The sequence below is a fragment of the Methylocystis sp. Se48 genome (assembly GCF_056269425.1).
On the sequence record NZ_CM149850.1, the window covers coordinates 555,893 to 668,969 of the forward strand.

Annotated in this window: 99 protein-coding genes, 2 tRNA genes and 3 pseudogenes (1 of these 104 only partly in view); 47 read left to right on the forward strand and 57 right to left on the reverse strand. The window is 65.4% G+C overall.

From position 1 onward, the window contains the following. From nusG to ACV959_RS02740, 8 genes and pseudogenes are all read left to right on the forward strand, one after another. Positions 1–278, forward strand: the 3' portion of a protein-coding gene (nusG, locus tag ACV959_RS02705; protein ID WP_475738388.1) for a transcription termination/antitermination protein NusG. The gene continues 253 nt to the left of window position 1, outside the view; only the last 278 of its 531 coding nucleotides appear in the window; the start codon falls outside the window, past its left edge; it ends in the stop codon at positions 276–278. A gap of 174 nt (positions 279–452) precedes the next feature. After that, positions 453–899 carry a 50S ribosomal protein L11 gene (gene rplK, locus ACV959_RS02710; RefSeq protein WP_475738389.1) on the forward strand — a complete coding sequence of 149 codons (447 nt, stop codon included), beginning with the start codon at positions 453–455 and terminating at the stop codon, positions 897–899. Positions 900–903: 4 nt separating this feature from the next. Further along, positions 904–1,608, forward strand: coding sequence for a 50S ribosomal protein L1 (gene rplA, locus ACV959_RS02715; RefSeq protein ID WP_475738390.1), 705 nt, complete (start codon positions 904–906; stop codon positions 1,606–1,608). 542 nt (positions 1,609–2,150) lie between these two features. Then, entirely contained in the window at positions 2,151–3,035 is an 885-nt protein-coding gene (gene sucD, locus ACV959_RS02720) for a succinate--CoA ligase subunit alpha (RefSeq protein WP_475738391.1), read from the forward strand. A 142-nt stretch (positions 3,036–3,177) separates the two neighbouring features. Continuing rightward, a complete protein-coding gene (locus ACV959_RS02725) occupies positions 3,178–6,177 on the forward strand; it encodes a 2-oxoglutarate dehydrogenase E1 component (protein ID WP_475738392.1) in 3,000 nt (999 codons plus the stop codon). Between the two features lie 46 nt (positions 6,178–6,223). Beyond that, a complete protein-coding gene (gene odhB / locus ACV959_RS02730) occupies positions 6,224–7,468 on the forward strand; it encodes a 2-oxoglutarate dehydrogenase complex dihydrolipoyllysine-residue succinyltransferase (protein WP_475738393.1) in 1,245 nt (414 codons plus the stop codon). Positions 7,469–7,606: 138 nt separating this feature from the next. After that, entirely contained in the window at positions 7,607–7,879 is a 273-nt protein-coding gene (locus tag ACV959_RS02735) for a BQ00720 family protein (protein ID WP_475738394.1), read from the forward strand. Between the two features lie 80 nt (positions 7,880–7,959). Further along, positions 7,960–8,259: pseudogene (locus ACV959_RS02740) on the forward strand (Rieske (2Fe-2S) protein); the annotation flags it as partial. A gap of 127 nt (positions 8,260–8,386) precedes the next feature. Here ACV959_RS02740 and ACV959_RS02745 read toward each other — a convergent pair. Both ACV959_RS02745 and ACV959_RS02750 read right to left on the reverse strand, forming a co-directional pair. Beyond that, positions 8,387–9,505, reverse strand: coding sequence for a helix-turn-helix transcriptional regulator (locus ACV959_RS02745; RefSeq protein ID WP_475738395.1), 1,119 nt, complete (start codon positions 9,503–9,505; stop codon positions 8,387–8,389). A gap of 103 nt (positions 9,506–9,608) precedes the next feature. Continuing rightward, positions 9,609–11,933, reverse strand: coding sequence for a transglycosylase domain-containing protein (locus tag ACV959_RS02750; RefSeq protein WP_475738396.1), 2,325 nt, complete (start codon positions 11,931–11,933; stop codon positions 9,609–9,611). Between the two features lie 227 nt (positions 11,934–12,160). Here ACV959_RS02750 and dnaN point away from each other — a divergent pair, with 227 nt between their 5' ends. The 3 genes from dnaN to ACV959_RS02765 all read left to right on the forward strand — a co-directional run bounded on the left by dnaN (position 12,161) and on the right by ACV959_RS02765 (position 15,634). Then, positions 12,161–13,279, forward strand: a complete 1,119-nt coding sequence (gene dnaN / locus ACV959_RS02755) for a DNA polymerase III subunit beta (protein ID WP_475738397.1) — start codon at positions 12,161–12,163, stop codon at positions 13,277–13,279. A 358-nt stretch (positions 13,280–13,637) separates the two neighbouring features. Then, entirely contained in the window at positions 13,638–13,790 is a 153-nt protein-coding gene (locus ACV959_RS02760) for a hypothetical protein (protein WP_475738398.1), read from the forward strand. A 272-nt stretch (positions 13,791–14,062) separates the two neighbouring features. Then, positions 14,063–15,634, forward strand: a complete 1,572-nt coding sequence (locus tag ACV959_RS02765) for a Na/Pi cotransporter family protein (protein ID WP_475738399.1) — start codon at positions 14,063–14,065, stop codon at positions 15,632–15,634. 354 nt (positions 15,635–15,988) lie between these two features. On the opposite strand, the gene ACV959_RS02770 is transcribed toward ACV959_RS02765, so the two are convergent. Beyond that, a complete protein-coding gene (locus ACV959_RS02770; protein WP_475738400.1) occupies positions 15,989–16,567 on the reverse strand; it encodes an HdeD family acid-resistance protein in 579 nt (192 codons plus the stop codon). 901 nt (positions 16,568–17,468) lie between these two features. Here ACV959_RS02770 and ACV959_RS02775 point away from each other — a divergent pair. After that, positions 17,469–18,605 carry a choice-of-anchor Q domain-containing protein gene (locus tag ACV959_RS02775; RefSeq protein ID WP_475738401.1) on the forward strand — a complete coding sequence of 379 codons (1,137 nt, stop codon included), beginning with the start codon at positions 17,469–17,471 and terminating at the stop codon, positions 18,603–18,605. Positions 18,606–18,861: 256 nt separating this feature from the next. On the opposite strand, the gene ACV959_RS02780 is transcribed toward ACV959_RS02775, so the two are convergent. Further along, positions 18,862–18,938: transfer RNA gene (locus tag ACV959_RS02780), tRNA-Arg, on the reverse strand. Positions 18,939–18,999: 61 nt separating this feature from the next. On the opposite strand from ACV959_RS02780, the gene pap reads away from it, so the two are divergent. Next, a complete protein-coding gene (pap, locus tag ACV959_RS02785; protein WP_475738403.1) occupies positions 19,000–20,481 on the forward strand; it encodes a polyphosphate:AMP phosphotransferase in 1,482 nt (493 codons plus the stop codon). 105 nt (positions 20,482–20,586) lie between these two features. Further along, complete coding sequence (locus ACV959_RS02790) at positions 20,587–20,883, forward strand: hypothetical protein (protein ID WP_475738404.1); 297 nt, start codon at positions 20,587–20,589, stop codon at positions 20,881–20,883. On the opposite strand, the gene galE is transcribed toward ACV959_RS02790, so the two are convergent. Further along, positions 20,838–21,824, reverse strand: a complete 987-nt coding sequence (galE, locus tag ACV959_RS02795; protein ID WP_475738405.1) for a UDP-glucose 4-epimerase GalE — start codon at positions 21,822–21,824, stop codon at positions 20,838–20,840. The genes ACV959_RS02790 and galE overlap by 46 nt on opposite strands. A gap of 133 nt (positions 21,825–21,957) precedes the next feature. Between galE and galU the strand changes: the two genes are divergently transcribed. Then, positions 21,958–22,842: a UTP--glucose-1-phosphate uridylyltransferase GalU gene (gene galU, locus ACV959_RS02800; RefSeq protein ID WP_475738406.1), complete on the forward strand. Its 885-nt coding sequence runs from the start codon at positions 21,958–21,960 to the stop codon at positions 22,840–22,842. 37 nt (positions 22,843–22,879) lie between these two features. Here galU and ACV959_RS02805 read toward each other — a convergent pair whose 3' ends face one another. Together ACV959_RS02805 and irrA are read right to left on the reverse strand one after the other, a co-directional pair. Next, complete coding sequence (locus tag ACV959_RS02805) at positions 22,880–23,239, reverse strand: hypothetical protein (RefSeq protein ID WP_475738407.1); 360 nt, start codon at positions 23,237–23,239, stop codon at positions 22,880–22,882. Next, positions 23,236–23,709, reverse strand: coding sequence for an iron response transcriptional regulator IrrA (gene irrA / locus ACV959_RS02810; protein ID WP_475738408.1), 474 nt, complete (start codon positions 23,707–23,709; stop codon positions 23,236–23,238). The genes ACV959_RS02805 and irrA overlap by 4 nt, the downstream gene beginning before the upstream one ends. A gap of 123 nt (positions 23,710–23,832) precedes the next feature. Between irrA and ACV959_RS02815 the strand changes: the two genes are divergently transcribed. Beyond that, a complete protein-coding gene (locus ACV959_RS02815) occupies positions 23,833–25,044 on the forward strand; it encodes a lytic murein transglycosylase (RefSeq protein WP_475738409.1) in 1,212 nt (403 codons plus the stop codon). On the opposite strand, the gene ACV959_RS02820 is transcribed toward ACV959_RS02815, so the two are convergent. After that, positions 25,041–25,562: an N-acetyltransferase family protein gene (locus ACV959_RS02820; protein ID WP_475738410.1), complete on the reverse strand. Its 522-nt coding sequence runs from the start codon at positions 25,560–25,562 to the stop codon at positions 25,041–25,043. The two genes, ACV959_RS02815 and ACV959_RS02820, sit on opposite strands and share 4 nt — an antisense overlap. A gap of 401 nt (positions 25,563–25,963) precedes the next feature. Between ACV959_RS02820 and ACV959_RS02825 the strand changes: the two genes are divergently transcribed. Together ACV959_RS02825 and ACV959_RS02830 are read left to right on the forward strand one after the other, a co-directional pair. Next, positions 25,964–27,532 carry a 2-isopropylmalate synthase gene (locus ACV959_RS02825; RefSeq protein WP_475738411.1) on the forward strand — a complete coding sequence of 523 codons (1,569 nt, stop codon included), beginning with the start codon at positions 25,964–25,966 and terminating at the stop codon, positions 27,530–27,532. Positions 27,533–27,593: 61 nt separating this feature from the next. Continuing rightward, entirely contained in the window at positions 27,594–28,751 is a 1,158-nt protein-coding gene (locus ACV959_RS02830; protein ID WP_475738412.1) for a hypothetical protein, read from the forward strand. A 7-nt stretch (positions 28,752–28,758) separates the two neighbouring features. Here the strand turns inward: ACV959_RS02830 and ACV959_RS02835 are convergent, their stop codons facing one another. The 5 genes from ACV959_RS02835 to ACV959_RS02855 all read right to left on the reverse strand — a co-directional run bounded on the left by ACV959_RS02835 (position 28,759) and on the right by ACV959_RS02855 (position 35,086). Then, on the reverse strand, positions 28,759–30,075 hold the full coding sequence (locus tag ACV959_RS02835; RefSeq protein WP_475738413.1) for a carbohydrate porin: 1,317 nt from the start codon (positions 30,073–30,075) through the stop codon (positions 28,759–28,761). A gap of 195 nt (positions 30,076–30,270) precedes the next feature. After that, on the reverse strand, positions 30,271–30,585 hold the full coding sequence (locus ACV959_RS02840; RefSeq protein WP_475738414.1) for a hypothetical protein: 315 nt from the start codon (positions 30,583–30,585) through the stop codon (positions 30,271–30,273). A gap of 180 nt (positions 30,586–30,765) precedes the next feature. Next, the gene (gene ppsA / locus ACV959_RS02845) at positions 30,766–33,216 is read right to left on the reverse strand and encodes a phosphoenolpyruvate synthase (RefSeq protein ID WP_475738415.1); all 2,451 of its coding nucleotides are present in this window, start codon (positions 33,214–33,216) and stop codon (positions 30,766–30,768) included. Between the two features lie 132 nt (positions 33,217–33,348). Next, entirely contained in the window at positions 33,349–34,035 is a 687-nt protein-coding gene (locus tag ACV959_RS02850; protein WP_475738416.1) for a phosphoribosyltransferase, read from the reverse strand. Positions 34,036–34,051: 16 nt separating this feature from the next. After that, positions 34,052–35,086, reverse strand: a complete 1,035-nt coding sequence (locus tag ACV959_RS02855) for a hypothetical protein (RefSeq protein WP_475738417.1) — start codon at positions 35,084–35,086, stop codon at positions 34,052–34,054. A 172-nt stretch (positions 35,087–35,258) separates the two neighbouring features. On the opposite strand from ACV959_RS02855, the gene ACV959_RS02860 reads away from it, so the two are divergent. Continuing rightward, on the forward strand, positions 35,259–36,296 hold the full coding sequence (locus ACV959_RS02860) for an alpha/beta fold hydrolase (RefSeq protein WP_475738418.1): 1,038 nt from the start codon (positions 35,259–35,261) through the stop codon (positions 36,294–36,296). A 3-nt stretch (positions 36,297–36,299) separates the two neighbouring features. Here ACV959_RS02860 and ACV959_RS02865 read toward each other — a convergent pair whose 3' ends face one another. Genes ACV959_RS02865 through ACV959_RS02875 form a run of 3 tightly spaced genes read right to left on the reverse strand, consistent with a single transcriptional unit; the run spans position 36,300 to position 38,761 of the window. Then, positions 36,300–37,730 carry an RtcB family protein gene (locus tag ACV959_RS02865; RefSeq protein WP_475738419.1) on the reverse strand — a complete coding sequence of 477 codons (1,431 nt, stop codon included), beginning with the start codon at positions 37,728–37,730 and terminating at the stop codon, positions 36,300–36,302. A gap of 24 nt (positions 37,731–37,754) precedes the next feature. Beyond that, entirely contained in the window at positions 37,755–38,195 is a 441-nt protein-coding gene (locus ACV959_RS02870; protein ID WP_475738421.1) for an archease, read from the reverse strand. After that, a complete protein-coding gene (locus ACV959_RS02875) occupies positions 38,195–38,761 on the reverse strand; it encodes a cold shock domain-containing protein (protein ID WP_475738422.1) in 567 nt (188 codons plus the stop codon). The genes ACV959_RS02870 and ACV959_RS02875 overlap by 1 nt, the downstream gene beginning before the upstream one ends. 129 nt (positions 38,762–38,890) lie before the next feature. On the opposite strand from ACV959_RS02875, the gene ACV959_RS02880 reads away from it, so the two are divergent. The 4 genes from ACV959_RS02880 (at position 38,891) to ACV959_RS02895 (ending at position 43,100) form a co-directional block, all read left to right on the forward strand. Then, a complete protein-coding gene (locus tag ACV959_RS02880; RefSeq protein WP_475738423.1) occupies positions 38,891–39,535 on the forward strand; it encodes a dienelactone hydrolase family protein in 645 nt (214 codons plus the stop codon). Continuing rightward, positions 39,532–40,533 (forward strand): ribose-phosphate diphosphokinase, encoded by a 1,002-nt coding sequence (locus ACV959_RS02885; protein WP_475738424.1) that lies wholly within the window; start codon positions 39,532–39,534, stop codon positions 40,531–40,533. Before ACV959_RS02880 ends, ACV959_RS02885 begins: the two co-directional genes overlap by 4 nt. Positions 40,534–40,597: 64 nt before the next feature. Continuing rightward, positions 40,598–42,403, forward strand: a complete 1,806-nt coding sequence (locus tag ACV959_RS02890) for a PHA/PHB synthase family protein (RefSeq protein WP_475738426.1) — start codon at positions 40,598–40,600, stop codon at positions 42,401–42,403. A 190-nt stretch (positions 42,404–42,593) separates the two neighbouring features. Next, a complete protein-coding gene (locus tag ACV959_RS02895; RefSeq protein WP_475738427.1) occupies positions 42,594–43,100 on the forward strand; it encodes a bactofilin family protein in 507 nt (168 codons plus the stop codon). Positions 43,101–43,158: 58 nt separating this feature from the next. On the opposite strand, the gene ACV959_RS02900 is transcribed toward ACV959_RS02895, so the two are convergent. After that, entirely contained in the window at positions 43,159–45,597 is a 2,439-nt protein-coding gene (locus ACV959_RS02900) for a glycogen/starch/alpha-glucan phosphorylase (protein ID WP_475739576.1), read from the reverse strand. Positions 45,598–45,838: 241 nt separating this feature from the next. Beyond that, positions 45,839–46,837 carry an OmpA family protein gene (locus tag ACV959_RS02905; RefSeq protein ID WP_475738428.1) on the reverse strand — a complete coding sequence of 333 codons (999 nt, stop codon included), beginning with the start codon at positions 46,835–46,837 and terminating at the stop codon, positions 45,839–45,841. 105 nt (positions 46,838–46,942) lie between these two features. Between ACV959_RS02905 and ACV959_RS02910 the strand changes: the two genes are divergently transcribed. Then, positions 46,943–48,460, forward strand: coding sequence for a rhomboid family intramembrane serine protease (locus ACV959_RS02910; RefSeq protein ID WP_475738429.1), 1,518 nt, complete (start codon positions 46,943–46,945; stop codon positions 48,458–48,460). Positions 48,461–48,472: 12 nt separating this feature from the next. Here ACV959_RS02910 and ACV959_RS02915 read toward each other — a convergent pair. The 11 genes from ACV959_RS02915 to ACV959_RS02965 all read right to left on the reverse strand — a co-directional run bounded on the left by ACV959_RS02915 (position 48,473) and on the right by ACV959_RS02965 (position 63,150). Then, positions 48,473–49,422, reverse strand: a protein-coding gene (locus ACV959_RS02915; RefSeq protein WP_475737613.1) for an IS630 family transposase whose coding sequence is annotated in 2 segments (ribosomal slippage) — positions 48,473–49,078 and positions 49,081–49,422 — 948 coding nt in all. Because the reading frame shifts where the segments join, the coding sequence is not laid out codon by codon here. 185 nt (positions 49,423–49,607) lie between these two features. After that, on the reverse strand, positions 49,608–52,316 hold the full coding sequence (locus ACV959_RS02920) for a nitrate reductase (protein WP_475738430.1): 2,709 nt from the start codon (positions 52,314–52,316) through the stop codon (positions 49,608–49,610). Between the two features lie 8 nt (positions 52,317–52,324). Then, positions 52,325–53,920 carry a sulfite reductase subunit alpha gene (locus ACV959_RS02925; protein WP_475738431.1) on the reverse strand — a complete coding sequence of 532 codons (1,596 nt, stop codon included), beginning with the start codon at positions 53,918–53,920 and terminating at the stop codon, positions 52,325–52,327. Beyond that, positions 53,917–55,680, reverse strand: a complete 1,764-nt coding sequence (locus tag ACV959_RS02930) for a NirA family protein (protein ID WP_475738432.1) — start codon at positions 55,678–55,680, stop codon at positions 53,917–53,919. Before ACV959_RS02930 ends, ACV959_RS02925 begins: the two co-directional genes overlap by 4 nt. A gap of 1 nt (position 55,681) precedes the next feature. Further along, on the reverse strand, positions 55,682–56,938 hold the full coding sequence (locus tag ACV959_RS02935) for an NAD(P)/FAD-dependent oxidoreductase (protein WP_475738433.1): 1,257 nt from the start codon (positions 56,936–56,938) through the stop codon (positions 55,682–55,684). Next, entirely contained in the window at positions 56,907–57,701 is a 795-nt protein-coding gene (locus ACV959_RS02940; RefSeq protein WP_475738434.1) for an ABC transporter ATP-binding protein, read from the reverse strand. Before ACV959_RS02940 ends, ACV959_RS02935 begins: the two co-directional genes overlap by 32 nt. Before the next feature lie 11 nt (positions 57,702–57,712). Then, a complete protein-coding gene (ntrB, locus tag ACV959_RS02945) occupies positions 57,713–58,603 on the reverse strand; it encodes a nitrate ABC transporter permease (protein WP_475738435.1) in 891 nt (296 codons plus the stop codon). A gap of 14 nt (positions 58,604–58,617) precedes the next feature. Next, positions 58,618–59,925 carry a CmpA/NrtA family ABC transporter substrate-binding protein gene (locus tag ACV959_RS02950; protein WP_475738436.1) on the reverse strand — a complete coding sequence of 436 codons (1,308 nt, stop codon included), beginning with the start codon at positions 59,923–59,925 and terminating at the stop codon, positions 58,618–58,620. 299 nt (positions 59,926–60,224) lie between these two features. Next, positions 60,225–61,376, reverse strand: coding sequence for a CmpA/NrtA family ABC transporter substrate-binding protein (locus ACV959_RS02955; protein ID WP_475738437.1), 1,152 nt, complete (start codon positions 61,374–61,376; stop codon positions 60,225–60,227). Further along, positions 61,373–61,966, reverse strand: a complete 594-nt coding sequence (locus ACV959_RS02960) for an ANTAR domain-containing response regulator (protein ID WP_475738438.1) — start codon at positions 61,964–61,966, stop codon at positions 61,373–61,375. The genes ACV959_RS02955 and ACV959_RS02960 overlap by 4 nt, the downstream gene beginning before the upstream one ends. Before the next feature lie 308 nt (positions 61,967–62,274). After that, positions 62,275–63,150 (reverse strand): SMI1/KNR4 family protein, encoded by an 876-nt coding sequence (locus tag ACV959_RS02965; protein WP_475738439.1) that lies wholly within the window; start codon positions 63,148–63,150, stop codon positions 62,275–62,277. Positions 63,151–63,997: 847 nt separating this feature from the next. Here ACV959_RS02965 and ACV959_RS02970 point away from each other — a divergent pair. After that, a pseudogene (locus tag ACV959_RS02970) lies at positions 63,998–65,110 on the forward strand (IS5 family transposase). Between the two features lie 390 nt (positions 65,111–65,500). Here ACV959_RS02970 and ACV959_RS02975 read toward each other — a convergent pair. Next, positions 65,501–65,641 (reverse strand): hypothetical protein, encoded by a 141-nt coding sequence (locus ACV959_RS02975; RefSeq protein ID WP_475738440.1) that lies wholly within the window; start codon positions 65,639–65,641, stop codon positions 65,501–65,503. A 243-nt stretch (positions 65,642–65,884) separates the two neighbouring features. Between ACV959_RS02975 and ACV959_RS02980 the strand changes: the two genes are divergently transcribed. The 4 genes from ACV959_RS02980 to ACV959_RS02995 all read left to right on the forward strand — a co-directional run bounded on the left by ACV959_RS02980 (position 65,885) and on the right by ACV959_RS02995 (position 70,827). Next, positions 65,885–68,206, forward strand: coding sequence for a DEAD/DEAH box helicase (locus ACV959_RS02980; protein ID WP_475738441.1), 2,322 nt, complete (start codon positions 65,885–65,887; stop codon positions 68,204–68,206). A 4-nt stretch (positions 68,207–68,210) separates the two neighbouring features. Further along, positions 68,211–69,344, forward strand: coding sequence for an SWIM zinc finger family protein (locus tag ACV959_RS02985; protein ID WP_475738442.1), 1,134 nt, complete (start codon positions 68,211–68,213; stop codon positions 69,342–69,344). A 189-nt stretch (positions 69,345–69,533) separates the two neighbouring features. Then, positions 69,534–70,025 carry a DUF6508 domain-containing protein gene (locus ACV959_RS02990; protein ID WP_475738443.1) on the forward strand — a complete coding sequence of 164 codons (492 nt, stop codon included), beginning with the start codon at positions 69,534–69,536 and terminating at the stop codon, positions 70,023–70,025. 526 nt (positions 70,026–70,551) lie between these two features. Beyond that, positions 70,552–70,827, forward strand: coding sequence for a hypothetical protein (locus tag ACV959_RS02995; protein WP_475738444.1), 276 nt, complete (start codon positions 70,552–70,554; stop codon positions 70,825–70,827). Here ACV959_RS02995 and ACV959_RS03000 read toward each other — a convergent pair. Beyond that, a complete protein-coding gene (locus ACV959_RS03000; protein WP_475738445.1) occupies positions 70,792–71,748 on the reverse strand; it encodes an IS481 family transposase in 957 nt (318 codons plus the stop codon). The genes ACV959_RS02995 and ACV959_RS03000 overlap by 36 nt on opposite strands. Before the next feature lie 164 nt (positions 71,749–71,912). On the opposite strand from ACV959_RS03000, the gene ACV959_RS03005 reads away from it, so the two are divergent. Then, positions 71,913–72,161: a hypothetical protein gene (locus ACV959_RS03005; RefSeq protein ID WP_475738446.1), complete on the forward strand. Its 249-nt coding sequence runs from the start codon at positions 71,913–71,915 to the stop codon at positions 72,159–72,161. A 116-nt stretch (positions 72,162–72,277) separates the two neighbouring features. Beyond that, positions 72,278–72,625 carry a hypothetical protein gene (locus ACV959_RS03010; protein WP_475738447.1) on the forward strand — a complete coding sequence of 116 codons (348 nt, stop codon included), beginning with the start codon at positions 72,278–72,280 and terminating at the stop codon, positions 72,623–72,625. A 307-nt stretch (positions 72,626–72,932) separates the two neighbouring features. On the opposite strand, the pseudogene ACV959_RS03015 reads toward ACV959_RS03010, so the two are convergent. Next, positions 72,933–73,154: pseudogene (locus tag ACV959_RS03015) on the reverse strand (transposase domain-containing protein); the annotation flags it as partial. A gap of 96 nt (positions 73,155–73,250) precedes the next feature. Between ACV959_RS03015 and ACV959_RS03020 the strand changes: the two are divergent. Then, positions 73,251–74,522, forward strand: coding sequence for an IS256 family transposase (locus ACV959_RS03020; protein ID WP_475738448.1), 1,272 nt, complete (start codon positions 73,251–73,253; stop codon positions 74,520–74,522). Here the strand turns inward: ACV959_RS03020 and ACV959_RS03025 are convergent. From ACV959_RS03025 to rpe, 6 genes are all read right to left on the reverse strand, one after another. Then, positions 74,441–74,926 (reverse strand): DUF4384 domain-containing protein, encoded by a 486-nt coding sequence (locus tag ACV959_RS03025; protein WP_475738449.1) that lies wholly within the window; start codon positions 74,924–74,926, stop codon positions 74,441–74,443. The genes ACV959_RS03020 and ACV959_RS03025 overlap by 82 nt on opposite strands. Positions 74,927–74,982: 56 nt before the next feature. Continuing rightward, positions 74,983–75,576, reverse strand: coding sequence for a DUF4384 domain-containing protein (locus ACV959_RS03030; protein WP_475738450.1), 594 nt, complete (start codon positions 75,574–75,576; stop codon positions 74,983–74,985). Positions 75,577–75,722: 146 nt separating this feature from the next. After that, complete coding sequence (locus ACV959_RS03035; RefSeq protein ID WP_475738451.1) at positions 75,723–77,174, reverse strand: trypsin-like serine protease; 1,452 nt, start codon at positions 77,172–77,174, stop codon at positions 75,723–75,725. Positions 77,175–77,489: 315 nt separating this feature from the next. Then, positions 77,490–78,761, reverse strand: a complete 1,272-nt coding sequence (locus ACV959_RS03040) for an IS256 family transposase (RefSeq protein WP_475738452.1) — start codon at positions 78,759–78,761, stop codon at positions 77,490–77,492. Positions 78,762–78,862: 101 nt separating this feature from the next. Then, entirely contained in the window at positions 78,863–80,335 is a 1,473-nt protein-coding gene (locus ACV959_RS03045) for a pyruvate kinase (RefSeq protein WP_475738453.1), read from the reverse strand. 118 nt (positions 80,336–80,453) lie between these two features. Then, positions 80,454–81,134 (reverse strand): ribulose-phosphate 3-epimerase, encoded by a 681-nt coding sequence (gene rpe, locus ACV959_RS03050; RefSeq protein ID WP_475738454.1) that lies wholly within the window; start codon positions 81,132–81,134, stop codon positions 80,454–80,456. A gap of 185 nt (positions 81,135–81,319) precedes the next feature. Here rpe and ACV959_RS03055 point away from each other — a divergent pair, with 185 nt between their 5' ends. Continuing rightward, on the forward strand, positions 81,320–82,852 hold the full coding sequence (locus ACV959_RS03055) for a metallopeptidase domain-containing protein (RefSeq protein ID WP_475738455.1): 1,533 nt from the start codon (positions 81,320–81,322) through the stop codon (positions 82,850–82,852). Between the two features lie 80 nt (positions 82,853–82,932). Here ACV959_RS03055 and fba read toward each other — a convergent pair whose 3' ends face one another. From fba to ACV959_RS03070, 3 genes are read right to left on the reverse strand one after another with little or no spacing between them, the layout of a single operon-like run. Next, positions 82,933–84,015: a class II fructose-bisphosphate aldolase gene (fba, locus tag ACV959_RS03060; RefSeq protein ID WP_475738456.1), complete on the reverse strand. Its 1,083-nt coding sequence runs from the start codon at positions 84,013–84,015 to the stop codon at positions 82,933–82,935. A 17-nt stretch (positions 84,016–84,032) separates the two neighbouring features. Further along, entirely contained in the window at positions 84,033–86,018 is a 1,986-nt protein-coding gene (gene tkt / locus ACV959_RS03065) for a transketolase (RefSeq protein ID WP_475738457.1), read from the reverse strand. Positions 86,019–86,029: 11 nt separating this feature from the next. Then, entirely contained in the window at positions 86,030–86,905 is an 876-nt protein-coding gene (locus ACV959_RS03070; RefSeq protein WP_475738458.1) for a phosphoribulokinase, read from the reverse strand. A 431-nt stretch (positions 86,906–87,336) separates the two neighbouring features. Between ACV959_RS03070 and ACV959_RS03075 the strand changes: the two genes are divergently transcribed. After that, positions 87,337–87,413 (forward strand) — tRNA-Met (locus ACV959_RS03075). A 756-nt stretch (positions 87,414–88,169) separates the two neighbouring features. Here ACV959_RS03075 and ACV959_RS03080 read toward each other — a convergent pair. Together ACV959_RS03080 and ACV959_RS03085 are read right to left on the reverse strand one after the other, a co-directional pair. Further along, positions 88,170–88,943: a methane monooxygenase/ammonia monooxygenase subunit C gene (locus ACV959_RS03080; RefSeq protein ID WP_475738459.1), complete on the reverse strand. Its 774-nt coding sequence runs from the start codon at positions 88,941–88,943 to the stop codon at positions 88,170–88,172. A 258-nt stretch (positions 88,944–89,201) separates the two neighbouring features. After that, positions 89,202–89,513 carry a hypothetical protein gene (locus ACV959_RS03085; protein WP_475739577.1) on the reverse strand — a complete coding sequence of 104 codons (312 nt, stop codon included), beginning with the start codon at positions 89,511–89,513 and terminating at the stop codon, positions 89,202–89,204. 321 nt (positions 89,514–89,834) lie between these two features. Here ACV959_RS03085 and ACV959_RS03090 point away from each other — a divergent pair, with 321 nt between their 5' ends. Next, complete coding sequence (locus ACV959_RS03090; RefSeq protein ID WP_475738460.1) at positions 89,835–90,881, forward strand: C1 family peptidase; 1,047 nt, start codon at positions 89,835–89,837, stop codon at positions 90,879–90,881. 164 nt (positions 90,882–91,045) lie between these two features. On the opposite strand, the gene ACV959_RS03095 is transcribed toward ACV959_RS03090, so the two are convergent. From ACV959_RS03095 to ACV959_RS03105, 3 genes are all read right to left on the reverse strand, one after another. Further along, the gene (locus ACV959_RS03095) at positions 91,046–91,399 is read right to left on the reverse strand and encodes a hypothetical protein (RefSeq protein WP_475738461.1); all 354 of its coding nucleotides are present in this window, start codon (positions 91,397–91,399) and stop codon (positions 91,046–91,048) included. 192 nt (positions 91,400–91,591) lie between these two features. Then, positions 91,592–92,383, reverse strand: coding sequence for a bestrophin-like domain (locus ACV959_RS03100; RefSeq protein WP_475738462.1), 792 nt, complete (start codon positions 92,381–92,383; stop codon positions 91,592–91,594). A 173-nt stretch (positions 92,384–92,556) separates the two neighbouring features. Beyond that, the gene (locus ACV959_RS03105; RefSeq protein WP_475738463.1) at positions 92,557–92,763 is read right to left on the reverse strand and encodes a DUF2905 domain-containing protein; all 207 of its coding nucleotides are present in this window, start codon (positions 92,761–92,763) and stop codon (positions 92,557–92,559) included. Between the two features lie 559 nt (positions 92,764–93,322). Between ACV959_RS03105 and ACV959_RS03110 the strand changes: the two genes are divergently transcribed. Beyond that, on the forward strand, positions 93,323–94,009 hold the full coding sequence (locus ACV959_RS03110; RefSeq protein ID WP_475738464.1) for an alpha/beta hydrolase: 687 nt from the start codon (positions 93,323–93,325) through the stop codon (positions 94,007–94,009). A 38-nt stretch (positions 94,010–94,047) separates the two neighbouring features. On the opposite strand, the gene ACV959_RS03115 is transcribed toward ACV959_RS03110, so the two are convergent. Both ACV959_RS03115 and ACV959_RS03120 read right to left on the reverse strand, forming a co-directional pair. Further along, on the reverse strand, positions 94,048–94,602 hold the full coding sequence (locus ACV959_RS03115; RefSeq protein WP_475738465.1) for a hypothetical protein: 555 nt from the start codon (positions 94,600–94,602) through the stop codon (positions 94,048–94,050). A 114-nt stretch (positions 94,603–94,716) separates the two neighbouring features. Next, a complete protein-coding gene (locus ACV959_RS03120) occupies positions 94,717–95,463 on the reverse strand; it encodes a class I SAM-dependent methyltransferase (RefSeq protein WP_475738466.1) in 747 nt (248 codons plus the stop codon). Positions 95,464–95,564: 101 nt separating this feature from the next. Between ACV959_RS03120 and gloB the strand changes: the two genes are divergently transcribed. From gloB to ACV959_RS03135, 3 genes are all read left to right on the forward strand, one after another. Continuing rightward, positions 95,565–96,341 (forward strand): hydroxyacylglutathione hydrolase, encoded by a 777-nt coding sequence (gloB, locus tag ACV959_RS03125; RefSeq protein WP_475738467.1) that lies wholly within the window; start codon positions 95,565–95,567, stop codon positions 96,339–96,341. Further along, positions 96,338–96,775, forward strand: a complete 438-nt coding sequence (locus ACV959_RS03130; protein ID WP_475738468.1) for a cupin domain-containing protein — start codon at positions 96,338–96,340, stop codon at positions 96,773–96,775. Before gloB ends, ACV959_RS03130 begins: the two co-directional genes overlap by 4 nt. A 105-nt stretch (positions 96,776–96,880) precedes the next feature. After that, positions 96,881–97,687, forward strand: coding sequence for a DUF5765 domain-containing protein (locus tag ACV959_RS03135; RefSeq protein ID WP_475738469.1), 807 nt, complete (start codon positions 96,881–96,883; stop codon positions 97,685–97,687). A gap of 1 nt (position 97,688) precedes the next feature. On the opposite strand, the gene ACV959_RS03140 is transcribed toward ACV959_RS03135, so the two are convergent. From ACV959_RS03140 to ACV959_RS03150, 3 genes are read right to left on the reverse strand one after another with little or no spacing between them, the layout of a single operon-like run. Then, positions 97,689–98,687: a 5-oxoprolinase subunit C family protein gene (locus ACV959_RS03140; RefSeq protein WP_475738470.1), complete on the reverse strand. Its 999-nt coding sequence runs from the start codon at positions 98,685–98,687 to the stop codon at positions 97,689–97,691. Then, positions 98,684–99,412 carry a 5-oxoprolinase subunit B family protein gene (locus ACV959_RS03145; protein WP_475738471.1) on the reverse strand — a complete coding sequence of 243 codons (729 nt, stop codon included), beginning with the start codon at positions 99,410–99,412 and terminating at the stop codon, positions 98,684–98,686. Before ACV959_RS03145 ends, ACV959_RS03140 begins: the two co-directional genes overlap by 4 nt. Further along, positions 99,413–100,186 (reverse strand): LamB/YcsF family protein, encoded by a 774-nt coding sequence (locus ACV959_RS03150; RefSeq protein WP_475738472.1) that lies wholly within the window; start codon positions 100,184–100,186, stop codon positions 99,413–99,415. Positions 100,187–100,304: 118 nt separating this feature from the next. Between ACV959_RS03150 and ACV959_RS03155 the strand changes: the two genes are divergently transcribed. Next, complete coding sequence (locus ACV959_RS03155; RefSeq protein WP_475738473.1) at positions 100,305–100,658, forward strand: hypothetical protein; 354 nt, start codon at positions 100,305–100,307, stop codon at positions 100,656–100,658. Positions 100,659–100,715: 57 nt separating this feature from the next. On the opposite strand, the gene leuB is transcribed toward ACV959_RS03155, so the two are convergent. Then, entirely contained in the window at positions 100,716–101,825 is a 1,110-nt protein-coding gene (gene leuB, locus ACV959_RS03160) for a 3-isopropylmalate dehydrogenase (protein WP_475738474.1), read from the reverse strand. Positions 101,826–102,070: 245 nt separating this feature from the next. On the opposite strand from leuB, the gene ACV959_RS03165 reads away from it, so the two are divergent. From ACV959_RS03165 to ACV959_RS03180, 4 genes are all read left to right on the forward strand, one after another. After that, positions 102,071–102,538, forward strand: a complete 468-nt coding sequence (locus ACV959_RS03165) for a hypothetical protein (RefSeq protein ID WP_475738475.1) — start codon at positions 102,071–102,073, stop codon at positions 102,536–102,538. Between the two features lie 172 nt (positions 102,539–102,710). Beyond that, positions 102,711–103,379 (forward strand): preprotein translocase subunit SecG, encoded by a 669-nt coding sequence (secG, locus tag ACV959_RS03170; RefSeq protein WP_475738476.1) that lies wholly within the window; start codon positions 102,711–102,713, stop codon positions 103,377–103,379. Between the two features lie 106 nt (positions 103,380–103,485). Continuing rightward, positions 103,486–105,114 (forward strand): CTP synthase, encoded by a 1,629-nt coding sequence (locus ACV959_RS03175; protein WP_475738477.1) that lies wholly within the window; start codon positions 103,486–103,488, stop codon positions 105,112–105,114. Positions 105,115–105,155: 41 nt separating this feature from the next. Further along, positions 105,156–105,368: a DUF433 domain-containing protein gene (locus tag ACV959_RS03180; protein WP_475738478.1), complete on the forward strand. Its 213-nt coding sequence runs from the start codon at positions 105,156–105,158 to the stop codon at positions 105,366–105,368. Here the strand turns inward: ACV959_RS03180 and ACV959_RS03185 are convergent. Then, the gene (locus ACV959_RS03185) at positions 105,353–106,021 is read right to left on the reverse strand and encodes a hypothetical protein (RefSeq protein WP_475738479.1); all 669 of its coding nucleotides are present in this window, start codon (positions 106,019–106,021) and stop codon (positions 105,353–105,355) included. The two genes, ACV959_RS03180 and ACV959_RS03185, sit on opposite strands and share 16 nt — an antisense overlap. Before the next feature lie 220 nt (positions 106,022–106,241). Next, positions 106,242–108,875: an ATP-binding protein gene (locus ACV959_RS03190; protein ID WP_475738480.1), complete on the reverse strand. Its 2,634-nt coding sequence runs from the start codon at positions 108,873–108,875 to the stop codon at positions 106,242–106,244. A 321-nt stretch (positions 108,876–109,196) separates the two neighbouring features. Here ACV959_RS03190 and ACV959_RS03195 point away from each other — a divergent pair, with 321 nt between their 5' ends. Both ACV959_RS03195 and ACV959_RS03200 read left to right on the forward strand, forming a co-directional pair. Further along, positions 109,197–109,556 carry a phasin gene (locus tag ACV959_RS03195; RefSeq protein WP_475738481.1) on the forward strand — a complete coding sequence of 120 codons (360 nt, stop codon included), beginning with the start codon at positions 109,197–109,199 and terminating at the stop codon, positions 109,554–109,556. 29 nt (positions 109,557–109,585) lie between these two features. After that, entirely contained in the window at positions 109,586–110,128 is a 543-nt protein-coding gene (locus tag ACV959_RS03200) for a phasin family protein (RefSeq protein WP_475738482.1), read from the forward strand. A gap of 63 nt (positions 110,129–110,191) precedes the next feature. On the opposite strand, the gene ACV959_RS03205 is transcribed toward ACV959_RS03200, so the two are convergent. Next, positions 110,192–111,034 (reverse strand): shikimate dehydrogenase, encoded by an 843-nt coding sequence (locus ACV959_RS03205; protein WP_475738483.1) that lies wholly within the window; start codon positions 111,032–111,034, stop codon positions 110,192–110,194. A 102-nt stretch (positions 111,035–111,136) separates the two neighbouring features. Here ACV959_RS03205 and ACV959_RS03210 point away from each other — a divergent pair, with 102 nt between their 5' ends. Beyond that, the gene (locus ACV959_RS03210; protein WP_475738484.1) at positions 111,137–111,538 is read left to right on the forward strand and encodes a hypothetical protein; all 402 of its coding nucleotides are present in this window, start codon (positions 111,137–111,139) and stop codon (positions 111,536–111,538) included. On the opposite strand, the gene bioB is transcribed toward ACV959_RS03210, so the two are convergent. After that, positions 111,516–112,475 carry a biotin synthase BioB gene (gene bioB / locus ACV959_RS03215; RefSeq protein ID WP_475738485.1) on the reverse strand — a complete coding sequence of 320 codons (960 nt, stop codon included), beginning with the start codon at positions 112,473–112,475 and terminating at the stop codon, positions 111,516–111,518. The two genes, ACV959_RS03210 and bioB, sit on opposite strands and share 23 nt — an antisense overlap. Next, positions 112,472–112,963: a PTS sugar transporter subunit IIA gene (locus ACV959_RS03220; RefSeq protein WP_475738486.1), complete on the reverse strand. Its 492-nt coding sequence runs from the start codon at positions 112,961–112,963 to the stop codon at positions 112,472–112,474. The genes bioB and ACV959_RS03220 overlap by 4 nt, the downstream gene beginning before the upstream one ends. Between the last annotated feature and the right edge of the window lie 114 nt (positions 112,964–113,077).

Below are 113,077 nucleotides of genomic sequence, written 5' to 3' on the forward strand. Positions count from 1 at the left end.
TCACGGGCTTCCTTGGCGCGGACAACAAGCCCATGCCGATCTCCGAAGAGGAGGCCATGCGCATCAAGGGCCAGGTCGCGGAAGGCGTGGAGCGGCCCAAGCCCACGATCAGCTTCGAGGTGGGCGAGACGGTGCGCGTCGCGGACGGCCCCTTCGCCTCCTTCAACGGCCTCGTCGAGGAAGTCGACGAAGCCCGCTCGCGCCTCAAGGTCGCGGTGTCCATTTTCGGCCGCCCGACGCCGGTGGAGCTGGAGTTCGGGCAGGTGGAGAAGGTTTGATGATTTTCGCCTCCCCTTCGAGGGGAAGCGGGAAGACCCGGTCCCGTCAGGGAAAGGGACAAAACGTGGCGGGTCCGCCCCGGCGCCATCGGGGAGCGCGGATCGGACCACGAACTGCAACCGGCGCCGGCTGGCCCCTGCGGCCTGCCGCGCGTCATTCGTTGGAGAAAGCAAATGGCGAAGAAAATTGCCGGCTACATAAAGCTGCAAGTGCCGGCCGGCGCGGCGAATCCCTCGCCGCCCATCGGGCCCGCGCTGGGTCAGCGCGGCCTGAACATCATGGAGTTCTGCAAGGCGTTCAACGCTAAGACGGCGCAGATGGAGAAGGGGATGCCCATCCCCGTCATCATCACCGCCTATCAGGACCGCTCCTTCACCTTCGAGATGAAGCAGCCGCCGGTCTCCTTCTTCCTGAAGAAGGCCGTGGGCCTGAAGATCGGCAAGAAGCCGGCGTCGGGCTCCAAGACTCCCGGGCGCAATGTCGTCGGCAAGGTGACCAAGGCGCAGATTCGCGAGATCGCGGAAAAGAAGATGCCCGATCTCAACTGCTCCTCGGTCGAATCCGCAATGTCGATGATCGAAGGCTCGGCCCGCGCGATGGGCCTCCAGGTGGTGGAGTAAGACCATGGCGCATGTCGGAAAACGCATCAAGAAGGCCCGCGAGAGCGTCGAGCGCACCAAGCTCTACCCCATCGACGACGCGGTGAAGCTCGTTCGCAGCAACGCCAAGGCCAAGTTCGACGAATCGGTCGAGATCGCCATGAATCTCGGCGTCGACCCCAAGCACGCCGACCAGATGGTGCGCGGCGTGGTCAATCTGCCGAACGGCACCGGCCGCGTCCTGCGCGTCGGCGTCTTCGCGCGCGGCGCCAAGGCTGACGAAGCCAAGGCCGCGGGCGCGGACGTCGTCGGCGCCGAGGACCTGGTCAACATCGTCCAGGGCGGCACGATCGAATTCGATCGCTGCATCGCCACCCCGGACATGATGCCGCTCGTCGGCCGTCTCGGCAAGGTGCTCGGCCCGCGCGGCATGATGCCGAACCCGAAGGTCGGCACGGTGACCATGGACGTCGCCGGCGCGGTGAAGGCCTCCAAGGGCGGCGCCGTCGAGTTCCGCGTCGAGAAGGCGGGCATCGTGCAGGGCACGGTCGGCAAGGCCTCCTTCGACGACGGCAAGCTCGTCGAGAACATCAAGGCCTTCGTCGACGCTGTCGCCAAGGCCAAGCCAACGGGCGCCAAGGGCACATACATTCAGCGCGTCGCCATCAGCTCGACCCAGGGGCCGGGCGTGAAGGTGGACGTGGCGACCCTCGGCGCGACCACGGCGTGAGGGTTGTAAGCGGTCTCAGATTTGAAGCCGGCGGGGCGACCCGCCGGCTTTTTCTATGCAAAATCAACTTTGATGATGTTGTTCGCGGAATGTTTGTTGCCATTGAGCGAGTATGCGATTCGCGACGACGGCTTGGGGGCTCGTATGGGGAAAGATGAGCGAAACGCCCAGATTAAAAAAGAGCACGATGAAGGAGCCAGTTACGCGCGCTTGGCCCGGAAGTTTTAGATAAATGCAGAACGAGTCCGGCAGATAGTTTCGCGTCTGGAACGACAACAAAAAAGCAGCCCACTGGAACAATCTCAACGACGGCGATAAGGGCTTCTGAAGCTAGCCTTTAGCGACGCGGTTCTGCTCTTGCCGCCAATTTAATCGCGGCCCCTTGCCGCATGTGCGTCTTCCTTGCGCTTTCCGCCTTGTAAGGGGGCGTCGTTCCCAATAGTTTGGCGGCGCGAAATTCGCGGCGCGAGGCCGGTCCGCCTTGTCGGGGGAGCCGGTTCCTTGCGCTTTCCGCGCCGCCCTTTCTCTTTAGGAATCGCCGTATGTCCGTCCTGATCGACAAGAACACCAAGGTCATCACCCAGGGTTTCACCGGCAAGACCGCCACCTTCCACTCGGAGCAGGCGATCGCCTATGGAACCAAGATGGTCGGCGGCGTGTCTCCGGGCAAAGGCGGCTCCACCCATCTCGGCCTGCCCGTGTTCGACACGGTGGCGGAGGCCCGCGCCAGAACCGGGGCCGACGCCTCGGTCGTCTATGTTCCGCCGCCGGGCGCGGCCGACGCCATCTGCGAGGCGATCGACGCCGAAATCCCGCTGATCGTCTGCATCACCGAGGGCGTGCCGGTGCAGGACATGATCCGCGTCAAGCGTTCCCTCGCGGGCTCGAAGTCGCGCCTCATCGGCCCGAACTGCCCGGGCGTGGTCACAGCGGGCGAGAGCAAGATCGGCATCATGCCAGGCAATATATTTTCCAAGGGTTCGGTCGGCGTGGTCTCGCGCTCCGGCACGCTGACCTATGAGGCGGTCTTCCAGACGACCCGAGAGGGCCTCGGCCAGACCTCGGCCGTCGGCATTGGCGGCGATCCCGTCAAGGGCACCGACTTCATCGAGGTGCTGGAGCTGTTCCTGGCCGACGAGGCCACGAAGTCGATCATCATGATCGGCGAGATCGGCGGCTCGGCCGAAGAGGAAGCGGCCCAATTCTTGAAAGACGAGGCGAAGCGCGGCCGCAAGAAGCCCATGGTGGGCTTCATCGCGGGCCGCACGGCGCCTCCCGGCCGCCGCATGGGCCACGCCGGCGCCATCATTTCGGGCGGCAAGGGCGACGCGGAGAGCAAGATCGCGGCGATGGAGTCGGCCGGCATCCGCGTGTCGCCGTCTCCGGCCCGCCTGGGCAAGACCCTGGTCGAGGTGCTCAAAGGTTAGGCGCTGCTGCGCCCTTCCTTGCCGCCTCGGAGAACTTAGATGAAGGTCGTCGCCGCTTTTGGCGGCGCCCCAAACAAGCCTTCGGCGGCGCGCGGGCGGACTCGCTGACGCGCCGTCGTCGGCCTCGAGAGAAGCGAGACTTATGGCGCGTCTTGAAACTGATGGCGTGGCCGGACCGGCGGCTCCCGGCGGCCCGTGCACTGCGCAAAATCACGGCTTCGCAACCACTTCATTTCTCCAGGGCGCCAACGCCGCCTATATCGAGAGCCTTCTCGACGCCTACGAGGCCGACCCCTCCTCGGTCAGCCCGGAATGGGCGAGGTTCTTTTCAGAGATGGGCGTCGTCCCCGGCGCCGCGCAGGCTTCCGGCCCCGCCGCTTCCGGCCCCTCCTGGGCGCGCCGCGACTGGCCGCCCGCGGCCAATGGCGAATGGGTGAGCGCGCTCACTGGCGATTATCCCGCCCCCAAGCCCGCCCCTGCGGCAAAGGGCGCGCCCGTCCCGCCGCCCACGGCCGCGACGGCCGAGGAAATTCAACGGGCGACGCGCGATTCGGTGCGCGCGCTGATGATGATCCGCGCCTATCGCATGCGCGGACATCTCCACGCCAATCTCGATCCGCTCGGTCTCGAACAGCGCCTCGACCATGGCGAACTGCATCCGGAGACCTACGGCTTCAAGGACGAGGATTACGACCGCAAGATTTTTATCGACGGGGTTCTGGGCCTTCAGTCAGCCAGCCTCTTCGAAATGATCACGATCCTGAGGCGCACCTATTGCGGCTCGATCGGCTTCGAATTCATGCATATCTCCAATCCCGAGGAGAAAGCCTGGCTGCAGGCGCGCATCGAGGGCCCGAAGAAAGAGATCGTCTTCACAGATCAGGGCAAGCGCGCGATCTACAATAAGCTCGTCGAGGCGGAAGGCTTCGAGAAATTCCTCGACGTCAAATATACGGGCACCAAGCGCTTCGGCCTCGACGGCGCGGAGTCGATGGTTCCGGCGCTGGAGCAGATCATCAAACGCGGCGGCGCGCTCGGCGTTAAGGAGATCGTCATCGGCATGGCCCATCGCGGGCGCCTCAATGTGCTCTGCCAGGTGATGGGGAAGCCCCACCGCGCGCTCTTCCATGAGTTCAAGGGCGGGTCCTTCCTGCCCGACGAAGTGGAAGGCTCGGGCGACGTCAAATACCACCTCGGCGCCTCGTCCGATCGAGAATTCGACGGCAACAAGGTCCATCTGTCGCTCACCGCCAATCCGTCGCATCTCGAAATCGTCGATCCCGTGGTTCTTGGAAAGGTGCGCGCCAAGCAGGATCAGCATGGCGGCGACCGCCGCGCGGTGCTGCCGCTGCTCATTCACGGCGACGCGGCCTTCGCAGGGCAGGGCGTCGTGGCCGAGTGCTTCGGCCTCTCGGGGCTCAAGGGCCATCGCACCGGCGGCTCCGTGCATTTCATCATCAACAATCAGATCGGTTTCACCACCTATCCGCGCTTCTCCCGCTCCTCGCCCTATCCCTCGGACGTGGCGAAGATGGTCGAGGCGCCGATCTTCCATGTGAATGGCGACGACCCGGAAGCGGTGGTTTTCGCGGCGCGCGTCGCAACGGAGTTCCGCCAGCAGTTCCAGAAGCCCGTCGTGATCGACATGTGGTGCTACCGCCGCTTCGGCCATAATGAGGGCGACGAGCCGAGTTTCACCCAGCCGCTGATGTACAAGAAAATCCGCGCGCATCGGACGACGCTCGATCTCTATGGCGAGAAACTCGCGGCGGAGGGGCAGCTTTCGAGGGCCGACGCCGACAAGATGAAGGAGGAATGGCGCGCGAAACTTGAAGCGGAATTCGAGGCGAGCCAATCCTACAAGCCGAACAAGGCCGACTGGCTAGATGGGCGCTGGGCGGGGATGAAGCCCGGCTACCAGGCGACCGAGGACGAGCGCAAGGGCAAGACCGGCGCGCCGCTCGAATCGTTGCGGGAGATCGGCGCGAAGCTCACCACGACGCCGCCGGACTTCCGACTGCACCGAACCATCCAGCGGTTTCTGGACAATCGCCGGAGCGCGATCGAGGAGGGTCAGGCGATCGACTGGGCGACGGCGGAGGCGCTCGCCTTCGGCACGCTGCTTTCCGAGGGCTACAACGTCCGTCTGTCGGGACAGGATTGCGAGCGCGGAACTTTCTCGCAGCGTCACAGCGTGCTGATCGATCAGGAGACCGAAGCCCGCTACATTCCCTTCGACCACATCGCGTCCGCCCAGGGGAGGTTCGAGGTCATCAATTCGATGCTCTCGGAAGAAGCCGTGCTCGGCTTCGAATATGGCTATTCGCTCGCCGAGCCCGATGCGCTCGTGCTCTGGGAGGCGCAGTTCGGCGATTTCGCCAATGGCGCCCAGGTCGTCTTCGACCAGTTCCTGTCGGCCGGCGAACGCAAATGGCTGCGCATGTCGGGCCTCGTCTGCCTGCTGCCGCACGGCTACGAGGGCCAGGGGCCGGAGCACTCCTCCGCGCGGCTCGAGCGGTACCTGCAGCTCTGCGCCGAAGACAATATGCAGGTCGCGAACTGCTCGACGCCGGCGAACTACTTCCACATCTTGCGCCGCCAGCTTCACCGCAACATGCGCAAGCCGCTCATTCTGATGACGCCGAAATCGCTTCTGCGTCACAAGCGCTGCGTCTCGCGGCTGGGCGAAATGGGCATGGCGTCGAGCTTCCAGCGCATCCTGCTCGACGACGGCGAAACGCACGAGACGGCGACGCTGAAGCCGGACGAGCAAATCCGCCGCGTCGTTCTGTGCACCGGCAAGGTCTACTACGATCTGCTGGAAGACCGCGAGAAGCGTGGGATCGACGACGTCTACCTGCTGCGCGTCGAGCAACTTTATCCCTTCCCGCTGAAGAGCCTCGTCACGGCCCTTTCGCGGTTCAGAAACGCAGAGGTCGTCTGGTGCCAGGAGGAGCCGAAGAACATGGGCTCCTGGTTCTTCGTGGACCCCTATCTCGAATGGGTGCTTGGGCAGGTTGGCGGCAAGGCGAAGCGCGCGCGTTATGTGGGCCGCCCCGCTTCGGCCTCCACGGCGGCGGGAACGATGTCGAAACATCTCGCGCAGCTCAAGGCCTTCCTCGACGACGCCTTCGCCCCCTGACCTTCGCGCTTCCCTTTTTTGCGCCATTTGACGAAACGAGATCGCAATGACTGAAATTCGCGTTCCGACGCTCGGCGAATCCGTCACCGAAGCGACGATCGGCCGCTGGTTCAAGAAGGCCGGCGACGTGGTGCGCGCCGACGAGGCCCTGGCTGAACTTGAGACCGACAAGGTGACGCTCGAAGTGAATGCGCCCGCGGCGGGCGTGCTCGCCGAGATCGTCGCCCAGGAGGGCGAGACGGTGACGCCCGGCGCGTTGCTCGGGCAGATCACGCCCGGCGCCGCCGCCGCGGCTTCTACGCCCGCGCCGGCGGGGAAAGCCGCGGCTCCAGCCGCGCCGGCCGCCATCGCGCCGGCGCCTCGGCCCGCTCCCGCGCCTGCGCCCGCTACGGCCATGCCGCCGTCGCCCGCCGCCGCCAAGATCGCCGCGGAGAAGGGCGTCGACGTCTCGCAGATCGCGGGCTCCGGCAAACGCGGTCAGGCGCTGAAATCCGACGTCATCGATTTCGCCGCGCGCGCTCCCGCGCCGGCGGCGCCCGTCGTCGAACCGCCGCCGCCCGCGCCCCGCGCCCCCGTTCCGCAGGAAGACGCCGCCCGCGAGGAGCGCGTGAAGATGACGCGCCTGCGCCAGACGATCGCGCGCCGCCTCAAGGAAGCGCAGAACGTCGCGGCCATGCTCACGACCTTCAACGAGGTCGACATGTCGGCGCTGATCGCGCAGCGCAACAAATACAAGGATCTCTTCGAGAAAAAGCACGGTGTGAAGCTCGGCTTCATGAGCTATTTCGTGAAGGCCTGCTGTCAGGCGCTCGAGGAAATCCCCGCCGTCAACGCCGAGATCGACGGGACCGACATCGTCTACAAGCGCTTCTGCCACATCGGCGTGGCGGTCGGCACCGACAAGGGCCTCGTCGTGCCGGTGGTGCGCGACGCCGACCGCATGTCGCTCGCCGAGATCGAGAAGGCGATCGCCGCGCTGGGCAGGAAGGCGCGCGACGGCGCGCTCGACATCTCCGACCTTCAGGGCGGCACCTTCACCATTTCGAATGGCGGCGTATATGGTTCGCTCATGTCCACGCCGATCCTCAACGCCCCGCAATCCGGCATTCTCGGCATGCACAAGATCCAGGAGCGTCCGGTGGCGGTGGACGGCAGGATCGAAATCCGTCCAATGATGTATCTGGCGCTTTCCTACGATCACCGCATCGTCGACGGCAAGGAGGCCGTGACCTTCCTCGTGCGCGTCAAGGAGACGCTCGAGGATCCCGGCCGTCTGGCGCTGGCGCTTTAGCCCCGTTGCGCCCGCCCCCGGCGAGGGGCGTGGGCGGGCGCCCCTTTAAATCGATTGAAAGCGCCACACATCTGTCATCGAGACGCGCTGCGCGGCAGGCGTCGCAAGGCGGTCTTACAGGACGCCGAGGAGGAGTGAATGGACGCTGACAAGACATCCGTCGAACGCAAGGCGCCCCCGCTGACGCCGGAGCAGTTCGCAAATCTGGGAGATGGGAGCATCGCCTATGTGAAGGCGATGCGGTCGGAGGACGTGAATCGTCTTTATCCGCAGGCCCCGCGCATTCAGCCGGGACTGACAGTATTCGCGCTCATCGGCGCGGACGGGGCTCCCATTCTGCTCGCCGACTCTCAGGAAGGCGCCATCGGCAACGCCAGAGAAAACGACCTGGAGATGGTGAGTCTGCATTGAAGCGTGCGGGCCGCCCCGGCGCCAGTTGCTGAAAGGCCGGGAAATCGCTTCCATCGGCGGGGCGTCGCGCGCGCCCCGCGATGGAGAACGGCATATCGGAAACCGAAATCTTCGCCCTCTGTCACGTCAATGACGTCGCCAAGCGCGGCGCGGCCGGCTTCGTGCTCGCGCGGCGCGGCGAAACCGCCGTCTCTCCCGTTCCGGTCTTCGTCGTGCGGCAGGGCAAGGCCCCTCACGCTTATGTGATCCGCTGCCCGGATCAGGGATCGCGGATCGACTTTCAGCCGGGACAATTTCTGGACCAGGACCGCCGCGCCATCGTGTGCGGAAAACATGGCGGGCTGTTCGAGATCGCGACCGGCCGGTGCGACGACGGCCCCTGCGTCGGCGCCTCGCTCGAAAAGATCGCCGTCGTCGTCGATGGCGACGACTTCTGCGTCGCGGGCGTGGGGCGCGCCGAGGAAGACGGTCTCGACCGGCCCGAAAATGACGAAACGCCGCAGATCGTCATCCAGCTCGATTGGCGGCCCTGGGCGCCTGGGCGCCCGGCAGGGAAATGCCGCCGAGCAGCGCGATCACCTCGGATTGGCGGCGGCAGCCCGTCTTTTCCAGAACGCCGCGGACCTGGGTGCGAACCGTATTGCGCGAGGTGCCGCCGGCGTCTGCGATCTCCTCGAGCGTGTCGCCGGCCGCGAGTCGGCGGGCGACGCGCGCCTCCGAAGGGGTGAGGTCGAAAAGCGACCGGATCAGCTCGACGGGCGGCGCCTGAGGCGCCGTCACCGAGGTGAGGATCATCACCGCGGTCGAACGGGAAAAAATATCCTGCGCGGCGCCGCGCACCGGCACGACATGGGCGACCATGGCGGCGGCGCCTTCCCTGTCCCGAACCGCGAAGGAGCGCACGCAGGGCTCCGCGCTGCGCTGGAACGTCGAAATCGCCTGGTCGAGCTGCGCATTGGCGTCGGCGTCGGTGAGCGCGATGCGGTCGCGCGCCCGCCACAGGATATGGCCGCCCAGCGTTTCGATCAGCCGGTTCGCCGCGAGCACGCGGCCGGTTTCGCTGAGCACCAGCGCGGGCAGGCCGATGAGCGCCAGCGTGTCGCTCGCCGCCCGGGCGCGTTCGAGCTGAAGGCGGGCCGACATGAAGGAGCTTCGCGCCAGATGCGGACGCAGCTCGTCCAGAAGCTCGATGACGCCGGGCTCCACCGGCCCGCGGTCGAGCGGCCGCGGCAGCGTGAAGATGAACCAGTCGCCGGTGGGGAGCGGCGCCGCGGTGTCGGCGATCCAGCCGAGCCCGCGCGGACGGTAAAATTCCTGCCGGGTGGGGTCGGTCTCCAGCTCCTCTTCCGTGAAGAGGTCGCGTTCTGTCAGAAATCCCTGATGGTGCGCGCGGACCACCCGCCTGGTGCGCTTGTCCCGGTGCAGCCAGTCCTGTTCGATGTAGGAGGCGACGTCGTCATGCAGCGCCCTGGAGCAGGTCCACCGCAGCACCCCGCCGTCGCCATTGGCCGTGAGGAACGCGCCGCCGCGCGCCTCGGCGATCTTCGCGAGCTCCTCCAGCACGCCCGGCCAGAACTCCGGCGCGAAGGCGCATTCGTAAATTCGGTCGATGAGCGTTTGATCCATCGGGCAGCTCTCCCCCGCAGCCGCGCGCGGAACGCTGTCATGCTGTGCCGGCGCGTGACGATTTTCAAGAGGTTCTTGAGGAAAGAGACGGGCGAAAGCTGCGTCAATTCACGCCGAAAAGCTCTTCGAAAATGTTCTTTTCCCGCGCCGGCGGGCGCTGGCCGCGGCGCGGCGCGGGCGGCGGAACGGCGCCGGCGCCAGGGATGTCCTCCGGCGGCAGCAGGTCGTCGATTTCCTTCGGCCGCCGGCCGCGCGGCGGAGCCGGCGGCGAGATCGTCGCGGTGGCGTCGTCGGGCTGGTCGGGCTGGGCCGCGCGCTCGGGCTGGCGCGGCGCAGCGGGACGGGCCGCCCGCTGTTCGCGCGCGGGGGCGCCTGGCCGGGCGTCGCCCGTGAAGATGCCGATGAGATCGTCGAGCGGCTTGGCCACGACTTCCTCTATCGCCGCGCCGTTTTCCGGGCGCCAGGCGCCCGACGGCAGGCCGGCGACGGGAACGCCCTTGTGGGCGATCGTCATGTAGCGGCTCCAGATTTCGACCGGAAGATTGCCGCCGGAGGCCTTTTTCGTGGGCGAGCTGTCGTCATTGCCGAGCCAGACGCCCGTCACGAGCCGACTCGTGTAGCCGATGAACCAGGCGTCGCGGAAGTCCTGGCTCGTGCCGGTTTTTCCGGCCGCCTGCCAGCCGGGCAGCTCGGCCTTGCGCGCCGTGCCGGTCGCCAGCGTCTCCTGCATCATCGCGTTCATCATCGCCACATATTGCGGCTCGATCACGCGGCCGAAGGTCGAGCCCTTGCGCTGGTAGAGCGTCTTGCCGGAGACGGTCTTGACGCGCGTGATGATGTGCGGCTGCACGCCAATTCCGCCGTTGGCGAAGGGCGCGTAGGCCGTCACCAGCTCGAGCGGCGTGACCTCCGACGTGCCGAGCGCGATCGAGGCGTTGGGCTGGAGATCTGACTGGATCCCCAGCCGGTGCGCGGTCTTCACCACCGTCTTCGGGCCAACCTCAAGGCCGACGCGCACCGCAACCGTGTTCAGCGACAGGGCGAGCGCCCTGGTGAGTGTGACGGGCCCGAAATATTCGCGGCTGTAATTCTCCGGGGTCCAGCCCTTGATGTTGAGCGGGCCGTCCTCGCGCACCGAGTCCGGCGTCAGTCCGCGCTCCAGTGCGGCGAGATAGACGAAAGGCTTGAAGGCCGAGCCCGGCTGGCGCTTCGCGGAGACGGCGCGGTTGAACTGGCTTTCGGAATAGTCGCGTCCGCCGACGAGCGCGCGGATTGCGCCATTGGGGTCGAGCGAAAGGATCGCGCCCTGGCCGACGCCGAATTTCGCGCCCTTGCCGTCCAGCGCCTCCTTCAGCGCGCCCTCGGCGACGGCCTGCAGGCGCGGGTCGATGGTCGTCGTGACGACGATGTCCTGATCGATGGCGCCGATCGTGTCGTCGAGCATGTCCATGACGTAATCGGCGGCGTAATTGATCGACCCCGCGCCCTGCTCCTTCGCCGCCCGCGCCGGATGGGCGAGCGCGCCCTTGGCCATCGCCTCGCTGATATGGCCTTCCTGCGCCATGGCGGTGACGACCTGCGCCGCGCGCTCCGCCGCGCCTTCCGGATTGCGGTCCGGCGCGAGCTTGCTCGGGGCCTTCATGAGCCCCGCGAGCACGGCGGATTCGGAGAGCGTCGCGGTTCGCGCGCTGTGGCCGAAATAGCGCTGGCTGGCGGCCTCGACGCCATAGGCGCCGGAGCCGAAATACACACGGTTGAGATAGAGCTCGAGGATCTGGTCCTTCGAAAATTTATGCTCGAGCCACATCGCCAGGATCGCCTCCTGAATCTTGCGCGAAATCGTGCGCTCCTGCGTCAGGAAGAGATTCTTGGCGAGCTGCTGGGTGAGCGTCGATCCGCCCTGCATGCCGCCCCGACCCGAGACGTTGCGAACGAGGGCGCGGGCGATGCCGAGGGGATCGACGCCCCAGTGCGAATAGAAGCGCCGGTCTTCGATGGCGATGAAGGCCTTGGGCAGATAGGGCGGCAGGTCGGCGATGCGGATCGCCGCGCCGCCCGTGTCGCCCCGGTTGGCGAGGAGCTCGCCGTCGGCGCCCAAGATAGCGATATTCGGCGGGCGCTTGGGCACTGCGAGCTGGTCGATGGGCGGGAGTTGCGAACCGTAATAGACTGCGAGCGCGCCGCCGCCGATCGCGCCCCAGACGGAGAGCGTGAGGGCCCAGTAGAAGAGAGCGCCGATCATCGACCCCGAGCGCCGTTTCGGCTTCCGCTGGACAGCCGCAGGGGCGTCGTCGTCATCGTATTCCTCGGGTTCTTCCTGCGCGCGCCCGCGGCGGGCGCGGGGCGTTGGCCGCTTGTCGGCGCGCAATGCGCCGTCATTCGCTTCGCTGTCGAATCTGGGTTCCCGGCGTTTGTCGTAACGCGCCATACTCTCCGCCTCGAGGCGCTCCGCCGCCGCCTCCTTGCGCCCTGGATTCAATTTAAGAAAGGCGCTTTAAGGGCCGGTTAAGAATTTCGGGCCGGCGAAGCGGCGCGCCGTCGCGCCAAATTCTCCACAAGGCCGGGCCCGCCGCCCCTTGCGATTCTGCGCCCGGCTTGCCAAAGTCTCGGCCCCCGGCGCCAGGCGCCCAATAAGACGCGGACGGTATTGCGGCGATGAAGGTCACGATCGAGAGAGCGGCTCTGTTGCGGGCGCTCGGCCATGTTCACCGTGTCGTCGAACGCCGCACCACCATCCCCATCCTCGCCAATGTCCTCATCGACGCCCGCGACGGCGCGCTGACGCTCAAGGCCACAGACCTCGACCTCGAGATCACCGAGAAGACCGCCGCCGACGTGGGGCAGGCAGGCGCGACCACGCTTCCGGCTCATACGCTCTATGACATCGTCCGCAAACTACCCGAGGGCGCGCAGGTGTCGCTCGACGAGACCGGCGAAACCGGCCAGCTGACCTTGCGCTCGGGCCGCTCGCGCTTCAACCTCTCCACCCTGCCCGAAAGCGATTTTCCCGACGTCACCTCGGGCGATTTCAGCCATCGCTTTTCGCTGCCGCCGGCTGATCTCAAGCGCCTCATCGAGAAGACGCAATTCGCCATCTCGAACGAGGAGACGCGCTATTATCTCAACGGCATCTACGTCCACGCGATGGAGGTCGACGGCCGCCTGATGCTGCGCGCCGTGGCGACCGACGGCCACCGTCTCGCCCGGCTCGAACTGCCGGCGCCGGAGGGCTGCGCGGGGATGCCAGGCGTCATCCTGCCGCGCAAGGCGGTTCAGGAGGTGCAGAAACTTATCGACGACGCGCAGGGCGACGTGCTCGTCGAGCTGTCGACGAACAAGATGCGATTCGCCTTCGGCGACGCCTTGCTCACGACGAAGCTCATCGACGGCACGTTCCCGGATTACGCGCGCGTCATCCCGGCCGGCAACGACAAGCGCCTCACCGTCGAGCGCGACGCCTTCGCCAAGGCGGTCGACCGCGTTTCGACCATCTCCTCCGAGCGCGGCCGCGCGGTGAAGCTCGCCCTCACGTCGGGCAAGCTGGTTCTCTCGGTGACGAACCCCGATCAGGGCTCGGCCGTCGAGGAGATCGAGGCGGATTATGACGGCGAGCCGCTCGACGTCGGCTTCAACGCCCGCTACCTGCTCGACATCACGCAGCAGCTCGACAGCGACACGGCGCTCTTCAAGCTCGCCGACCCTGGCGCGCCCACGCTGATCCAGGACCGCGACGGCGCGAGCGCGCTCTATGTGCTGATGCCGATGCGGGTGTAGCGGGACGGCAGGGAGCGGCTCAGCGCGGAGACGTCCGCATCGGATCGGCGGAACGCCGGCGCCTGGCGCGCCTTGCTGAGGGCGAGCGCTTTCCAAGACGCGGACGCGCGCCGCGCCGTCGTCCGCGCCAGCCGTCGAGATTATTGAGACTTTGCCGCGTTTGGGGGGTCCGAAGTTCTTTTCAAGGGGCAAGACGCCGCCATCCGGGTTTTCGAGAGCGAACATCGAGGCTCGATCGAACGATGGCTTCGCGTCAAGTCGGAAAGCTGCTCCCCAATTGGGCGCTACAAGACATTCGGCGCGCGTCGGCCGAACGTTCAATGGCGACGGTATGACGCCGGGAAAGAGAAGCCCGGCAGTGACCGGCTTGACGACGCCGGACCCCGGCTCCGAGCAAATGGCGGTCGAGGCGGCGATGCGCGCCCTGCCGCTGAAGCAGGGAGCCGACCCATCGCTTCACTCTCTTTATTTCTTCTCCCTTCCGGCGCGCTTGCGGGAGGGAACGGCGTAAGGCTCGCGCCAGTCGATGAGCACGGCATACCGAGGACCGATCGGAAGAAATTCGAATCGACCTACGCAGCGGGGAAGCGCAACCCGACGGATTACAAGCCGTTCGGGTTATAGCTCCCTTGCCGCCTGCCCACGTCAGTCGGCGGGCAAACGCCCTGGAGCAAGGACGCCTCTCTTCGCTCCGTCGCTATCGCCGCAGTCAACCTTTGGATACCATTTGTCAACGACGCCGAGTAAGGTGAACAATATTCTTGCAGATCGAGGATCGGGGCGATGGATGCTGCAATTTTCATGACGATCCTCGGCGGCCTCGGCCTGTTCTTGCTCGGAATCCACCACCTCACCGAGGGTTTGAAGGGCCTTGCCGGAGACTCGCTCAGACGGGCGCTTCAAACACTCGTCCGCGGCCGTTTCAGCGCGGTCGCCTTTGGCGCGATTTTCACGGCGCTCATTCAATCGTCCAGCGCCACGGTTCTCACCGTCATCGGCTTTGTCAGCGCCGGGCTGGTCAGCTTCTCGCAAGCGATCGGCGTGCTCATTGGCGCCACATTCGGCACGACGACGACGCCCTGGATGGTGGCCTTCTTTGGCTTCCGGGTGCAAATCTCGGCCTTTGCGATGCCCCTCATCGGCGTCGGCGCCTTTCTGTGGGTCGTGGCGAGGGGCAAATGGCGCGCGGCCGGGGCCATTCTCGCGGGGTTCGGCCTGATCTTTGTCGGGCTGGATTATTTGCAGACTGGCATGGGCGCCGTGTCCTGGAACATCGACTCCTTCGTCGGCGAAGGATGGGGCGCCAAATGGCTTCTTGCCGGTCTCGGGGTCGTCATGACGGTTGTCATGCAAAGCTCCAGCGCGGCCGCCGCCGCCACCCTGGTCGCCTTGCATGCGGGGAGCCTCAATTTTCACCAGGCCTGCGCCATGGTTGTCGGACAAAGCATCGGCACCGCCGCAACCAGCGCGGCGCTCGGGACGATGGGCGGCGGACTGGCGGTGCGGCGCGCCGCCCTGGCGCATATTATCTTCAGCGTCGCCGTCGGCGTCCTCGGGATGCTGCTCCTCTCCCCGCTCGCGACCGCAGCCGCCTGGGTGGTTTCAGGCTTGGACGACTACGACGGCGTGCTCGCGGTCGCCGCATTCAGCAGTCTGTTCAAATTGATGGGCGTCGTCGTCTTCTTCCCCTGGCTCGACGCTTATGCGCGGTTCATCGTCAATCTGTCCGGAAAAGGAACGGAATCGGCCGTCAGCAGACTGGAGCCGGCGCTCGCGGAAGCCGGCGGGCCGGTGGCCCTCGAAGCGGTCTGGCGAGCGCTGTCCGAAATTGGGCGGGACGCCGTGGACGCCGTGCGCGGGCGCCTCGCGGGCGAACCGACGGCCTATCGACCGCCCGACGACTCGATGCGGACAATCGAGCATTTTCTCGAGACATTGTCGCTGGAAACGCTCGATCTCGCCGAGGTGGAGCCGCGTCTCGTGCGTCTTTGCCACGCGGTGGACCATCTCAAACGGCTCCACGAAGACCTGGGCGAACCCGCTGCGTCGACCGCTCTCGGGGCGCCGACCGCGGCCATCGGCGCAGGCGCGCAAGCGCTGTCTGTATGGCTCGGCACGCAGAAAGAGGCTCCGGCGAAGGTCGGTAAACCGATTCTGGACGCGGTCGGCGCCGCCGCCGCACATCTTACGGAGGAGCGGAAGACGCTCCGTGCGCAAATCCTGGAGTCGCTTGCGCGTCAACAGACGACGGCCTCGACCGCGAACGAAGCGCTGCTCGCACTGCAATGGTCCGACAAGGCGCTCCACCACGCGTGGCGAATAATCGACTCATTGGACGCGGCCGCCGGCGAATAACGCGGCCCGCATTTGTTGTGCAAGGCTGCGGCCTCCATCGACCCGCCGCCAGCTGCGGAGACGAAGGGAAGCCCCATGAAGCGCAGGCGCTTATCGGCGTGGGGCCCCGGCATCGAACGGCAAAGCAAATCGTCGAACATAGGCGCTCCAGCAGGAGCGCGTCATCGCGCCTTTTCGCGGCCACCCCCGTTATACCAACGGCTCTGCCGCCTGACTCACTAGGGGATTCCCCTTGCGGGGATTTTCTGACTCATTTGGCGTGAAGGAGATTCGCGCCATGCCCGCAGCGGTGAAACTTCGGGGGATTTCTCGGCTGAGGAGCTTCGGGCTTTGGCCCGGCGCTCTCCTTTAGCCTCACATGAGAGGACCCTCCGAGATCGCGCGCAGGCCAAGACCCAGGGCCACGATCGACAAGCCCTTGAACAGCAGATCCACCCCTATGAAGGTCCCTACCACCCAAGTCCCCGTAAACGGCCAGCCGATGAGGAGAAGCGCGCCGAGAAGAAGACTCACCGCACCCTGCGAAAGATAAATCCACAACTCGTCGAGGCGCGAGGAAATTGCAAAGCCGATCGTCGCGAAGCCGCTGACAAGAAAGTAAAAAGCAAGCACCAATGTGATTGCCTGCGCACCGACCAGCGGTCGCGTGAGCAACATCACGCCGACAATGCCGACGAGGGCCGCCCATAGGACGTGCACGAAAAATCCGGACCACAACCCGGCGACGGAAAAATCGAAAAACAAGACCGCAACCGCTGAGGTGACGAGAAGCACGCCCAAAAACCCCACCGCAATCTGGGTCGCGGCTCTGGCGCGCATGATCGCGAGAATGCCAAGAGCGGCGATTGCGGCGCCTAGCGCAAGAGCCCAACCCCAATGAACGGCAAGAACGTCAGGCGCTTCGGCAACAAAGATCTCGAAGGGCTTCGTCATGTGTGACCTCCTGAAAGCTGGTCCCTTCTCCCTATCAGGAGGCGAGCGTGCTGCCCATCCCCCTAGCCGACGTCTTGCGACGGAATCGGGCCGACGACTTCGTATTCCGCTGTATCTCGATAAATCTGCATCATCGAGGCGGTCGATGTCATCGACCGGCGGTTCCATCCAAGTCAGAACCCCCCTCGCTACAACCGCTCTGTCGTCCGCGATCCGCGCGAAGACGGGATGATGTATCGGCTCGGGCGGATTAAACCCTTAAGTTTCTGGCACAGGGACCGCTTCGTCAACTCCAGTCGCGGCTTCCTGAACGCCACGCTCTCGAATACGCCCGCGATAGCGCCGCCCGGCGCGGGCTGCATCAAATGTGAATCAAAGCTCAGGTTCAATGCTGATTGACATTCCAGGCCTCTCTGGGTCGTTTTCTTGCAATTGACGGATGAGCGGCAAATTTTTGCCGCCACGGCTTCCTAACGGTAGCGTCGATCACCTGTTCTCGCGGGCGTCGCTCTTAAGGGCGACCTGCGCATTCCCCCTGTATCTGCGTAACGGGCGCCTGCATGCGTCTACCTGCGGTCTGAACCTTCAGGCCGCGCACATTGACTTTGCCTCGACGCAAACCTGCAACAGCGTAGTCGAGCGCTGGCTGGATGATTCTATTCGCCTGCTTGCGTTCGAAATATTCGGAAGCGTGTCAAAAAAGGCAATTCGAACATTGTTTTAGTCAAAATATAGATCGTATTTCCACAATACGGCTATATATGGCGCATTTTGTCGCCATTGTTTCCAGTATAATTTTTTCAAAGGATGAGCGCGGATATGAATCCGCGAGTGAGATATCTGTATAGATATCCACAAACAAATCCAAAATACGCTGCGTTCAGTCTAGGAACAGGAAAAAATGATGCTCAATGCAACTGCTCGGTTAGGCTCCGCTCTATCTGCGATGCTTCTTCTCCAATTGGGCGTGTCGGGCGCTCAGGCTGGCACCTATTGGGTCACCAAATCGGGACGAGATTTCGCCGGCTGTGGGCCTTCAAGCTCGCCCTGCGCGACGCCGGCCTACGCCGTCAACCGCGCGGCGCCCGGCGACACGTGGATCGTCGGCAATGGAACCTATGCCGGGAGCTGCAGCGACCCGAACAGCAGCATGGCCATCTCTATTTCCAAGGCTGGGACTCAGAGTGCGAAAATCACGCTTCTCGCGCAAAACAAATGGGGCGCGATCCTGGACGGCGGCGGAAGATGTCACTCCGTGATCAACCTCAAAAGGGGTTCCGCTTGGTGGGTTATCCAGGGTTTCGATATCCGGAACGGTTACATGGGCGGCGTCTGGTCAAATAGCGGCGGCGGGAAATACATCCTCCTCAGGGGGAATCGAATCCACCACATCGGCAACCACTACAACGGGTCGACGATTGGAGAGGCAGGGATTTACACCGATAGCTCCGCCATTCTCAATGTCTATGGCAATGTGATCCATGACGTCGGTCGCACCAGCGGCGGATCCAACTCATTGGACCACGGCATCTATTCCCATGGGCAGCTGTCGATTCTCAACAATCTGTTCTATCGTTCGCTGTCGGGGTGGCACATTCAGACCGCCTCCGACTTCAGGGGGCTGATCGCGAACAACACCTTCGTTGGACCGAATATGTTCGGGGGAGGCGGCAAGCAGGGATCGATCATACTCTGGCAAAACGCAGGATCGGTCCGGATCGTCAACAACATCTTCTACGGCCAGACTGGCGCGGCGATAAAAACTGAGAGCTTCTCGGCGTCCGATTGCCAGATCGATCGGAATATGAGCAGCACGAGCTCGATTTTTGATTCCGGCTCTCGCTGCACCCTCAGCAGCAATTTTACGAACAGGAACCCACTTTTTGTTAATCCGTCTCTGTCCGCGCCGGATGTTCGCCTTCAGAGCGGAAGTCCCGCCATCAACGCTGGTGTGAGCGTTTCGCAGGCAGTGACGGACCTCTACAACGTCGCAAGGCCGCGCGGCGGCGTGTTCGACATCGGAGCAACGGAACGCTAACCCTGCGTCCACGAAACCGGCAGCAGTTCAGGGAGCCCGACGCCAACCGGCGTGGCAAAGCTTGAGTCTACGCGCCCCAGCGAGCCGTTCCCTGCCGCCACATCACGAATAGCGGGTCGACGTGCGGTCAAATCGGCCGTAATTTCTCGCCATCGGCATTCTGAAGGGAAGAACCCCGAGATGTCGCCTTAAGGAACGCCCTGGCGAAAAATGACGCGAAACGAATGAGTCGCGTCCCATTATCTCCTTGAAAAACTGGCGGTCCCGACAGGATTCGAACCTGTGACCTTCGGTTTAGGAAACCGCTGCTCTATCCTGCTGAGCTACGGGACCGCTTGCGTCCACATCTACCACAGCGGGCCCATTTGAAAAGTTGTCTCGAAAGGGCGCCCCCATGTTCGAATCCGCGCGGTTGCCGCATGAGATGTCCAAGGAAGCCTTCCGGGACTATGAGATCAAGCTGCGGGAGCGGCTGCTCGACGCCCAGTTCGAACTCGCCGAGCGCAAGAGCGCCGCGGTCATGGTGCTGATCAACGGCTCGGACGGAGCCGGGAAGGGGGAGGTCGTCAATCGCCTTTACGACTGGCTTGACGACCATCTCGTGGAAACTCACGCATACGGCAAGCCGACGGACGAGGACCGCGCCCGTCCCGAATCCTGGCGCTTCTGGCGGGACATGACCGCAAAAGGACGCATCGGCATCGTTCTCGGCTCCTGGCATCACCGCCTGCTGCGCGGCCGGGCGCTCGGCTTTCTCGATCGCAACGCCTTCGACAACGCGCTCGAGGACATGAGCCGGGCGGAGGAAATGCTGCGGCTCGAGGGCGTGCGGCTTCTCAAGATTTGGCTCCATATAGACGACCGGGAGGCGCGGCGCCGACTGGCGAAATGGCGCGAGTCCAACGGCGCGCTCCGGCGCCCGGCCGTCATCGAGTGGGCGGAGATCGACAGCCCCAAGGCCCGCGCGCGGCTGAACAACGCGGCGCTGGAGATGATCGAAAAGACCTCGACCGGGGACGCCCCCTGGGCCGTCGTGCCCGCGCAGGATCCGCAGTATCGCGACGCGGCGGTTGGCGATCTGCTGCTGCAGACGCTGCTGCGGGCGACCGAAGGCGCGCCGGCGGCGGCGAGAACGCGGATGGTGGCCACGCCGGAGGCGCCTCTGCCCCGCCCGAACCTCGCCGCAGCGCTCGATCTGACGATGGCGCACGATCCCGATTCCTATGGCGAGACGCTCCGGGACCTGCAAAGACGCCTGACCGAAGCGACGACGGCGAAGCGCTTTCGGGACCGCGGCCTCGTACTGGTTTTCGAGGGCAATGACGCCGCCGGCAAGGGAGGCGCCATCCGCCGCGTGCGCGAGGCGCTCGATCCGCGGCGTTTTCAGGTCCATGGCGTCGCCGCGCCGACGGACGAAGAGCTGGCGCGCCCCTATCTCTGGCGGTTCTGGCGCAATGTCCCGCGCCGGGGAGACGTCGCGATTTTTGACCGCAGCTGGTACGGCCGCGTGCTCGTCGAGCGCGTCGAAGGGTTCGCCGCCGAGGCCGACTGGATGCGCGCCTATCAGGAAATTAACGACTTCGAACGGGAGTTGGTCGACAGCGGCTATCTCGTCGTCAAATTCTGGCTGGCCATCTCGAAGGAGGAGCAGCTGCGCCGCTTTCAGGATCGCGAGGCGAAGCCCTTCAAGCGCTACAAGCTCACCCCCGAAGATTGGCGCAACCGGGAGAAATGGGATCTCTACGCCGAGGCCATGACCGACATGGTTGACCGTACGAGCGCGCGGCGCGCGCCCTGGACGCTCGTGGAGGCGGAGGACAAGAAATTCGCGCGTCTGAAGGTTCTGCGCACGATCGTCGAGCGGCTCGAGGCCTGACGGCCGGGCGCAAGCCTCGCGTCAGCGGGATCCCCTAGATTCGCCTGGCGTCATGTTCCAAAGGGCCCTCTCGATCCGGGAGGCGAGACGCGATGCGAGGCCGAAATGTTCGTCAAAGACGCCATGGCGCTCCTGCACGGCGCTGATTCCGACTTTATCGCCGAGGCGGGCCCGGCCGTGCTCCGGCTGAAGTTGCTGGAGATGACTCATCTCGCCCAAAGCCGTCGGCTGCCGGAGGAAATGCGCGAGGCGGCGCGGCTCGCGGCGCGGGAGTTGCGCCAGCTCATCGTCGAGCGCCCCTGCGTGTCGCTGATCGATCATGCGGCGCGCGAGGAAGCCGCAACGGCGCTCGCGGATCACCGCGTCATCTGCGCGAGCCGCTTCTCCCAGTCCAGCGCCTGACGCACGATCTCGTCGAGATCGTCGTGCTCGGGTTTCCAGCCGAGAATATTGCGGACGCGGTCGTTCGACGCCACGATCTCCATCGGATCGCCTGCTCGGCGCGGCGCATAATCCACCGGGAAATCGACGCCCGAGACGCGCTTGACCGCGTCGATGACGTCGAGAACCGAGAATCCTTTAGCGTAGCCGCAATTGGCGACGATGCTCGCGCCGCCGCCCCTTAGATGCCGCAGCGCGGAAAGATGCGCCCGGGCGAGGTCGGTGACCTGAATGAAGTCGCGGATGCAGGTTCCGTCCTTCGTCGGATAATCCGTGCCGAAAACCTGCATCCTGGGCCGTTGGCCGAGCGCGGTCTGGGCCGCGACCTTGATGAGATGGGTGGCGTTGGGCGTCGACTGCCCCGACCGGCCTTTCGGATCGGCGCCCGCGACGTTGAAATAGCGCAGCGCGACATAGGCGAAATCATGCGCCCGCGCCGTGTCCTCCAGCATCCATTCGACCATGAGCTTCGAGCGGCCGTAGGGGGAGACCGGGTTCAGGGGCTCGTCCTCGCTCACCGGCTGGCGGGCAGGATCGCCATAGACGGCGGCCGTCGAGGAAAAGATGAAATGCCGCACGTCGCAGCCGACCGCCGTCGCGATGAGCGTGCGCGCTTTCGCCGTATTGTTCAGATAGTAACCGAGCGGGTCGGCGACCGAGTCCGGCACGACGATCTTCGCGGCGAAATGGATGATCGCGTCGACGTCGTATCGGCCGATGGTCTCGGTGACGAGATCCTCGTCGCCGTCGTCGCCGACGACGAGCGGCACGCCGTCGGGCACCGCCCAGCGGAAGCCGGTGGAGAGGTCGTCCAGCACGACGGGTTTTTCGCCGGCGTCGAGAAGTTCGAGAACCGCATGGCTGCCGATGTAGCCGGCGCCGCCCGTCACCAAAACAGCCATGATCTCACGATCTCCCGAGGTTCCTCACGCGAAATTAACGCAGGAAGCCTAAGCATAAGTCAATCGCGAGCGGGGCTGCGCCCTCCCGCGAACTCGGCGTCACCCAAACCAATCTCACGCGAAGCGGACTCTCATGACCAAGCGCATTCGAAAGGCAGTCTTTCCCGTCGCCGGGCTCGGCACGCGTTTCCTTCCCGCAACCAAGGCTGTGCCGAAGGAGATGCTGACGGTCGTCGATCGCCCGGTGGTGCAGCATGTGGTCGACGAGGCGCGGGAAGCCGGCATCGAGCACTTCGTCTTCGTGACGGGCCGCGGCAAGGGCATGATCGAGGATCATTTCGATATGGCCTACGAGTTGGAGGACACGCTCAGGCGCCGCAACAAGACGAAGGAATATGAAGCTCTGATGGCGGACCTGCCCAGGGCCGGCGCGACGAGCTTCACCCGCCAGCAGGCGCCGCTGGGCCTCGGCCACGCCGTCTGGTGCGCGCGCGACATCATCGGCGACGAGCCGTTCGCGGTGCTTCTCCCCGACATGATCACCCTGCCGGCGGCCGGCAAGACTTCCCGCTGCCTGGCGCAGGCGGTCGAAGCCTATGAAAAGCACGGCGGCAACATCATCGCGGTGGAGGAGGTGAAGCCCGAGGAGACTCATCAATACGGCGTCGTCGCGACGGGCAAGAACTACGGCTCGACCTTCGAGATCACCGGCATGGTGGAAAAGCCCCCGCAGGGCGCGGCGCCGAGCAATTTCATCATTTCGGGCCGCTACATTCTCGAGCCCGAGATCTTCGCCCTGCTCGAAAAGGGCGAGAGGGGGGCGGGCGGCGAAATCCAGCTCACCGACGCCATGATCCATCTCGCCAGGGAGCGCCCGTTCCACGGCGTGCGCTTCGACGGCCGCACCTATGACACCGGGTCCAAGCTCGGCTTCCTCGCCGCGAACGTCGCTTTCGGCCTTGCAAGGCCGGACGTGGCGGAAGGCTTGCGCGCGGAGCTAAAGAAGCTTCTGGACTGAGGCCGCTAGACGGGCGGGGCCTCGGCCCCGCCTGCCGTCAGCCGCGCGCGGCTTTCCTCCACGCGAGCGCCCATCGCAGCGCGACGATTTGCGCGACGAGCGCGGCGAAGCGCAGGTTCCAGTCCACGAAAACCGCGCAAGGTTCGTTGGCGTCGCCGCAGCCGAAGGCGGCGTCGAGCGGCCCTTCCGCCAAACCCGCCGCGAACCCAAGCGGAAAGGAGAGGGCGGCCATCGCCCGCCGCACGAAGCGTCCGGTCTGGCGCAGGCGGTCGCCGACGTCAAAGTCGTCATATTGATTGACGTAGATGGCGAGAAGGACGAGGGCGGCGGCGACGGTCGCGACCGCATAGACGAGCCAGAGCCTTCGCGCTCCGGCGCCGGGCGTCGCGCCGCTCACCCCTTTTTGGGACGGATGCGGATGATCACGTCGCAGCCCACGATCTCCATGCCCTCGGGCGGCGCCGGGAGACGGGCGAATTCGACCGAGCCGTCCGCGACGTCGAACATGCGGCCCGTCGCCTCGTCCATGAAGTGATGGTGGGGCGAGGTGCGCGTGTGGAAATAGGTGCGCGGACCCTGCACGGCGATTTCCCGCAGCAGACCCGCCTGGGCGAACTGGTTGAGCGTGTTGTAGACCGTCGAGAGCGACATGGTCAGCCCCGCCTCGCGCGCCTCTGCGTGCAACGCCTCCGCGCTCACATGGCGGTCGCCCTTGCCGAAGAGCAGCTTGCTGAGCGCGAGACGCTGCACTGTGGGGCGAAGACCCGCGTTGCGCAGCCGCGTCTTGGGATCGACCGCCACGCCCGCGGGCTGCTCGCGCAAACGGCGGGAATTGTCAAAGCTCCTGGGTATTGGCTGATGCGTCATTTGAGGCCGACAGCGAGATTTCTCGCCCCTTCGAACTGTATAGTTATCAGTAGACGGCAGCGCGGCGCCCCTGTCAAATGCCGGAACATGAAAGATTTCCAAACAAGCCGGACCCGAAAAGTCATGGAGCACGCCAAAACTTCCGCCGCCCCCGGCCGCCGCGACATCCTGCTCGGGTTTGCGCTCTCCGCGCTCGCCGCGCTCGCCGTCGCACGGCCCGCGAAAGCGTCGGATTTTAGCGGATTCGTCGATGGTCTGTGGCCATCCGCGCAGGCGGCGGGCGTGTCCCGCGAGACCTTCGCGGCCGCGGTCGCGGGCCTGGCGCCGGAGCCGGGCGTGCTCGCAAAGCCGAAGGCGCAGGCCGAATTCACGATCTCGATCCCGGCCTATCTCGCGGGAACCGTGACGAATGGTCGCGTTGCGCGCGGCCAGTCCGTCGCCGCGTCGCTCTCCGGGCCGCTCGGCCGCGCCGCCGCCCGCCATGGCGTGCCGGGAGAGATCATGGTCGCGATCCTGGGCGTCGAGAGCAATTTCGGGACGGCGACCGGCGGCGCCGACGTCCTGAAAGTGCTCGCGACCCTCGCCTGGAAGGGCCATCGCGCCGAGACCTTCATCGAGGAATTCATCGCCGCCCTCGTGATGCTGGAAAAGGGCTATGCGACCCGCGCGCAGCTGCGCGGCTCCTGGGCGGGCGCGATGGGCCAGCCGCAATTCATGCCCTCGGCCTATCTGAAATTCGCCGAAAGCGACGAGGGGTCCGGCGCGCCGGACATCTGGCGCTCGCAGGCCGATTCCGTGGCCTCGATCGCCAATTTCCTCGCGAAATCGGGCTGGGTCGCCGGCGTCCCGGCGGTCGTCGAGGCGCGGCTGCCGGAGGGGTTCGACTACGCCGATTTCGATCTCGACTTCGCCCGCTGGCGGGCGCTCGGGGTCGCGCGGGCGGATGGCGAGGCGCTTCCCGCCGCGGGCGCCGCGAGCCTTTATCTGCCCGCCGGCGCGAATGGCCCGGCTTTCCTCATCTCGGACAATTTCGAGGTCATCCGCCAATACAACACGTCCGACGCCTATGCGATGTCTGTGGCCATTCTCGCGGAGCGGATCGCCGGGCGGGACGTTCCGACCGCGCCCTGGCCGCGCGTCGCGCCGCTCTCCACGGCCGACGTCAAGGCCATGCAACAGCTGCTGACGGAACGCGGCTATTATCGCGGGACGATCGACGGCAAACTTGGCCGCACCAGCCGCAACGCCGTTCACGCCTTCCAGCTCGCCGAGGGCCTTCGCCCCGCGGACGGCTTCGCGACTAAGGAGGTGCTGGCGCGTTTGCGAGCGCGCTAGCGCACGGGCGCGGAGACGAAGCCGAAGGCGACGCGGGTCAGCATGTCGGAGCCGAATCGTTCCTCCGCGCGCCGCACGGTCTGCCCGCCGAGGCTGCGGTAGAAGGCGAGCGCCTTCTCATTGTCGGCGAGCGCCCAGACGATGGTCGATAAATAACCGTGTTCCGCGAGTTCCCGCCGCGCGGCGGCGAAAAGCCTGCGGCCGAAGCCCAGTCCCTGATGCTGCGGCGACAGATACAATTCGAAGATTTCGCCGGAATAGGGCATGGAGGGCACGCGATTGCGCCCATAGGTCGAATAGCCGACGATCCTGTTGTCGAAATCGAGCACCAGCAGTCCCGTGCCGCGCACGATGGCCGCGTGCCACCATGCGGGACCGCGCCGCGCGATCATCCGCTCGAGTTCGACGCCCGGAATCACGCCACGGTAGGCGTCGCGCCAGGAAGCGTCGTGAACGCGCGCGATTTCCTCGGCGTCGCCGGGCCGGGCGTGACGGATGGAGAAAGCGGTTTTGACCATAGGGCGATGTTAGGGCGCATTTCGCGATTTGGGCAAGAGGCGGATTCCGCCGAAAGCGCAAAAAACTGAAAGCGCTTCGGCTGAACGTTCGTTAATGTTTTGCGCCTCGAAACGTCGCGCCGCGCGGCTTGCCAGCGGCGGCGCCAATGCTTATTCTCGCCCGGTTCCGGCCTGTCGGCCGCTCGAGCGAGGACTCCTTATCGTGGCCGTCTCCGTCGCCACACATGAAGCCGGAAAGGCGCGCGAACCGCGCGGCGCGATCGCCGCCTCCGCCGCGCCCGGCCTGCTGCTTCTTCGTCGCCCCTGATCGCCCGCAGGGCTTTGGCCCAGGCCGTCAGGGGATGCGACGCAACCAGGATCCTGCCCGAACTCCGGGCGCAGCAGTTCAGAAAGTTTTCGCCATGACCCATCCCGCGACCGACTCCCAGAACGGCGAGCGCGTCTTCATATTCGACACCACCCTGCGCGACGGCGAGCAATCCCCTGGCGCCTCTATGACGCTGGAGGAGAAGCTCGAGGTCGCCGACCTGCTGGATCAGCTGGGAGTCGACATCATCGAGGCAGGGTTCCCGATCGCGAGCCCGGGCGATTTCGAGAGCGTGGCTGAAGTCGCGCGCCGCGTGAAGAACGCCGCCGTCGCTGGTCTGGCGCGCGCCTCGGAGAAGGATATCGACCGCTGCGCCGAGGCGCTGCGCGAGGCGAAGCGTCCCCGCATCCACACTTTCATCTCCACCTCGCCCGTGCACATGAAATACAAGCTCCAGATGGAGCCGGAGCGCGTGCTGGAGCTGGTCTCTTCTTCCGTGACGCGCGCGCGCAACCATGTCGCGGACGTCGAATGGTCCGCCGAAGACGGCACGCGAACGGAAATCGACTTCCTGTGCCGCTGCGTCGAGACCGCGATCAAGGCGGGCGCGACGACGATCAACATTCCCGACACGGTCGGTTACACGACCCCGCAGGAATATGAACGCCTCTTCCGAACCGTGCGCGAGCGCGTGCCGAACGCGGACAAGGCCATCTTCTCTGTCCATTGCCATGACGATCTGGGACTCGCAGTGGCCAATTCGCTGGCTGGCGTGCGCGGCGGCGCGCGTCAGGTCGAATGCACCATCAACGGTTTGGGCGAACGCGCCGGCAACGCGGCCATGGAGGAAGTCGTGATGGCGCTGAAGACGCGCCATGACGTTCTGCCCTATTACACGAACATCGACGCGAAGCTGCTGACGCGCGCGTCGAAACTCGTCTCGGCGGTGACCTCCTTCCCGGTGCAATACAACAAGGCGATCGTCGGCCGGAACGCCTTCGCGCATGAGAGCGGCATCCATCAGGACGGCATGCTCAAGAACGCGCACACCTACGAGATCATGACGCCCGAGAGCGTCGGCGTGTCGAAGACCTCGCTGGTCATGGGCAAGCATTCGGGCCGCCACGCCTTCCGCGAAAAGCTGAAGGAGCTGGGTTACGACCTCGGCGAGAACCAGTTGCAGGACGCGTTCAATCGCTTCAAGGATTTGGCCGACCGCAAGAAGTTCGTCTACGACGAGGATCTGATTGCGCTCGTCGACGACGAGATCGTCAACGCGCACGACCACATCAAGGTGCTCGCGCTGATGGTGATGGCCGGCACGCATGGGCCCCAGTCCGCGGCGCTGACGCTCGACATCGATGGCGACAAGGTCACCCATCAGGCGACCGGCAACGGACCCGTCGACGCTATTTTCAACGCCATCAAGGCGCTGGCCCCGCATGAGGCGACGCTGGAGCTCTATCAGGTCCACGCCGTCACCGAGGGCACGGACGCGCAGGCGGAGGTTTCGGTGCGGCTCTCCGAGGACGGCAAGTCCGTCACGGGGCGCGGCGCCGATCCAGACACGCTCGTCGCTTCGGCGCGCGCCTATGTCTCGGCGCTCAACAAGCTGATGGTGAAGCGCGCGCGGGCGAAACCCGAGGCCATGCAGGCGGTTTGAGCCCTTGAACGGAGCCGAAAGACTCCGTTTTTCATTTGTCTGCATCGCGAAAGGGCCGCCCATGGCGCAGGGAAGCATCGAAAACTTCTCACTCCTCGGCGGCCCTTTTTACAGGCTCGGCGCGCGGCTCGGCCTCGTGCGCGGCGGGACGAACACGATCGCTTTCGGCGCCGCGCTCGGCTGGATCTCCTGGTTCGCGCTTGGTGCGCTGGCCGCCGCGCAGGGCGGCGCTGAACGGCTTCTGTCGCTCTCGACCGTTGCGATCCACGCGCGCCTTCTGCTGGCGATTCCCTTGCTCTTCGTCGCCGAAGCCGCGATCGACCACAAGCTTCGCGAATTCGTGCGCCTCCTCGTGCGTTCGGAAGTGGCGGGCGCGACGGCGCTGCCCCGGCTCGAAGCGGAAGCGGCCCGCATCCTCCGACGCAAAGACTCCTGGGCGCCCGATGCGGTAAGCCTCCTCGCCGCCCTGGCGCTCTCGCCTTTGGCGGCGCAGGCGCCCCTTTCGGGAGAAACGGACGTCCTCGCGCCTGGCCACGGCCTGAGCGGCCTGCCGCTCGCCGGGGCCTGGTATGCGCTCGTCTGTCTTCCGCTCTTTCGATTTCTGATGTTTCGCTGGGTGTGGCGCATCGTGGAGTGGTGGCGTTTCTTGTGGCGCCTCGCGACAATGGAGCTCGACCTGATGCCGGCCCATCCGGACGGCGCGGGCGGACTAGGCTATCTGGAAACGGCGCACAGCCGTTTCGTTCCGCTCGCGGTCGCGATCTCCATCATCGTCGCCGCGACCTTCGCGGAGGAGATCGCCGCCGGCCAGATGACGCTGAGCGAGATCTATCCGGCGCTGGCGGCGACGCTCGTCGTCGACGGCGTCCTGTTTCTTGCGCCGCTCTGTCTCTTCATGTTCAAGCTCAGAGACTGCCGGGAAAAGGGCTTGCGCGACTATTTCACGCTCGCCGCGCGCTATCTGCACGCCTTCGACAGAAAATGGATCGACGGCGCATCAACCGGCGAGCCGCTGTTGGGAACGGCCGACCTGCAATCTCTCGCGGATCTCGGCGCCAGCGTCGAGGTCGTGCGCAAGATGCGTATGGCGCCAATCAGCATCCGGCTGATCGCGACGATCGGCGCCGGCGCCGTCGCGCCGATGCTGCCGCTCCTGCTTTTCGACTATCCGCTCGTGGAACTGGCGAAAATGCTGTTCAGCAAGCTCGCCGGCCTGTGACGGCGACTCAGAACCGCGTCTGGAGCCTCAGCGCCATGTAAGTCGCGCGCGGGCGATTGGCGTTCCAGGGCTCGACGATCTGGAGGTCGCCCGAGAGCCGCAGCCATGGCGCAATCGCCCAATTGTAGAAGGCCTCGATCCCGCCTTCGCTGCGCCGGTAGATCCGGTTCTCGGCGAGGCCGGCCAGGAACGGCGTCGTCAGCCCATAGTGAAAAAAGCCCACGCCCCATCTGTCGTTTTCGCGCCCGGGCGCCAGATTGGCGCCCGCAAGCCCGGCGAGCGCGCTCCAGCGCACGGGATTCGGATTGCCGTCCGAAAGCGTCGCCAGAGCGAAGACGCCCCAGCCCGCGGCGGGGTTGTCGTCGCTTTGAACCAGATATTGCTGCACGGCGTAGGAGGCGAGCCAGAACCCCTTCTTCGTGATCCCCACGTAGCGGGCGAGGCGCGCGCGGGCTTCCCCGATGTCGTCGAGATCGAAGCCGCGCGCATTGCTGTAGCCGCCGCGAATCGTGTGAAAGCCCGGCAGTCCGGCCAAAGCGGCCTTCACCGTCATGCCGCCGACGGCGCCGACGCCGCGCTCGAAGGGCCGCTCCAGCACGCGCGGATTGGCGGCGTTGCGCGGATCGCCGAAAGTGAGCGTGAAGGTCGCAAGATCCGTCTTGAGCGTCGCGACGCCGCCGAGAATATAGGGCGGCGAGACGATGAGCCGGTCCGCAACCGTTCCCGGCGAGGCGACGCCGATGCCGGTCGACGGCAGGGCGAAGGCGCGATTCATGAAAGTGTCGAGACCGCCCCCGCCGATGAGCGGCGTCTGCGCCGCGAGGGTCATGGTGTTGAACTTGCCGACGCTCACCGACAGCGCCTCGCTCACCTGTTGCGTGACGACCAACGACAAGGCCGTATGATAATTGTCCCGCGCCACGAAAGCCTGCGCAGCGCTGACCGGAACGAGGGCGAAATCCTTGTTGTTGATGTTGTCGCCGATGAAATGCTCATATTGCGCATTCAGCCGGAGGCCGCGCCACAGGCCCATTTTCTCGGCGTCCGCTTTGAGGAAAACGTCGAGCTTTCCGCCGTAGCGCGAGAGCCCGTTCGGGTCGCCGGCCGCGACGCCCTGAAAGAATTGCGTGACCCACACGTCCGCTTCGATTCCCAGGCGGCGCAACTGCTCTTTCGGACCGCCCGGCGCATCCGTGAGCGAGCGCCGCGCCGAAAGCGATGGCGCTTCCTTTTCCGCCGCCCGCGGCTTCCCGTCGTCGGCCGCCGCCGTCGACGACAGACAACCGATGGCGACAGTCAAAATCGAATAGCGAGCGCGCGTCATCAAGCCGGCCGGACAATCCAATCTCTCGGTAAGAATTTGCCCGCTCGCCGGATTCTCTACAATGACGGATCCGCCACAGGGAAGGAGTAAAGTGCTCGGCGCGCTTTCCACGCGCCGGCCTGTTGGCGACGGCCTCCTGAAAAACCGGCCCGGACGGAGACGCCGTGGGCCTTTGCGTCCTTCGCGAGACGGCGGTCAGCGCCAGCGATGGCCGTGCCAGCCGTGATGGCCATGCCAGCCATGACCGCCCCACCCGTGACCACGCCAGCCCCAACGACCGCCATGCCAGCCACGATAGGGGCGACCCCAGCCGCCGTGGCGATGGCCGGCATGGGTCCACCAGCACCGGCCCCAGCGGTCGCAAACGCGCACGGCGTGCGCCGGTTCGACGCCGGACGCCATGTCCACGCCGACCCGGGCGGCGGGCATGGCGGACGCCGGCGCGGCGGCGAAGACCGAAACGCCGGCTGCAAAAACGGCGGAAAGGAGGAATTTGGTCGAACTGTTCATGCCGAGGCTCCTCGTTCCTTCACAACACATCTGAAAACCCGCCCCGCCAGGGCTGCGACGCGCGCGAGAGCGCGCCGGGACATGTCTGGCGATTCGGCCCGCGCTGGCAGGCCGCGCGAGCCACAACCAGAGGAAGCTGTCGTCTCCCGCCCGGGTTTCAACCCCCGCGTCGACCGGTCGTTAATTTCGGCGGCGGCCGAGAGACTTCTCCAGCTCCAGAATGCGCGTCGTCGTCCGCAAGACGGTGTCGGGATTGAGGCTGATCGAGTCGATGCCCAGACGGACGAGAAATTCCGCCATCTCCGGATAATCCGACGGCGCCTGGCCGCAGATGCCGCAATGCCGACCGTTGCGCTGTGCGCCTTCCACCGCCATGCGGATCATGGTTTTGACGCCTTCGTCGCGCTCGTCGAAATCGAATGCGACGATCTGCGAATCGCGATCGACGCCGAGCGTCAATTGCGTCAGGTCGTTCGACCCTATCGAGAATCCGTCGAAATGCTTCGAGAATTCGTCGATCAGCATCACATTGTTGGGAATCTCGCACATCACGTAAATCTCGAGGCCGTCCTTGCCGCGTTCGAGACCGAGTTCGCGCATCAGCGCGACGACCTTTTGCGCTTCGTCGATGCGGCGGCAGAAGGGAATCATCAGCCTGACGTTGGTCAGCCCGAGATCGTCGCGCACGCGCTTCATGGCCGCGCATTCGAGCGCGAAGCCCTCGCGATAATTGGGATGGGCGTAGCGCGAGGCGCCGCGGAAGCCGATCATCGGATTCTCCTCGCCCGTTTCGAAAACCCGGCCCCCCAGCAGCGTCGCATATTCGTTGCTCTTGAAGTCCGACATGCGCACGACGACAGGTTTCGGATAAAATGCGGCGGCGATGGTCGCGACGCCTTCGGACAGGCGCTGCACGAAAAACTCGGTCGGGCTCGCATGATGCGCCGTCAGCCGCGCGATCTCGGCGCGCTCCCTCGCGTCGAGGCGCTCGGGATGAACGAGCGCCATCGGATGCGCCTTGATGTATTCCGTGATGATGAACTCCATGCGCGCGAGGCCGACGCCGTCGTTCGGCAAAGCGGCGACAGAGAAAGCGATGTCGGGATTGCCGACATTCATCATGACATGGGTCGCGGGCCGCGGCAGATTCGACAGGTCGGTGGTCTCCACCTCGAACTCGATCTCTCCTTCATAGACCTTGCCGACGTCGCCTTCCGCGCAGCTCACCGCGATGACGTCGCCGGTCTTGATGACATGCGTCGCCTGATCCGTTCCGACGATCGCGGGAATGCCGAGTTCGCGCGCGACGATCGCGGCGTGGCAGGTGCGGCCGCCGCGGTTCGTCACGATCGCCGCAGCGGATTTCATCACGGTGCCCCAATCGGGCGACGTCGTGTCGGAGACGAGAATTTCGCCGGGAACGAAACTCGACAGTTCGCTCGCATGGGCGATCACGCGCGCCTTGCCAGCGGCGATCTTGGTTCCGACGGCGCGGCCTTCGACCTTCACGGCGCCGTGCTTGCGGACCTTGTACTCCTCGACGACGTTGCGCTTGCGGCGCGAGGCGACGGTTTCTGGACGCGCCTGCACGATGTAAAGCTGGCCGTCGACGCCGTCCTTGGCCCATTCGATGTCCATTGGACGATGCGCGCCGGCCTTGGCGCTGTAATGATCCTCGATGACGATCGCCTGACCGGCGAGCGTCAGAACCTCCTCGTCAGTGAGGCAGAATTTTTCCCTTTCCTTGCGGTCGGTGGGAATGTTGCGCGTTGTCGCGCGGCCGCGATCCGAGAAGATCATCCTGATCTTCTTGGGTCCGAGCGCGCGCTTCAGAACGCCGCGCTTGCCTTGGCGATAGGTTGGTTTGAACACGTAGAACTCATCGGGGTCGACGGCGCCCTGCACGACATTTTCGCCCAGACCATAGGCCCCGGTGATGAAAACGACGTCCTCGAAGCCCGTCTCGGTGTCGATCGTGAAAATGACCCCCGAGGCCGCGAGGTCCGAACGCACCATCTTCATGACGGTGGCGGAGAGAAAAACCTTGAAGTGATCGAATCCGTTGTCGATCCGGTAGCGGATGGCGCGGTCGGTGAAGAGGCTCGCAAAGCAGTGGCGCACGGCGTCGAGCACCGCCGCCTCGCCGCGAATGTTGAGATAGGTGTCGTGCTGGCCCGCGAAACTGGCGCTCGGCAAATCCTCCGCCGTGGCGGACGAGCGAACCGCGACCGTAAGCTCCGAACCGTATTCCGCCGTAAGTTTCGCGAGCGCGGCGCGAATGTCGGCCTCGACCGCCGCGGGCAATCCCGCCGCGTAGACGATGTTTCTCGCCCGCGCGGCGCGGCGCGCGAGATCGTCGACGTCCGAGGGGTCGAGCCCGTTCAGCGACTCCTCCAGCGCCGGCTGCGCGCCCGCTTCGTCCAGCGCGCGCCGATAGGCTTCCGCCGTGACGGCGAAGCCGTTCGGCACCCGCAGTCCCTTGGCGGTCAGCTCGCGGTACATCTCGCCGAGCGAGGCGTTCTTGCCGCCGACGAGCGGCACGTCCTCGATGCCGATTTCGGAAAAGAAGCGGACATAGCGCCCGGTCGCGTCATTGCTGGCAAGCTGCATCGGCGGCGTCTTCTGGTTCATCTCGGATCCATCGCGGGTGTGAGTGCCTCGAACCGCATCAAAGAACGCGCAAGCGTCGCTTTTTTGACGCAGGAGGCCCCGAAAACTATGCCCCAGCCGGAGCCGTCGCCGCAGGGGGCGCCCGTGAGACATTTAGCCGCGCGCCGCGTCCGCCGCCGTTTCGCCTGGCGGCGCGGCGCGCGGGCCGAGACGGTCGAGGAGCGCAATCACTTCGTCGTCCCCGATCTGCCGGAAATCGGCGTAATAGCAGCCGATCGCCACGAACAATCGATGAGACTCGAGACAGACGATTTCGTCGGCTTCCGCGCGCAGGGCGTCGAGCGCATCCGTCGGCGCGACCGGCACGGCGAGGACGAGCTTCCCGGGCCTGCGCGCGCGCACCGCGCGCAGCGCCGCGCGCGTCGTCGCGCCCGTCGCCACGCCGTCGTCGACGACGATGGCGAGACGTCCTTCCGCTTCAGCGCGGGGGCGCGCGCCGAGATATTTGCGCCGGCGGCGGTCGAGTTCGGCGGCTTCCCGGGCGAGCGTTTCCTGAAACTGCGCCTCCGTCACGCCGGAGAGCGCGATCACGTCGTCGTTGCGCACGACGACCGGCGTTCCGCCGTCGGCGACAGCCCCCATTGCGAGTTCCGGTTGCCAGGGGACGCCGATCTTGCGCACCAGCGCCAGATCGAGCGGCGCGCCGAGCGCCTCGGCGATGGGCGCGGCGACGGGCGCGCCGCCGCGTGGCAGGGCGAAAACGACCGCCCTCTCTCCCTTGAATTTCGCAAGCGCGTCCGCAAGACGGCGCCCCGCTTCGGTCCGATCGACGAAAGACATTGGCGTTTCCTTTTTTCTAGATGACGACGCCCAGCGCCTGCTGCGCAATGTCGAGATACCGGCTCGCGAGCGGCTCCCATTTGGAGGGGTCGCGCGGTGTCGCGTCGAGAAGATGCGCGACCGAAAGCCGCGCGCGCAGGATCGCGCGCCAGGCTGAATACAGCGCGACCAGCCGCCACGGCGGCGCGACGTCCAGCCGAAGCGCGACTCCTTCGACGAATTTGCGCGCGAGCGCCGGCGCCCCGAGTTGCGCGCACTCGACGCCGAGCAGGGCGATTTCATCGAAGGGATCGACCTGTCGCAGGTTCGCGTTGAACTCGAGGCAATCGAAGATCACAATCGGGTCGGTGAGGCAGATATGCTCCGGCCGCAGATCGCCATGGCCGTCGATAATGCGGCCGGCTTCGACCTGTTCCTCGAGCGCGCGCCGCTCACACGCGAGGCGGCCGTCCAGCGCGTCGAGTAAGAGTGGCGTGCGCCCGTGATCGAGCGCGAAATTGCGGCGCAGCAGTACGTCGCGGTTGATCTCCTGCTCTTGGAAAAACCGGGCCAAATAGGCCGGGGCGGCGATGGGGGAGGGCGGCGCCATTCGGTAAAACGCCGAGAGCTTTTCGCAGATCGCGTCGAGTTGCGCGTCGTTCGGGCCGCCGGCTGCGACGATCCGGTCCAACATGTTTTCTCGTGGCAGGCGGCGCATTTCGACGAGCCAGTCGACGGGCGTTCCCTCCCCCCCGAGCGACAGCCCGCGCGTGCCGAGCACGAGAGGGACGACGCCGCGATAGACGTCGTCCGACAGCCGCCGATTGAGGCGCGCCTCCTCACGGCAATTGAATTCGCGCGCCGCGATGGTGGAAAAGTCGAGAAAGGGATAACGCAACGGCTTCTTGAGTTTGTAGACGCGATCGCCGGCGAGAAACACATAGGACATATGCGTCTCCACGACGTCGACGCCCGGCGGCGCGTGCGGATAGGCCGCCGGATCGCTCAGGAAGCGCAGTTTGCCGGCGAGAGACGCCGATTCCTCCTCGACGCTCCGCTCTTCCGACCCCATGGGCTCCATCCTGTTCAACGTCGCGACGCGCGCCCGGATGACGCCCGCCGTTCGGGCGATCGAGCAATAGCGACGGAACGATTCTACACGATTTGAGATGCGCCTTGCGCCTGTGTCTGAATGTGACAGGCTCGCGCCTTGCGCGCCGCGCGGCGGCGCCGGAGTATTGCTCATGAACGCGCCCCTGTGGCCCTATGATTTGCTGAACTGGCCGCTCGACGCCCTCGCGGTCTGGCGGCGTATGTTCGACGCCGCGGACGCAGGCGGGCGAGACGGGCCGCAATGGGCGACGCCGGGCGAAACCGCGCTCGAACTCGCCGGGCTGAAGCTGCGCGATTACGCCGATGGCGCGTCGGGGCCGCCGCTCGTCGTCGTCACGCCCTTCGCGCGGCACGACGCCCAGCTCGCCGACCTCGCGCCCGGCCACAGCCTCGTCGGCGCGTTGCGGCGCAACGGCTGCGCGCGTCTCTATCTCATCGAATGGAAGTCGGCGACGCCGGCGACGCGGCTCGACACGATCGACAGCCAGCTCGCGGCGCTCAACGTCGCCATCGACGACGTCGGGCCGCCGGCGGACGTGATCGGCCTGTGCCAGGGCGGCTGGCTGTCGCTCGTTTATGCCGCGCGGTTTCCTGCGAAAATTCGCCGCCTCGTTCTCGCGGGCGCGCCGGTGGACGTAAAGGCCGCGGTTTCCGCGCTGTCGAAACCGGTCGACGCCATCTCCGACGTCGCGCTCGATTACATGATCGCTGACGGCGGCGGCCTCGTGCGAGGCGACAAAATGGCCAGGCTCTGGCCAAAGGAAGTCGACGAAGCGACGCGGCTCGTCGAGTCTTTGCAGATTGCGGCGCCCGGCGCCTCCAAAGAGGCGGTCGAGGCATTCCGGCGATGGGACAAGCGCGCGCTCGACCTTCCGGGCCCCTATTATCAGGAGGTCGTCCAGTTTCTCTATCGCGAGAATCGCCTCGCGACGAACGCCTTTCGTGCGCTCGGCAGACGCATCGATCTTCAGAATCTGAAGCATCCTCTGTATGTCCTCGCGGGCGAAACAGACCCGATCGCGCCGCCGGCGCAGGCCTTCGCCGTCTCGCGGCTTGTCGGCGGCCCCGTCGAAACCGCGCTCGCGCCCTGCGGACATCTCGCGCTCTTCATGGGGCGCGACACGCTGCGCACGGCCTGGCCGAAAATCGCGCAATGGCTTCGTGGCTGAGCGCTATCCTTTCACGCAGACGAGCGGGCGCAGAAAGGCGACTTTCTTCGCGAGCCCCGCCGCCTCCGCCGCATCCACGACCGCGCGCACGTCCTTGTAGGCGCCGGGCGCTTCTTCCGCGACGCCGCGCAGCGACGGACTTTTGACGATGATCCCCTGCGCGCGAAGTTCGTCGACAATCTGACGCCCGCCCCAGGCGCGCGTCGCGGCGTGGCGGCTCATGCGTCGCCCCGCCCCGTGACAGGCCGAGGAAAAAGCGTTGGCCTCGCTCGTCGCGACGCCTGCGAGCACATAGGAGCCCGCGCCCATGCTGCCGCCGATCAGCACCGGTTGCCCGAACGGCCGCAGCGCCTCGGGCAGGCTCTCATGTCCCGGACCGAATGCGCGAGTCGCGCCCTTGCGATGAACGAAAAGCTCGCGCGTCCCGCCGTCCACGACATGGCGTTCGACCTTGCAGGTATTGTGGGACACGTCGAACATGAGCGGCAAATCGCATTGCGGAAAGAACTGCGCGAGGGTCTCGCGCGCGAGATGCCCGATCATCTGGCGATTGGCCAGCGCGCAATTGATCGCCGCGCGCATCGCGCCGAGATAGCGCTGGCCGAGGTCCGATCGGATCAGCGCGCAGGCGAGTTCGCGGTCGGGAAGCGCAAGTCCGAAGCCCGGCGCGGCGATCGCCATTTCCCGCAGGAATTCCGTGCCGATCTGATGGCCGAGGCCGCGCGAGCCGCAATGAATCGTCAAGACGCATTCGCCTTCGACGAGCCCGTAGCCCGCCGCGATGTCGGAATCGAAGATCCGCGCGACCTCCTGAATCTCGAGATAATGATTGCCCGAACCGAGCGTTCCCATTTCGCGCCTCTGGCGCTTTCTCGCATGGTCCGAAACCGCTTCGGGCGTCGCGCCGGCCGCGCAACCCTGTTCCTCGATGCGGGCGAGGTCCTCAGGCCGTCCATAGCCGCGGGCGACCGCCCATTGCGCGCCGCCGGTCAGCATCCCGTCCATTTCCGCCGCGTCCAGCGAGATTTCCCCTTCCGAGCCGACGCCGGCGGGAACATGTTCGAACAGCGCGTCGGCCAATTCCTGCTGGACCGCGACGATGTCATCCCGTTTTAGATACGTCAGATGCGTTCTGACGCCGCAGGACACATCGAACCCGACGCCGCCGGCCGACACGACGCCGCCCGCATCCGCGTCGAAGGCCGCGACGCCGCCGATGGGGAAACCATAACCCCAATGCGCGTCGGGCATGGCGTAGGACGCGCGCACGATTCCGGGAAGCCTCGCGACATTTGCGGCCTGATCATAGACCTTGTCGTCCATTTCCATGATCAGAGCCTCGCTCGCATAGATGATCGCGGGAACGCGCATGTCGCCGAAGGGCGCGATCATCCAGGCGTTGTCGTTGAGCTTCTCGAAGCGCGCGACGTCCATTCTGGTTCTCTCCGATTGCAGGCGTCAGACGTCGACGACGCATTGCGCGCGCCATTCGCCGGGCCGGTCCTCGACGCAGGCGAGTTCCGTGTAGGTCGCGCCTTTCACTTCGACGGCCGGCGCGTGCCGCGCGCGCGACACCCCTTCGCCGCGCGCGCGTGCGGCAAGCCGCCATCCGTCCGGCGCAGGCTCGACCCGGACGTCGAAGGCGCCGAAAATCATCCCGCGATCCGCCATTTCGTATACGAGCGCATTGAGCCAATCGACAAGCAGCAGATCGAGTTCCGGCGCCCGCAATGAGATCGTCACCGTGCTTTCCGTACGTATGCTCGCCGGATCGGCGATTGCCGCGATCATGGCGAGCGCCGCCTGCGCGAAGGCTTCGCCCGCGCTGGCGCCAAAGCCGCGGACGCCGACGTCGGCGTCATGCGCGAAATGCTCCCAGCGCGGCGTCGCGGACGTCATTATCCCCCGGTGCGCGCGACTGGCGTGAGGCGGCTCGCCTGCGGTCCGTCCCGGCCTTCCTCCTCGACGAACGACACGCGGTCGCCGATGTCGAGATCGTCGAAACTGCCTTCGCGAACGCTGTTGCGGTGGAAATAGATTTCGCGCCCGTCCGGCGTCTCGATGAATCCGTAGCCTTCGCCGGCGACGAGTTTTTTGACGACGGCGGTCGCGGCGCCGCCTTCATGATGCTTCTCCGCGCCGCGCATGCGCCGCACCTGATCCTGAAGCTGCCGGCGCGCGCGGCTGAAGGCGTCGTTGAGCGCAAAATCGAAATCCTGAAAGCGCTCGTCCTGATGCGGGGTGCGTTCGACGACGACCTCTCGGCCGTCGGGAAGCGCCACGCGAATGTTGAGCTCGTAGAGACCGCCCGTCCTGTGATGGCCGCCGGGCGCCTTGACCACGACGCGGCAGGCTGTCGCGGCGCCGAAAAGCGATTCGAGGCGTTCGATCTGCGTCAGAACCTTCTGGCGGAATCCCTCGCTCGCGTCCATGCCCTGAAAATCGATCTGCGGCGTCGTCTGCATGCAATACTCCCTCGAAGAAGCCCGTCCTGCCCCAACGGCTCCGCTTGCTTTCCGCCGTACGGTCTCGCCTCGTTTCGACGAGCGGAAGACGCCGCAAGGAAGCCTCATGACAAGTTGGACTTGTACACAATGACGACCGAATTCAAGACAATCGACGTCGCAGTGGGCGCGACGGGCCTCGAAGGCGCGCTCTATCTTCCGGATCGTCCCGCAGGATTGATCATTTTCGCGCATGGAAGCGGATCGTCGCGCTTCAGCCCGCGCAACGTCTTCGTCGCGAGGAGTCTCGCAAGCGCAGGTTTCGCCTGCCTGCTGTTCGATCTCCTCACGGCGGACGAAGCGGCGGATCGTCGCAACGTCTTCGACATTTCCCTTCTCGGCGCCCGTATGCGCGACGCGATCGTTTGGGCGGCGCAGAGGGCCGAGACGCGCGGGGCGCCGATCGGTCTCTTCGGCGCGAGCACAGGCGCGGCCGCCGCGCTCGTCGCCGCCGTCGTCTCGCGCGGCGGGCGTCCTGATCTCGCCGGCGCGGCGCTGGCGCATGTGACGGCGCCTACGCTGCTGCTCGTCGGCGGCCTCGACGATGCCGTGATCGGACTCAACGAAGCGGCGCTGCGACGCCTGCATTGTCGCGCCCGGCTCGACATCGTGCCCGGCGCGACCCATCTGTTCGAGGAGCCCGGAACCCTGGAGCTCGTGGTCGACAGCGCGCGGCGCTGGTTCGAGAAGCATCTTTGCCCAGAGAGGCGCGCCGCGGGAAAAGGCGAGGCATGACGCGATCGATTGCGCTTTCACTCTTCGCGCTGGGCTCCAGCCAGCCGTTCGGCCAGGAGGTCGCGCGCCTGCTCAGTCTTCCGTTGTCGTCCCATGAAGACCGGGTTTTCGAGGATGGCGAATACAAGGTCCGGCCGCTCGAGAGCGTGCGCAGCCGCGACGTCTTCGTGATCTCCAGCCTTTACGCTGAAGCGGGGGCGAGCAGCGCCGACAAGCTATGCAAGCTGCTGTTCTTCATCGGCGCGCTGAAAGATTGCGGCGCCGCGCGCGTCACCGCCGTGGCCCCGTATCTGTGCTTTTCGCGCAAGGATCGGCGCACCAAGCCGCGCGATCCCATCACCACGCGCTACGTCGCGCAACTGTTCGAGGCCATGAAGACGGATGCGGCGATGACGATCGACGCGCATAATATCGCGGCTTTCGAAAACGCGTTCAGATGCGAAACGATCCCGCTCGACGCCCATGCGCTGTTCGCGCGGCGTCTGCTGCCGGCGATCGGCGAGGCGCCGGTCGCCGTCGTTTCGCCCGACCTCGGCGGCGAAAAGCGCGCCGAATTGTTCCGGTTGCGCCTCGAAGGCATGCTGCGCCGTCCGGTCGCCAAGGCGTTCATGGACAAGGTGCGCAGCGAAGGCCGGGTGACGGGGGATATTTTCGCCGGCGACGTCAGAGGCCGCGTCGCCATCGTTATCGATGATCTGATCGCCGGGGGCGGCACCATGGCGCGCGCCGCGGCTGCTTGTCGCAATAACGGCGCCGAGAAGGTTTTCGTCGCCGCGACGCATGGCGTCTTCGCGAAGGGCGCCGCGCAAATCCTCTCCGAGGCTCCGGTCGATTGGTTCGTGATCTCCGACTCCGCGCCACTCGCGCCGGACGGCGAGGTGGCGCGCGCGCTCGGCGAGCGGCTCTCGATCGTTTCCGTCGCGCCGCTCTTCGCAGAGGCGATTTCGCGTCGCCATCGCGGCGGCTCCATCACGCAATTGCTCGCGGACGAACCATAATACGCCCTTCACGGAACGGACATAGTTCATCGTCACAAAGGGGTTTTATCGAAAGGGGCCGCATATGGATTCCCAAGCGAAATCGCCTGCTGTCGCCGCCAAGCGCCGACTGGAGCATTTTGCCTCTCCGCCGTTCCTCTCGCCGCTACAGCCGCAATCCTTCGAAACGCTGGACCGCGCCGCGCAGGCGACGGCTGCGCGCTTCACGCAGGGCGTTTCGCCGCACGCGCAAATGTCGGCCTTGCTGGACTGGGCGGCGCATCTCGCGCAATCTCCCGGACGCCAGCTCGAGTTGGCGGTGGAGGCCTTCGTTTCGGCGGCGCGCGTCGCGCATTTCGGAATGCGCAATCTCTTCAGCGACAACGCCGATCGCCCCTTTGCGCCCGAGCCGGGAGATCGGCGGTTCTCCGATCCGGCGTGGGCCAGCTTTCCCTACCTCTTTTTCGAACAGACCTTCCTCGCGCAGGAGCAATGGTGGCGGACGGCGACGCGCGAGGTGCGCGGGATGCGGCCCAACAACGCCGCGCGCGTTTCCTTCCTTGCGCTCAAGTTTCTGGACAGCTTTTCGCCGTCGAATCTCCCCTGGCTCAACCCGGTGGTAATCGAGCGGACGCGCCGCGAAGGCGGCGCCAATTTGTTCCGGGGCCTGCAAAACTTCATGGAGGACGCGCTCGACGCCGCGGCCTTCACGCCCAACAAACGCAACGGCTACGTCGTCGGCGAAGACGTCGCGGCGACGCCCGGCGAAGTCGTCTACCGGAACCATCTCATCGAACTGATCCAGTATCGTCCCGCAGGCGACAGCGTCTTCGCCGAGCCCGTGCTCATCGTGCCGGCCTGGATCATGAAATATTACGTGCTCGATCTCGCCGCGCATCATTCGCTGGTGCGTTATCTCGTCGAGCGCGGCTTCACCGTCTTCATGATTTCCTGGCGCAATCCGACGGAAGATGATCGCGACCTCTCTTTCGACGACTATCGCGCCTTCGGCGTCATGGAGGCGCTCGACGTCATCGGCGCGATCCTGCCGGGGCGGCGCGTTCACGCCGCCGGTTATTGTCTGGGCGGCACACTGCTCTCCATCGCTGCGGCCACGATGGCGCGCGACGGAGACGGCCGGCTCGCCTCCATCACGCTGCTCGCGTCGCAGACGGACTTCAGCGAGCCAGGCGATCTCATGCTCTTCGTGGACGCGGCGCAGGTCGCCTTTCTCGAGGACATGATGTGGGATCAGGGCTATCTCGACACCCATCAGATGGCGGGCGTGTTCATGGCGCTGCGGTCGAACGAATTGTTCTGGGCGCGCGCCATCCAGGAATATCTGCTCGGCGAGCGCGAACGCGCGACCGACCTTATGGCCTGGAGCGCGGATCAGACGCGCATGCCCTATCGCATGCATTCGCAATATCTGCGCGGGCTGTTCCTCGAGAATCGGCTCACTGCGGGACGCTATGCGGTCAACGACGAGGTCATCGCGCTCAAGGACATCGCCGCGCCCATGTTCGTCGTCGGGACGGAAACGGACCATATTTCGCCCTGGCGATCGGTGTACAAGGCGCATCTTTTCACGGACAACGAGATGACCTTCGTCCTGACAAATGGCGGCCACAACGCCGGCATCGTGTCGGAGCCGGGCCATCCGGGCCGCCGCTTCCATTTCGGCGTGCGCGCGCCGGGCGCCCGATACGTGAGCGCCGACCGCTGGCGGGAGAGGGCGCGGCTGATCGAGGGATCCTGGTGGACGGCCTGGACGGACTGGCTGGAGCGGCTGAGCGCAAAGGATCGCGTTCCCCCGCCGTCCATGGGCGCGCCGGAGAAGGGCTTCGTGCCCCTCGAACCCGCCCCGGGAACCTACGTGCGGCAGCGATGACGTCAGCTGCGCCGTTTCAGCGCCAGAAAAAGGCTGCGCAGCCGGTCCGCTGCGCGCCAAAGTCGCCGCGGGCGCGGCTTCGCCAGGCCCAGCGCCGGAAAAACCGTCCTCAACGAACATCAATTTGCCGCGCGCGACGCGAAAGAGGTTAACTTTGCGACGACAGCGATTCGCGGAGAGAGGTAGCGCAATGGCGACGTTCAGGCCCGAGGAGGAAAACTCTGTCTACATCGGCCAGGGGACAGAACTGACGGGCGCAGTCCGCGCCCGCGACAGCATCGTGATCGACGGCTCCTTCGACGGCGAGCTCGTCTGCAATCATTTGCTGGTCGGACAGACCGGCGTGGTCAAGGGCAAGATCAACGTCTCGAGCGCCGAGATCTCCGGACAAGTCAGCGCCGAGATCGTCACGCGGCATCTGCTCGCCGTTCGAGCGACCGGCCGCATCGAGGGCAAGTGGGATTGCGGGTCCATCGAGGTTGCGCGCGGCGCCGTGCTCAACGGGTCGGCGCATGTGACGGAAACGGCCGGCGCCCAGCGGCGCGAGGCGCGCGCCGAAGAGTTCGAAGACGTTGAGCCCGCCTTCGTCGAGGAAGAAGAATACGCCGAGCCGGCGGTCGCGGCGGTCACGCCGCTGCGCGAGCCGCGCCGGGCGCCGAAGCTGATCCTTCGCGCGCCGCGCCGCTCCGTCGGCTGATCCCTGCTCGGCGGGGCGCGGCTTTCGGCGCTGCGCCCCGTCGACGCCTGCGGGACGTTCAGGCCTCCACCTTCCAGATATCCTCCGCATATTCGCGGATCGTGCGATCCGACGAAAACCAAGCGACGCGCGACGTATTGAGAATGCAGGCGCGCCGCCAGGCTTTCTGATCTCGCCAGCGGGCGTCGACCTTGCGTTGCGCGTCGCAATAGCTGTCGAAATCCTTCGTGATCAGGAAGTGGTCGTAATAGGTCAGCGTATCGACGAGCTGGGCGTAGCGATGCCGGTCGTCGGGCGAAAACATGCCGCTCGCGATCGCGCTCAGCGCCCCCGTGAGGCGCGGGCTCGCGGCGATCGTCTCGCGCGCGTCGATGCCGCCCGCGCGGCTCTTTTCGACTTCTTCCGCCGTGAGGCCGAAAATGAAGATATTGTCGTCGCCGACGCGCTCGCGAATCTCGACGTTGGCGCCGTCGAGCGTTCCGATCGTCAGCGCGCCATTCAGCGCGAATTTCATGTTGCCGGTGCCCGAGGCCTCCATGCCGGCGGTCGAAATCTGCTCCGAGAGATCGGCGGCGGGGATGATCGTCTCGGCGAGGCTGACGTTGTAGTTTGGCAGGAAGACGATCTTCAGCAGGCCGCGCGTCGCCGGGTCTGCGTTCACGACCTGCGCGACGTCGTTGGCGAGCTTGATGATGAGCTTGGCCTGATGATAGCTCGCCGCCGCCTTGCCCGCGAAAATCTTCACGCGGGGGACAAAATCGCGGGAGGGCTGCGACTTGATGTCGAGATAGAGCGCCACCGCCTCGAGCACATTGAGAAGCTGACGCTTGTATTCGTGGATGCGCTTGATCTGAACGTCGAAGAGCGCGTTCGGATCGACCTTCACGTTCACGCGTTCGAAAATGAGCGCCGCGAGTTTTTCCTTGTTCTCGCGCTTGGCCGCGGCGAAGCGCTGCTGGAACGTCGGATCGTCGGCGTAAGGCTCGAGATCGGCGAGTCTTTCGGCGTCGTCGAAAACCCGCGTTCCGATCTTCTCCGCGAGGAGCCGGGAGAGCGGCGGATTAGCCTCGAGGAGCCAGCGGCGGAAGGTGACGCCGTTGGTCTTGTTGACGATGCGATCGGGATAAAGACGGTGGAAATCCTTGAACACCGTCTCCTTCACGAGCTCGCTGTGCAGCGCGGAGACGCCGTTGACCTTGTGCGAGCCGAGAAAGGCGAGGTGGCCCATGCGCACATGGCGGCCGTTGTGCTCGTCGATGAGCGACACGGACGACAAAACGCCTGCGTCATGCACGCCCTGCTCGCGCAGGCCGTCGAGATGCATGGCGTTGATGAGATAGATGATCTGCATGTGGCGCGGCAACAGCTTCTCCATCAGCCATACCGGCCAGGTTTCGAGCGCCTCCGGCAGCAGCGTGTGATTGGTGTAGGAGAACGTCGCCTGCGTGATCTTCCATGCTTCCTTCCATTCGACCCCGTGGACGTCGACGAGCAGACGCATCAGCTCCGCGACGCCGATCGCAGGATGGGTGTCGTTGAGCTGGATCGCGACTTTGTCCGCCAGTTTGCGGACGTCGCCGCTCTGCTTCATGTGGCGGCGAATGAGATCCTGCAGCGAGGCGGAAACGAAGAAATATTCCTGCCGCAAACGCAGTTCCTGGCCCGCCGGCGTCGAATCGCTCGGGTAAAGCACCTTCGAAATCGCCTCGGCCCGCACCTGTTCAGTGAGCGCGCCGACATGGTCGCCCTGGTTGAAGGCGTCGAGACGCAGCGGATCGAGCGCGCGCGCGGACCACAGGCGCAGCGTGTTCACATGCTTGCCGCGCCAGCCGACAACCGGCGTGTCATAGGCGACGGCGACGATGGTCTCGGCCGGACGCCAGACATGGGCCAGCATCCCGTCGGTCAGCCGCGCGCTCTCGACATGGCCGCCGAAGCCGACGTCATAGGTGATCTCGGGACGCGGAAACTGCCAGGCGTTCCCGAAGGACAGCCAGTCCTCGGGATATTCGTGCTGCCAGCCGTCCTTGATCGTCTGGCGGAAGAGGCCGTGGTCGTAACGGATGCCGTAGCCGACGGCGGCGATTTCCAGCGTCGCCATGCTGTCCATGAAGCAGGCGGCGAGACGCCCGAGGCCGCCGTTGCCGAGCGCCGCATCCGGCTCCACTTCACGCAGTCTGTCGAGGTCGACCCCGAGTTCCGCGAGCGCCTCGCGCATGGCGGCGGTCAGGCCGAGATTGGTCAGCGTGTCGATGAGAAGCCGGCCGATGAGAAACTCGAGCGAGAGATAATAAACGCGCCGCCGGTCCTCGCGATAGTTGCGCTTCGTCGAAGCGAGCCAGGAGCCCACCACCCGGTCGCGCGTCGCGAGCGCCGTGGCGACGAACCAGTCGCGCGGACTCGCCGTCGCATTGTCCTTGCCGACGGTGTAGGTCAGCCGGCGCTGCACTTCTTCCTTGAGTTCGGCGACGGTCGCGGCGTGAGCGTGGTCGGTCATGTCGATGGCGTTCAAGACGGGTCTCGCTGTCGACTGGGTCCGGCGCGCCTTTTTTGCGACGGCGCATCTCCGCCGCCGGGACGAAAAAAAGACCAGCCGGAACCTTGTTTCAGGAAACGATAGCTATGCGGTCCCGCCGCATAAGAAACACTAAACAAAGCCCTTTCCGGGGCAAAGGATTCCGCGCGAAGGCGCCTCGATTTTCAGCAGTCTAGGCGCATGGTTGCGAAAGTGCGAAATCTCACCGCACAATGAAGTCGATTGCGCTCGCGCGCCGCTCAACGGCGCCCGCGCAGCAGTCTACCGGCGTGAGGCGGCGGCCTGCGACGCCTTCTCTTCGCAAATAACGCTCGGCCGCGCGCGCGCGGCGGAGGGCGAGCGTGTCTCCCGTGCGGACTTCGTCGCCATGTCCGCGCACCTCGATCGTCGTCGCGTCGGGACATCGTCGAATGACCTCCGCCGCCTTGTCGAGCGCGAGCGCGGCGCGGCGGTTCACGACGGCTCGCGTCTCACGAAAGACGACGGGCTCGAGCGCGGCCACGGCGTCCAGCGCGCGCTGACAGGCCGCGGCGTCGAGCGGCCCCTCGGGCAGCGCGTCGAGCACGGCGCGCGGATCGTTCTGCGGCGCAGGCGGCGGCGCGGATTGCGGCGGCGCGGCCGCCGGCTCGCGCTTTTCGGGAGCCGTTTCTTTCGGGACGGGCGGGGGCGTCGCCGCGACGACGACGCGCCGCACGCCGGGCGATCCCGCGATAAGCGCCATCAACTCCCTGTTCGCGGCGACGGCCGGCGGCGCGAGGACGTCGCGGCCGGAAAGCGTCAGGCCGGTCGCGTCGGCCCCCGCGGCCTGCGCCATCGCCGCGAGCCGCGTTTGCAGCTTCGCCTGATAGGCGGGCTGGGCGACGAAGGCCGCGCCCCACCAGAACAGGGCCGCGGGCAGCAGCCCCAGCGCCCAGCCCTCATGCGCGGCGAGCGAACGCCGACCGGCGAGCGCGGCGGCCGCGGCGCCCGCGACGAAGGCCGCAAAACAGGCGACGGCGCTTTCCACATAGAGTTCCGCCGCGCCCTGCACCGCGCCTAAAGCCAGCGATGCGACGGCGGCCAGAAAGGCGAGCCCGGTCCAGACCAGCCAGCGGGCGGGGCCGGCGCGCGCCGGCGCGCGGCGCGCGAGCGCGCCCGTCGCCGCGCCGACGGCGAGGCAGGCGAGGAGCCAGACCCAGAGATGACCGTAAAAATCCAGCATGGAACGCTGCTTCGCGGGCGACGGCCGCGACTGTAGAATGGGGCGCCGGGCGCCTGATCGCAAGCGCCGGCGCGGGGGCGGCTTCAGGCGAAAGGCGGGGCGCGGATGGATTTTCAGACGGCGCTCGCCGCCAATCTGATGGCGCTTTCGGGGCTGTCCCTGCTGCTTGCCGTCGTTCAGCGGCGCGGCGACCTCCTCTCCTTCGCGCTGGCGAATGCGGCGACGCTCCTCGTCGGCGCCTTGGCCTTCTGGCGATTTCCGGAACTGGCCGGAACGCTCGTCGCGCTCGTCTTCGCTCCCTTCGTCGCGGCGCCGATGGCTCTCGGCGCGCTACAGGCGCGCGCGACGCGCGACGGGCGTCTGGAGGCGGCCGCGCGTTATGCAGCGCTCCTCGCCCGGCTGCATCCGACGCCCGCCATGCGCCTATCGGCTGCTTTCGCTCAGGCGGCCGCCATTCCCGATCCGCACGAAAAAGCCTGCGCCCTCGCCGCCCTCGCCGGGGCGGCGCCGCCGGCCGTCGCAGCGCCGATCGAAGCGCGCCTTCTCGCCGAGCGCGGCGATTGGGAACGAATGCTCGACCTCGCGCGCCGCCCGGAGAACGCCCGCGCGCTCGCCGGTTACCGGCTGCGTGCGCTGGGTGAGACGGGGCGGGTCGAGGAGATGCTGCGCGACTATGCGCGTTCGGCGCGCGACCTGCCGCTGGAGCAGACGGTCTTTTCCTGGCTCTTCGTCCTCGCTTTCGCCGGGCGGCCGCGCGACGTCGAGGCGATCGCCAGGCGACTCTTGCGGCTCGACGCGGACTCGGCGGCCTATTGGAGCGCCGTGGCGGAGCGGCGGGCCGGCGCGGAAGGCGCGGCGCGCGCGGCTTTCGCGCGCCTCGCGGAAAGCGGGGCCGATGCGCCCGCCGCCCGCGCCGCGCGCCGCCAGCTCGCCCGCGAATGGACGCGTCCCGCGCCGCTTTCGCCGCGCGCGAGAGAGATCGCGGACGCGGTGGCGGCGCGGGTCGCGCGGGAAAGCGCCCGGCAGGGGCGGGACTGGCGCCCGCCGCCCGCGACGCTCGCGCTCCTCGCCCTCAACGGCGTCATGTTCGTCGCGGAAATGGCGCTCGGCGGTTCGCAGAACGCCGAGACGCTAATCGCGCTCGGCGCGCTGTGGCCGCCGCTCGCGCTGCACGGGGAGCAATGGCGGGCGCTCACGGCCGCCTTCCTGCATTACGGCGCGCTGCATTTCACGCTGAACATGGCCATGCTCGCGCTCGTCGGACGCGATCTCGAATTCGAGATCGGCCGCGCGCGCCTCCTTGCGCTCTATCTCGGCGGCGCGCTGTTTTCGTCCTTTTTCGTGCTGGGGCTGATGGCCGCCGGAATAGTCGGATATGGTCTTTACGTCGGCGCCTCGGGCGCCATTTTCGCGCTTTTCGGAAGCATCGCCGCGCTGCGCGTCAAGGACTGGCTGCGCCATCGCGAGAGCCTCGACGCCTTCCGCGCCGTCGCCCTCGGCCTCGCCATGTTGGTTCAGATCGCGGCGGATTTCCTGCTGCCCATGTCGAGCCTCGCCGCGCATCTCTCGGGCTTCGGCTTCGGGCTTCTCGCGGGGATCGCGATCAAACCGACGCCGCGTTAGAGCGGTTTCCTCTCAAAGCGGCTCATAGCCGGCGGCGGCAAAGAAGTTGGCGCATTCGGTTGGCGTGAACGCGTTGAGCAAGGCTCCGATCCTGTTCCACAAGGCGTCGATGTTGCGTTCGGCGGCCGCGCGCAGAAGCGCCTTGAGCTTTGAGAAGGCCTTTTCGATCGGGTTGAAGTCGGGGCTATAGGGCGGCAGGTAAAGCAGCGTCGCTTTGGCGGCTTCGATCGCCTTGCGCACGCCAGCGCCTTTGTGGCTGCCGAGATTATCCATCACGACGATGTCGCCTGGTGAGAGCGTCGGGACGAGCACCTGGTCGACATAGGCCTGAAACCATTGGCCGTTGATCGGGCCGTCGAGAACCATTGGCGCCGTCAGGCCGGTGAGTCGTAGTCCGGCAACGAAGGTCGTGGTTTTCCAGTGTCCGTGCGGAACGCTGGCGCGCAACCTTTCGCCTCTCGGCGCGCGTCCGTTCTTGCGGGCCATGTTCGTGCTCGCCCAGGTCTCGTCGATGAAGACAAGCTTTTCCGGATCGAGATCGAGCTGGTTCTCGAACCACGCCTGGCGACGCTTCAGGATGTCCGGCCGGTCCTGCTCGCTCGCATGGGCGGTCTTTTTTTCCAGGTAATGTTGTGGCGGGCGAAGAAGCGCCACAGCGCGCCGATGCTGAAGCTGTGGCCTCGCTCGGCAAGCTGCGCGGAGAGTTCCTTCAGCGTGATGTCGCACGTCTCCTCGATAAGCGAGAGGATCAGGCTCTTGTGCGCGTCGATGCGCGCCGACCAGCGATCCCCGCCGCGCTTGTAGGAGGCCGGACTGCCGGTCTCGTTCTGCCGTTGACACCATCGGACCGCGCTGGACGCGGAGACGCCGAAACGTTCCGCCGCCTGCCGCCGAGACATGCCGCCAGAAACAGCGGCCACCACGCGTTCCCGAAGATCAAGCGAAAGGGTCTTCTTCGACATGCCTGCCAGCCTCCTTCGCCAGCAGACAGTTTGAATCAGACCAGAGACGATTCGGGAATCCCTCTCGATTCATTCAGACAAGAAACCGCTCTAGCCGAGCCGGGAGTCCGCTTGAAAATCTCGGATGGCCGGCGCGCGCGAGGTTGAAACCCGCATCAAAACGAGAGTTTTTTTGCAAGGGAAAGTCACGCGGTTCGGGTTTGCGCCGAAATCATCCGCCTGATCTCCGGCAGGCAGGAGCCGCAATTCGTGCCGGCTTTCAGACGTTCGCCGATCGCGCCCGCGGTGCGGCATCCGCCGCGGATGGCCGCCTCGATCTTTTTCGCGCCGACGCCGAAACAGGCGCACACTACAGGGCCGCCGTCTTGCGCGCCCGCCGCCGCGCGCCCCGAGACGAGCGCAAGGCGCTGCGGGCCGTCGAGCCTCTCTCTTGCAAACAAGCCGAGCGCGGATTCCCAGGTCTCGGGGGCTTGGCCGAGGGACAACAGGAGTTCTGGGCGCCCGTCCGCGAAGGCCGCCGCCCGAAGCGCGCCATGGGTCTCGTCGCGAAACTCGATCACATCGTCGCCCGAGCTTTCCCGCCGCAGGAATTCAAGCCATTCCTCGTCACTTGCGTCGCTCGCGATGCGATAGCCGGTCGCGCCGTCCAGCGCCACGCGCGCCCACCATTCTCCGCGCGGCGGCGCGAGGGGCTTTCTCGACAGCAAAAAGCCCTCCCTCGCATAAACCCGCGGCGTCACGGCGGCTGGAGTCGATTTCGATTCCGGCTGGCCCGACAGCGGATCGACGAAAGGCGCGACCAGCGCGCCGACGCGCGCCTGCGCGGCGGTTTCGTCGGTCCAGTGAATGGGCGCGAAGATCTGTCCCCTCGGCTGAGAGTTGGTCACATGCGCGCGCAACACGCAGCCGCCCCATTGCGTATGGACGCGCGCGAAGCCCCCATCCTCGACGCCTATATCGGCGGCGTCCGCGGGGTTGATGTCGACGAAGGGTTCTGGCTGATGGCGCGCCAGACGCGGGCTCGCGCCCGTGCGGGTCATCGTGTGCCACTGGTCTCTGACGCGCCCCGTGTTCAGCCGCAGCGGAAACGCCGTCGAGGCGCGCGTCGCCAGCGAAGGTCGCGCGGGGACGATGAATTTCGCGCGCCGGTCGGGCGTGAAAAACCCTCCCTCGCCGAAAAGGCGGACACGCCCGTATTTTTCTCCCGCAGGGCAAGGCCATTGCGTCGGGGACAAATTTTCATAGTCGGCGTCCGTCAAGTCCGCCAAGGCGCCGATGTCGAAATCGCGCGTTCCGTTCTCGAACGCCGAGAGCGCCGCATGTTCCCGAAAAACGTCCGCGACGGAGCGGAAATCGAATCCGGCGTATCCCATGCGCTGCGCCGCCGCCGAGAAGATCGCCCAGTCCGGCCGCGCCTCTCCGGGCGCCGGCAGGAAGGAACGCTGGCGCGATATGCGACGCTCGGAGTTCGTCACGGAGCCGCTCTTTTCGCCCCACGCCTGCGCGGACAGCAGTAGATGCGCGCCGCTGTTCATGGTGTCGGTCGAGCGCATATTGTCCGACACGACGAAGAATTCGAGCTTGCGCAAGGCTGCGCGCGCCCGGTCGGCGTCGGGCAGCGAGGCGGCGGGATTGGTGCCGGCGACCCACAGCGCCTTGATCCTCCCGCTGTCGATGGCGTCGAACAGGGCGACGGCTTTCAGGCCCTCGCGTTCCGCCATGTTCGGAGCGTTCCAGAATCGCCGAATGCGATCGACGTTTTCCGGCTCGAAACCCATATGCGCCGCGAGACTGTTGGCAAGGCCGCCAACCTCGCGTCCGCCCATCGCGTTCGGCTGTCCCGTGAAGGAAAACGGCGACGCGCCCGGCTTGCCGATCCGGCCCGTCGCAAGGTGGCAGTTGATGATGGCGTTGACCTTGTCCGACCCTTGCGCCGATTGATTGACGCCCTGCGAAAAGGCTGTCACGACCCGCTCGGTGGACGCGAAGAGATCGAAAAATCGGCCGACGTCGGACTCGCGCAGGCTCGTCAGCGCCGCCGTCGCCGCAATGTTCGGCGTCATTTCGGTCGCTGCTTTCAATGCCGCCTCGAACCCGCTCGTGAAGCGGTCGACATAGTCGCGATCGACGGCGGCGGCGCGCGCCAGATAAACGAGCAGACCGCTGAACAGCGCCTGGTCCGTTCCGGGCGCGATCTGAAGGAAGAGATCCGCGCTCTCCGCCGTCGCGGTTCGCCGCGTATCGACGACGACGACCTCGGCGCCGCGCTTTTCCTTGTTGCGCATGATGCGCTGGAAGAGGACTGGATGACACCAGGCGGCGTTCGAGCCGACGAGAACGATGACATCGGCGATGTCGAGATCTTCGTAACAGCCGGGCACGGTATCGGCGCCGAATGCGCGCTTTTGTCCCGCGACCGTCGACGCCATGCACAGGCGGGAATTTGTGTCGACATTGGCGGAGCCGATAAATCCCTTCATCAGCTTGTTGGCGACATAATAATCTTCTGTCAGCAACTGACCGGAAAGATAGATGGCAACCGCGTCGGGTCCGTCCTTTTCGATGATCCGGCGGAATTCCCGCGCCGTCGTGTCGATCGCGGACTCCCAGGAAACGCGCTCGAAGATCCCGTCCGCCCGACGCGCCATCGGATAGAGCAGCCGCCCGTCGAGCCCGATCGTTTCGCCGAGCGCGGAGCCTTTCGAGCACAGGCGCCCGAAGTTCGCCGGATGCTCCGGGTCGCCCGCGATACGAACGCCATTTGCGTCGCGAGACGCCAGAACGCCGCAGCCCACCCCGCAATAAGGGCAGGTCGTGCGCGTCGCCGTCGCGCCTTCCGGCGCCTCTGCTGTCTGCGCATCGTCCACGAAGGTCGTCGCCATTTCGTCGAGCATCTGATTTCTCAATAAACGTCTTGCTGATACCGCCCGGATTTCTTGAGCGCCGAGACAAAAGCGATCGCTTCGTCCACGCTGCGGGCGCCGTATTCCGCGACGACGTCGACGAGCGCGCGTTCAACGTCCCGGGCCATCCGCTTGGCGTCCCCGCAAACATAGAAATGTGCGCCCTCGGCGAGCCACGCCCATAATTCCCGGCCCGACTGGCGCATGCGGTCCTGCACGTAGAATTTCTCGTCGCCGTCGCGCGACCAGGCGAGCGACAGCCGCGTCAGCAAGCCCGTCGCCTTCATCGTTTCGAACTCCTCTGCGTAGAAGAAATCACAGGCCGACCGTTGATGGCCGAAGAACAGCCAGTTGCGGCCCGTCGCGCCAATCGCTTCGCGCTCCTGCAAAAAGGCGCGGAACGGGGCGACGCCCGTGCCCGGCCCCACCATGATGATCGGCTTCGAGGGGTCTTCCGGCAGCGCGAAACCATGCGCGGGCTGCACAAAGGCGCGGAGCGTCTCGCCGGGCGCGAGGCGCTCGGCGAGAAATGTCGAGGCGACGCCGAGCCGCTTGCGTTTGCCGACGACATAGCGAACGGCGTCAACGGTTAGCGAGAGCCGCCCAGGCGCGGCGTTTGGAGACGAGGAAATGGAATAGAGCCGCGGCTGCAAGGGTTCCAGCGCTTCGATGAAAGCCTCTGGATGCGGCCGGGCGTTCGGGAATTTTTGAAGCGCGGCCAGCACGTCGAGCGTCGCCGCGTCTCCGTCCGGATCCTCTCCCTGCGCAAGACGCCGCGCCTTTTCGCGCACGGCTCCGCCGGAGATGAAAGAGATGAGTTCGAACAGCGCGTCGGGCGCCGGCGACAGAGACGCGTCGTTCTGCAAGGCGTCGCGCAGCGTCTTGCCTTTCACCAGCGTCAGATGCGACGCGCCGAGCATGGCGATGATCTGGTCCACGAGACCGAGATCATTTTTCACGAAGACGCCGAAGCTGTCGCCCGGCCGATAGTCGAGGCCGCTTCCCGAGAGATCGAATTCGATGTGCCAGGTGTCTTTTTCGGAACCTTCCGTGTTGAGACGGCGGCGCGACAGGAAAGCGACCGCCGCCGGATTGTCGCGAGAATGGGTCTCTCGCGTTCCATCCGTAACGGTCGGCGCCTGCGCCGTCGCAGCGGGCGCGGAGGCGACGCTCTCGACTTCGCCTGCGAGCGCCTTCAGCATGCGCGCCGTCTCCTTGCCGCCGGGCGCGCAGAGATTGAGTCGCGCCTCCTTGCGCGTGGCGAGCGCGTCGGCGTAGGTCTCGCAAGTATAGCCGCATTGGCCGCAGTCCTGTTGCGCCATCGCCGCCATCATGCGCCGGCGCAGCGGCCGTCCCTCGGCGAGCGCCATGCGCGCCTCCAGCGCGAGCGTCTGGTCATGCCACGGCGCGTCGCCGTCGTCCGCTTCGCCCGTTGGCGCGAGCAACGCCGCGCCAGCCTCGGGCGGCAGCGGCGTCACAGCGGCGTTCTCGGAGACGAGACAGGCGGCGAAGAAACCATTGAGCCATGCCCGCTGCTCTTCCGAGAAGGGCGCCGATGCGGGAATGAGGCTTTGCGGCGGCGTGGCGTGATTCATGAGCAGGTCTCCGGCGCGATCTCCGCTTGGACGAGACGACGGATCGTCTCGATGTCGTTTCGCCGCGCGAAATCGACGAATGTTTCCGCCGCGTCGAGTCGATGAAGGCGATAGGCGTTCACAATTGCAGCGACGACGCGTGGCGCCTGCGTCGCCGCGACATTTTGGAAGAGCTCGCGCGCGATCGCGGCGTCTTCGCCAAATCCACCGCCGACGAAAATGTGATAGCCCTCGACGCTGTCGCCCTCGTCATTGATCGGGACGCGGGCGCCGATGAGGCCGATGTCGCCGATGTAATGCTGCGCGCAGGAATGATGGCAGCCGGTGAGATGAATATTGATTGGCGTGTCCATCGGCGCGGCCGTCTCGCAATAGTCGACGATCTGCGCCGCATGGCGCTTCGTGTAGGCGGCGGCGAAGCGACAGCCGAAGGCGCCCGTGCAGGCGACGAGGCCGGCGCGGATCGGCGAGGCCTGCGTTGCAAGGCCCAGCGCCTCAATGGCTGCGAGCGCCGCCGGCAATCGTTCATCCGCTACGCCCGTCAGGAGAACGTTCTGCCAGACGGTGAGCCGCAGCCCGCCGTCGCCGAATTGGCGCGCGATGTCGGCGAGTCCGCGCGTCTGCTCGGACGTCAGGCGGCCAACAGGCAGCGCGACGCCGATCCAGTTCAGTCCCGCCTGCTTTTGGCGATGCACGCCGATATGGGCGCGCCGATCCTGACGCGGGCGCGGCGCAATCGCCTTCGCGGGCGCGCGCAGCAGCTTGCGGCCGATCCTTTCCTCGACGGCGCCGAGGAACTTCTCGAATCCCCAGGAGTCGAGCAAATATTTCAGTCGCGCCCTCGCGCGGTTCGTCCGATCTGCGTGGCCGATGAAGACGCGCAGAACGCCGTCCGCGACCTCCACCGCCTCATGCGGCGCGACGATGACGCCGGTGTCGCGCGCGAAATCCTTGTGTCCGGTGATCCCGCCGAGCGCGAGGCGGAAATAGACGCCCGCCTCGACCCCGTGTCCTTCGCCAACCTCGACGGCCTGAAAGCCGATGTCGTTCGTATCCTCCAGCGCGCCGATCAAGCCGGCGCCGTCGAAAGCGATGTTGAACTTGCGCGGCAGGCCGTAAAGAGAGCGGTCCGAGAGGATGTGGTGATGCATGGCCCGCGCATAGGGGCGCGTGTCGATGATCTCTTGCGGGTCGACGCCGGCGGTCGGCGTCCCGGTGACGTTGCGAATGTTGTCGGCGCCGGCGCCCTTGCTCCAAAGGCCGAGATCCTGCACCGCCTCCACGATATCGACCGCGTGCTTCGGTTCGATTTCTCGTATCTGAACATTCGCCCGCGTCGTGATATGCAGATAGCCGCCGCCGAAGGTCGCCGCGAGGTCGGCGAGACCTGCGAATTGCCAGTGATTGAGAACGCCGTTGGGAATGCGCAAGCGCAGCATATAGGCGTTCTGCGCGGGCGCGACATAGAAGAGACCATAGTAGCGCCAGCGGAAATTATCAGCCGGCTTGGGCGGCGCATTCTCCTTCGCCTGCGCGACGAGACGCGCATAGGCGTCGAAAGGATGTTCGTCGCGTTTCCATTTTTCCTGATCGACGAGCTTGCCGCCGCTCGCGATCATCCGATCCTGCGCCTCCACATGCGCCGCGTCCGGACCCATGGGCTTCGCCGGAGCCGCCGTGCGCCTCGGCGCACGCGCAGAAAGGCCAGCCGCGAAGCCTTCAAGATATCGCTTCTGATCGAGCGTGAATTCAGCGGACATGTCAGGCCGCCTCCTTCAAACCGGCGAAGCCGAACATCAACTCGCTGCGTATGGCGCAGACGTTTGCGCCGGTCCGGATGAGTTCGAGATAATCCTTCGCGCCGGTCGTGTCGCCGATCAGAATGACGCCCGTCAGCCGGTCGCTTTCGATCACCAGCTTGCGGTAGACGCCCATGCGCGGGTCGCTGCAGACGATGTGCGCCGACGCCGGGCCGCCGAGAAAGTCGCCCGCGGAAAAGACGCGGACGCCGGACACTTTCAGATGGGTCGAGACGATGCTGCCTTCATATGCGGCCTCAAAGCCCGCGAGGCGTTTCGCCAGCACGAGCGCCTGCTCATAGGCTGGCGCGACGAGCCCGAAGCATCGGCCGCGATGTTCGGCGCATTCGCCGATCGCGAAGATGCGCGGATCGCTCGACGCCAGGCCATCGTCGACGATGACGCCGCGACCGACTGCAAGGCCAGCCTCGGCGGCAAGCTCGGAATTCGGCTGAACGCCCACTGCGAAAACGACGGCGTCGGCCGGAACGATCTCGCCATCGGCGCATTCGACGCCCTCGACCCGCTCGCGGCCGACGATGCGACGTGTCTGCATTCCCAGCCGCACGCGCACCCCGGTTTCCTCGACGAGTCGCCGCAACAGCGCCGCGCCCTGCCCGTCGAGCTGGCGTTCCATCAATCGGTCGACGACATGCAGCAGTGTCGATCTTGCGCCAAGTTTCGCGAGACCATAGGCCGCTTCGAGCCCAAGAAGACCGCCGCCGATCGTCACGACGCGGCGCTGTTCACCGCCGAGCGCGGCGAGCGTCCGTGCGTCGTCGATATCCCGAAACGCATGGACGCCGGGAAGATCGCCACCTTCGACAGGAAGGCGCGCGGCGCGCGACCCGGTGGCGAGCACGAGTTTGGAATAGGAGATCGTTTTGTCGTCGTCGAGAACGACACGCCGCACGCCGCGCTCGATGCGCACCGCTTTCCGGCCGGCGATGCGCGTCACGCCGCCATCAGCCCACCATTGCGCCGGCCGGAGCGCCACATCGTCGAGCGACGCTTCTTTCGCGAGCACGGATGACAGCATCACGCGATTATAGGGGAGCGTCCGCTCCTCTCCGACAAGCGTGATCGCGTAACGGCCGGGGGCCAACTCCAGAAGATCCTCGATGAGCCGCGTCGCCGCCATTCCGGCGCCGACGATGACGAGGCGTTCCCTTTTCATCGCCTGTTCCTCACGCAGCTTCGACATAACGATGACGCTCATGAAGAAATTGAAGAACGCGCTGGCGCAGGTCGAGATAGATCGGGTCGGCCGCAAGGGCGATGCGGTGGCGGGGACGGGGCAGCGGCACGTCGAGAACCTCCCCGATCGTCGCCTGTGGGCCGTTCGTCATCATCACGATGCGGTCCGACAGCAGAACCGCCTCATCGACGTCGTGGGTAATCATCATGACCGTGTTGCCGAGACGCTCCTGAAGCGCCATCACCTGATCCTGAAGATGGGCGCGAGTCAGCGCATCGAGCGCGCCGAACGGCTCGTCGAGCAGCAGCACCTTTGGCTGCATCGCGAGCGCGCGGGCGATGCCCACGCGTTGCTTCATCCCGCCAGAAATTTCGCCGGGCCGCTTGTCCCGCGCATGCGCCATCTGGACGAGCTCCAGATTGTGCATCGTCCATTCATGCCGCTTGGCGCGCGTCGCCGTTTTTCCGAAGACCTGGTCGACGGCGAGGCGGACGTTCTCATAAGCCGACAGCCAGGGCAGCAACGAGTGATTCTGAAAGACGACCGCGCGATCCGGGCCGGGCGAATTCACCTCCCGCTCTTCGAGCAACACGCCGCCGCGCGTCGCCTTGGTCAAACCGGCGACAATGTTGAGCAGGGTCGACTTGCCGCAACCCGAATGCCCAATGATCGAGACGAACTGTCCCCTCTCGACCTTCAGACAGATATTGTCGAGAACCTTGGCGACGGTCGATCCTCGCGTAAATACTTTTTCGACATTTTCGATGCTGAGATAGCTGCTCATCCTGCTTCTCCTCAGTTCGCCCGAACGCCGCGCGTCGCCAGGCGGCCGACGAATGCGACCGCGCGGTCGAGCACGAAGCCGGTGAGGCCGATATAGATCAGCGCGACGAAGATGTCGGAAAGGCGCGACGAATTCCACGCATCCCAGATGAAGAATCCGATGCCGACGCCGCCCGTGAGCATCTCCGCCGCAACGATCGCGAGCCAGGATAGGCCCACGCCGATGCGCAGGCCCGTGAAAATGTAGGGCGCGGCGGCAGGGATCATGATTTTCGAGAAGAATGCGAACTGGTTCAGCTGAAGCACCGCCGCGACGTTTCGATAGTCTTGAGGAATGTTGCGAATGCCGGCCGCCGTGTTGATGATGATCGGCCATATCGAGGTGATGAAGATCACGAAGATCGCCGAAGGCTGGCTGTCGCGAAATGCGGCAAGCGAGATGGGCAGCCAGGCAAGGGGCGGCACGGTGCGAAGCACCTGGAAAACAGGATCGAGTCCGCGCATCGCCCACTGCGATTGACCGACCAGGGCGCCAAGCAAAATTCCGGCGACGCTCGCGAATCCGAAGCCGACCGCAACGCGCTTCAATGACGTCAGCACGCGCCAGCCGAGCCCCATATCCTGCGATCCGGCTTCGTAAAAGGGATGTAGGATGAGATCTTGGGCTTCGCTCCAGACGCGTAGCGGCGATGGCAGGGCGGAGGTCGGACCGATGCACAGAAGTTGCCAGATGAGCAGAAAAAGCGCCATCGTGAAGAGGGGCGGAAGTAGGGCCGCGAAGAAACCTCGAATACGAGCGTTGTATTTGATCAACAACGGCGTGCGTCGGCGTCGATGCGCCTCCTCGATTTCCGTGTCGTAAAGATCGGCCGAGCGGTCGCATTTGGAAATGGGCATCGTCATTTTGTTCTCGTCCTTCAAACTTCAGCGCGCTTGATGGCCTGGCTCTTGAGGTAATCGAGCGGCTTTTCCGGATCGAAGACCTTGCCGTCGAAGAAACTTTCCTTCCCGCGCGACGTCGACGCAGGAATTTCCTTCCCCGGGACCCCGGCGACTTTCGCCGCCTCGCGCCAAACGTCCTCGCGATTGACCTTGTCGACGAGCCCCTTGACGTCGGTCTTCGGATCGAATCTGCCCCAGCGCATGTCTTCGGTGACGAACCAGGCGTCGTGGCTCTTGAAGGGATAAGAAGCGTTGTCGCGCCAGAATTTCATGCCAAATTTCGTGCCCTTGACGACGCGCCCGTTCCCGTAGTCGATGTCGCCTTTGATGCGGCCCGCGATGTCTGACGCCGGGACGTTGAACCATTGCCGGCGGCCGACGATTTCGGAGAGTTCGGCCTTGTTTTCGGCTTTATCGCACCATTGCTGCGCCTCGATCACCGCTGCGATGAGCGAGCGTGCCGCTCTGGGATTCCTGTCCACCCATTCAGCGCGCATTCCCAGGGATTTCTCCGGGTGCCTCGTCCAGAGTTCGCCGGTCGTGCAGGCCGTATAGCCGATGCCCTGATTGACGAGTTGCGCGTTCCAGGGTTCGCCGACGCAAAGGGCGTCCATGGTCCCGACTTTCATATTGGCGACCATTTGCGGCGGCGGAACCACAATGATCGACACATCCCGGTCGGGATCGATGCCGGCGGCGGCGAGCCAATAGCGCATCCAGAGATCATGGGTGCCGCCCGGGAAGGTGACAGCGACCTTGACCTCCTTGCCTTCGGCTCTCTTCCTGGCGAAGACGGCTTTCAGCGCGTCGGCTTTTACATCCGCTTTGAGATCCTTGTATTCGTTCGAGACGGAAATGCCCTGACAATCGAGATTGAGGCGCGCGAGATTGTAGATCGGCGTGGGCGCGTTGTTCTGCGTCACTTTCCCCGTCGAAATGAGATAGGACATCGGCGTGAGAATATGGGCGCCGTCAATGCCGTTGCTGGCCCCGCCGAGGACGAGATTGTCGCGCAGCGCGCCCCATGACGCTTGCTTGACGACCTCGACGTCCGGCATGCCATATTTGGCGAAGAGGCCTTTTTCCTTGGCGATGATCAAAGGCGCCGAATCCGTGAGCGCGATATAGCCGAGGATGACTCTTGACGTTTCCGGCCCAGCGCCTTCCGCGAAGACGCCCCGGGGCAGCCCGGCCGCGCCGAAGGTCGCCGCCGCGCCCGTCAGCACGCTTCGCCGGTCGAGGCCCGATCGAAATGGCGCGAATGCGCCGGTGGTCTTCACCATCGTTGTCCTCTCTTATTCTCACGACGCTGGCCGCGAGCGACAAAAAAAGCCGCTGTCCGGACCGGTCCGCGAGCGGACGGTTCGGAACAGCGGCGTTGCTGCATGGATCCTTCTTTGGATCCTGCGCCGGGAGAAGGCGCGTTCACTAACTTCTTTGCAAGGCTGGCGCCAGATGCGCGCTACCCCTCTAGATCATTGGCGTGCAGTAACTTGGGAATTAGGAAAGGATCGGTGCGCTCCGCGCGGCGCCGCGCGCTTAGGCGTCGGGGCGCCGCGTCTTTATGCTGCGAGCCCGAATTTTAACGCGACCGCGTCGGCGCGCGGATCGCGAAAGCGTCGAGATAGGCGTCGATCGCCCGCGCCTCGAATGGCGGCCCGGAGAAGGCCGAAATCGTCGCAGGAAGAGAGGGGGCGGCCTTTGTCGCGGCGTCGAAAAACACCGGGTCGAAGACGCTCTCGGCGGCGCGTAACGCCCCGGGCGACGAATTAGCTTGTCCCCATCGCAGCATTTGCGCATAGAGCCAGGCTGCCTGAGAGCGGTGCGGGCGGCCGGATGTCCGGTCGCCGAAAATCAGATAGTCGCTCGTCGTCGCGCGACCGAAACGTCCCTCGAGCGTGCGTTGCAGGATCCTCGGGTCGGCGCCGACACGGTCCGGACGCGAGAGAAGCGCCACGACTTCTTCCCGGTTTTCTGGCCCTTGAATGTGATCCGCCGCTCTCACGCACGCGCGTATCATGGCTTCTACGAGCGCGGGTTCGTCCCGCGCGAGCGGCGCGCGCACCGCCAGCGTCTTCTCCGGCGCGGGATTGAAAATCTCGAATCCGGGATGCAGGACGGCGCCGACGCCTGCGCTTTCGGCGACCGCGTTCCACGGCGCGCCGACGCAAAAGCCATCGATCTGCCCTCCCGCGAGCGCGTCGACCATGAAGGGCGGCGGCAGCACGACGAGGCGGAGATCCCGGTCGGGGTTGACCCCGCCTTCCGCCATCCAGTAACGCAACTGGTAATTATGGGTTGAAAAGGGGAAGGTCACGCCGAAAGTCAGCGGCTCGGCGCCGCGCTTCTCGCGCGATGCAATCGCCTCCTTCAGCGCACGCGCCGTTGTGGAGGGGTTGCCGAGATCGTCGCCGGCCTCCGCGAGTAGTTGCGCATGAAGGTCGCGCGAGACGGTGATTGCGTTGCCGTTCATGGCGAGCGTCATCGCCGCGACGACCGGCGCGCGCACATGGCTCAATCCCAGAGAAGCCGCGATCGCCATCGGCGCCAGGAGATGCGCAGCGTCATAATGTCCGATCGCCAGCCTGTCGCGAATATTGGACCACGAAACCTCGCGCACGAGCTCGACATTCAGTCCCTCCTCCGCGACGAAGCCCATGTCGACGGCGACGAAGAGGCTCGCGGCGTCGACAAGGGGGATGAAGCCGATCTTGATCCGTCCGGCGACGCTCATTTCAGCAGCTCCGACGCGGTGACGATCGATTGCGCAATTTCAGAGATTTTCTTGCTCTCGCGCATGGCGGCGTTGCGCATCAACTTGTAGGCTTCGCCCTCGGAGAGTTTTTTCGCGCTCATCAAAATGCCCTTTGCGCGATCGATGGTTTTGCGCTCTTCGAGATCGGAGCGGGCGCGCTCCAGTTCGCTCTGGAGTTTAGCAAATGCATTGAAGCGCGAGACGCAGAGATCGAGGATGGATTTGATCCGCTCTTTTTTCAGTCCATCGACGACATAGGCGGAAACGCCGGCGTCGACGGAGGCCTGAATCGAGGCCGCGTCCGCCTGATCGACGAACATGGCGACAGGGCGCCGCACGGCGCGGCTCACGATAAACATTTGCTCAAGTTCGTCGCGTGACGGGTTTTCCAGGTCGATCAGAATGACGTCCGGATCGATCGCATAGACGCGCTTCAGCAAGTTGTGCGTCTCCGCAATATGTTCGACATCCGTAAACCCGGCTTCGCGCAGGCCATCTTCGAGGATTGCGCAGCGAATCGGGCTTTCGTCGACAATGAGAATTTTCACGTGCTGAAGGCCGAATGGCATCGCGTATTGGCGGAGCCGCGCTCTCCGCCCGACGCTTCGATAGTGTATGGCGCTCGGTCGTCAGTCAATGATTTTGACGATTGCAAGAGCATGAATGATGGCTTCGACGCGGATCTGGAAAGGCTCGGACGCCCTCCGGATGGCGCCGCCGTCGTTGGAGGGCGGGACGAGGCGGAATCTCCCCCTTCGGCCGGCTCTGCTGCGACAACTCTGCGCGCCACGGGCGCAATGTGAGCGCTCGATCGGCATTGCGCTCCCCTCTCGCTTGCCTTTCGAGAATGATCGGAAGACGGCGCGAGCGCCTGAGGTCAAATTTTCACCTTCAGTTGCATGGTTGCCTGCCAGTTCTTCATGATTTGCGGCCCGTTGAGATTCTGGTAGACCGGCAGCCCCGCTTCGACCGCCAGCGTCCAGTTGTCGTAGCCAATGAATTTTCCGCTGATGGCTCCCCCGCCGAAGAGTTCGACGCGCTGACCGCCATAGAACAGGGGATTTGCGGGAGCAGCGGCGTCATTGATTGCGGGATCCCGGCCCCGGATCGGACCTTGCAGGGAAGCGCTCGCCCGCACGGTCGACGTGAAGCCCGCCGTCCACGTATAGCCGCCCCAGCCATTGAGTTCGTGAAGATCGCCCCAGAAATAGCCCTGCGGATTCGCTCCCAGCGGAAAACGTCCACGGTATGACGCGCCCCACGACCACGGCCCGACGAAACCCGCATAGACGACGCCCGGCATGATGTCGAATGTGCCAGCGCCGAGCTGCATGCCATAAAAGCCTCGGATATCCGGCGCGGTTCCATTTGAAAGGATGAAGTTTCTGAATGTAGCGGTGTTGCTTCCTGTGGGGAAGGAAAGGCCAAGCGAGAGCTGGATGCGATTGATGTCGTCCTGATAGATTCGGTAGATTCCGGATAATGAGAAATCCGCCAGGCTGGCGGTCGTCGGAAAGTTTCTCGCGAGCGGCATGATTCCCCTCGCGCCCCTGAAAACGAGCGCCTCCAGCGATTTCTCCACCATGCCCGCAGTGAACACGATGGCGAAATCTTTGGCGACGCCGTAGTTCAAACCGAGGATTTGCGCGCGCATGGCGATATTTTGCGGAACGATGCGAACCGGCTGCGTCGGGTTGAGGAAGAATGGAACCGTGGACACGACATATTCGTTCGACACGGTTCGCGCGCCCATCTTTATTCCCGACAAATTTGCGAAGGTCGGCGTCATCGACAATACGAGCTTGCCTGGGGCGGGCATGTCGAGACCAAAGACGCCGAGCGGTCCGGGAGGCGGACCTGGCGGAGCCGAAGCCGCTGCGGGCGCCGGCGTTCTTGCAACCTCATGCGCATCGACTCTCGAGCATAGGCACGAGACAATTGTTCCGCCAAGAATGGTCGAAAGGATCGTGCGCGCATATCGGAGATGACGTTCCGCTCTCATCGTCAACCTGCCATTCGAAGAGGACTTGCGCAGTCGCGCGCATCCAGAAACGAAAAAGCCGCTGCCCAAACACTCCGCTTGCGTAGCGGAATCTTTGGAACAGCGGCGTTGCTGCGTTTGACCCGTCGTCGGATCGACCACGGCTATCGTGGTTCGGGGTTTAATGTTGCAACTATCGAGCCAGAGTTCGCGATTCTTGTTTCGAGTTGATTATCAATTAGATCTTGCGGCTATGGGTTGGGGCGCGTCTATGCCGTGCTCATAAAATAATCTCGGGTTTGACCAAATACGAAGCGGTTCGCAGCTCTTCGCGCGCCCGACGTGCGCAACAAATTGCTGCTTTGGCGTCGTCGGATCGGGGTCATTATCGAGTGAAGCGAGGCTTGTCGAAATCGGTCTGGGCCGGCTGAATGTCTTTCGCCGGCTCCGGTTTTGGTCACGTGCGCCGCGTATTTGAGCGGGGTTGGTTGCGCGCCGAAATGGCTGTCGAACCGGGGTCCGCCGTCGGCGACGGGACGCCTAGCAGGCTGTTGAAAAACTCCTCGCGCGCGCAGCGCTGATGTGATTCCCTTTGTCCTTGGACAAGGGGGAGGAGCGGATGCGGGGCGAGGATGGGCGGTCTGGCGCGCTGTTCAGCTATGTCGACCTCGAGGCGCGCGTTCCGCAGACGCATCCGCTCCGGGTGATCCGCGAACTGGCGAACGCGGGGCTCGCTGCTCTGGCCGGGGAATTTTCGGCGCTCTACGCCGCGACGGGCCGGCCCTCGATCCCGCCGGAGAAGCTGCTGCGCTCCATGCTGCTGCAAGCCTTCTACTCGATCCGTTCGGAGCGTCAGCTCATGGAGCGGCTGAATTTCGACCTGCTGTTTCGCTGGTTCGTGGGGCTCGGGATCGACGATCCCGTCTGGGATCATTCGGTCTTCTCGAAGAACCGCGACCGGCTGCTCGACGGCGACGTCGCGGCGAAGTTTCTTTCCGCCGTGCTGGCGCAGCCGCGCGTGAAGCGGCTCCTGAGCAACGACCATTTCTCGGTCGACGGCGCGCTGATCGAAGCCTGGGCGTCGATGAAGAGCTTCACGCCGAAAGGCGCGGACGAAGGCTCGATGGACGGGACGGACGATCCGCCTCCGGGCGGCGGCGGCGTGCGCAACCGCGAAGCGGATTTCCATGGCGAGAAGCGTTCGAACGACACGCATGCCTCGACCAGCGACCCGGATGCGCGGCTTTATCGTAAGGGCGCCGGCAAGGAGGCGAAGCTGTGTTTCATCGGCCATGCGCTGATGGAGAACCGCAACGCGCTGTTCGTCGACGCCTGCCTGACGAAAGCCGACGGCCACGCCGAACGCGTCGCGGCGCTGCATATGATCGAACCGCGCGCCGACCGACCGGGGCGGATCACGCTCGCGGCCGACAGGGGTTATGACGCCGAGGACTTCGTCAACGAACTGCGCTCGATGCGGGTGACGCCGCATGTCGCGCAAAACGTCAGCGCCAGATCGTCGGCCATCGACGGGCGCACGGCCCGGCATGAGGGCTACGGGCTCAGCCAGCGCATCCGCAAACGGATCGAGTAGGGCTTCGGCTGGATCAAGACGGTCGCCGGGCAGAAGAAAACGACGTTTCGGGGCTGCGACAGGGTCGGCTTTGCCTTCACCTTCGCGGCAGCCGCTTATAACCTGGTCCGGCTGCCGAAGCTACTCGCGACAGTATGAGCACAGAAGCCGAAGGGGGTAGAGCCCCGCGCTTCCCGAGCCCGGTCAACCGCATGAAGCCCGCAAAAATGCGGAGCGAAGCGGCGCGACGCCAAAGACGGTCGCTTTTTCAACAGCCTGCTAGAGGCGCGAAGGTTGAACGGGCGACCGCACCGACCGTTGAAATTGACGTCCCGCGCGAGCTAAACTCCGCCTAAGCCGATAGCAAAAATCTACGGCCAAAGAGGGGATTGATGGGCGTCGAGCTGGATCAATCCAGCAACATCTTCCTCGCGCGCCGGGTGGGCAGACGCCGCCTTCGGCCAGAGCCCGTGTCGCGACTTTGTGTCTCCTCGACTTCTTGAGACGAGGGCTCGGCTTCCATGATACACGAAAAGGACTTTCGGACACTTAGACGCGATGCTGCGTTCGCTTGCCCCGGTCCTGACGCCGCACGGCGTTCTGCTCCTTGAGCCGGTCGACGACGACTTTCTGATAGAGGTCGCCGTCGCCAATCGGCTGATTGAGCATTTCGCGCGCGGTCAGGGCCACGGGCTACTGCAACTCGGAGTCGGCGAAGCCGGGAGCCGTCTGCCGCCAGCACTTGCCTTTTGGCGCGCATTCGCGATGCGCTTCACCGCGACGCTCTGCGCGCACGATGAGACAGCTGTGGGCGAAGCGCCAAGCCGCTTGGCGCCGGCGCCCGAGGAGTTGGGCGCGCTGATCGACCAAGCTCCGCCAATGCAGGGCGGAGAATATCTGCGCCCCGAGGTCCTAGCAGCGTTTTGGCGGTCCATGCACCAGGCGCTTGTGGTCGAACTCGCCGAGAGCGGCCTCTCGCTCCAGGATTTTCTCAAAAGCCGCGACAGCCGCTGGCGCCTCGTCGGGCGGGTGCATTTTAACCTCGCGGAAAACCGCAAAGACCCCGACTGCCCCTTCGCCTTCATGGCGACCTATACGTCCTCTCTCGCGGAGCAGGGCGTCTTGCGGCACCTGCCGCTGGGACAAGCTTTGCGCGAATACGCCGGCGCGGGCGACAAGAAAAAACTCCTAAAGCTCTTGGAGCCGGTGAGCCAAGCCAGCGAGAGCTGCGGTTGGCTGAAGGAAATCGTCGACACAGGCGAGATTTTCCATCCACTTCGCTGGACGCCAAAAGACGCGATGCGATTCTTGAAAGACGTCGAGGCGTTGGAGCAGGCTGGCGTCGTCGTGCGCATGCCCGCGGCTTGGCGCATGAATCGTCCGAGCCGCCCCAGCGTCGAGGCGACGGTGGGCGCGAATACCCCTTCAATGGTCGGCGTCCAATCCCTGCTCGATTTTCGGGTCGAGGTGAGTCTCGACGGCGAGGCGCTGTCTGTCGAGGAAATCGAAGAGCTTCTCGCCGCGACCGACGGCCTGGCGCTGCTGCGCGGCAAATGGGTCGAGGTCGATCACGAACGGTTGAAGGCGACGCTGGATAAATTCAAGGCGGTGGAGCGTCTGGCGAGAAAGGACGGTCTTCCCTTCGCCCAGGCCATGCGCCTCCTGGCGGGGGCGGATATAGGAGCAGAAACGCCGGCGGCGACCGCCGCTCAGTGGGGGCATGTGTCCGCTGGCCCCTGGCTCGCCGAGACGCTGGCGAAATGTCGAAGCCCGGAAGGGCTGGCGACCTCCGGTCCTGGCGACGCCTTGAAGGCGGAACTGCGGCCCTACCAAGAGGTCGGCGTGCGTTGGCTCGCCTTTCTGACCCAGCTGGGCCTCGGCGGCTGCCTCGCCGACGATATGGGCCTGGGCAAAACCATTCAAGTCCTCGCCCTGCTGTTGACGTTCCGACGGCGGGACGGTGGCAGCGCGCCGAGCCTGCTCGTCGCGCCCGCCTCGCTGCTCGCCAACTGGGCCTCCGAGTCGGCTCGCTTCGCGCCGTCGCTTCGGGTGATGGTGGCGCATCCCTCCTTCACGTCGCCCGATCGACTGAGGGCGATGACGCCGGAGGACATAGTGACGACCGATCTCGTGGTGACAAGTTATGGATCGCTGCCACGCCTCGACTGGCTGCAGAAGACGCGTTGGCGCCTCGCAGTTCTCGATGAGGCGCAGGCCATCAAGAACCCCAACGCCAAGCAGACGCGCGCGGTAAAAGCGTTGCAGAGCGAGGGGCGCATTGCGCTGACCGGCACGCCGATCGAGAACAATCTGCGCGATCTTTGGTCGATCTTCGACTTCATCAATCCGGGGCTTCTGGGTTCGTCGAAAGCCTTCGCGGATTTCGTCAAGCGGCTCGCGGCGCAGGAGCCCGTGTCTTATGCGCCTCTGCGCAAGCTCGCTGCGCCCTACATCCTGCGGCGGCTCAAAACCGACCGAAGCGTCATAGCCGATCTGCCCGACAAGACCGAGGTTCAAGCCTTCTGCCCCCTTACAAAGAAACAGGCGGCGCTTTATCAGGCGGCGGTTGCCGAGCTGGAGGAGCGCCTCCGAGCGGCCTCCGATGACATCGCCAGGCGTGGGCTGGTGCTGTCGATGCTCATGCGCCTGAAGCAAATCTGCAATCATCCAGCCCAATGGCTGGGCGACGGCGTCTATCTTGACGAGGATAGCGGGAAATTCGCCCGGCTGTTCGAGATCGCCGAGACCATCGCCAGCCGCCAGGAGAAGCTGCTGGTTTTCTCGCAGTTCAAGGAAATCATCCCGCCGCTCGAAAATCTGCTCGCCAGGGCGTTCAGCCGTCCCGGTCTTGTCCTGCACGGGGAGACGGCGGTCGGGAAGCGCAAGGCGCTCGTTGCAAAATTCCAGGAAGACGAGCGCATTCCCTTCTTCGTTCTGTCACTCAAGGCAGGCGGCGCGGGCCTCAACCTCACGGCGGCGTCGCATGTCGTTCATTTCGATCGATGGTGGAACCCCGCCGTCGAAAATCAGGCGACCGATCGCGCCTTCCGGATTGGGCAGAAGCGCAATGTCCTGGTGCATAAATTCGTCTGCCGTGGCACGATCGAGGAGAGAATCGATCAGCTGATCGAAGCGAAGCGGCAACTGGCGCAAGAGTTCCTGACGGGCGGCGAAATCAATCTGACCGGAATGAACGATCGGGAATTGCTGAACCTCGTTAAACTCGATCTCGACGCCGCCATGAAGGAAGGGTGACGCGATGAGCTTCCGGAGCTTTCGCCCTTATGTGCCGGTCGCCAAGCGACGCGAACAGGCCAAACGAGAGATCGAGAAGCTGAAGAAAAAGGGGCGCGCCGTCTCGCCGATCGTCGTCGACGGCCGCAAGATTGCGCAAAGCTTTTGGGGGAAGGCTTGGTGCGAAAATCTGGAGCAATATTCCGACTACGCAAGCCGATTGCCGCGGGGACGAAGCTATGTTCGCAACGGCTCTGTCGTCGATCTGCAAATCGCGCGCGGTAGCCTGCGCGCCCTAGTGAGCGGATCTGAGATTTATGAAGTGAAGATCGACGTCGCGGTGGCGGCGCCATCGCGCTGGAAGGCGATCTGCAAAGATTGCGCCGGCTCCATCGGATCGCTTGTCGAAGTCCTGCAAGGCAAGCTCTCGAAGAATGTGATGGAGCGGGTATGCCGCGAGGGAGACGGCCTCTTTCCCGCGCCGGGAGAGATCAAGATGTCCTGCTCCTGCCCCGACTGGGCTGGCATGTGCAAGCATGTGGCGGCGACGCTCTATGGCGCCGGCGCGCGCCTCGACGCCGCGCCCGAACTCCTGTTCGCGTTACGCGGCGTCGACCACGCGGAGCTGATCACAACGGCGAGCGCCAAGCCGCCAATGACGCGAAAAGGTGTCGCGAGTGAGCGCCTCCTCGCGGATGACGACGTTGGGGCCCTGTTCGGCATCGACATGGCGGCGACTGTTGCTTCGCCGATAGTTCAGGAAAGGAAGAGAAAATCGCAGCCCAAGGACGACGTTTCCGCTCGCGCTGTGAAACCGGCAAGCCGCCGTGGAGGAACGAAAGCAGCGTCCCTTTCGAAATTGGAAGCGGAAAAGCCACTGGGAAATGGTAAGATCAAGAAGGCTCCAGGAGCGGCGGAGACAGTGGCGACGCATCGGAAGACGGCGCCGCCAGGGAAAAAAGCCCCGGCCGTCGCACGCAGGGCGGCGGGTAAGGCCCCGGCTCCCGCAACCGACAAGACGATCGAAAAGATGGCCGCACCGCTCCAGCCTCCGAGCGTGAAAGTGCCCGCCAAATCACGCCGAGCACGTGAAGTGCCCGCCGGCCGGACGAGAGCGGCGAAATGGATTGGCGCAAAAGCGCGTAGGGCTCGCATCTGAAGGCAATCTATGGCGCGAATATTGTTGGAATGGGCTCCCTCCGCCAGCCTCAGCGAACTCGGACGACACTTGTTGACCTTGACCGGTCGCCTTCTGGAGTCGCGCTGGACTTCCCACGCGAATGGAGCGTTCTTTGACGTCAGGAAACGGGCGGCGACCGGCGGCCCGCGCTGGTGACAGGAGGAAATAATGGAGGCCACGACCGAAAATGAAACGCCCCACTTCGGCAACTGGAGCACAGGCGACTGTTCAATTGAACAACGCCTGTCGGCGCTCGCCGCCTTTTTGCCGGTCCTCACCGCGCCAGCGTTCCAGGCCGGCGAATGGACCCGCGCAAAACACTATGACGACGTCATCGTCATGGGGTCGTTCGAGCTCGGACCGCCAGCGGAACGCTTCGTCCAGACCGCCTATGACTACGGCTGGGTCATGGATTTTGACTGGCCGGAATGGAACGGGACCGAAGAAGCGCAAGCGCTCTATCATGACCCGGACGCCCTCGCGCACGCGAGCGTCACTCAGCTTGCGAAGCTTCTGACGGCGCGCATTCGTGTCGATCACTTCTGCGATGGCGCGCCCGCCGCGGATTTTAAAAGCGGCTTGATGACGAGGGTCGCCGCACGTGCAGCCGCAATATTGACGATAAGATCGAATCCGCCAATAAGCCGAAAACCCTCATAAACGTGCCCAGAGGCAACCATCTCGTTCTTGATCTGCCCGACGGCGCGCGCGTCGGAAGGTAGAGCACTGTGTTCCTCGGTAACGGAAGACAAAATTCCACGGTCCACATAAACCGACTTAGCAAAAATCCTAAGTTCGGTCCATCCAGACTGTGAATCGGCGTCAGAAAGTGAACGCTCTTCAATACCCGGGATCAGTCGCTTAACGTGCCGATCGGCGTCGGGACCCTATGGCGAATGACATCTTCAATTCCGACTTGGGTCATGGCGTTCTCCATGACAGGCGCCGAGAGCTTCTCTCTCGCGCTGAACCCGTCACGGACAACGCCACCGGCCTCCTCCTCTGCAGGCGGCTCAGGGAAAGGCGGGGTTTCGATTCCAGACCGCGCTGCAGCGCCTCCCTAACGAAGCCGAACCCGCCCTGGCTTCAGACGGCTCGGCGCTGGCTCCAAACGATTGGGAGAGCAATCTCTTGGAATTGGAATGCCCGAATGAAATAGTTCGATTCTGAATTATGGAGATGGATCTTGGCAACCGAGATGGAAGCAGATTTGAATGCCTTGGGTCTTAGCGCCCAGGCGCATGTCGATTTCGAACGGCGCATTTGCGCGGCGAGCGCCTCGCGGGAGGAGTGGGGTCTTGAACAGCTGCGTCTCGACAAGATGTGGGAATTCGCCGAGTTCTATTTTTCGATCGTCGCGATGGGCCTCGACGGACCGGATGACATCGATATCGTCGCGGAGCTTCACAATGAGCGGTTGACCCGGCTAATTGTGGAGCCTCAACAGGTTGTCCCCGGTTAGACCGAGGCGGCTGATTGGCGTCTGGCATTTTATGCCGCCATGCGGGCGATGCCAGTTGTATCTGTGCATCCAGACCGGCAGTTCCTCGGCGCGTTGGTTTGATGAGGCATAGGCGGTTGCGTAGGCCCATTCGCGCAAGGCGGTCTGGATGAATCGCTCGGCCTTGCCGTTGGTCTTCGGCGTGTAGGGTTTCGTTCGGATGTGCTTGAGCCGTAATCTTTTGCAGGCTTTGGCGAAGGCGCGGGAGACGTAGCAGGAGCCGTTGTCGGTCATGACGCGGGCGACCGTGACGCCGAGGCTCTTGTAATAGGCGACCGCCGCTTTCAGAAAGTCGATGGTGCTGACGGCCTTTTCGTCCGGCTTGATCTGCGTGAACGCCACCCGAGAAGCGTCGTCGACGCAGACATGGACGAATTCCCAGCCTGCGCCGCGGCTGCTGCTCTGGCGGCTGCGGTCGCCGGTGATCCGGTGGCCGACGCGTTCGAAACGTCCGAGTTTCTTGATGTCGATATGGATCATGTCGCCGGGGTTCTGGCGCTCATAGCGTCTGACCGGCTCGGCCGGCTCGAGGTCGCGCAGGCGGCTGAGGCCGGCGCGTTTGAGCACGCGGCTCACCGTCGCCGCGCTGACGCCCACGACCCTGGCGATATGCTTCCCGGTGAAGCGCTGGCGGCGGAGCGCGATGATCTCGTCGATGGCGGCCCGCCTTGTGGGCTTGCGCATTCGGTGCGGCCGGGACGATCGATCGCAAAGCGGAGCGTCGCCCGCTTGTTTGCGCCGCTCCGTCCATTTGCGGACCGTCTTGCAGCAGACGTGAAACTCTCGAGCGACCTGGGCCACCGGCGCGCCGTCTTCCAGCACCCGACGCGCCAATTCCGCTCGACCGAGCGGCGTCAAACGGGCATTCTTATGAATGTTCATCCGGGCCTCCGTGAAAAGGTGAAGCTTCGCAACTCCACTTTCCTCGGTCCGGTCCGGATGGACAACCTATTGCAAGCTCACAGCTAATCCGCGACGAAAAGGGGCTACAGAGCCGCGGGCTGCGTAAGGACCGCCTCCTCGATGCGATCTTCACCGCGGACACCTTGCCGCGTCTCAAGCAAATCTGGCGCGAGCAGCCAGGGGCGCTGGATCAATCCAATCTCGGCCGGTTCCTCGTCACGCAGATGTCCGCCGAAAAGGCGCGGCAGATCGTCAAAGCCGCAGAAGCAGCTGGGTTCCCGATCGTCAGCAGCCACGCCTTCGGCGCGAAGATCATCGTCTCGACAGGCGTGATGGAAAAGGCGCTCGCAGAGTCGCTGCGCGAGATGCGGCTCGCAATTGCAAAACTGTAAGGAGACCAGACATTCGACTCGAATTGATACTGGCGGCGCTCATCCTGTTTGGCGAGACGACTGGCGCTCACGCCGAGCTTCGAGCGACGCCTCTTTTCGACGCTGGCGAAAGCCGGGTGATTTCTCGTAACGATCTGCTCCGCAAGATCGTCGATGTCGATCCGTGGCTGGTCCGCCACATCCTGGACGTCATCGCGAAGAACGAGGCGAGCGCCCGGTGCGGCGAAAAGTCGGACGCGCCGGAGGGAATCGACGCCTCAAAGAACCCCGATCTGGCGGGGATGCCGAAAAACGCGCTGAGTTCAAAGGAATGGCTGGATCTCGTCAAGCAGGCGAAGGCCGAGAAAGACAAGCGCGAGCAGGATGACCCTCATTCCTTCACACGCGATTATCGCGGCACTGTCGATATTCTCGAAATGATGAAGCAGGCGAAAGAGAAGAAGTCTGACAGCGCTGCAAAATAAGGGTTGCCTCGCCGAGGGAATCCCGGACCTGCTGGCGCCGGCAGCGCAACGGGAGGCTCCGCCGTATTCATTGAGAAAACGAAACACACTTGAGGACGGCGGCGCCTGTCGCGCCTTGCGCCAAGACAGACGCCGTCCCGGCCGTCAGCCGCTCCCCCGCTGGGACCCTGATCATCATGAACGGCCCTGAACGTAATATCCTCGCCCGCAAAGACCGTGATCTTTTCGGCTCCGGCGTTCAACGTTCTGGCCAGACGGAACCCGGCGTTGTTGTTCCGCTTGACTGGGTTGTTCGTAAGCGCTGTTTTCAGGCCACGTCTTGGAGAGCGACCGGCCGCGCGTATGCCCATGGCATGAGCTCGTCGAGCTTGCTCGCGAGATGGCCGTTGACGATCTTCGCGAGGACATCGGCTATGTAAGCCTGCGGATCGACGCCATTAAGCTTGCAGGTCTCGATGAGCGAGGCGACGATCGCCCAGTTTTCACCGCCTCCGTCCGAACCCGCGAAGAGCGCGTTCTTACGATTGAGGAGCTATGACTGAAGTTGGGTGATTGGGCCTGAAAAGGCGGCGTATCGTGGGGGGTGTGCTGAATCCTGCCAGCTCCTCCAAAGGAGCGATACGCCATGGAAGAAGATAGCACGATCATCCATCTCCGGCAGCGGGGTCTGATCTCCGATCCCCTGACGGAGATTGCCCGAGAAGGCGCACGACGCATGCTTGCGGCCGCGCTGAAGGCTGAAGCGGACAGTTTCGTCGAGATGTTTTCCCACGAGCGGCTGCCTGATGGCCGCCAACGTGTTGTGCGGCATGGCGTCGGGCCAGAACGGGTCATCCAGACCGGGATCGGGCCGATAACCGTTCAGCGGCAAAAGGTCCGGGATCGCGCCGCCGATGCGCCGGCGTCGGCGAAAGTTCGCTTCAGTTCGAACATTCTGCCCAGATGGGCGCGCCGGTCGCGCAGCCTCGACGCCTTGTTGCCGGTTCTTTATCTGCGGGGCGTCTCGATGGGCGACCTTCAGGAGGCGCTGACGGCCCTTCTCGGCCCAGAGGCCCCGAACCTATCGCCGGGCGTGATCGCTCGTCTGATCGAGGCTTGGCAGGAGGAGCATGGTCGCTGGCAACGTCGGGATCTCTCGGCTCGCCGCTATGTCTACATCTGGGCGGACGGCGTCTATCTACAGGCGCGGATGGAGCCGGAAGCGGAATGCATTCTTGTCATCATCGGCGCCACGCCCGAAGGCAAAAAGGAGCTTCTCGGCTTTCATGTGGGCGCCCGGGAAAGCGCGCAAAGCTGGCGTGAGTTGCTTGTCGATCTCAAGGCGCGGGGCCTGACAATCTCCCCCGAACTTGCGGTTGCCGATGGCGCTTTGGGGTTCTGGAAAGCAATGGACGAGATTTATCCAGCCGCGCGGCGTCAGCGATGCTGGTTCCACAAGATCTCCAATATTCTCGGCAAGTTCCCGAAGTCCATGGCGGCGGCGGTCAAGGCCGACCTGCAGGAGATCCGCCACGCAGAAACCAAGGCGGCGGCGCGCGCGGCGATAAACCTCTTCAACGAAAAATACGGGACCAAATACGCGCCGGCCGTCGCCTGCCTGACCAAGGATGAAGAAGCATTGCTGGCGTTCTACGACTTCCCCGCCGAACACTGGGATCACCTGCGAACGTCCAATCCAATCGAGAGCGTCTTCGCCACCGTCCGGCATCGGACGGTGCGCACCAAGGGCGCTCTGTCCCAGAAGACGGTGAAGATCATGGTCTTCACCCTCATTCGAGCGGCGTCAAAAACCTGGCGCAGATTGAAAGGCGCAAATCAGTTGCCTCGGCTCATCGAAGGCGTCAGATTCGTCGACGGCGTCGCAAGCAGCGACGCCAGAGAAAGCCACGCCGCTTGATCAGCGCCCGTCACCCACATTCGGCCATAGCTCATCCGCGCGCCGGTCGCGCCGCCGCCGATCTCCACCGGCTGGCCGGGCGCCACATGATTGTCCGGCTGATACTGGTTCGGGAAGAGCTGCGTCGCCTGGCCCGTCGGTCCGATGTTGAGAATCGTGACATAGGCCTCTTCATTGCTGTTGATCGTCAGGCGCACGGTCTCGCCGATCGCATAGGTCGCGTCCGGACGATCGGCCGAGATCTGAACCGAAAGTGAACTCGGCTTCGGCGTCGTCGCCTGCGCCGCCGCGTTCTGCTCGACGGTGAGGTCCTTGAACTGGCCGATTTGTTTGGCGTCGTTCGCCAGAACCGGGCCCGCGAGCAGCGCCGGCGCGCCGATGAAAAGATATTTGGTCTTGCGCATGTAAGTCTCCTGTTGGTCCACTCGAGTTGAGCAGCGTTTGATGGACGATGAGGCGTTCAGTCACGCACGCGGATCTTGATCTCGGCGAAGGCCCAGTCGTTGCGCGCCAGCGCGCCGAACTTCTGGTCGATCGCCGTCCGCAGACCCCCATGCGTGACCTGAAGGTCGAGCGGCGTCATGGTCGCGCCTTTCCCGGCGAAACCATCGATCGGTTGGCACGAGGCGACGAACAGGATCGTTTCGTCGCCGGCGGGCGCGGCGGCGCGCACCGTCTGGCCGCGGCGCGGAAAGAGGAGCGGCTGGCCGGCGCGAAGGCGCACATTCTCGAACCACAATTGCGCCCGGCCCGACGCGCTCAGCACGTGGAGATGTCCATAGCCATTGACGAGAGACGTCATCCTGAAGCGCAGCGGCTCGCCGATCGCGATCGTCGACGACCCGACCGGCATGAGCGACACTTGCACCGGCCGCGCCGCATGACGCTTGGCGGGACGACGCGCCGCGTGAGCAACCGGCTTCGTCGCCTCGACCGTCAGATCCCGCCCCGCGTCGATGCAGACCAGGGCGGCCGCTTCATTCGCTCCCAGCCATAGCCCCGAGAGCGCGAGGGCGGTCGTCAGCGCAAAGCGTTTGATGACGAAGCGTATCATGTCGTTCTCTCCAAAGCTGGCGGCAAGGCGCTCGATTGCGTTCTGCGTCCTTACCCAAACAGTGTTGACACGCGCGCTCCCGGAAAACATCGGACCCTCCCTCACAGCGCCCCGGGCGCCTCCCACCCGCTGGGAGCGGCGGGCGCTCACGGCGCGATCTCGTAATCGAAGGAGCCCAGCGCACTGATGCGCGCCTCGCCAGCGCTGCGGGCCATCAGGTCGCGCCAGAACGTGCGTCCGTCGAAGGACTTCATGTCGGCCCCGCGCCGCATGAGATCCTCGAGCCCCACCCCCGGCGGCGTGATCAGCGCGTAAAGCCGATTGGCCCCCGACGGCGGATTGACGCGAATGCTGAACGTGTCGGACGGCCCCGGAACCTGCGCCGTCGCCCCCGCGCCCAGAACCGATCCGACCTGCGCCGCGGTCGAATAGGCGTTGGGGAAGAGCTGAAAGGCGCGGCAGCTAGCAAGATCGACATTGAAGATCAGAAGCTGGCCGCCGATCTGCGGCGTCGCCCGCACATGGATCGGAGACCCGATCGTCACGCGTCCGCCATCGGCGATGTCGACGCGCATGCCGCTATTGTCGCTGCCGGACGGAAGGCCGCAGGCCTCCTGCGACGGGCTCGCGGGCGCCGGCTGCTGAGCCACTGGCGCGGGGATCGCCGGCGCGGCGGCCGGCGTCGCCGCATGGCCGCTCTCCTCGCCCGCGTCCTCGCGCGTCAGGAACCGCGCCTCCGACACGCGCTGGCTGATCCAGTCCTCGAAATAGCCGACCGAACTATAGACCCCGACCGTATTGCGCAGCCCGCAGCCCGGGCCCCAGCTCACCACCCCCGCCTGGGCGCGACGTCCATGCACGTCGACCGCCAGCGGGCCGCCGCTGTCGCCATTGCAGGCGTCGCGCCCGCCATGGTCGGGGTCGCCGGCGCAGACCACCGACTCGTCGAGGAAGCTCATCTGCGACGCCGGCGCGTTGAACGTCCTGGCGAGCAGCCGCGCGCAGGTCGGCCGCTCCACCACCGGCAGATCGACCTGCAACAGCCGATCCGAGATCGCGCCCGTATTTTCGCCCGAGATCGGCTGGATCGCGGTCAGCCCAAACCGCGCCAGCGTCGTCGTCGTTCCGCTTCTCAACAATCGCTGCGCCAGCGCGCGCCCGATCAAAGGCTGGCTCGGCGACTGCGCCGCCCCCGACAGATGCAGCAGCGCGATGTCGTTGCGCGGCGGGCCGTCCGCATAGCTCTCGTGCAGCGCCACCCGGTCGACGCCGATCCCGCGTCCGCCCGCCCCCACCCGGTCGATCCCTTCGATCACCGTGAAACTCGACGCATCGCGCCCGGCGACGCAGTGACCCGCCGTCAGCACCCAGCGCGACGCGATCACCGTGCCCCCGCAGGTCGACACACGTCCCGCAGACAAGCGCGCCTGAATCAGAACAAAACTCCGCCACTCCGCATGCGACGCCGCGCTCCCGCCGATCACACGGCTCAATCCCCCAACCAACTCACGGAAACCCCCACGCAGCGCATCCAATGTCAGAGACGATGACGAGGGCGCGGACGAAGAAAGGGTGGCAATCGGAGCCTGGACCGGCATGGGTGAAGGCGCGACCGAGTAAGGAACACCGGCAGGCGCAGGAGCCGATACGGTCGGAGCCCCGGCCCCACCGCCAGAGACCCCGCACCCGACAGGACGCAGCGGATAGCTCTGACCCAAAGCCGGAGCGATCGTCAGACAGGGCGTCAGCAACCACGCCAACGCCGCCGCGAAAACCTCGCCAACCCGCGGCCTGGCCGCACGGCGCGCCCGACCCTGCCATGCAAGCGCGCCCCGACGTCCGCGCAAACCTGTTCGGCGAGCCCTCCTCGCCCAATCCCCGAGCTATGGCCGAATGTGGGTGACGGGCGCTGATCAAGCGGCGTGGCTTTCTCTGGCGTCGCTGCTTGCGACGCCGTCGACGAATCTGACGCCTTCGATGAGCCGAGGCAACTGATTTGCGCCTTTCAATCTGCGCCAGGTTTTTGACGCCGCTCGAATGAGGGTGAAGACCATGATCTTCACCGTCTTCTGGGACAGAGCGCCCTTGGTGCGCACCGTCCGATGCCGGACGGTGGCGAAGACGCTCTCGATTGGATTGGACGTTCGCAGGTGATCCCAGTGTTCGGCGGGGAAGTCGTAGAACGCCAGCAATGCTTCTTCATCCTTGGTCAGGCAGGCGACGGCCGGCGCGTATTTGGTCCCGTATTTTTCGTTGAAGAGGTTTATCGCCGCGCGCGCCGCCGCCTTGGTTTCTGAGTGATGGATCTCCTGCAGGTCGGCCTTGACCGCCGCCGCCATGGACTTCGGGAACTTGCCGAGAATATTGGAGATCTTGTGGAACCAGCATCGCTGACGCCGCGCGGCTGGATAAATCTCGTCCATTGCTTTCCAGAACCCCAAAGCGCCATCGGCAACCGCAAGTTCGGGGGAGATTGTCAGGCCCCGCGCCTTGAGATCGACAAGCAACTCACGCCAGCTTTGCGCGCTTTCCCGGGCGCCCACATGAAAGCCGAGAAGCTCCTTTTTGCCTTCGGGCGTGGCGCCGATGATGACGAGAATGCATTCCGCTTCCGGCTCCATCCGCGCCTGTAGATAGACGCCGTCCGCCCAGATGTAGACATAGCGGCGAGCCGAGAGATCCCGACGTTGCCAGCGACCATGCTCCTCCCGCCAAGCCTCGATCAGACGAGCGATCACGCCCGGCGATAGGTTCGGGGCCTCTGGGCCGAGAAGGGCCGTCAGCGCCTCCTGAAGGTCGCCCATCGAGACGCCCCGCAGATAAAGAACCGGCAACAAGGCGTCGAGGCTGCGCGACCGGCGCGCCCATCTGGGCAGAATGTTCGAACTGAAGCGAACTTTCGCCGACGCCGGCGCATCGGCGGCGCGATCCCGGACCTTTTGCCGCTGAACGGTTATCGGCCCGATCCCGGTCTGGATGACCCGTTCTGGCCCGACGCCATGCCGCACAACACGTTGGCGGCCATCAGGCAGCCGCTCGTGGGAAAACATCTCGACGAAACTGTCCGCTTCAGCCTTCAGCGCGGCCAAAAGCATGCGTTGTGCGCCTTCTCGGTCAATCTCCGTCAGGGGATCGGAGATCAGACCCCGCTGCCGGAGATGGATGATCGTGCTATCTTCTTCCATGGCGTATCGCTCCTTTGGAGGAGCTGGCAGGATTCAGCACCCGCCACGATACGCCGCCTTTTCAGGCCCAATCACCCAACTTCAGTCATAGCTCGCGTTGGTCAGGTCCAGGCCGCGAGGCGCGAGAGGCGGGCGAATTTCTTCGACTGATGGCGATCCATCCTGTCCAGCACGTCGCGCAGGAAGCGTACGCCCTCGACAAGATGCGCGCCCTTGTTGAGCATGACGCAGTCGGCCCGTTGACCCATGGCGGCGTCCGTGGTTTCCGGCCGGCTGGCGACGCCCTCGCGCACGAGCTGGTCGAGCACCTGCGTCGCCCAGATCGCCGGAACATGGGCGGCTTCGCAGAGCCACAGGATCTCCTCCTGCAATTCCGAGAGGCGCGCAAAGCCCACTTCGACGGCGAGATCGCCCCGCGCGATCATGACCGCCGTAGGATGCCGTGCGGCGGCCTGTGCGATCAGGCCGGGCAGATTGCGGAACGCGAGCGGGGTTTCGATCTTGAGGACGAGCGCCTGCGGCGCCCTGTCGCCCCGGCGCACGCCGAGCTCCTGCTGGAACAATGCGACGTCTCCGGCGCGCTGCACGAAGGACAGTCCGACGATGTCCGCCTCGCGGGCGACGATGTCGAGGTCCGCGAGATCCTTGGGCGTCAGGGGCGGCAACTCGAGCTCGGTCGTGGGCAGATTGACGCCCTTGCCGGGCTTCAGCCGCAGCCCTTTCTCCCGCGCGGCGACGATCTCGATCTCCGCCCCGGCGGAGTCGCAAGCGGTCACGCGCCCGGTCGCCTTGCCGTCGTCGAAAGAGACCGTCGCGCCGGGACGAAGCCGCAGGGCGACCTGAGGGAAATTGAGCGTGAAGGCCGCCGCTTCGCCTGTCCGGTCGAGCCGGGCCGTGAGCCGCACGCGTTTGCCGGGAAGAAGGCGGTATTTTTCGGGCGCCTGCGCGTCGTCGATGCGCAGTTTCGGGCCGGCGACGTCCATGAGGACGCGGCAGGGCCGGCCGGCCGCCTGCGCGGCGTTGCGGACGTTTTCGATCATCCGCATCCATGCGGCCGCGTCGTCGTGTGCGCAATTGACGCGGGCGCAATCCATGCCAGCCGCGACGAGCGCGGCGGCCAGACCCGGCTCATCCGCCGCCTCGCTTGGCAGCGTGGCCATGATTCGCGTCCGGGGCGCAGGGCCGGGGCCGAAGACGCGGTCGCAGGCCGACAGCAAAGTCGCCTCGGCGGCCTGCGTCGCCCCCCGCGGAGGATAGGCGGCGGTCTCGCCGCACAGGCGTCGCAGCGTCGCGCGCAACGCGTCGAGCGACGTCATGACATGGGACTCGCAGCGTCCGAGCGAGGAAAGGCCAAGGGCCGCGAGCCGCGGTTGCAACGCGCTGAGATCGCGGCTGCGCAGCGCCAGATAATGGGCGAGATTGCGCGCCCCTTCCGCGCCGGCTGGCGCGCCCCAGGCGGCGAACCGCGCATCGCCTTCCTGCGCAACGGCTTCGCGCAGCGCCGCCACTTCGTCCCGCAACTCGCGCAATTCGCGCTGCGAATGATCGCATTCGGCGGCGTTGCGGCTCGACATCTGCGTCTCCCTCCTGTCGGCGGCGATGATGACGGCGCGTCTGCGACAGGCGTGTTACAAGGACAGCGACTTCGCCCTTGCGTCGTTCCGGCCGACGCGAGGGCAAGTCCGGCGCGGCCTATACGTCGACCGCGCCGGCGGCGGCCGCCGCCGCCCGCAGCGCGGCGATGTTGCGGGCGTATTCGGACGGACCGCCCCGGAAGGCGGCGGAGCCGGCGACGAGCGTGTCGGCCCCCGCTTCGACGATGGCGGTTGCGGTTTGCGGAGTTACGCCGCCGTCGACTTCCAGACGGATCGGGCGGCGGCCGATCATCTCGCGGATGGCGCGAATTTTGTCGAGCTGCGAGGGGATGAAGCTCTGGCCGCCGAATCCCGGATTGACGCTCATCACGAGGATCAGATCCACGTCGTCGAGCACATATTGCAGCGCGCTTTCATGGGTGGCGGGGTTCAGCGAAACGCCCGCCTTCTTGCCGCGCGCGCGGATCGCCTGAAGCGAGCGGTGCAGATGGGGGCCGCCCTCGGCGTGGACGGTGACGACGTCCGCCCCCGCGTCGGCGAAGGCGCCGATATAGGGGTCGATGGGCGAGATCATCAGATGCACGTCGAGCGCCAGCGTCGTGTGCGGCCGCAGCGCCGCGACGACGCCGGGGCCGAAGGTGAGGTTGGGCACGAAATGCCCGTCCATCACGTCGAGATGAATCCAGTCGGCGCCCGCCTGCTCCATGGCGCGCGTCTCCTCGCCGAGCTTCGCGAAATCGGCGGAGAGAATGGAGGGGGCGATGAGGATGTTGGACATGCCGGGCCGGGCGATTGGCGGTCGTCAACCAATAAACGGCGACGGGGGGCGCTTCAACCGGGACCGGATCAATCGGCTGCGTCGTCGAAACAAATGTGTCAGACTCTGCCGCCTAAGCTGGGCTTGGCGCGCTGCGACAGGAGTTTGCCGTGAAGGATTTCGACAGTTTATTTTCTGGGCCCCTAATGAAATGGTTCAGGGGGTTCGCCCTCGCCATCGCGACGGCCGCCTCGGGGGGCGCGGCGGCGCAGAGCGTCGGCGGAACCGCGGAGGGACGATTGGCGGTCGTTTGGGCCGATCCACGGCCCGGGCAGCCAGGCGGCGCGATCCTGTTCAATCTGACCCGCGCCGACGGAACGACCATCCCGCTCGACGTCGCCTCCGTGGACCAACTCGCCGCGATCCGCGCTTTCGGCAAGACCGTGCGCGTCGAGGGGCGGGCGACCCAAGGCGGCGGGACCGTTCAGCGGATCGCCGTCGACAAGATGTCCGTGCTGGAGGAAAAACAGGGGCAGGCCCTGGCGCCTGCGGCGCTTGCGACGAGGCGCGTTCTTTTCGTCCTGCTCAAATTCAGCGGCGACGCGCAGACGCCGCACCCGCCCGCTTTCTACGGATTCCTGACCAATCCGGCGACGCCCAACGCGGCGCTGAAAATCCCGGCGACGATCAACGGCTTTTTCGACAAGACGTCGTGGAGTCAGCTTCAGTGGCGGGCGCATGTGGCGGGGATGGGCGGGTTGAACCCCACGCAATGGCTCACGCTTCCGCGGCCGAAATCGGCCTATGCAAACTGTGGATGGTCCAGCGCCTGCGCCAATCTCGGCCTGCTCGCCAACGACGCGCTCGCCATGGTCGCGGCGTCGGGCGTGAACGTCTCGTTTTACGACAACATCAATTTCGTCATCAACAACGATCTCGACTGCTGCGCCTGGGGCGGGGGCTTCGTCTATCAGGGCAAGTTTTACGGCGCGACCTGGGAGCCGCCATGGGGGCAGGAGACCAGCGTCTATGTGCATGAACTGGGCCATAGTCTGGGGCTTCCGCACTCCGGCTGGGTCTATCACGCCTATGACAGCCCCTGGGACGAAATGAGCTCCGGCTCCACCGCCCTGTCGATTCAATGCGGCTCCTATCGTTCGGCGAACAGCGGCGCCGCTTTGCGCGCGCTCTACTGCACGGAGCCCGGCGGCGGCTACATCGCCTCCTACAAGGACGCGCTGAACTGGATTCCGTCGGCCAACAAGGCGGTCGTCGGCGCGATCGGTCAGCGGTGGTTCGCGCTCGAGGCGAATTCCACGCCGCTCGGAACCCGGGCGAAGATGATCAAGATCTGTCTCGTCAATGAGCCCTGCGCCGGTTCGGCGGCGCATTATCTGACCGTGGAGGCGCGGGTGAAAGCTGCGCAATATGAGAAGGGCCTGCCGGGCGAGGGCGTCGTGATCCACGACTTCCGGGCGAACCGCGGACCCATCGGCGCCGGCAACGCCTGCTTCTTCAACACGTCGAGCGGATGGGCCGTGCCCGTGGACGCCACGCCGGCCGACTACCGCAGCGCGCCCTATTGCGACGCCGGCGGACGCAGCTTTCCGAACTATGCGCTGTTCAATGCGCAATATCCGGTCGGCGGCGTCTTCAATTCCGCGACGCTGGGGGTCAGGGTCGAGGTGGTGAACCGGTCCGGTTCGATCTTCGGCGTGCGTGTGACGAAAACGAAGTAGACGCGTCATTCCCGCCGAAACAAATCGGCCCCGGCGCTGCGCGTCGGGGCCGAGAAGGCGATCCGTGTGATCTATTCGACTTACTCCGCCGCCTGCTTCGTTGCGAAGGTCGGGTCGAGCGCGCCGCTGGCGTAGCGCTTGGCCATCTCGGCCATCGGCGCCGGCTTGATCTTGCTCGCCTGGCCCGCCGCGCCGAACTCCTCGTAGCGCTGCTTGCAGACCTTCACCATCGCTTCCTGCGCGGGCTTCAGATATTTGCGCGGGTCGAACTCGCCCTTGTTCCTGCCGAGCGTCGCGCGGATCGCCGCGGTCATGGCGATGCGGCAGTCCGTGTCGATGTTGATCTTGCGCACGCCGAATTTGATGCCGCGCTGAATCTCTTCGACCGGCACGCCCCAGGTCTGCGGCATCTCGCCGCCGGCGGCGTTGAACGCGTCCTGAAGCTCCTGCGGCACGGAGGACGAGCCGTGCATCACGAGATGGGTATTGGGCAGGCGGCGGTTGATTTCCTCGATGACATGCATTGCGAGAATGGCGCCGTCCGGCTTGCGGGAGAATTTATAGGCGCCGTGTGAGGTGCCCATGGCGATGGCAAGCGCGTCGACCTTCGTCGCCGCGACGAAGTCCACGGCCTGCGCCGGGTCCGTCAGCAGCTGGTCGTGCGAGAGTTTGCCCTCGGCGCCGTGGCCGTCCTCTTTTTCGCCCTCGCCCGTTTCCAGCGAGCCGAGCACGCCGAGTTCGCCCTCCACCGAGGCGCCGACCCAATGGGCGAAATCGACGACGCGGCGGGTGACGTCGACGTTGTATTGATAATCGGCGGGCGTCTTTCCGTCGGCCTTGAGCGAGCCGTCCATCATCACGGAGGAGAAGCCGAAGCGGATTGCGCTGGCGCAGGTCGCTTCGCTGTTGCCGTGGTCCTGATGCATCACGATCGGGATGTCGGGATACATGGCGATGAGCGCCTCGATCATCTTGGCGAGCATGATGTCGTTGGCGTAGCTGCGGGCGCCGCGCGAGGCCTGTATGATGACCGGCGCATCGACCGAGGAGGCGGCCTCGAGCACCGCGAGGCCCTGCTCCATATTGTTGATGTTGAAGGCGGGCACGCCATAGTCGTGTTCGGCGGCGTGATCGAGAAGCTGCCGCAGTGTAATGAGAGCCATATTCGCCTCCGTTTGTCTCAATCTTCAACTAGCGCGACCGCCGCGTCGGCCACGGCCTCGGCGGTTATCCCGAAATGTTTATAAAGTTCCGCCGCCGGGGCGCTTGCGCCGAAGCCGGTCATGCCGATGAAGACGCTGTTTTCGCCGAGCCAGCGGTCCCAGCCGAGCCGCGCCGCCGCCTCGACGCCGATGCGCGGGGCCTTTCCGAGAACCTGCGCGCGATAGTCGGCCGGTTGCGCCTCGAAAAGCTCCCAGCAGGGCATGGAGACGACCCCGGCCTTGATCCCTTTCGCGGCGAGCGCGTCGGCGCCGGCGAGGGCGATTTCCACCTCGGAGCCCGTGGCGAGAATCGTCACGTCGCGGCCGCCCTCGGGCTCGCGCAACACATAGGCGCCCCTCGCCGAGAGATTTTCCGAAACGGGTCTCTCCAGCGTCGGCAGGTTCTGGCGCGAGAGGCTCAGCACGGAGGGCGTGTCGCGCTGCGCGACGGCGAGCTCCCAGCATTCGGCGGTCTCTATGGCGTCCGCGGGCCGGAACACCAGCAGATTGGGCATGGCGCGCAGCGACGCCAGATGCTCGATCGGCTGATGGGTCGGGCCGTCCTCGCCGAGTCCGATCGAGTCGTGGGTCAGCACGTAAATCACTCGCAGGCCCATCAGCGCCGAGAGGCGGATCGCGCCGCGCGCATAGTCCGAAAAGACGAGGAATGTGCCGCCATAGGGAACGAAGCCGCCATGCAGCGCAATGCCGTTCATCGCCGCCGCCATGCCGAATTCGCGCACGCCATAATGAATATAGCGGCCCGAGAAGTCATCGGGCTTCACTGAGCCCATGCCCTTGGTGATGGTGAAGTTGGAATGGGTGAGATCCGCCGAGCCGCCGATGGTGGCGCCGGTTGCCTCGTTGATGACGCCGAGCGTCATTTCGGAGGATTTGCGCGTCGCGACCTTCGGCTTCTCGGCGGCGAGCGTCGCCCGGAAGGCGGCGAGCGGGGCGGCGATTTCCGCCGAGACGTCGTTTTTCACGAAGGTCTCGAAAGCCCTTCCCTTCGGCGAGGCGGCGAGGCGCTTCTCCCAGGCCGCGCGGGCCCCTGCGCCGCGGCTCCCCGCGGCGCGCCAGGCCGCGAGAACGCCTTCCGGCACCTCGAAAGGCGTGTGCGGCCAGCCGAGCGCCTCGCGGGCGGCCGCGACCTCGGCGGCGCCGAGCGGCGCGCCATGAACGGACTCCTTGCCCTGTTTGCCGGGGGATCCGTAGCCGATCACCGTCCGGCAGGCGATCATTGAGGGGCGCGGATCCGCCTTCGCGGCCTCGATGGCCCGCGCGACGGCCTCCATGTCGTGGCCATCGACCCGTTGCGTGTGCCAGCCGGCGGCGGCGAAGCGCGCGCATTGATCCATTGAGGTCGCGAGATGGGTCGGGCCGTCGATGGAGATCGAATTGTCGTCCCACAGCACGATCATGCGCGAGAGCCTCAGATGGCCCGCGAGGTCGATCGCCTCGTGGGAGAGGCCCTCCATCAGGCAGCCGTCGCCGGCGATGACATATGTGTTGTGGTCGACGAGTTCGTCGCCGAAGCGCGCGGCGGCGAGACGCTCGGCGATCGCCATGCCGACGGCGGTGGCGAGGCCCTGGCCGAGCGGGCCGGTGGTGGTCTCGACGCCCGGCGCATGGCCATATTCCGGGTGACCCGCCGTCGGCGCGCCGAATTGCCGGAAATTCTCGAGGTCGGCTTTCGTCATGCCCGGGTAGCCGAGCAGATAATGCAGGGCGTAGAGCAGCATGGAGCCGTGGCCGGCCGACAGCACGAAGCGGTCGCGGTCGGGCCAGTCCGGCCGGCTCGCGTCGAACTTCATGAAGCGCTGGAAGAGCACGGTCGCGACGTCGGCCATGCCCATGGGCATCCCTGGATGGCCGGACTTGGCCTTTTCCACTGCGTCCATGGCGAGCGCGCGAATGGCGTTGGCTAAGTTGCGGGCGTCGGCGGCGAGCAAGGTTTCGGACATTTCGGCTTCTTTCAGGTGGCGCTCTTTCGGCGCCTGACGAGTTCGAGAATCCTCGGCGTGAGGATGAGTTGCATCGCAAGATCGAGCTTGTTGCCCGGAATGACGATGGAGTTGGCGCGCGACATCCAGCTGCCGGCGATCATGGCCACGAGATAGGGAAAATCCACGTCCCGCGGGTCGCGAAAACGAATGACGACGATGGATTCGTCGGGCGTGGGGATGGAGCGCGCGACGAAAGGATTCGAGGTGTCGACCGTTGGCGCGCGCTGGAAGTTGATGTCGGTCTCCGAGAACTGCGGGCAGATGTAATGCACATAGTCGTGCATGCGGCGCAGGATCGTTTCCGTCACGGCTTCGGTGGTGTAGCCGCGCGCCTGCCGGTCACGATGTAGCTTTTGCGTCCATTCGAGATTGATGACCGGCACGACGCCGATTTTCAGATCGGCGTAGCGGGCGACGTTCACCTCGTCCGTCACCACGGCGCCATGCAGGCCCTCGTAGAAGAGAATGTCGGTGTTGGGCGGAAGCTCCTGCCAGTCCGTGAACTTGCCCGGCGGCACGCCGAGCTGGGCGGCCTCGTTCTCGTCATGCGCGTAGTGACGGTAGCGGCCGGAGCCGGTCTCGCCATATTCCCGGAACAGATTCTCAAGTTCCGACAGCAGATTGGCGTCGGGACCGAAGTGGCTGAAATTGTAATTGCCATTCGCCTGCGCCTCGGCCATTTTGGCCTTCATCTCCTCGCGGTCGTAACGATGAAAACTGTCGCCCTCGACATAGGCGACCTCGATGCGCTCGCGACGGAAAATCTGCTCGAAAGTCGCCTTGACGGAACTCGTGCCCGCACCGGACGAGCCAGTGATCGAGATGATGGGGTGTTTGACCGACATGGGCGCGCTACCCGCAGAGATCCTTGTTCGAGCCGGGGGCGTTTCCCGCTGCGCCCGGCTTGTCGCATGCCGGCCCGGCAAAGAAAAGGCTCTTGCGCGCCTGAAACGCCCCGCCGCGATCCGCAAGGACCGCCGGCGCCGGGGGCCGACGAGGCCCGGTCCATGGCTTGAACGGAGCTTCCCTTTGCGCCCCTGCTCGTCAGCATCCTGTCCTTCGTCGCCTTCATGGCCGCCTCGCTCGGCGGGCCTTGGCTCGCTTGCATTCCGCCAGAGGGGTGGATCGGACCTTTCGATCCGGCGCGCGCGAAACCCAAACGCGCGCGGCGGGGATCCGGCTCGGCGCCTCGGGGGCGCGACAGAACGCTTGACTTTCCGCCGGCGCACGACCTATATCGCTCGCGCTTGACGAAGGCCGCGCCAAGACGGCCCGGGGCGGAGTAGCTCAGTTGGCCAGAGCAGGGGAATCATAATCCCTGTGTCGGGGGTTCGAATCCCTCCTCCGCTACCAAAGCCGTTAATCGCCCTTCAGAAATTGAGCGCGAAATTTCGCCTTGGCGGAATCGTCGAGATTTCGCGCCAGTCGCGATAGCGTTCCTCTCATGCGCGCCCTTTCCGTCATCAGTTCTCCGCGCCATCGGATGGTCGCCGCTCGGGCGCCGCCGGAGTGAGTGTCTTTCCTCATCCTTTCGTTTCGTATTGCGATCCGTCCGAAGCGACCGACCGTGCCGTAGCGGTCGGGCGCCGATGTCGCCGCGCGCCATGATGTTTCCCCAAACGGAGCGTGGCGCGACCAGGCGAGGTTGTCCGGAAGGATGTGGAACGCGTCGGTTTGGGTCGCTGCGGCCTGGAATGCGTTTGCGCCGTCGACCGCTTCGGTCCTGACGGTCTGCGCTTCGAGGCCCGACGAGAACAAGCGCCCACTGACCGGATTGCTCGGGCGCCTATTTTGCGCCGATCGACGGTCGCCGGGCCTGAGAATGGCGTCCCCGGCGCTTTCGGCGTCAGGGTCGCCACCCGTGGTCTCCAAGGCCCTTCGGCGGCCATGCCGTTTAGTTCGCGAAGCGCCGCTCCCCTGGCGCCAGCGCAATAAAAAACCCCGCTCGCGCCTTGTCGAGCGGGGAGTTGTTTGCTGGGGGTCTTCACGCGCGGGAGCTTTGCGCGTGAAGCTGTTGAGCGCATGACGCGCAAGAGGGCGGCCGGCGTCGTGACGAGGGAGGGGGCGACGCCGGCCGGACGACGCGCGCCGATCGGCGCGCATCGCCAATCAGCGTCGGCGCAGGATCTCCGGGGCTTCCGCGCCGAGGAGTTCGCGGAGCCGACCGAGGATCTGCAGCGCCACGCCGAAAACGCCGAGCGACATCCAGCCGAAGAAGACAAAGCCCCAATGCAGGGGGCCGGCGAAGCCCTCGTCCATGGACCAGGAGGTGTGGCCCCACTCATTGAACCCCACATTGGGGATCGTCATGAAGACGCCGACGACGAGGACGAGGAAGGCGAGCGAATAACCCTTGGCGAAAAAGGGCAGGCGCGTCTTCGCATAGAGGAATGCGCTCGCCCCGAGAATCGCGAAAAGCGGGTATGAAATGTAGAAGGTGACGATATTGCTCGGGGTGAAATCCGTGTCGCGCACCGTGGTCATGTGCCAGACCGCCGTCTGCTCGGAGAAGAAGCTCAGGCCCCAGAACAGGGCGAGCGCGAAAATCACAAGCCACTGGACGAGATAGCCAAGGCGCCGGAGTTCCGACGCGGGCGCGAGCGCCGTTAAATCGCGGTCGCGCGTGCGCCAGAGATAACCGGCGAGCCCCGCTGCGCCAGCGAACGAAAGGAAGATCGCGGCCTCGAGCAGGCGCGTCCAGTAGATGTGAAACTCCGGCGAGAACGAGTCGAGGCCCGCGCTCCATCCGTGGAGCTGTTCATAGAGGCGCAGAAAGGCCACGAACAGCGTCAGGGCGGAGAGCCCGATGAGAACGGGTTTCGTGTCGAGAATTCTTTCGGCGGGCTTCGCGGCGTCAACCGCTTTCGTCTTAGCGATGCTCATGATGTCGTCTCCGCAAAATTTCTCTGGGCGCGCGCGGAGGGAATTCCCGCGCGGCGCGCGTCAGGGCGCAAGGCGGCCCGGCGCGGCGAAAACCGCGCATCGCCAAAATGTCTCAACAACAGGAGGAGTCGCTGTTCAGGGCTTGAGCGACGCGCATTTTCGCGCGGACGGCCGCGCACTATCGGAAACGACGGCTGGTCGAAGCGCAGGCTGGGAGGGCCCCCGATCTATCGACGCGACGTCGTCGCCGAAGCGCCGTCAGGCGGCGGCGGGCGGCGCTCGCGGAGACTGGGGCGCGCCCTTGGGCTCCACGCGCGGAGCGGGCGCCGAGAGTGTCGATGGCGGCTGAACGTCCGTCGCCGGGAAAGACAGGAAAACGACGGGACGTGGCGCTGACGGCGGCGCGTCTAGCGCGGCGCAATGGAGAATGCAGCACAGGCCATGGCGATGGCCGCGATGCGAGTCGAGCGGCTGACGATCGGGCGCCAACGGTTGCGCCGCGCAGATGGCGCCGCCCTGATCGACGCCGATCGCCGCCGCCGGCGTTGCGGCGATCGCGACCTGAAACATGAGCGCGATGGCGAGCAAAACCGCCCATGCGCGCGCAAATGCGCCTTGATGTTTCGAGATTGGATCCACCGCCGCCTCTCGGTTCCGACCACTAGGCTAGAGAGCGATCAGAAGACGGTCAAGCAAAGCTTCGCGCCGGCCGCGTGCGGCGAAACGACGCGCGGCGATCCTTCGGAAAATGCTGCGTTGAACGGCTCCTTTTCTTTCTCGCCTGCGATGACGCGCGGCGTTGCGCGGCGCACGCCTCGCCCCTATTCCTGAACCTCGCGGTTCAACGCGAAAGATTCTCGTTTTGCGGCGCGCGCCGCCCCGGAGGCAGGAATGTCGGAATCGAAGTTCGGCGGCTACAAATTCGTTGAGGCGAATCCCGGGGCGCGGCTCTATGCGCCGCCCGCCGCATTGACGCCGCCGCGCAAGGTCGACCTGCGGCCGCTGATGACTCCCGTTGAGGATCAGGGCGGATTGCAGTCCGGCGCCGCCAACGCCATCGCGGGCGCCTATGAATATCTCATCAAGAAGCACGCCAGGCGGCATATCGACCTGAGCCGGCTGTTCATCTATTTCAACGCGCGCTGGCGCAACGGCGAGCAGAACGAGGACGCCGGCAGCGTCATTCAATATGGCATGGAGAGCCTGCAGAGCTTCGGCGCCTGCAACGAAACGACATGGCCCTATGACGAACAGGCCGTTCTCCAGAAACCGAAGACGCGTTCCTACGTCGAAGCCGAGCGCCTCAAGGCGCTCGACATGCAGAAGGTCGGCGTGACCCTCGACCATTGGAAACGCTGTCTTGCGGAGGGCTATCCGATCGTTTTCGGTTGCGCGCTCTTTCGGTCCTTCGACGCCTGCAACAAACAGCGCGGCGTCGTTCCCATGCCCGATCCCGGCCGGACATGGGTCGAGAACGACAATCCCCTGATCCGCGGCTTCGATCCCGAGACGATCAATCACCTGTCGTCGACCGCCTATGACGTGATCGGCCACATCCTGTTCGACGGCTCCGACTATTCGGACGATACGCCCCGCGATTTTCGTAGCTTCTACGAAAGCCTCTCCGGCATTTCGACCTTCGTCAGGGAACGCTTCGCCGAGCTCGCGCGCGACGACGAGGAAGAGGCGGACGCGGACGATGAGGATGAAGATTGGGAGGAGGAAGGCGAGGAAGACGAAGAGGGAGATGACGATGATGAGGACGACGATGGGGAGGAGGAAGGCGACGAAGAGGAGATAGACGACGAGGAGGAAGAGTCGGACGAGGAGGAAGACGAGGATGGCGTGGAAGAATTCGATGAGGATGAGGACGACGGCGAAGAAGACGGCGACGATTCCGACGAGGATGAGGCCGAGGACGACGAAGACGAAGAATAGGGCTGTGGCTGGGTCCGTCGCGGGTTTGATAGCGCCGGTTTGGCCCCGCCGCCGCATGGCTGCGCGATCGCTTCGGGCTGCGGCCTGAACATCGCCCCGGGCGCGCGCCGGGAGAAGTCCGAAGGTTTCGCGCCTTTCCTGTTTGCGAAGATCGCTTCATGTGGTCAGACCGCCGCCGAGGCGAATGACCAGAAGGCCCAAATTTGCAGTCCGACGCCGAGAATGAACAGCGTCGCGAAAATGGCGACGAACAATCTGCGCCGGCGCGCCCGGATGAAAGCCAGTCCGCCCGGCAATCCGGCGCATGCGGCGACGATTTCGCCCGCAATCAGCCTCAGCAGAAACGTCGCATGGCGATCGGCGGAAACCGCGCCGGAATCATTGGCCATGGCGGCTCCCGTGAGCGACATGGCCGCCCAGGCGGCGGCCGCGGCGAGCCAGAGCGCGAGGAAGGCGGCGCCGCCCGCGAGGCGAAGCAGGAATGGGCCGGCGGAGGGAGTCGGCGGATCGGCGGTCACGGCTGCCGTTATAGAAGCGTGGGGACCGCCGCGTAAACATTGCGCACATGCGGAGCCGCAACGAGGGTCTGATCCGCAGCCGCAACAGCAGGTCGCGGCCCTTCGCGCAAGTCTCAAAATCTTGTTGCAATCGGCTACTGGCGCGTGGCGACCCCGGCCGCGGCGTCGCATGAGTCCGCCGCCGGTTTGCATTCAGGGCCCGGCCGCGCCGGCGGCGTCGCGCATTTCTACGATCGGCGTCGGATCGATCATGATCCCGCCGCGGAAAGGATTGTCCAGGGCGGCGATCAGGAACACCACGGCGCCAAGGAAAAGCGACGTGGAGCCAGCGAGAAAGAGATGCACGTGCAGCTCCATGTCGAAAACGCACATGAGCAGCATGTAAATGAAGGCGCCGAGCGCGACGACCATCCAGAGCGCGGCGGGTATTCCGGCGCTCTCGCTTGCGAGAAGCAGGCGCCGCTGCTCGATGAGCGTGTTCACCTGGCGGAAGACTTCGCCGTGAACCATCTCCTCGTTTTTCGTCGTCGGCTCGAAAGCGAGAAGCCTGGAGAGCATCTGACGCAACAAAGGGGAGGGACCGACCGGCGCAGGCGACGCGGGCGCCTTTGGCCAGTGCGTTTCGAGCGCCTCGGCGGCGTAGGCGCGCAAATCCTCGCGCAATTGGGAGCGCAGCGGGTTCGGAAAACCGTTGATGTCGTGATAAAGCGTCGCGAAGGTGAGAGCTTTCTTGGAGACGGCGTCCTTCGCCGCCGAGAAATCCTGATAGGCTTCGACGGCGAGCAGACCGAGCAGGATGCCGTAGAGCGCCGCGAAGCTCTGCAGCGAGAAGCCGATCATGTCATTGGCGTTGCGCCGTCCGTGAATCCAGCGGCGCGAGCAAGGCCGGCACAGCAAGACTCCGGCGATCGTCGCGACGACGAAGCCCGCGCAGAAAAGAAGCGCCATGTCAGTGACGGATAGCTGTTTAAGAAAGTCGTGCACGACGCCCTCCCTCGCGGCATTACGCGACGGCGGCGCGAGTTTGTCAAAGCGCAGCCGAAAACGCCGTTAGCGGCTTTCCGCCGGCGAGGACGCGCGCGATAAGACATCGCGCCAGAACGAGAAATTTGCGCGCAGGCCCGTCACGAAGTTCTGTCGATTCTTGCGCCAGGCGTCTAGCGGTTTAAGAGCCAGAACAGGAGGCTAAGCCCCACGCTCAACAGCAGCGAGGTCGCGATCGGCGCGTAAACGCGGAAATTGCCCCGTTCGAAGACGATATCGCCGGGGAGCCGCCCCAGCGGGAGGCCGAAACGTTCGGCGAGCATCCAGACAAGGCCCAGCGCAATCAGTGTGACGCCGGCGACAATCAATAATTTGGGCACGTGGACTCCTCCTCTCGCGGCCGCGACGCGGCGCGGCGCGCGTGAAGTGACATATTGTCGCGAAGGCTTGAATCGCGAAGACCTTCGCTTGCAAAAGCGCGAGCCTGAAGTTACCTCGCAAACAGGTAGCGGGCTGACCGCATCGGACGAGCGCGCCGAAGGTGCGACGAATTTGCTCAGCCGGACAAGGGCGCGGTGGCGCGCCTTTCGCAAGGGCCTGACGAGACGCAGGCGCCGCAAGCCTTTTGAAAAAATGCGTCTCTTCCATTCGCAGGACTGCGAACGCCTGCGCGCGGCTGTGCGCGCCTTGATGAGGTATATGAGATGATGAGGCCGGACCATATCTATTTCGCGATGACCATGGTGAAGCACAGCACGCTCGCCGGCGCTTTCATCTTCGCCTTCAAGATCCTTCGCTTTGCGGTCTCGTCCTTCTGACGCGCGTTTCGGCGCGCGATCCGAGGATCGCCGCGCCGGCATGGCCCGCCGCCGATCCTGCGCTCTTGACCTTCGCGCGCTTACCCCCGAGAGCTAACACGCCAAGAGGGGAGCGCAACGAATGGCGGATGCGATAGACGGTCCGAGAGTGCAGGCCAAGTCGGGCAAGGCCCGGCAACTGGTGGTTTTCCTACACGGATACGGGGCGGACGGCTCCGACCTCATAGAGATCGGCCGCCAGTGGCGCGCCTTTCTGCCGGACGCCGATTTCGTCGCGCCCCATGCGCCGGAGCGTTGCGCCATGTCGCCGATGGGGCGCCAGTGGTTTCCGCTCACCATGCGCGATCCGGACGAGCGCTGGCGCGGCGTGATCGCCGCCCGGCCGACGCTCGACGCCTTCCTGGACGCGGAACTCGATAAACGCGGTTTCGACGACCGCTCGCTCGCGCTCGTGGGCTTCAGCCAGGGCACGATGATGGCGCTGCACACGGGACTTCGCCGCCGCGTCGCGCCGCGGGCCATCGTCGGCTATTCCGGCGTCCATGTCCTTGGCCCCGAGCAACCGGGCGCGGCGCGCGCGCCGCAGACGCCGCCGCCGGCCACGCTCCTCGTCCATGGGGAGCTTGACGAACTCATCCCCGTCGAGGCGCTGTTGATGTCGGCCAATTCGCTGGCCGACATGGACGTGCCGACGCAATGGCATCTTTCCGCCGGGCTCGGCCACGGGATCGACAACGCCGGCCTGATACACGGGGCGCTGTTTCTTGCGCAGTCCTTCGGCGTGGCGATCGACTACGGACGGCGGTAGCGCGCCCCGCCGCCCCCGGGCGGGACGCGCCGGTTCGCTCAGATGCGCGCGTTGCGCGTGAAGGTCGTGTTCGCCCCATTGGCGGGGATCGGAACGCCCACGCCCGCGTTGGTGAAATATTGCGGCAAGCCGAAAATCCGGCCGTTGCCAGTGGCGTCCGTCGCGATCACCTGGAAGGACGGATAGAGCTTCGCCGTCAGCACGTTGTTGATCGTCCAGGAGTAGGGCACGCGAACCGAGCAGGTCGCCGCGGTCGGGCTGGTACGCGTCGCCGTGACCTGGCTGTATTCGAAGATGTATTCCGGCGTGGCGGTCGCAGGATCGAAGCCGAAGACGGTGGGATTGAACTGGCACTTGATCGGCGTCGTCGTCGGGATCGTGGAGGCGATCGCGATCGACAGATTGAGGGTGAGTATTCCCGTGCGGACGACCGCCGCCTGCGGCTCGACCGGCTGGGACGCCGCCGGCTGGGACGCCTGAACCGGCGGCGCCGCGATGATCACGGGCTGGCCGGGGAAAACGGACTGCGCGCAGGCGACGGACGCCGCGCCGGCGAGCGCGATTCCGAATGCGATAGACAAACCCTTCTGCATAAACGAGGTCTCCAATGACTTCAGGCTGACGGCGGTCGCCCGCCGCCGCGCCGCATTTGCCCGTTGGCGCGGAATCTTGTCAACATGGTCAGGCCGAAGCCGCGGAGGCTTCGCTCAGGCGCCCTCGAGGCCGGCCTCGGCCCCCGCCGCCTCCAGCGCCGGCTCGGCGAACTGCGGCACGCGGCGCACGGCGCGGCGCAGCACGGGGCGATAGAGCTGCTTCGTCGCCTCGACCACATGCACCCCGCCGCCGGGAAGGGAGAATCGTCCCGCGATCCGTTCAAAGGCCGGCGCCGAACGCAACAGCGTGACCCGCTGGAAGGGCGGCACGTAAAGCGCCTCTCCCCAGAACACGGGCAGGAATTGCGCCTCCTGCAGCAAGGTCTGCAGCTGGCCGCGCGAGTAGGGGCGACCGTGGCCGAAGGGCGTGGTGTCGACGCGGGCCCAGAGTCCCGTCCGGCTCGGCGCGACGATCACGACGCGGCCGCCCGGCGCCAGGATGCGCCAGATTTCCTCGAGGAGATCCTGCGGATGCTCCTCGACCTCCAGCGCATGGACGATCAGGATGCGGTCGATGCTGGCGTCCGGGAGCGGGGTCATCGACGCTTCGACGAGCGCGGTCGCCGACTTGCCGTCGAGCGGCCAGTGCGCCACGCCCTGCGTCGCGGGCATGAAGGCGAGGACGCGCTGGGCCTTCTCGCGAAAGCCGTCCAGATAGGGCGTCGGATAGCCGAGCCCCAGAACGCGCAGCCCGGCGTGATCCTCCCACCGTGCGCGCAGCATGCGCGAGACCACCCGCCGGGCAACCTCGCCAAGGGCCGTTTCGTAGAAGGCCCGCAGTTCGACGACATCGAGCGCCATGACGCGATCATCTTCGCAATTGCGTGGCGACGCAAGGCGGCGCCCGGTCGCAATTTTGCGCCGGGCGGCTATTATGCAGCCTGCTCAATCTGGAGACGCTCATGCCCATCGAGGTGGCGCAATTCATCTGTCTTTCCGATAATTTCGGGCTGCTCGTCCACGACGCGGAAACGGGCGCGACCGCGAGCGTCGACGCGCCGGACGGCGAGGCCATCGCCGCGGAGGCGGCGCGCCGGGGCTGGACGCTGACCCATCTCCTGCTGACGCACCACCACGCCGACCATGTGCAGGGCGCCGCGACGCTGAAGACGCGCTTTCCGCGGCTCGCGATCGTCGGCGCCGCCGCGGACGCGCATCGTCTCCCGCCCCTCTGCCTGGCGGTGTCCGGCGGAGACGAGGTGGCGCTCGGCGCCTCCCGAGCGCGGGTCATCGCGACGCCAGGACACACGACCGGGCACATCGCCTATCATTTCGCTGAGGACGAGACGCTCTTCGTCGGCGACACGCTCTTTTCGCTGGGCTGCGGGCGGGTCTTCGAGGGCACGATGGACGAGATGCGGCTCTCGCTCGAGACGCTCGCCAATCTGCCGCGCGAAACCCGCGTCTATTGCGGCCACGAATATACGCAGGCGAACGGCCGTTTCGCGATCACGGTCGATCCCGAAAATCCTGTGTTGCGCGACCGGATCGCCAGGGTGGACGAATTGCGCGCCGCCGGCAAGTTCACCCTGCCGACCACGATCGCGCTGGAGAACGCCACGAACCCCTTCCTACGCGTCGAGGATCCGCAGGTGAAAAAGGCCATGGGCATGGACGACGCCAATCCCTTCGCGGTCTTCGCCGAAATGCGCGAACGCAAGAACAGGTTTGCCGGATGAGCGCGTCCAATCTTTCCGCGCAAGAGGTCGCGCGCCTGCTTGATCTCGCGCCGCATCCCGAAGGCGGTTTCTACAAGGAGACTTTTCGCGACCCCCGGACGGTCGAGGGGCGTTCGGTCGGCACCGCCATCTATTATCTGCTGCCCGAGGGCCAGGTCTCGGCCTGGCATCGCGTCGACGCCGGGGAGATCTGGCACTGGCACGCCGGCGCGCCGCTGGCGCTGTCGCTCTATGACGGCGCGCGAACGACCATCCTGCGGCTCGGCGCCGATCTCGTCGCCGGCGAGCGGCCGCAGGGGGTGGTTCCGGCGGGCGTCTGGCAGTCCGCGAGGAGCCTCGGCGCCTGGACGCTCGTCGGCTGCACTGTCGCGCCCGGCTTCGAATTCGCCCATTTCGAGATCGCCGCCCTGGGCTGGACGCCGGACTCCGCCTGAACGCCGTTGGGGCAATTTCCCGCGTCTTCAAGGAGCGGGGGCTTTTTGCCTTCCGCCGGATGGTGTATCGGGGCCGGCAAGGACAAGAAAGAGGAAACGACATCCATGTGCTGGAGCGGTGAAGCCTCGACAGTTTTGGCGGCGACGGGCATCGCCGGAGCCGCCTATTCTGCTTTGAAAAAAGACCCTGAGCCGCTCGCGCTCTGGATCTGCCTTCTGTATTTCGCCAGCATGGAGTCGCTTCAGGCGGTCGCCTATTCGGTGCTCAATCAATGCGACTCGCCATTAAATCAGATGATGACCCTGTTCGGTTATCTGCACATCACCTTTCAGCCGTTCTTCATCAATGCAGTGGCGCTCTATTTCATGCCCAAGGACAGCGCCCGGATCGTCGCGCCCTGGGCCTATTTCGGCTGCTTCGTCGCCGCGATCCTCATGCTCATCCAGCTCTATCCGTTCAGCTGGGCGGGCCACTGCGCGCTGGGCCGGCCGCTGTGCGGGGAGGTGCTCTGCACGGTGCGTGGCGAATGGCACATCGCCTGGCTGCTGCCAACCAACGGCATCGGCAACAGCATGGCCGACAACGCGACGCTCGGGCGCGGTTTCATCGGCTATCCGATGATGGCCTTCTTCATCCCGTCGCTTTACGGCAGCTGGCGCTTCATCCTGTTCTCCTGGGTCGCCGGCCCCTGGCTCGCGAGCCTGACGACGAGCAACATCAACGAATGGCCGGCGGTGTGGTGCCTGTTCTCGATCGGCCTCGTGCTCGCCATCATCAAGACGCCGCTGCGTTATCACCTGCATGTCGGCGACCCGTGGTGGATGATGGCGTGGAAATGGCATAAGCGCCGCCGCGCCGCCCGGGCTCCGGCCGCTCCGGCCTTCGTGAAGATCGAGGAGCCTGCGGAATAATTCAGTCCCGCGCGCTGACGACGCCGCCGATGAGGTTCGCCGCCAGCAGCGCTTCGCTCGGGAGATCGGCGGCGAGGGGCGAGAAAACCGGCTCCGCCGCCATTTGTTTTTTGAGCGCCGCGCGCGCCGCGACCGCTTCCGCCCAGCCCACCGCCCGGAACTTCAGCGCCTCGCCCGGCCGCAATTGCGCGAGGCGCGGGAGATCGGCCCCGATCACGGTCGCGATCTTGGGATAGCCGCCGGTCGGCTGGCGGTCCGCCATCAGCACGAAAGGCGCGCCGGAGCCGGGAATCTGCACCGCGCCCATCGCCGCCCCGTCCGAAACGATGTCGTGGCCGCGGGAATGGCGGAGCCGCGGCCCCTCCAGCGCATAGGCCATGCGGTCGCTGCGCGCTCCCACGCGCCACTGCGCGGAAAGAAACGTCTCGATCGCCTCCGGCGGAAAATAGTCGTCCTGCGGCCCGAGCATCACGCGGATCGGCGCGTCGTCGCGCGCGAGCCAGGGCGCGTCGAGCGCCTGTGGATCGTGCGGCGCTGGTCCAAAGTCCGAAAAGGCCAGGGCGTCGCCCGCAGCGAGCGGCTTGGGACCAATCCCCGAGCGCGCGTGGGTGGAAAACGAGCCGAGGGCTTTCGGCGCATCAAGGCGCCCGCGGATGGCGACATAACACCAGGCGCCGAAAGCACCCGCGCGGATCGTCACGCGGGCGCCCGGCTCGAGCGGAAAGACGCAAGCGCGCGGCAGCGCTCTATTGTCGAGCCTGATATCGAAGCCGCCGCCGGCGATGGCGACCGCGAGCGTCGCGCCTTCCGCTTCGAAAACGGCGCCGCCAAGCGAGACTTCGATGGCGGCGTCGGTCCCAACCGCGCCGGTCGCGGCGAGGAAAGCGCATTCGTCCATCGGCCCCGCCGGCGTGACGCCAAAGCGCGAATGGCCAAAGCGGCCGGCGTCCTGAATGGTGACACCCGGCCCGGCGGCGCGGACAAGCAGCCGCGCGCTCATGTCGCCTCGCGGCGCGCGACGATCTCGCCCTGCGCCGCCCGCGCGTCGAGCGCCGCGAAGGCCGTGGCGTCGACGGGCTCGAAACGCAGCGCGTCGCCCGGCGAGACAAGGAAAGGCGGATCGCGGCGAAGCGAGAAGAGCCGCTCGGGCGTGCGGCCGATGACATACCAGCCGGTTGGCATGGGATTGGTCGCGACGAGCGACAGGCCGCCGCCGATGAGCACGGCGCCTTCCGGCGTCGGCCCGCGCGGCGTCAGACGGCGGGGGACGGCGAGCGTCTGCGGCAGCCCGCCGAGATAGCACCAGCCCGGCGCGAAGCCGTACATGTAGGCGCGATAGTCGGCGCCGGCGTGCAGGTCCGCGAGCGCCCGCGCCGTGAGGCGGAGGCGCGCGGCTGCCTCGTCGATGTCTTCCGCGACGGCTGGATCGTAGCAGCAGGGCAGGGTCCAGACCCTTGCCGCCGCCGCGGCCCTCGCCGGAAGGGCGGCGAGAAGCGCCTCGATGCGCGCGACGAGGTCGGCGCGCGAAATGTCGAGCGGCTCGTAGTGGACGAGCAGCGAGCGATAGGTCGGCGTGGTTTCCCGAACGCCGGGCGGCGCGGATTCGGCAAGGGCCGCGTCGAGCGCCAGCACCCGCGCATTGATTTCCGCGTCGACCGCGTCGCCGAACTCCACCGTCAGCGCCGCTTCGCCCTGATCGAGAAAGCGAGGAGCGTCGTAGCGCATCTAGCCCTCGATGAACGCGCGCAAGGCGAAGCCCTCCGCCTCCAACCCGGTTCGTAGACGGCGCGCCATCTCGACGGCGTGCGCCGTGTCGCCATGCACGCAGACGGAGTCGATCGGCGTCGGCAGGCGCTTGCCCGTGACGCCGACGAGCGCGCCCGCATCCAGCATCTCCCTCACGCGGGCGACGGCGGCGGCGGCGTCCGTGATCACGGCCCCGGCTTCTCCGCGCGGCTGGAGGCGGCCGTCGTCCGCATAGGCGCGATCCGCGAAAATCTCATGCGCGACTTTCAGCCCCGCGCGTTCGCCCGCGCGCGTCTGCTCCGAAAGCGCGATGGCGAGCAGCGTCAGGCGCGGATCGACGGCGCGCGTCGCACGGGCCAGGGCGTCGGCGACGCCCGCGTCGCGCTCGGCGATATTGGCGAGCGCGCCATGCGCCTTCACATGGGAGATGCGATGGCCGGCGAGGCTTGCAAGCGCTTGCGCGGCGCCGATCTGATAGGCGACGGCGCGCTCGATCTCCGCGGCCGTCATGGCCATGGGCCGGCGCCCGAATCCCGCAAGATCGGGAAAGCCCACATGGGCGCCGACAGAGACGCCGCGCGCGCGCGCAAGCGCGAAGGTCGCGGCCATGATGTCGGGATCGCCCGCATGAAAGCCGCAGGCGACATTGGCGCTCGTCACGAGATCAAGCATCGCCGCGTCGTCGCCCATGCGCCAGGGGCCGAAGCCCTCGCCGAGATCGGCGTTGAGATCGATTCGCCGCTTTGCCGTCATCGATAGGATATTAGCGCGGGCCGCCGCAACGCGACAGCGCCGCCGCGCGTAATTGCCTTTTCCGATTGGCTATGATCAGCCTAGCTTATGCCCGAATTGGGCGAGGGGGGATTCAGAAATGCGCATTTTCGCGGCGGCCCTTGTGGCCGTCCTGACGTTTGCGTCCGCGGCTTTCGCGGGCAATCCGGTCGGCAAATATTCCGTCGAGGGCAAGAACCCCGACGGCAAGTCGTCGTACTCCGGCGCCGTGACGGTGGAGAAGACCGGCGAGACCTACAAGGTGACCTGGGTTGTCGGCGGAACGATCTTCGTCGGCACGGGGCTGGGCGACAAGAACTTCCTCGCCGTGAGCTACAAATCGGGCGGCGACACCGGCCTCGCGCTCTATGGCGAGGACGGTGATAATTGGACCGGCGTCTGGACCTACCACAATGGCAAGAAGATCGGCGCCGAGATGTGGACGCGGCGGTAAAATGAAAACGCCCGCCGGTTTTCCAGGCGGGCGCTTGTTTTTCAGTAAGATCGGCGCTTAGACCAAAATCGACTTCAGCTCGGCGACGATCGCATCGCCCATCTGGCTAGTCGAGACGGAGGCGGGCGCGTCGCCCTTGATGTCGGCGGTGCGCAGGCCCTTCTCGAGCACGCCTGAAATCGCCGCGTCGATCGCGTCCGCGGCTTTTGCGTTGTCGAAGGAATAGCGCATCGCCATGCCGAGCGAGCCGATCATGGCGATCGGATTGGCGATTCCCTTGCCGGCGATGTCCGGCGCCGAGCCGTGGCAGGGCTCGTACATCGCGTTGCGTTTGCCGTTTGCGTCGGCCGCGCCCAGAGACGCCGAGGGCAACATGCCGAGCGAGCCGGTGAGCATCGCCGCCTCGTCCGAAAGCATGTCGCCGAAAAGATTGTCGGTCACGACGACGTCGAACTGCTTGGGCCAGCGCACGAGCTGCATGGCGAGCGCGTCGGCGAGCATGTGCTCGAGCTGCACGTCGGCGTAGTCGCGCTTGTGCAACGCCGTGATGACTTCGCGCCACAGATAGCCCGAGCGCATGACGTTGGCCTTTTCCGAGGACGTCACCTTGTTCCTGCGCTTGCGGGCGAGTTCGAAGGCGACGCGGCCGATGCGCTCGATCTCGTGAGTCGTGTAAACCTGCGTGTCGACCGCGCGCTTCTCGCCGTTCTCCAGCGTCACGATCTCCTTCGGCTCGCCGAAATAGACGCCGCCTGTCAGTTCGCGCACGATCATGATGTCGAGTCCGTCGACGAGTTCGCGCTTGAGCGACGACGCGTCGGCGAGCGCGGGATAGCAGATCGCCGGGCGCAGATTGGCGAAGAGGGCGAGATCCTTGCGCAGACGCAGGAGGCCTGCTTCGGGGCGCACGTCGTAAGGCACGCCGTCCCATTTCGGGCCGCCGACCGCGGCGAGTAGCACGGCGTCCGCCGCGTGCGCCAGCTTCATGTCGTCTTCGCTGATCGCGACCTTGTGCGCGTCATAGGCCGCGCCGCCCACGAGGCCGCGCTCGATTTCGAATTTCGCCACGCCCGCCCGATCCAGAAAGGCGATGACCTTCTCGGCCTCGGCGGAGATTTCCGGACCAATGCCGTCGCCGGGCAGGAGCAGGAGCTTGTAGGCGGACATGAAACCCTCGTTCGCATGTTGGAGAAAGCAAGCGCCGTCAATAGAGCGACGGATGACGCCGCGCAACATGGGGGCGTTCGCCCCGCGCCGTGCGACAATTCGCGCGGCGGCGCTCCCTTGCCGGAAAGTTCGAAGGCGTGCAGCTTGAAAAAGGTCAATCGATAGCGCGTCGCGTTCGCGAGTCGCCGCCATGGAACGAGCGACGGCCGCGCGGGGCGCGTGGGTGGAACGAGGGAGAGCTGCCCATGAAACTGGTTAAAATCGCTGCGCTGGCGGCTTTCGCGGCCTTGGCCGGCGCGGTTCCCGCCAAGGCGTTCTGCCTGATCAACTGCGAGCCAAAAGCAGAGGACGCCCGCAAGGTTTTCGAGAATCTCGTCAAGAAGAAATTCGACCCTGACGCGGTGATCGAGAAGTTCGAAGTGACCCGTTTCTGGCCGCTGGACGTCGAGGGCGCGGGCCATGCGGGCTACGAGTTCTACTTTAACGCTAGCGTGCGCTTCCCGAAGGGCGCCAATCTGGAATGCAAGCCGGACGACGCCGGCAAGGTGAAGGACGGCTGCTCCGCGAGCACCTATTATTCGACCACGATCCAGAACCAGATGGTCAAGGAAAAGCAGTATATCGAGCCCGGCAAGGTCATCGAGTTCAAGGACGAGACACGTTTCGACCAGGAAGGCTCGAAGTGGAGGGGCCAGGACGGCAATATGTATTGAGCGGGCCCCGGCCGGCTGGCGCGGAAAGCGGGCCCCCGGCGGCCCGCTTTTTTGCTTTTGGATCGTTTCCGCGGGACTTTCTCGCGCGGCCTTCATGGTGTAGAAGCCGCGCCAGGGATTTGGCGTCGAGCCCGGACACGCGCTGGCGCTCCGCTTCGGAAGAAGGTCAGAAATGCAGCAGGTCATTATCGCGATCCACCTGATGGTGGTCACGGCGCTCGTCATCCTCATTCTTTACCAAAAGTCCGAGGGCGGCGCGCTCGGCATGGGCGGCAGCGGGGTTTTCACCGGCCGCGGCCAGGCCAATGCGCTCACCCGCGCCACCGGCATTCTGGCGACGATCTTCTTCCTCACCAGCATTGCGCTCACCGTTCTTCCGGCTTGGCAGCGCCGCGCCGAGGGCGGCGACGACTGGACCAAGGCGATCGATCAGGGCGACATCAAGTTCAGGGAGATCAAGCCCGGCGAGAAGGCGCCCGAGCCGGGCAAGGAATCGGTCTTCGACCAGCTTCAGCGCGCTCAGCAGAAGCGCACGCAGGGCGCCGGCGCCTCGGCGCCCGCCGAAGAAAAGCCGGGCCTGCGTCCGTCGCAGGAGCCGCCGAAAGCGGAGATCCCGAAGGACGCCCCGAAGCCGGCGATCCCCGCGGCCGAGGCGCCCAAGGTCGACGCCGCGAAGCCGGCCGACGCCCCGAAGGCCGAGCCGGCCATGGAGGCCCCGAAGGCGGAAGCCCCGGCCGCCCAGCCGCCCCAGCCGGAGGCCCCGAAAGCCGAGACGCCCGCCGAAAAGCCGGCCGAGGCCAAGCCCGCCGCGCCGACGCAGTGGAAGTCGCCCACGCAATAAGCGGGGCCGTCCTCGATCCACGACGAAAATCCGCTGGGGAAGATCGCTTCCCCGGCGCAATTATGCGCTACCAAAATCCAGAGAAAGGCGTTAGGCGTTAAGCCCCATGGCGCGCTACATCTTCATCACCGGCGGCGTGGTCTCCTCACTCGGCAAGGGTCTCGCGTCGGCGGTTCTCGGCGCGCTCCTGCAAGCGCGCGGCTATACGGTCCGGCTCCGCAAGCTCGACCCCTATCTCAATATCGATCCGGGCACGATGTCGCCCTATCAGCACGGCGAAGTCTTCGTGACCGACGACGGCGCCGAGACGGATCTTGATCTCGGGCATTACGAGCGCTTCACCGGCCGTCCCGCGACCAAGCAGGACAACGTCACGACGGGCCGGATCTATCAGGACATCATCAACAAGGAGCGGCGCGGCGACTATCTCGGCGCGACGATCCAGGTCATTCCGCACGTCACCAACGCCATCAAGGACTTCGTCCTCGAAGGCAACGACAATGTGGATTTCGCGCTGATCGAGATCGGCGGGACGGTGGGCGACATCGAAGGCCTGCCTTTCTTCGAGGCGATCCGCCAAATCAAATACGATCTGCCGCAGAACCACGCGATCTACATCCACCTCACGCTGCTCCCCTACATTCCGAGCGCCGGCGAGCTGAAGACGAAGCCGACGCAGCATTCGGTGAAGGAGCTGCGCTCCATCGGCATCCAGCCGGACATTCTGCTCTGCCGCACGGATCGCGAGATTCCGCGCGAGGAGCGCCGCAAGCTCGGCCTCTTCTGTAACGTGCGCGAGCAGGCGGTGATCGAGGCGCGCGACGCCGCGAACATTTACGACGTGCCGCGCGCCTATCACGCCGCCGGCCTCGACGCGCAGGTTTTGGCCGCCTTCGGCATCGAGCCGGCGCCCAAGCCCGATATGAGCCGCTGGAACGCGGTGACTCAGCGGATCATGAACCCCGAGGGCGAGGTCACCATCGCGGTGGTGGGCAAATACACCGAGATGAAGGACGCCTATAAGAGCCTCATCGAGGCGCTCGCTCATGGCGGCATCGCGAATCGGGTGAAGGTCAATCTCGACTGGATCGAGTCCGAGATTTTCGAGGGCGGCGATCCGGCGGCGCATCTCGAACATGTCCACGGCATCATGGTGCCGGGCGGCTTCGGTCAGCGCGGCGCGGAGGGCAAAATCCTCGCGGCGCGTTTCGCGCGCGAGCGGAAGGTGCCTTATTTCGGCATCTGCTTCGGCATGCAGATGGCGGTGATCGAGGCCGCGCGCGCGCTCGCCGGCATCGAGAAGGCGAACTCCACCGAATTCGGTCCCTGCGAGGAGCCGGTCGTGGGGCTCATGACTGAATGGCTCAAGGGCAACGAACTCGAAAAGCGCCGGGCGGACGGCGATCTCGGCGGCACCATGCGCCTCGGCGCCTATCCGGCCCTGTTGCGGCCGGGCTCGCGCATCGCGGAGATTTACGGCAGGACCGAAATCTCCGAGCGCCACCGCCACCGCTATGAGGTGAATGTAGAATATCGCGAGCGGCTGGAGGCCTGCGGTCTTCTCTTCGCGGGCTCCTCGCCGGACGGCCTCTTGCCCGAGACAGTCGAAATCCCCGACCATCCCTGGTTCATCGGCGTGCAATATCACCCCGAGCTGAAGTCGCGGCCGTTTGAACCGCATCCGCTGTTTGCGAGCTTCATCGCGGCGGCGAAGGCGCAGAGCCGGTTGGTGTGACTTTGCTTCCTTACGGAGTATATTTTCCGTAAGGAGCCGCCATGACCGATCAGACCCGCATCACGCTCGATCCCGACATTCTCGCCGGCAAGCCGGTCGTGCGCGGCACGCGGCTGTCATGCGAGTTTATCATCGGCCTGATGGCCGACGGCTGGAGCGAGGCGGATATTCTGCGCAACTATCCGAAGCTCTTGCATCAGGATATTGCCGCTTGTCTTGCTGTTGATAGTTGCAATTCTCACGGCCGTTGTTGAGGTGCATGCGAAGGCTTTGCCTCCACTTTTAGCGGCTGGCCTGTTGCGATCGGCGAAACCGCGGTCGAGGTTGGGGGATAGAACGTTTGCCAGAGTTGCAGAAATCCGAGCGCAATTCCAAGTAATGTACCAAAGAAGCCAACTGATTTGGCCAATCTGCTTTCGAACAATTTATCAAGGGTAACGCCCCAGCCCTTTGATGCTGTGTGTAGGGTCCCTTTCAAAAGTCTATCGATGACTTTTGCGAAAAATCCAACTTTTGCCAGTGTTGAATTGTGCATCCGAATAAATTCATTGTTCTTGAAAGCCTGCACATCCTCTTCACCGGACAGAAAGTGCCTGTGGATTCCACCGTTCATCTTCATGAGAGCAGGAAGCCTTGGGTGGGAGGCATAGTCGTCACCATATCTATCGGAAAGCATATCGTTCAAGTTAATCCGTTGCTCAACGGGAATGATAGGTGCATCCGAGTGTCCCAGAACTCTATATCTATGCTTAAGATGCTCAAAACCGTACGTCAGATTTCTCATATTCCAGTGTATCCAATACTTGTCCCTGCGATCTCGAATAAACATATAAAATTGCTCAAGCAATTTCAGCTCGATGCTGTCGAACTCGTCCTTAACGCGATCACGAGCAATGCCCAGCTCCATGGCAACGGCATGCGTAGAAAAACTAACGGTCTGCTCCGATGCGACGTGTGAGGCTACTATTGATGTAATACGGGGGGAAAGGCCCTCATTGTCGTCGTATAGGCTTTGGCATGAGTAATGTATTATATAGAAATACTGCTTCTTCTTTTTAATGGCCCTGATGAATTACTCGCAGCTATTTATGCTCACTTGAACTCCTTGGAAACGTCCGAGGTGCCCCTCACTCCGCCGCCAGCACCTGCGGCGGCGGGAAGGCGATTTCGATCAGCGTGCCTTCGTTCTTTCGGCTCTGGATCGTGAAGCTCGCTTGGTTCGCCTCGATCAGCGCCTTGGTCAGCGGCAGGCCGAGGCCCGTGCCAGGCTTCTTGTGCGAGGTGGAGACCTGCCGGAAGGGCTCCAGCGCCGTCGCCACTTCCTCCTCCGACATGCCGATGCCCGTGTCCTTCACGCGGATCACCACATAGCCCGCGTCGTTGAGCGCGGAGGACACGATCACCTGTCCGCCAGGTTCGTTGAACTTCATGGCGTTGGACAGGAGGTTCAGCAAAATCTGCTTGAGCGAGCGCTCATCGGCGCGGATCGGCGGCAGGCGCGGGGCGAGCGACAGGCGCATGATGATCTTCGCCTGATTGGCCTGCGGCTGCATGATCGAGGCGCATTCCGAAATGACGGCGTTGGCGTCGACGCGGTCGAATTCGAGCTCCAGCTTGCCGGCCTCGATCTTGGAGAGGTCGAGCAGATCGTTGACAAGCGAGAGCACATGCGCGCCGGAGGCGTGCACGTCCTTCAGATATTCCTTGTAGCGTTCCGAGCCGATGGGGCCGAACCGCTCCTCCATCATCACCTCCGCGAAGCCGATGATGGCGTTGAGCGGCGTGCGGATTTCATGGCTGATGCGGGCGAGAAAATCGGATTTGGCGGCGCTCGCCTGCTCCGCCGCGTCGCGCGCGGCCTCGAGCGCGTCGTTGCGCCCTTCCGCCTCCGGCGCGCGCAGGGTCACGCACAGTTTCTGCGCGGGGCCGAGACGGCGCAGCGCCGCCTCGAACGGCTTGCCGCCGACGCGGGCGGCGAGGCGCAGCGGCTCCAGCGATTCGCCGCTCGCGCGCGCCATGCGGGCGGTCAGCAGGCGGGTCTCATCCGTGGCGAAGAGCGAGACGAGCGGCACGCCGTCGAACGCGCCCCTTTCCGCCTCGAACAGGCTGGCGAAGGCCCCCGTCGCGCTCTCGATGCGCCCGTCGTCGCCCACGACGGCCACGGCGGTTCCGCTCGTCTCGAGAATCGCCCGCAGTAGGCTGTTGTCGGCGCGCGCGCGGGCGAGTTTCTCTTCACGCTCGCGGGCGAGCGCCAGCGCGGTCTCCTCCGGGCCCGGCAGGCGGCGCCGGTTGCGGCGCAGCGTCACGAGCGTGGCCGGCGCGCCCTCCCATTCGACCGTCTGCAGATGGACGTCGACGTCCAGCGCCTCCCCCTCGCTCGACCGGACGGCCGCGGCCCGTGCGTCGCCATCTGGCGGCGGGCGGCCGAAGAACATGCGGGCGAGCCCGCCCTCCGCCTCGAAAGCGGCGGCGTCGGCGTATCCGAGATAGTCGAGCAGGGTGCGATTGGCGAAAAGGGTCTTCGCGCCGCGGGCGATCAGGACGCCGACGGGCAGGCAGTCGAGAACGCCGGCGGTTTGCGGCGCCGCGGCGGGAAGCGCCGGGATGACGGGCGGCGGGTGCGTTTCGGCGGCGGCGGGCGCTTCGCTTGCGGCGTCGGCCGGACCGTCCGCCTCGATCGCGCCGCGGGGCTCGACGTCGCCGGCGCGCAGCGCGCGGGCGATCTCCTCGAAGTTTAGCCGCTCGGTCGAGGTCAGCGCGTCGCCTTCCGATTCGGGCTCCGGCTCCGGCTCGGGCCGAGGCGCGGCCGGAGGACGCAGGGGAACGACATTGGGAGCGGGAAAATCGCCCCCGGCGCGCGGAGGCGGAGGAGCGGCGGCCGGCGGCTCCGGCGCGGCGGCCGTCTCGCGATCCGCGGCGGCGCCCGGCGCCGAGACATAAGCCCTGGCGAGATGCAGAACGCCGTAGCCCTGGAAGCCCGAGAAGCGTCGCTCGGCGTCCATCGTCGGGAGGCCGCCGAGCGTCGCTGGCGCGCGGGCGAAGGGCTCGTCGAGCGGCCAGTCCACCTCGAGCCCGCTCCAGGATTTCTGCGCGGCGATGGCGCTGGCGAAGGCCGGATCGAGCCCGAAACGCTCGACGATCTCCTCCACCCGCCGCCCCAGAATGTCTGCGTTGTCCTCGCCCACGATTTCGGCCAGCGTCCCGGTGACGTCGACGAAGCGTCCGCTTGCGTCCGTCTTCCAAAGGAAGCGCGGCGCGCGGAGGCCATGGCGCGCGGCGAGCCGGGCGCGCAAAGCCGCCGTCGCATCCTCGGGCGCGCCGGTAAGCGCCGCAGGCGCCCCCGCGGAGGCCGGCTCGCGCGCGGCGAGCGGCCGCACGCCCAGCGCCGCGATGACGAAAAGCGGCGGGCCTTCGCCGTCGTGAAGCTTGCGGCAGAGAATGGTGATGGTCTGCGGCGCGTCGTCCAGTTCGAAGCGCAGGCGCTCCAGCCGTAAGGCGGCCCCGTGGCGAACGGAGTCGACGAGTTCGGCCAGTCGCCGCGCGCCGGGTTCGTCGCTGAAAAAGAGACGCGCCGCCAGCTCGTGAGGGTCGGCGCCGAAAACGGCGCGCGCGGAGTCGTTGGCGTGAACGACCCGAAGCGGCTCGCCGCAGGCGGCGAGGATCGGCGCGCCGGAGGCGTCAAGCGCGGAAAAAGCCGGATCGGCCGCAATGCGGCTGGCGGCGAGGCCGCCCCCTTCGTAATCCACTTCCGAACCACTCATGACGCTTGCCGCCCCGACGACGGGAACAAGAGCCTGTCCTGTCTGGCGACCCGATATGGTTTGCGGCGCGAACGGGCTCTTAACGCAAATTTAATCGTAAGAAACCGGCCGGTCTATCGGGGTTCGCAGCGTTATACGCGGTTTTTTTGCTCCTTCAGGCTGAGGCTTCTGCGTTGCACAATTTATGTTGCAATGCAACAAAACTTCGGGCAATGTCCTCCCGCGCTTCCCGGCCGCCGCCGGGGCGCGCCCCCGGACCGCCATGGCGCCGACATTCTTCGGCGATAGTTTCGCGCGCCGGGGTTCGAGAGAGGAAATGTCATGGTTGATCCGATTTATCAGGTTCCCAACGAGGTTCGCGATTTCGCCGAGAAGAGCGTCGAGCAGGCTCGCAAGGCCTTCGAAGGCTTCGCCGGCGCCGCCCAGAAGGCGCTGAATTCTACGCCCGACCTGCCGATGGTGCCGCCGGGCGCCAAGGAAGTGGGCGCGAAGGCGCTTTCCTACGCCGAGGCCAACGTCAACGCCGCCTTCGATCTGGCGCAGAAGCTGGTCAAGGCCAAGGATCCGCAGGAAGTGTTCCAGCTTCAGGCCGAGTTCGTGAAGTCGCAGCTTTCGGCCATTCAGGAGCAGACGAAGGAACTCGGCGCCGCATTCCAGCGGTCCGCGACGACGAAGTCCTGATTCATTCCCGTCAATTGAGGAGCGGCCAGATGGCGACGCAAAACAGCAAGGCTGGAAAGCAAAGCAAGTCCGCCGACGCGGAGCGGGAGATCTCCGTCCCGGCGCCGGACGACACGACGCTCGCCGTCGCCGCCGAAGCGACGGCCGCCGAACCGGCGATGGCCGACGCGCCTGTCGTCGAGGTCCCGGCCGCCTTCGAAGCCGGCGCGCCCGAGCCGCAGCCGGCGCCCGCGGAGATCGTTTCCGTCGAGATCGTCGCGACGCCGCTCGCAGCGCTCGAGCAGGCCGTCGAGGAGACGACGGAGGCCTTCACCGCCGCCTTCGCTTTCGACGCGTCGCTGTGGTCGAAGAAATCCCTGGAGCTCTGGGCGGAAAACGCCGCCGCCTTTCTCGATCTCGCCGAGCGGATCGCGAAGGCGCGGACCTTCGAGGAGGTCGTCAATATGCAATCGCAGTTCGCGAGCGAGCGATTCGCCGCGTTCCTTCGTCAGTCGAAAGAGCTGATGGACGTCGCGCAGAGCATGGCGAATCTCTCCGTCGCCCCGCTCTGCGACGTCCGCAAGGCGGCGTGAGCGCGACGACCGGGTTTCTCATTCAGGCGAAGCGCTGGCGGCCCACGGCCGCCGGCGCTTTTTTCATAGCGTCGCGGCGATCAGCGCGCGCAGCGCGGGCGTGACTTCCGGCATGACGCCCGTCCAGTCGCGAAAGGCGGGGCGCGCCTGATGCAGCAGCATGCCGAGCCCGTCGACTGTCTTCACGCCCAGGCGGCGCGCGTCCGCGAGGAGCGGCGTCTCAAGCGGCGCATAGACGATGTCGGCCACGAGCGCGGCGGTGGGAAGCGCGGCGAGAGACAGATCGAGCGGCGGCTGGCCGATCATCCCCTGGCTGGTCGTGTTGACGAGGAGGGCGGCGCCGGCGAGCGCTTCGTGACGCTCCTCCCAACGATGGGCGCGGACCGGCGGGCCGAAATCCGCCGCGAGTTTCACCGCGCGCTCCAGCGTGCGGTTGAAGAGACGGATCTCCCGCGCGCCCGCGTCGATGAGGCCTGACACGATCGCCCGCGCCCCGCCGCCTGCGCCGATGACGACGCAGGGACCGCGCGCCGCCTCCCATCGCGGCGCCGCCTCGCGCAGCGAGGCGACGAAGCCGTAGCCGTCGTAGTTCTTGCCGGTCAGCGAGCCGTCCTTTTCGGCGACAATGCAATTGACCGCGCCGATCCGCCGCGCCGCCGGATCGACAGCGTCCAGAAAATCGAGCGCCGTTTCCTTGTGCGGGATCGTCAGATTGCAGCCCGCGAAGCCGAGCGCGGCCAGGCCGCGCAGCGCCGGCTCCAGCCTGCCGGGCTCGACGGCGAGCGGAACATAGGCTCCCTCGATTCCGTACTGCGCAAACCAGTGGTTGTGGATCTTCGGGCTGCGCGAGTGGGCGATGGGCCAACCCATGACGCCGGCGAGGATGAAGCGGTGGTGATGGAGCATCTTCCGGTTTCCGGGCGTCGTCCGATGGCGTCTGGATAAACGCCGTGCTTATCATACTTCAGTAAGGAAGGAAGCGGGCGCTGCCGATCATCGGGATGTTGGATGGATACGATCAGGAACGGGCGGCTCGACCGCCTTCTTGCCGACGCCGAGCATTCTATCGCCGCGCATTGGGAGCGTTGCCTCGACAGCGGGGTCGCCGGCGCGACCCGCGAGGCGACTGATCGGGTCGACGCGCGCCTGCGCGCCTATTTCGAGGAATTGAAAGCCCTGCCGCCCGCCGCGCCCGACCAGCGCATCGTCAGCGCGCTGAAGCGCCTTTTCGACGATCTGATGACAATCGACCGGGAGACAGGCGGCGCCTTTCTCGAAGACGCCGAGCGCGAATTGCTGGAGCCGCTGATCCTCAACGCGGCGGAGGCCGCAGGTCTCGACCCACGGAAATTTCCCCGCCGCCAGCCGGCGGGGAAGGGGCTCGATTTCAGCGTTGCGCAAGCGCGGTGAACAATGCGTCGTCCTCATTCACGCCGGCGTTGCCGGTCGTGAGCAGCTTCTCGCCGTAGAAGATGGAATTGGCGCCCGCGACGAGGCAGAGCGTCTGCGCCTCGCGGGACAGGAACGAGCGCCCCGCGGACAATCTGACTCGCGCGCGCGGCATGACGATGCGCGTCGTCGCGATCATGCGCACGAGATCGAATGGATCGACCCTCTCGCGCTGGGCGAGCGGCGTGCCCTCGACGGCGACGAGGGTGTTGATCGGCACGCTCTCGGGGTGCGGGTCGAAGCTCGCGAGAACCTGCAACATGCCGGCGCGGTCGCGCACGCTCTCGCCCATGCCGATGATGCCGCCGCAGCACATCTCCAGCCCCGCGCCGCGCACCGCCTTGAGCGTGTCGAGACGGTCCTGATAGGTGCGGGTGGTGATGATGTCGCCGTAGAATTCCGGGCCGGTGTCGAGATTGTGGTTGTAGGCGGTCAGCCCGGCCTCGACAAGGCGCTTCGCCTGGGCGTCGTCAATCATGCCGAGCGTGACGCAGGCTTCCATGCCCAGTTCACGTACGCCGCGCACCATCTCGACCACCGCGTCGAAACGCTTGTCCTTCGGGGCCGAGCGCCAGGCGGCGCCCATGCAGAAGCGATCGGCGCCGGCCTCCTTCGCGGCCCGCGCCGCGCAGAGAACGTCCTGCGTCGACATCAGGTCGACGCGGTCGAGCTTGACCTCGCGGTGATGCGCCGACTGCGGGCAATAGGAGCAGTCCTCCGGGCAACCGCCCGTCTTGATGGAGAGCAGCGCCGCTTTCTGGACGTCGGTGACGTCGTGATAGCGGCGATGCACGGCGTTCGCCTGCGCGATCAGGTCGAGCAGCGGGAGATTGTGGATCGCGACAATCTCGTCGACGGTCCAGTCGTGGCGGATGTTGAAATCGGCTAGGGCGTTCATCGCGCGGCTCCCTTGCGGTTCTGCGAACGCGCGGCGAGCTTGCGCTCGGACGCGGCGGTTTCGTCGCTTCGGCCCGATTTGGCGCGCAGGGTTGTGAAGGCGACGTAGAGCGCCGCCACGACGTCGAAACCGGCGGTCGCCATCACGAAAGGCGCGGGCGCAAAGGCCTGCCCGGCGCCGAAATAATGCTCATAAAGCGTCCAGGCCGCGTGCAGGACGAAGCCCAGCGTCACGAACCAGGGCGAGCCCACGATCGACATGCCGGCGAGCGTGCCGAAGACGGCGACGGCGGTCATCTCGAAGCCGACCCAGGTCTCGTAATTTTCGGCGCGGATCGCGAAGCCCACATACAGGAAGCAGATTGCGATGAGCGCATAGGCGGCGAGCAGCGCCGGCCGCGTCTTCGACCAGCGGGCGAGAACGATGAGGCCGATGGCGAAGAGAGCCCCGAGCCCCGCGAAAAGGGCGATTTCCACAGTGTCGAGCATGGCGTGACCGGTTTGACCCGCGACGGCGCGGGCGATTGAGAATTTTCTGGCCGCGAGAGCTCTATAAGGGGGGGCGGGGTTTCGAACAAGGGGCGGCTTCCGGCCGCGCCCGCC

What these genes read in the sequence shown, in the direction of transcription:
- rplK (WP_475738389.1), top strand. Translation starts at nt 453, where the DNA reads ATGGCGAAGAAAATTGCCGGCTACATAAAGCTGCAAGTGCCGGCCGGC.
- rplA (WP_475738390.1), top strand. Translation starts at nt 904, where the DNA reads ATGGCGCATGTCGGAAAACGCATCAAGAAGGCCCGCGAGAGCGTCGAG.
- sucD (WP_475738391.1), top strand. Translation starts at nt 2,151, where the DNA reads ATGTCCGTCCTGATCGACAAGAACACCAAGGTCATCACCCAGGGTTTC.
- ACV959_RS02725 (WP_475738392.1), top strand. Translation starts at nt 3,178, where the DNA reads ATGGCGCGTCTTGAAACTGATGGCGTGGCCGGACCGGCGGCTCCCGGC.
- odhB (WP_475738393.1), top strand. Translation starts at nt 6,224, where the DNA reads ATGACTGAAATTCGCGTTCCGACGCTCGGCGAATCCGTCACCGAAGCG.
- ACV959_RS02735 (WP_475738394.1), top strand. Translation starts at nt 7,607, where the DNA reads ATGGACGCTGACAAGACATCCGTCGAACGCAAGGCGCCCCCGCTGACG.
- ACV959_RS02745 (WP_475738395.1), bottom strand. Translation starts at nt 9,505, where the DNA reads ATGGATCAAACGCTCATCGACCGAATTTACGAATGCGCCTTCGCGCCG.
- ACV959_RS02750 (WP_475738396.1), bottom strand. Translation starts at nt 11,933, where the DNA reads ATGGCGCGTTACGACAAACGCCGGGAACCCAGATTCGACAGCGAAGCG.
- dnaN (WP_475738397.1), top strand. Translation starts at nt 12,161, where the DNA reads ATGAAGGTCACGATCGAGAGAGCGGCTCTGTTGCGGGCGCTCGGCCAT.
- ACV959_RS02765 (WP_475738399.1), top strand. Translation starts at nt 14,063, where the DNA reads ATGGATGCTGCAATTTTCATGACGATCCTCGGCGGCCTCGGCCTGTTC.
- ACV959_RS02770 (WP_475738400.1), bottom strand. Translation starts at nt 16,567, where the DNA reads ATGACGAAGCCCTTCGAGATCTTTGTTGCCGAAGCGCCTGACGTTCTT.
- ACV959_RS02775 (WP_475738401.1), top strand. Translation starts at nt 17,469, where the DNA reads ATGATGCTCAATGCAACTGCTCGGTTAGGCTCCGCTCTATCTGCGATG.
- pap (WP_475738403.1), top strand. Translation starts at nt 19,000, where the DNA reads ATGTTCGAATCCGCGCGGTTGCCGCATGAGATGTCCAAGGAAGCCTTC.
- ACV959_RS02790 (WP_475738404.1), top strand. Translation starts at nt 20,587, where the DNA reads ATGTTCGTCAAAGACGCCATGGCGCTCCTGCACGGCGCTGATTCCGAC.
- galE (WP_475738405.1), bottom strand. Translation starts at nt 21,824, where the DNA reads ATGGCTGTTTTGGTGACGGGCGGCGCCGGCTACATCGGCAGCCATGCG.
- galU (WP_475738406.1), top strand. Translation starts at nt 21,958, where the DNA reads ATGACCAAGCGCATTCGAAAGGCAGTCTTTCCCGTCGCCGGGCTCGGC.
- irrA (WP_475738408.1), bottom strand. Translation starts at nt 23,709, where the DNA reads ATGACGCATCAGCCAATACCCAGGAGCTTTGACAATTCCCGCCGTTTG.
- ACV959_RS02815 (WP_475738409.1), top strand. Translation starts at nt 23,833, where the DNA reads ATGGAGCACGCCAAAACTTCCGCCGCCCCCGGCCGCCGCGACATCCTG.
- ACV959_RS02820 (WP_475738410.1), bottom strand. Translation starts at nt 25,562, where the DNA reads ATGGTCAAAACCGCTTTCTCCATCCGTCACGCCCGGCCCGGCGACGCC.
- ACV959_RS02825 (WP_475738411.1), top strand. Translation starts at nt 25,964, where the DNA reads ATGACCCATCCCGCGACCGACTCCCAGAACGGCGAGCGCGTCTTCATA.
- ACV959_RS02830 (WP_475738412.1), top strand. Translation starts at nt 27,594, where the DNA reads ATGGCGCAGGGAAGCATCGAAAACTTCTCACTCCTCGGCGGCCCTTTT.
- ACV959_RS02835 (WP_475738413.1), bottom strand. Translation starts at nt 30,075, where the DNA reads ATGACGCGCGCTCGCTATTCGATTTTGACTGTCGCCATCGGTTGTCTG.
- ACV959_RS02840 (WP_475738414.1), bottom strand. Translation starts at nt 30,585, where the DNA reads ATGAACAGTTCGACCAAATTCCTCCTTTCCGCCGTTTTTGCAGCCGGC.
- ppsA (WP_475738415.1), bottom strand. Translation starts at nt 33,216, where the DNA reads ATGAACCAGAAGACGCCGCCGATGCAGCTTGCCAGCAATGACGCGACC.
- ACV959_RS02850 (WP_475738416.1), bottom strand. Translation starts at nt 34,035, where the DNA reads ATGTCTTTCGTCGATCGGACCGAAGCGGGGCGCCGTCTTGCGGACGCG.
- ACV959_RS02855 (WP_475738417.1), bottom strand. Translation starts at nt 35,086, where the DNA reads ATGGGGTCGGAAGAGCGGAGCGTCGAGGAGGAATCGGCGTCTCTCGCC.
- ACV959_RS02860 (WP_475738418.1), top strand. Translation starts at nt 35,259, where the DNA reads ATGAACGCGCCCCTGTGGCCCTATGATTTGCTGAACTGGCCGCTCGAC.
- ACV959_RS02865 (WP_475738419.1), bottom strand. Translation starts at nt 37,730, where the DNA reads ATGGACGTCGCGCGCTTCGAGAAGCTCAACGACAACGCCTGGATGATC.
- ACV959_RS02870 (WP_475738421.1), bottom strand. Translation starts at nt 38,195, where the DNA reads ATGACGTCCGCGACGCCGCGCTGGGAGCATTTCGCGCATGACGCCGAC.
- ACV959_RS02875 (WP_475738422.1), bottom strand. Translation starts at nt 38,761, where the DNA reads ATGCAGACGACGCCGCAGATCGATTTTCAGGGCATGGACGCGAGCGAG.
- ACV959_RS02880 (WP_475738423.1), top strand. Translation starts at nt 38,891, where the DNA reads ATGACGACCGAATTCAAGACAATCGACGTCGCAGTGGGCGCGACGGGC.
- ACV959_RS02885 (WP_475738424.1), top strand. Translation starts at nt 39,532, where the DNA reads ATGACGCGATCGATTGCGCTTTCACTCTTCGCGCTGGGCTCCAGCCAG.
- ACV959_RS02890 (WP_475738426.1), top strand. Translation starts at nt 40,598, where the DNA reads ATGGATTCCCAAGCGAAATCGCCTGCTGTCGCCGCCAAGCGCCGACTG.
- ACV959_RS02895 (WP_475738427.1), top strand. Translation starts at nt 42,594, where the DNA reads ATGGCGACGTTCAGGCCCGAGGAGGAAAACTCTGTCTACATCGGCCAG.
- ACV959_RS02900 (WP_475739576.1), bottom strand. Translation starts at nt 45,597, where the DNA reads ATGACCGACCACGCTCACGCCGCGACCGTCGCCGAACTCAAGGAAGAA.
- ACV959_RS02905 (WP_475738428.1), bottom strand. Translation starts at nt 46,837, where the DNA reads ATGCTGGATTTTTACGGTCATCTCTGGGTCTGGCTCCTCGCCTGCCTC.
- ACV959_RS02910 (WP_475738429.1), top strand. Translation starts at nt 46,943, where the DNA reads ATGGATTTTCAGACGGCGCTCGCCGCCAATCTGATGGCGCTTTCGGGG.
- ACV959_RS02920 (WP_475738430.1), bottom strand. Translation starts at nt 52,316, where the DNA reads ATGCTCGACGAAATGGCGACGACCTTCGTGGACGATGCGCAGACAGCA.
- ACV959_RS02925 (WP_475738431.1), bottom strand. Translation starts at nt 53,920, where the DNA reads ATGAATCACGCCACGCCGCCGCAAAGCCTCATTCCCGCATCGGCGCCC.
- ACV959_RS02930 (WP_475738432.1), bottom strand. Translation starts at nt 55,680, where the DNA reads ATGTCCGCTGAATTCACGCTCGATCAGAAGCGATATCTTGAAGGCTTC.
- ACV959_RS02935 (WP_475738433.1), bottom strand. Translation starts at nt 56,938, where the DNA reads ATGAGCGTCATCGTTATGTCGAAGCTGCGTGAGGAACAGGCGATGAAA.
- ACV959_RS02940 (WP_475738434.1), bottom strand. Translation starts at nt 57,701, where the DNA reads ATGAGCAGCTATCTCAGCATCGAAAATGTCGAAAAAGTATTTACGCGA.
- ntrB (WP_475738435.1), bottom strand. Translation starts at nt 58,603, where the DNA reads ATGACGATGCCCATTTCCAAATGCGACCGCTCGGCCGATCTTTACGAC.
- ACV959_RS02950 (WP_475738436.1), bottom strand. Translation starts at nt 59,925, where the DNA reads ATGGTGAAGACCACCGGCGCATTCGCGCCATTTCGATCGGGCCTCGAC.
- ACV959_RS02955 (WP_475738437.1), bottom strand. Translation starts at nt 61,376, where the DNA reads ATGAGCGTCGCCGGACGGATCAAGATCGGCTTCATCCCCCTTGTCGAC.
- ACV959_RS02960 (WP_475738438.1), bottom strand. Translation starts at nt 61,966, where the DNA reads ATGCCATTCGGCCTTCAGCACGTGAAAATTCTCATTGTCGACGAAAGC.
- ACV959_RS02965 (WP_475738439.1), bottom strand. Translation starts at nt 63,150, where the DNA reads ATGGGCGCGCGAACCGTGTCGAACGAATATGTCGTGTCCACGGTTCCA.
- ACV959_RS02980 (WP_475738441.1), top strand. Translation starts at nt 65,885, where the DNA reads ATGCACCAGGCGCTTGTGGTCGAACTCGCCGAGAGCGGCCTCTCGCTC.
- ACV959_RS02985 (WP_475738442.1), top strand. Translation starts at nt 68,211, where the DNA reads ATGAGCTTCCGGAGCTTTCGCCCTTATGTGCCGGTCGCCAAGCGACGC.
- ACV959_RS02990 (WP_475738443.1), top strand. Translation starts at nt 69,534, where the DNA reads ATGGAGGCCACGACCGAAAATGAAACGCCCCACTTCGGCAACTGGAGC.
- ACV959_RS03000 (WP_475738445.1), bottom strand. Translation starts at nt 71,748, where the DNA reads ATGAACATTCATAAGAATGCCCGTTTGACGCCGCTCGGTCGAGCGGAA.
- ACV959_RS03020 (WP_475738448.1), top strand. Translation starts at nt 73,251, where the DNA reads ATGGAAGAAGATAGCACGATCATCCATCTCCGGCAGCGGGGTCTGATC.
- ACV959_RS03025 (WP_475738449.1), bottom strand. Translation starts at nt 74,926, where the DNA reads ATGCGCAAGACCAAATATCTTTTCATCGGCGCGCCGGCGCTGCTCGCG.
- ACV959_RS03030 (WP_475738450.1), bottom strand. Translation starts at nt 75,576, where the DNA reads ATGATACGCTTCGTCATCAAACGCTTTGCGCTGACGACCGCCCTCGCG.
- ACV959_RS03035 (WP_475738451.1), bottom strand. Translation starts at nt 77,174, where the DNA reads ATGCCGGTCCAGGCTCCGATTGCCACCCTTTCTTCGTCCGCGCCCTCG.
- ACV959_RS03040 (WP_475738452.1), bottom strand. Translation starts at nt 78,761, where the DNA reads ATGGAAGAAGATAGCACGATCATCCATCTCCGGCAGCGGGGTCTGATC.
- ACV959_RS03045 (WP_475738453.1), bottom strand. Translation starts at nt 80,335, where the DNA reads ATGTCGAGCCGCAACGCCGCCGAATGCGATCATTCGCAGCGCGAATTG.
- rpe (WP_475738454.1), bottom strand. Translation starts at nt 81,134, where the DNA reads ATGTCCAACATCCTCATCGCCCCCTCCATTCTCTCCGCCGATTTCGCG.
- ACV959_RS03055 (WP_475738455.1), top strand. Translation starts at nt 81,320, where the DNA reads ATGAAATGGTTCAGGGGGTTCGCCCTCGCCATCGCGACGGCCGCCTCG.
- fba (WP_475738456.1), bottom strand. Translation starts at nt 84,015, where the DNA reads ATGGCTCTCATTACACTGCGGCAGCTTCTCGATCACGCCGCCGAACAC.
- tkt (WP_475738457.1), bottom strand. Translation starts at nt 86,018, where the DNA reads ATGTCCGAAACCTTGCTCGCCGCCGACGCCCGCAACTTAGCCAACGCC.
- ACV959_RS03070 (WP_475738458.1), bottom strand. Translation starts at nt 86,905, where the DNA reads ATGTCGGTCAAACACCCCATCATCTCGATCACTGGCTCGTCCGGTGCG.
- ACV959_RS03080 (WP_475738459.1), bottom strand. Translation starts at nt 88,943, where the DNA reads ATGAGCATCGCTAAGACGAAAGCGGTTGACGCCGCGAAGCCCGCCGAA.
- ACV959_RS03085 (WP_475739577.1), bottom strand. Translation starts at nt 89,513, where the DNA reads ATGTTTCAGGTCGCGATCGCCGCAACGCCGGCGGCGGCGATCGGCGTC.
- ACV959_RS03090 (WP_475738460.1), top strand. Translation starts at nt 89,835, where the DNA reads ATGTCGGAATCGAAGTTCGGCGGCTACAAATTCGTTGAGGCGAATCCC.
- ACV959_RS03110 (WP_475738464.1), top strand. Translation starts at nt 93,323, where the DNA reads ATGGCGGATGCGATAGACGGTCCGAGAGTGCAGGCCAAGTCGGGCAAG.
- ACV959_RS03115 (WP_475738465.1), bottom strand. Translation starts at nt 94,602, where the DNA reads ATGCAGAAGGGTTTGTCTATCGCATTCGGAATCGCGCTCGCCGGCGCG.
- ACV959_RS03120 (WP_475738466.1), bottom strand. Translation starts at nt 95,463, where the DNA reads ATGGCGCTCGATGTCGTCGAACTGCGGGCCTTCTACGAAACGGCCCTT.
- gloB (WP_475738467.1), top strand. Translation starts at nt 95,565, where the DNA reads ATGCCCATCGAGGTGGCGCAATTCATCTGTCTTTCCGATAATTTCGGG.
- ACV959_RS03130 (WP_475738468.1), top strand. Translation starts at nt 96,338, where the DNA reads ATGAGCGCGTCCAATCTTTCCGCGCAAGAGGTCGCGCGCCTGCTTGAT.
- ACV959_RS03135 (WP_475738469.1), top strand. Translation starts at nt 96,881, where the DNA reads ATGTGCTGGAGCGGTGAAGCCTCGACAGTTTTGGCGGCGACGGGCATC.
- ACV959_RS03140 (WP_475738470.1), bottom strand. Translation starts at nt 98,687, where the DNA reads ATGAGCGCGCGGCTGCTTGTCCGCGCCGCCGGGCCGGGTGTCACCATT.
- ACV959_RS03145 (WP_475738471.1), bottom strand. Translation starts at nt 99,412, where the DNA reads ATGCGCTACGACGCTCCTCGCTTTCTCGATCAGGGCGAAGCGGCGCTG.
- ACV959_RS03150 (WP_475738472.1), bottom strand. Translation starts at nt 100,186, where the DNA reads ATGACGGCAAAGCGGCGAATCGATCTCAACGCCGATCTCGGCGAGGGC.
- ACV959_RS03155 (WP_475738473.1), top strand. Translation starts at nt 100,305, where the DNA reads ATGCGCATTTTCGCGGCGGCCCTTGTGGCCGTCCTGACGTTTGCGTCC.
- leuB (WP_475738474.1), bottom strand. Translation starts at nt 101,825, where the DNA reads ATGTCCGCCTACAAGCTCCTGCTCCTGCCCGGCGACGGCATTGGTCCG.
- ACV959_RS03165 (WP_475738475.1), top strand. Translation starts at nt 102,071, where the DNA reads ATGAAACTGGTTAAAATCGCTGCGCTGGCGGCTTTCGCGGCCTTGGCC.
- secG (WP_475738476.1), top strand. Translation starts at nt 102,711, where the DNA reads ATGCAGCAGGTCATTATCGCGATCCACCTGATGGTGGTCACGGCGCTC.
- ACV959_RS03175 (WP_475738477.1), top strand. Translation starts at nt 103,486, where the DNA reads ATGGCGCGCTACATCTTCATCACCGGCGGCGTGGTCTCCTCACTCGGC.
- ACV959_RS03180 (WP_475738478.1), top strand. Translation starts at nt 105,156, where the DNA reads ATGACCGATCAGACCCGCATCACGCTCGATCCCGACATTCTCGCCGGC.
- ACV959_RS03185 (WP_475738479.1), bottom strand. Translation starts at nt 106,021, where the DNA reads ATGGAGCTGGGCATTGCTCGTGATCGCGTTAAGGACGAGTTCGACAGC.
- ACV959_RS03190 (WP_475738480.1), bottom strand. Translation starts at nt 108,875, where the DNA reads ATGAGTGGTTCGGAAGTGGATTACGAAGGGGGCGGCCTCGCCGCCAGC.
- ACV959_RS03195 (WP_475738481.1), top strand. Translation starts at nt 109,197, where the DNA reads ATGGTTGATCCGATTTATCAGGTTCCCAACGAGGTTCGCGATTTCGCC.
- ACV959_RS03200 (WP_475738482.1), top strand. Translation starts at nt 109,586, where the DNA reads ATGGCGACGCAAAACAGCAAGGCTGGAAAGCAAAGCAAGTCCGCCGAC.
- ACV959_RS03205 (WP_475738483.1), bottom strand. Translation starts at nt 111,034, where the DNA reads ATGCTCCATCACCACCGCTTCATCCTCGCCGGCGTCATGGGTTGGCCC.
- ACV959_RS03210 (WP_475738484.1), top strand. Translation starts at nt 111,137, where the DNA reads ATGGATACGATCAGGAACGGGCGGCTCGACCGCCTTCTTGCCGACGCC.
- bioB (WP_475738485.1), bottom strand. Translation starts at nt 112,475, where the DNA reads ATGAACGCCCTAGCCGATTTCAACATCCGCCACGACTGGACCGTCGAC.
- ACV959_RS03220 (WP_475738486.1), bottom strand. Translation starts at nt 112,963, where the DNA reads ATGCTCGACACTGTGGAAATCGCCCTTTTCGCGGGGCTCGGGGCTCTC.